The organism is Pseudomonas sp. PB3P13 (genome assembly GCF_054897735.1).
The window spans coordinates 741,890-857,232 of the sequence record NZ_CM142702.1; the positions used below are offsets into that span (position 1 = coordinate 741,890).

Annotated in this window: 98 protein-coding genes and 4 pseudogenes (2 of these 102 running past the window's edge); 37 read left to right on the forward strand and 65 right to left on the reverse strand. The window is 60.0% G+C overall.

The window, feature by feature from the left end; translation table 11 throughout:
* The 3 genes from ACYZT1_RS03350 to ACYZT1_RS03360 all read left to right on the forward strand — a co-directional run.
* Positions 1-75, forward strand: partial view of an ATP-binding cassette domain-containing protein gene (locus ACYZT1_RS03350; protein ID WP_462017665.1) — the 3' end only. It extends 798 nt beyond the left edge of the window; the window shows 75 of its 873 coding nt (coding positions 799-873); the start codon falls outside the window, past its left edge; its stop codon occupies positions 73-75.
* Positions 72-791: an ABC transporter ATP-binding protein gene (locus ACYZT1_RS03355; RefSeq protein WP_462017666.1), complete on the forward strand. Its 720-nt coding sequence runs from the start codon at positions 72-74 to the stop codon at positions 789-791. Before ACYZT1_RS03350 ends, ACYZT1_RS03355 begins: the two co-directional genes overlap by 4 nt.
* An 828-nt stretch (positions 792-1,619) precedes the next feature.
* Complete coding sequence (locus ACYZT1_RS03360) at positions 1,620-2,390, forward strand: SDR family oxidoreductase (protein WP_462017667.1); 771 nt, start codon at positions 1,620-1,622, stop codon at positions 2,388-2,390.
* Between the two features lie 116 nt (positions 2,391-2,506).
* Here the strand turns inward: ACYZT1_RS03360 and ACYZT1_RS03365 are convergent, their stop codons facing one another.
* The 7 genes from ACYZT1_RS03365 to ACYZT1_RS03395 all read right to left on the reverse strand — a co-directional run bounded on the left by ACYZT1_RS03365 (position 2,507) and on the right by ACYZT1_RS03395 (position 7,609).
* Positions 2,507-3,637, reverse strand: a complete 1,131-nt coding sequence (locus ACYZT1_RS03365; RefSeq protein WP_462017668.1) for an AGE family epimerase/isomerase — start codon at positions 3,635-3,637, stop codon at positions 2,507-2,509.
* 169 nt (positions 3,638-3,806) lie between these two features.
* A complete protein-coding gene (locus tag ACYZT1_RS03370) occupies positions 3,807-4,379 on the reverse strand; it encodes a HupE/UreJ family protein (protein ID WP_462017669.1) in 573 nt (190 codons plus the stop codon).
* A 28-nt stretch (positions 4,380-4,407) separates the two neighbouring features.
* Positions 4,408-5,022, reverse strand: coding sequence for an urease accessory protein UreG (ureG, locus tag ACYZT1_RS03375; RefSeq protein WP_462017670.1), 615 nt, complete (start codon positions 5,020-5,022; stop codon positions 4,408-4,410).
* Between the two features lie 23 nt (positions 5,023-5,045).
* A complete protein-coding gene (locus tag ACYZT1_RS03380; RefSeq protein ID WP_462017671.1) occupies positions 5,046-5,720 on the reverse strand; it encodes an urease accessory protein UreF in 675 nt (224 codons plus the stop codon).
* Positions 5,717-6,217, reverse strand: coding sequence for an urease accessory protein UreE (ureE, locus tag ACYZT1_RS03385; protein WP_462017672.1), 501 nt, complete (start codon positions 6,215-6,217; stop codon positions 5,717-5,719). The genes ACYZT1_RS03380 and ureE overlap by 4 nt, the downstream gene beginning before the upstream one ends.
* A 210-nt stretch (positions 6,218-6,427) precedes the next feature.
* Positions 6,428-7,060 carry a TetR family transcriptional regulator gene (locus ACYZT1_RS03390; RefSeq protein WP_462017673.1) on the reverse strand — a complete coding sequence of 211 codons (633 nt, stop codon included), beginning with the start codon at positions 7,058-7,060 and terminating at the stop codon, positions 6,428-6,430.
* A gap of 165 nt (positions 7,061-7,225) precedes the next feature.
* On the reverse strand, positions 7,226-7,609 hold the full coding sequence (locus ACYZT1_RS03395; RefSeq protein WP_462017674.1) for a hypothetical protein: 384 nt from the start codon (positions 7,607-7,609) through the stop codon (positions 7,226-7,228).
* Positions 7,610-7,995: 386 nt separating this feature from the next.
* Between ACYZT1_RS03395 and ACYZT1_RS03400 the strand changes: the two genes are divergently transcribed.
* From ACYZT1_RS03400 to ACYZT1_RS03425, 6 genes are all read left to right on the forward strand, one after another.
* Complete coding sequence (locus ACYZT1_RS03400) at positions 7,996-10,065, forward strand: AsmA family protein (RefSeq protein WP_462017675.1); 2,070 nt, start codon at positions 7,996-7,998, stop codon at positions 10,063-10,065.
* A gap of 283 nt (positions 10,066-10,348) precedes the next feature.
* Positions 10,349-11,134: a hypothetical protein gene (locus ACYZT1_RS03405; protein ID WP_462017676.1), complete on the forward strand. Its 786-nt coding sequence runs from the start codon at positions 10,349-10,351 to the stop codon at positions 11,132-11,134.
* A 68-nt stretch (positions 11,135-11,202) separates the two neighbouring features.
* Complete coding sequence (locus tag ACYZT1_RS03410) at positions 11,203-11,892, forward strand: hypothetical protein (protein ID WP_462017677.1); 690 nt, start codon at positions 11,203-11,205, stop codon at positions 11,890-11,892.
* Positions 11,893-12,146: 254 nt separating this feature from the next.
* The gene (locus ACYZT1_RS03415; RefSeq protein WP_462017678.1) at positions 12,147-13,037 is read left to right on the forward strand and encodes an alpha/beta fold hydrolase; all 891 of its coding nucleotides are present in this window, start codon (positions 12,147-12,149) and stop codon (positions 13,035-13,037) included.
* Positions 13,038-13,190: 153 nt separating this feature from the next.
* Positions 13,191-13,499, forward strand: coding sequence for a PsiF family protein (locus ACYZT1_RS03420; protein WP_462017679.1), 309 nt, complete (start codon positions 13,191-13,193; stop codon positions 13,497-13,499).
* A gap of 240 nt (positions 13,500-13,739) precedes the next feature.
* A complete protein-coding gene (locus ACYZT1_RS03425; protein ID WP_462017680.1) occupies positions 13,740-14,753 on the forward strand; it encodes an AI-2E family transporter in 1,014 nt (337 codons plus the stop codon).
* A 173-nt stretch (positions 14,754-14,926) separates the two neighbouring features.
* Here ACYZT1_RS03425 and ACYZT1_RS03430 read toward each other — a convergent pair whose 3' ends face one another.
* Positions 14,927-16,201, reverse strand: a complete 1,275-nt coding sequence (locus ACYZT1_RS03430; RefSeq protein ID WP_462017681.1) for an Hsp70 family protein — start codon at positions 16,199-16,201, stop codon at positions 14,927-14,929.
* Between the two features lie 206 nt (positions 16,202-16,407).
* Between ACYZT1_RS03430 and ACYZT1_RS03435 the strand changes: the two genes are divergently transcribed.
* Together ACYZT1_RS03435 and ACYZT1_RS03440 are read left to right on the forward strand one after the other, a co-directional pair.
* A complete protein-coding gene (locus tag ACYZT1_RS03435; RefSeq protein WP_462017682.1) occupies positions 16,408-17,355 on the forward strand; it encodes a DnaJ C-terminal domain-containing protein in 948 nt (315 codons plus the stop codon).
* A 23-nt stretch (positions 17,356-17,378) separates the two neighbouring features.
* Positions 17,379-17,687 (forward strand): chaperone modulator CbpM, encoded by a 309-nt coding sequence (locus ACYZT1_RS03440; protein ID WP_462017683.1) that lies wholly within the window; start codon positions 17,379-17,381, stop codon positions 17,685-17,687.
* Between the two features lie 12 nt (positions 17,688-17,699).
* Here ACYZT1_RS03440 and ACYZT1_RS03445 read toward each other — a convergent pair whose 3' ends face one another.
* Positions 17,700-18,827, reverse strand: a complete 1,128-nt coding sequence (locus ACYZT1_RS03445) for a sensor histidine kinase (protein WP_462017684.1) — start codon at positions 18,825-18,827, stop codon at positions 17,700-17,702.
* Between the two features lie 360 nt (positions 18,828-19,187).
* On the opposite strand from ACYZT1_RS03445, the gene ACYZT1_RS03450 reads away from it, so the two are divergent.
* Together ACYZT1_RS03450 and ACYZT1_RS03455 are read left to right on the forward strand one after the other, a co-directional pair.
* The gene (locus tag ACYZT1_RS03450; RefSeq protein ID WP_462017685.1) at positions 19,188-24,332 is read left to right on the forward strand and encodes a dermonecrotic toxin domain-containing protein; all 5,145 of its coding nucleotides are present in this window, start codon (positions 19,188-19,190) and stop codon (positions 24,330-24,332) included.
* A 93-nt stretch (positions 24,333-24,425) separates the two neighbouring features.
* On the forward strand, positions 24,426-31,379 hold the full coding sequence (locus tag ACYZT1_RS03455; RefSeq protein ID WP_462017686.1) for an NEL-type E3 ubiquitin ligase domain-containing protein: 6,954 nt from the start codon (positions 24,426-24,428) through the stop codon (positions 31,377-31,379).
* 51 nt (positions 31,380-31,430) lie between these two features.
* Here the strand turns inward: ACYZT1_RS03455 and ureC are convergent, their stop codons facing one another.
* From ureC to cbiE, 19 genes and pseudogenes are all read right to left on the reverse strand, one after another.
* Positions 31,431-33,131 carry an urease subunit alpha gene (gene ureC, locus ACYZT1_RS03460; RefSeq protein WP_462017687.1) on the reverse strand — a complete coding sequence of 567 codons (1,701 nt, stop codon included), beginning with the start codon at positions 33,129-33,131 and terminating at the stop codon, positions 31,431-31,433.
* Positions 33,132-33,268: 137 nt separating this feature from the next.
* The gene (locus ACYZT1_RS03465) at positions 33,269-33,574 is read right to left on the reverse strand and encodes an urease subunit beta (RefSeq protein WP_462017688.1); all 306 of its coding nucleotides are present in this window, start codon (positions 33,572-33,574) and stop codon (positions 33,269-33,271) included.
* On the reverse strand, positions 33,574-34,107 hold the full coding sequence (locus ACYZT1_RS03470; RefSeq protein WP_462017689.1) for a GNAT family N-acetyltransferase: 534 nt from the start codon (positions 34,105-34,107) through the stop codon (positions 33,574-33,576). The genes ACYZT1_RS03465 and ACYZT1_RS03470 overlap by 1 nt, the downstream gene beginning before the upstream one ends.
* A gap of 6 nt (positions 34,108-34,113) precedes the next feature.
* Positions 34,114-34,647, reverse strand: coding sequence for a GNAT family N-acetyltransferase (locus ACYZT1_RS03475; protein WP_462017690.1), 534 nt, complete (start codon positions 34,645-34,647; stop codon positions 34,114-34,116).
* 9 nt (positions 34,648-34,656) lie between these two features.
* On the reverse strand, positions 34,657-34,959 hold the full coding sequence (ureA, locus tag ACYZT1_RS03480) for an urease subunit gamma (protein ID WP_462017691.1): 303 nt from the start codon (positions 34,957-34,959) through the stop codon (positions 34,657-34,659).
* 158 nt (positions 34,960-35,117) lie between these two features.
* On the reverse strand, positions 35,118-35,957 hold the full coding sequence (locus tag ACYZT1_RS03485; protein WP_462017692.1) for an urease accessory protein UreD: 840 nt from the start codon (positions 35,955-35,957) through the stop codon (positions 35,118-35,120).
* A gap of 30 nt (positions 35,958-35,987) precedes the next feature.
* On the reverse strand, positions 35,988-36,686 hold the full coding sequence (gene urtE, locus ACYZT1_RS03490; protein ID WP_462017693.1) for an urea ABC transporter ATP-binding subunit UrtE: 699 nt from the start codon (positions 36,684-36,686) through the stop codon (positions 35,988-35,990).
* 142 nt (positions 36,687-36,828) lie between these two features.
* Positions 36,829-37,689, reverse strand: a complete 861-nt coding sequence (gene urtD, locus ACYZT1_RS03495; protein ID WP_462017694.1) for an urea ABC transporter ATP-binding protein UrtD — start codon at positions 37,687-37,689, stop codon at positions 36,829-36,831.
* Positions 37,686-38,765 (reverse strand): urea ABC transporter permease subunit UrtC, encoded by a 1,080-nt coding sequence (gene urtC / locus ACYZT1_RS03500; protein ID WP_462017695.1) that lies wholly within the window; start codon positions 38,763-38,765, stop codon positions 37,686-37,688. The genes urtD and urtC overlap by 4 nt, the downstream gene beginning before the upstream one ends.
* A complete protein-coding gene (urtB, locus tag ACYZT1_RS03505) occupies positions 38,765-40,261 on the reverse strand; it encodes an urea ABC transporter permease subunit UrtB (protein WP_462017696.1) in 1,497 nt (498 codons plus the stop codon). The genes urtC and urtB overlap by 1 nt, the downstream gene beginning before the upstream one ends.
* Before the next feature lie 131 nt (positions 40,262-40,392).
* Positions 40,393-41,658 carry an urea ABC transporter substrate-binding protein gene (gene urtA / locus ACYZT1_RS03510; RefSeq protein WP_462017697.1) on the reverse strand — a complete coding sequence of 422 codons (1,266 nt, stop codon included), beginning with the start codon at positions 41,656-41,658 and terminating at the stop codon, positions 40,393-40,395.
* A 246-nt stretch (positions 41,659-41,904) separates the two neighbouring features.
* The gene (locus ACYZT1_RS03515) at positions 41,905-43,281 is read right to left on the reverse strand and encodes a PepSY-associated TM helix domain-containing protein (protein WP_462017698.1); all 1,377 of its coding nucleotides are present in this window, start codon (positions 43,279-43,281) and stop codon (positions 41,905-41,907) included.
* 107 nt (positions 43,282-43,388) lie between these two features.
* Positions 43,389-45,506 (reverse strand): TonB-dependent copper receptor, encoded by a 2,118-nt coding sequence (locus ACYZT1_RS03520; RefSeq protein WP_462017699.1) that lies wholly within the window; start codon positions 45,504-45,506, stop codon positions 43,389-43,391.
* A gap of 98 nt (positions 45,507-45,604) precedes the next feature.
* Entirely contained in the window at positions 45,605-46,051 is a 447-nt protein-coding gene (locus tag ACYZT1_RS03525; RefSeq protein WP_462017700.1) for a DUF2946 domain-containing protein, read from the reverse strand.
* A gap of 17 nt (positions 46,052-46,068) precedes the next feature.
* Positions 46,069-46,548 carry a copper chaperone PCu(A)C gene (locus tag ACYZT1_RS03530; protein ID WP_462017701.1) on the reverse strand — a complete coding sequence of 160 codons (480 nt, stop codon included), beginning with the start codon at positions 46,546-46,548 and terminating at the stop codon, positions 46,069-46,071.
* Positions 46,549-46,725: 177 nt separating this feature from the next.
* Positions 46,726-46,865 (reverse strand): annotated as a pseudogene (locus ACYZT1_RS03535) (helix-turn-helix domain-containing transcriptional regulator); the annotation flags it as partial.
* Positions 46,866-46,958: 93 nt separating this feature from the next.
* Positions 46,959-47,681, reverse strand: a complete 723-nt coding sequence (locus tag ACYZT1_RS03540; RefSeq protein ID WP_462017702.1) for a cobalt-precorrin-6A reductase — start codon at positions 47,679-47,681, stop codon at positions 46,959-46,961.
* Positions 47,678-48,775, reverse strand: a complete 1,098-nt coding sequence (locus tag ACYZT1_RS03545) for a cobalt-precorrin-5B (C(1))-methyltransferase (RefSeq protein WP_462017703.1) — start codon at positions 48,773-48,775, stop codon at positions 47,678-47,680. Before ACYZT1_RS03545 ends, ACYZT1_RS03540 begins: the two co-directional genes overlap by 4 nt.
* Entirely contained in the window at positions 48,768-49,979 is a 1,212-nt protein-coding gene (gene cbiE / locus ACYZT1_RS03550) for a precorrin-6y C5,15-methyltransferase (decarboxylating) subunit CbiE (protein WP_462017704.1), read from the reverse strand. Before cbiE ends, ACYZT1_RS03545 begins: the two co-directional genes overlap by 8 nt.
* 159 nt (positions 49,980-50,138) lie before the next feature.
* Between cbiE and ACYZT1_RS03555 the strand changes: the two genes are divergently transcribed.
* From ACYZT1_RS03555 to ACYZT1_RS03580, 6 genes are all read left to right on the forward strand, one after another.
* Positions 50,139-50,891 (forward strand): hypothetical protein, encoded by a 753-nt coding sequence (locus tag ACYZT1_RS03555; protein ID WP_462017705.1) that lies wholly within the window; start codon positions 50,139-50,141, stop codon positions 50,889-50,891.
* 144 nt (positions 50,892-51,035) lie between these two features.
* Positions 51,036-52,343, forward strand: coding sequence for a precorrin-3B synthase (cobG, locus tag ACYZT1_RS03560; RefSeq protein ID WP_462019178.1), 1,308 nt, complete (start codon positions 51,036-51,038; stop codon positions 52,341-52,343).
* Positions 52,336-52,962, forward strand: a complete 627-nt coding sequence (locus ACYZT1_RS03565; RefSeq protein WP_462017706.1) for a precorrin-8X methylmutase — start codon at positions 52,336-52,338, stop codon at positions 52,960-52,962. The genes cobG and ACYZT1_RS03565 overlap by 8 nt, the downstream gene beginning before the upstream one ends.
* Complete coding sequence (locus ACYZT1_RS03570) at positions 52,962-53,693, forward strand: precorrin-2 C(20)-methyltransferase (protein ID WP_462019179.1); 732 nt, start codon at positions 52,962-52,964, stop codon at positions 53,691-53,693. Before ACYZT1_RS03565 ends, ACYZT1_RS03570 begins: the two co-directional genes overlap by 1 nt.
* A complete protein-coding gene (gene cobJ, locus ACYZT1_RS03575) occupies positions 53,693-55,396 on the forward strand; it encodes a precorrin-3B C(17)-methyltransferase (RefSeq protein ID WP_462017707.1) in 1,704 nt (567 codons plus the stop codon). Before ACYZT1_RS03570 ends, cobJ begins: the two co-directional genes overlap by 1 nt.
* A gap of 318 nt (positions 55,397-55,714) precedes the next feature.
* Positions 55,715-56,506 carry a hypothetical protein gene (locus tag ACYZT1_RS03580; protein WP_462017708.1) on the forward strand — a complete coding sequence of 264 codons (792 nt, stop codon included), beginning with the start codon at positions 55,715-55,717 and terminating at the stop codon, positions 56,504-56,506.
* Between the two features lie 48 nt (positions 56,507-56,554).
* Here the strand turns inward: ACYZT1_RS03580 and ACYZT1_RS03585 are convergent, their stop codons facing one another.
* The 16 genes and pseudogenes from ACYZT1_RS03585 to ACYZT1_RS03660 all read right to left on the reverse strand — a co-directional run bounded on the left by ACYZT1_RS03585 (position 56,555) and on the right by ACYZT1_RS03660 (position 76,539).
* Complete coding sequence (locus tag ACYZT1_RS03585) at positions 56,555-57,151, reverse strand: MarC family protein (protein ID WP_150580926.1); 597 nt, start codon at positions 57,149-57,151, stop codon at positions 56,555-56,557.
* A gap of 63 nt (positions 57,152-57,214) precedes the next feature.
* The gene (locus tag ACYZT1_RS03590) at positions 57,215-60,004 is read right to left on the reverse strand and encodes a hybrid sensor histidine kinase/response regulator (protein ID WP_462017709.1); all 2,790 of its coding nucleotides are present in this window, start codon (positions 60,002-60,004) and stop codon (positions 57,215-57,217) included.
* Between the two features lie 99 nt (positions 60,005-60,103).
* The gene (gene purD, locus ACYZT1_RS03595; RefSeq protein ID WP_462017710.1) at positions 60,104-61,399 is read right to left on the reverse strand and encodes a phosphoribosylamine--glycine ligase; all 1,296 of its coding nucleotides are present in this window, start codon (positions 61,397-61,399) and stop codon (positions 60,104-60,106) included.
* A gap of 181 nt (positions 61,400-61,580) precedes the next feature.
* Positions 61,581-63,188 carry a bifunctional phosphoribosylaminoimidazolecarboxamide formyltransferase/IMP cyclohydrolase gene (gene purH / locus ACYZT1_RS03600; protein WP_462017711.1) on the reverse strand — a complete coding sequence of 536 codons (1,608 nt, stop codon included), beginning with the start codon at positions 63,186-63,188 and terminating at the stop codon, positions 61,581-61,583.
* Between the two features lie 82 nt (positions 63,189-63,270).
* On the reverse strand, positions 63,271-63,591 hold the full coding sequence (gene fis / locus ACYZT1_RS03605; RefSeq protein ID WP_007945216.1) for a DNA-binding transcriptional regulator Fis: 321 nt from the start codon (positions 63,589-63,591) through the stop codon (positions 63,271-63,273).
* Positions 63,588-64,598 carry a tRNA dihydrouridine synthase DusB gene (gene dusB, locus ACYZT1_RS03610; RefSeq protein ID WP_462017712.1) on the reverse strand — a complete coding sequence of 337 codons (1,011 nt, stop codon included), beginning with the start codon at positions 64,596-64,598 and terminating at the stop codon, positions 63,588-63,590. The genes fis and dusB overlap by 4 nt, the downstream gene beginning before the upstream one ends.
* Before the next feature lie 185 nt (positions 64,599-64,783).
* Positions 64,784-66,010 carry a DUF3426 domain-containing protein gene (locus ACYZT1_RS03615; protein WP_462017713.1) on the reverse strand — a complete coding sequence of 409 codons (1,227 nt, stop codon included), beginning with the start codon at positions 66,008-66,010 and terminating at the stop codon, positions 64,784-64,786.
* Between the two features lie 30 nt (positions 66,011-66,040).
* Positions 66,041-66,919: a 50S ribosomal protein L11 methyltransferase gene (gene prmA / locus ACYZT1_RS03620; protein WP_462017714.1), complete on the reverse strand. Its 879-nt coding sequence runs from the start codon at positions 66,917-66,919 to the stop codon at positions 66,041-66,043.
* Positions 66,920-67,246: 327 nt separating this feature from the next.
* On the reverse strand, positions 67,247-68,605 hold the full coding sequence (gene accC / locus ACYZT1_RS03625; protein WP_462017715.1) for an acetyl-CoA carboxylase biotin carboxylase subunit: 1,359 nt from the start codon (positions 68,603-68,605) through the stop codon (positions 67,247-67,249).
* 17 nt (positions 68,606-68,622) lie between these two features.
* A complete protein-coding gene (gene accB / locus ACYZT1_RS03630) occupies positions 68,623-69,084 on the reverse strand; it encodes an acetyl-CoA carboxylase biotin carboxyl carrier protein (RefSeq protein ID WP_462017716.1) in 462 nt (153 codons plus the stop codon).
* A 48-nt stretch (positions 69,085-69,132) separates the two neighbouring features.
* Positions 69,133-69,585, reverse strand: coding sequence for a type II 3-dehydroquinate dehydratase (gene aroQ, locus ACYZT1_RS03635; RefSeq protein ID WP_017336343.1), 453 nt, complete (start codon positions 69,583-69,585; stop codon positions 69,133-69,135).
* Positions 69,586-69,716: 131 nt separating this feature from the next.
* Positions 69,717-71,453 (reverse strand): protein-disulfide reductase DsbD, encoded by a 1,737-nt coding sequence (locus ACYZT1_RS03640; RefSeq protein WP_462017717.1) that lies wholly within the window; start codon positions 71,451-71,453, stop codon positions 69,717-69,719.
* Positions 71,454-71,634: 181 nt separating this feature from the next.
* Positions 71,635-72,477 (reverse strand): IS3 family transposase, encoded by an 843-nt coding sequence (locus tag ACYZT1_RS03645; protein ID WP_462019180.1) that lies wholly within the window; start codon positions 72,475-72,477, stop codon positions 71,635-71,637.
* Positions 72,474-72,782: a transposase gene (locus tag ACYZT1_RS03650; protein WP_462016930.1), complete on the reverse strand. Its 309-nt coding sequence runs from the start codon at positions 72,780-72,782 to the stop codon at positions 72,474-72,476. The genes ACYZT1_RS03645 and ACYZT1_RS03650 overlap by 4 nt, the downstream gene beginning before the upstream one ends.
* A gap of 87 nt (positions 72,783-72,869) precedes the next feature.
* A pseudogene (locus ACYZT1_RS03655) lies at positions 72,870-73,376 on the reverse strand (methyl-accepting chemotaxis protein); the annotation flags it as partial.
* A 1,492-nt stretch (positions 73,377-74,868) separates the two neighbouring features.
* Positions 74,869-76,539, reverse strand: coding sequence for a diguanylate cyclase (locus ACYZT1_RS03660; RefSeq protein ID WP_462017718.1), 1,671 nt, complete (start codon positions 76,537-76,539; stop codon positions 74,869-74,871).
* 330 nt (positions 76,540-76,869) lie between these two features.
* Here ACYZT1_RS03660 and ACYZT1_RS03665 point away from each other — a divergent pair, with 330 nt between their 5' ends.
* The 6 genes from ACYZT1_RS03665 (at position 76,870) to ACYZT1_RS03690 (ending at position 83,613) form a co-directional block, all read left to right on the forward strand.
* A complete protein-coding gene (locus ACYZT1_RS03665) occupies positions 76,870-77,937 on the forward strand; it encodes a DUF2333 family protein (RefSeq protein ID WP_462017719.1) in 1,068 nt (355 codons plus the stop codon).
* Between the two features lie 3 nt (positions 77,938-77,940).
* On the forward strand, positions 77,941-78,498 hold the full coding sequence (locus ACYZT1_RS03670; RefSeq protein ID WP_462017720.1) for an NUDIX hydrolase: 558 nt from the start codon (positions 77,941-77,943) through the stop codon (positions 78,496-78,498).
* Between the two features lie 283 nt (positions 78,499-78,781).
* On the forward strand, positions 78,782-79,153 hold the full coding sequence (locus ACYZT1_RS03675; protein WP_462017721.1) for a translation initiation factor Sui1: 372 nt from the start codon (positions 78,782-78,784) through the stop codon (positions 79,151-79,153).
* Positions 79,154-79,367: 214 nt separating this feature from the next.
* Entirely contained in the window at positions 79,368-81,281 is a 1,914-nt protein-coding gene (gene speA, locus ACYZT1_RS03680; RefSeq protein ID WP_462017722.1) for an arginine decarboxylase, read from the forward strand.
* Positions 81,282-81,514: 233 nt separating this feature from the next.
* On the forward strand, positions 81,515-82,831 hold the full coding sequence (locus ACYZT1_RS03685) for a type VI secretion system Vgr family protein (protein ID WP_462017723.1): 1,317 nt from the start codon (positions 81,515-81,517) through the stop codon (positions 82,829-82,831).
* Positions 82,828-83,613, forward strand: coding sequence for a DUF4123 domain-containing protein (locus ACYZT1_RS03690; RefSeq protein ID WP_462019181.1), 786 nt, complete (start codon positions 82,828-82,830; stop codon positions 83,611-83,613). Before ACYZT1_RS03685 ends, ACYZT1_RS03690 begins: the two co-directional genes overlap by 4 nt.
* On the opposite strand, the gene ACYZT1_RS03695 is transcribed toward ACYZT1_RS03690, so the two are convergent.
* Positions 83,607-84,956 (reverse strand): MATE family efflux transporter, encoded by a 1,350-nt coding sequence (locus ACYZT1_RS03695; protein WP_462017724.1) that lies wholly within the window; start codon positions 84,954-84,956, stop codon positions 83,607-83,609. The genes ACYZT1_RS03690 and ACYZT1_RS03695 overlap by 7 nt on opposite strands.
* A 73-nt stretch (positions 84,957-85,029) precedes the next feature.
* Positions 85,030-85,323 carry a hypothetical protein gene (locus ACYZT1_RS03700; protein ID WP_462019182.1) on the reverse strand — a complete coding sequence of 98 codons (294 nt, stop codon included), beginning with the start codon at positions 85,321-85,323 and terminating at the stop codon, positions 85,030-85,032.
* A gap of 143 nt (positions 85,324-85,466) precedes the next feature.
* Between ACYZT1_RS03700 and ACYZT1_RS03705 the strand changes: the two genes are divergently transcribed.
* Genes ACYZT1_RS03705 through ACYZT1_RS03720 form a run of 4 tightly spaced genes read left to right on the forward strand, consistent with a single transcriptional unit; the run spans position 85,467 to position 87,770 of the window.
* On the forward strand, positions 85,467-85,769 hold the full coding sequence (locus ACYZT1_RS03705; RefSeq protein ID WP_462017725.1) for a MazG-like family protein: 303 nt from the start codon (positions 85,467-85,469) through the stop codon (positions 85,767-85,769).
* Positions 85,769-86,518, forward strand: coding sequence for a methyltransferase domain-containing protein (locus ACYZT1_RS03710; RefSeq protein ID WP_462017726.1), 750 nt, complete (start codon positions 85,769-85,771; stop codon positions 86,516-86,518). The genes ACYZT1_RS03705 and ACYZT1_RS03710 overlap by 1 nt, the downstream gene beginning before the upstream one ends.
* 12 nt (positions 86,519-86,530) lie before the next feature.
* On the forward strand, positions 86,531-87,154 hold the full coding sequence (locus ACYZT1_RS03715) for a DUF4136 domain-containing protein (RefSeq protein ID WP_462017727.1): 624 nt from the start codon (positions 86,531-86,533) through the stop codon (positions 87,152-87,154).
* Positions 87,155-87,206: 52 nt separating this feature from the next.
* Positions 87,207-87,770: a DUF4136 domain-containing protein gene (locus ACYZT1_RS03720; protein ID WP_462017728.1), complete on the forward strand. Its 564-nt coding sequence runs from the start codon at positions 87,207-87,209 to the stop codon at positions 87,768-87,770.
* 37 nt (positions 87,771-87,807) lie between these two features.
* Here ACYZT1_RS03720 and ACYZT1_RS03725 read toward each other — a convergent pair whose 3' ends face one another.
* Positions 87,808-88,662 carry a MaoC family dehydratase gene (locus ACYZT1_RS03725; RefSeq protein ID WP_462017729.1) on the reverse strand — a complete coding sequence of 285 codons (855 nt, stop codon included), beginning with the start codon at positions 88,660-88,662 and terminating at the stop codon, positions 87,808-87,810.
* A gap of 2 nt (positions 88,663-88,664) precedes the next feature.
* Positions 88,665-90,017: a 3-oxoacyl-ACP reductase gene (locus ACYZT1_RS03730; protein WP_462017730.1), complete on the reverse strand. Its 1,353-nt coding sequence runs from the start codon at positions 90,015-90,017 to the stop codon at positions 88,665-88,667.
* A 230-nt stretch (positions 90,018-90,247) separates the two neighbouring features.
* On the opposite strand from ACYZT1_RS03730, the gene ACYZT1_RS03735 reads away from it, so the two are divergent.
* Both ACYZT1_RS03735 and ACYZT1_RS03740 read left to right on the forward strand, forming a co-directional pair.
* On the forward strand, positions 90,248-91,525 hold the full coding sequence (locus ACYZT1_RS03735; protein ID WP_462017731.1) for an acetyl-CoA C-acetyltransferase: 1,278 nt from the start codon (positions 90,248-90,250) through the stop codon (positions 91,523-91,525).
* A gap of 185 nt (positions 91,526-91,710) precedes the next feature.
* Positions 91,711-92,604, forward strand: a complete 894-nt coding sequence (locus ACYZT1_RS03740) for a PA4780 family RIO1-like protein kinase (RefSeq protein WP_462017732.1) — start codon at positions 91,711-91,713, stop codon at positions 92,602-92,604.
* Positions 92,605-92,652: 48 nt separating this feature from the next.
* Here the strand turns inward: ACYZT1_RS03740 and cueR are convergent, their stop codons facing one another.
* The 3 genes from cueR to ACYZT1_RS03755 form a co-directional block, all read right to left on the reverse strand.
* Positions 92,653-93,060: a Cu(I)-responsive transcriptional regulator gene (gene cueR, locus ACYZT1_RS03745; protein WP_462017733.1), complete on the reverse strand. Its 408-nt coding sequence runs from the start codon at positions 93,058-93,060 to the stop codon at positions 92,653-92,655.
* Entirely contained in the window at positions 93,057-95,450 is a 2,394-nt protein-coding gene (locus ACYZT1_RS03750) for a heavy metal translocating P-type ATPase (protein WP_462017734.1), read from the reverse strand. Before ACYZT1_RS03750 ends, cueR begins: the two co-directional genes overlap by 4 nt.
* A 125-nt stretch (positions 95,451-95,575) precedes the next feature.
* A complete protein-coding gene (locus ACYZT1_RS03755; protein ID WP_462017735.1) occupies positions 95,576-95,959 on the reverse strand; it encodes a hypothetical protein in 384 nt (127 codons plus the stop codon).
* 147 nt (positions 95,960-96,106) lie between these two features.
* Between ACYZT1_RS03755 and ACYZT1_RS03760 the strand changes: the two genes are divergently transcribed.
* Both ACYZT1_RS03760 and ACYZT1_RS03765 read left to right on the forward strand, forming a co-directional pair.
* Complete coding sequence (locus ACYZT1_RS03760) at positions 96,107-96,304, forward strand: cation transporter (RefSeq protein WP_462017736.1); 198 nt, start codon at positions 96,107-96,109, stop codon at positions 96,302-96,304.
* Positions 96,305-96,453: 149 nt separating this feature from the next.
* Positions 96,454-97,650 (forward strand): multidrug effflux MFS transporter, encoded by a 1,197-nt coding sequence (locus tag ACYZT1_RS03765; RefSeq protein ID WP_462017737.1) that lies wholly within the window; start codon positions 96,454-96,456, stop codon positions 97,648-97,650.
* 8 nt (positions 97,651-97,658) lie between these two features.
* Here ACYZT1_RS03765 and ACYZT1_RS03770 read toward each other — a convergent pair whose 3' ends face one another.
* The 3 genes from ACYZT1_RS03770 to ACYZT1_RS03780 all read right to left on the reverse strand — a co-directional run bounded on the left by ACYZT1_RS03770 (position 97,659) and on the right by ACYZT1_RS03780 (position 99,351).
* Entirely contained in the window at positions 97,659-97,826 is a 168-nt protein-coding gene (locus ACYZT1_RS03770; RefSeq protein ID WP_462017738.1) for a hypothetical protein, read from the reverse strand.
* A 186-nt stretch (positions 97,827-98,012) separates the two neighbouring features.
* Positions 98,013-99,026, reverse strand: a complete 1,014-nt coding sequence (locus tag ACYZT1_RS03775; protein ID WP_462017739.1) for a zinc-binding alcohol dehydrogenase family protein — start codon at positions 99,024-99,026, stop codon at positions 98,013-98,015.
* Between the two features lie 31 nt (positions 99,027-99,057).
* A complete protein-coding gene (locus tag ACYZT1_RS03780) occupies positions 99,058-99,351 on the reverse strand; it encodes a putative quinol monooxygenase (RefSeq protein WP_462017740.1) in 294 nt (97 codons plus the stop codon).
* A 160-nt stretch (positions 99,352-99,511) separates the two neighbouring features.
* Between ACYZT1_RS03780 and ACYZT1_RS03785 the strand changes: the two are divergent.
* Positions 99,512-99,679, forward strand: a pseudogene (locus tag ACYZT1_RS03785) (LysR family transcriptional regulator); the annotation flags it as partial.
* A 315-nt stretch (positions 99,680-99,994) separates the two neighbouring features.
* Entirely contained in the window at positions 99,995-100,732 is a 738-nt protein-coding gene (locus tag ACYZT1_RS03790) for an ArsR/SmtB family transcription factor (protein WP_462017741.1), read from the forward strand.
* Positions 100,733-100,807: 75 nt separating this feature from the next.
* On the opposite strand, the gene ACYZT1_RS03795 is transcribed toward ACYZT1_RS03790, so the two are convergent.
* The 3 genes and pseudogenes from ACYZT1_RS03795 to ACYZT1_RS03805 form a co-directional block, all read right to left on the reverse strand.
* On the reverse strand, positions 100,808-101,764 hold the full coding sequence (locus ACYZT1_RS03795; RefSeq protein ID WP_462017742.1) for an adenosine deaminase: 957 nt from the start codon (positions 101,762-101,764) through the stop codon (positions 100,808-100,810).
* Positions 101,765-101,843: 79 nt separating this feature from the next.
* Positions 101,844-102,808 (reverse strand): annotated as a pseudogene (locus tag ACYZT1_RS03800) (2-oxoglutarate and iron-dependent oxygenase domain-containing protein).
* A gap of 104 nt (positions 102,809-102,912) precedes the next feature.
* Positions 102,913-103,995: a BMP family ABC transporter substrate-binding protein gene (locus tag ACYZT1_RS03805; protein ID WP_462017743.1), complete on the reverse strand. Its 1,083-nt coding sequence runs from the start codon at positions 103,993-103,995 to the stop codon at positions 102,913-102,915.
* Between the two features lie 297 nt (positions 103,996-104,292).
* Here ACYZT1_RS03805 and ACYZT1_RS03810 point away from each other — a divergent pair, with 297 nt between their 5' ends.
* Entirely contained in the window at positions 104,293-105,384 is a 1,092-nt protein-coding gene (locus tag ACYZT1_RS03810) for a calcium:cation antiporter (RefSeq protein ID WP_462017744.1), read from the forward strand.
* 15 nt (positions 105,385-105,399) lie between these two features.
* Here the strand turns inward: ACYZT1_RS03810 and ACYZT1_RS03815 are convergent, their stop codons facing one another.
* The 8 genes from ACYZT1_RS03815 to ACYZT1_RS03850 all read right to left on the reverse strand — a co-directional run bounded on the left by ACYZT1_RS03815 (position 105,400) and on the right by ACYZT1_RS03850 (position 114,376).
* Entirely contained in the window at positions 105,400-106,758 is a 1,359-nt protein-coding gene (locus ACYZT1_RS03815) for an 8-oxoguanine deaminase (RefSeq protein WP_462017745.1), read from the reverse strand.
* A 274-nt stretch (positions 106,759-107,032) separates the two neighbouring features.
* Entirely contained in the window at positions 107,033-107,719 is a 687-nt protein-coding gene (locus tag ACYZT1_RS03820) for an SDR family oxidoreductase (protein WP_462017746.1), read from the reverse strand.
* A gap of 197 nt (positions 107,720-107,916) precedes the next feature.
* Complete coding sequence (locus ACYZT1_RS03825; protein WP_462017747.1) at positions 107,917-108,843, reverse strand: ABC transporter permease; 927 nt, start codon at positions 108,841-108,843, stop codon at positions 107,917-107,919.
* Complete coding sequence (locus ACYZT1_RS03830; RefSeq protein WP_462017748.1) at positions 108,843-109,949, reverse strand: ABC transporter permease; 1,107 nt, start codon at positions 109,947-109,949, stop codon at positions 108,843-108,845. Before ACYZT1_RS03830 ends, ACYZT1_RS03825 begins: the two co-directional genes overlap by 1 nt.
* 12 nt (positions 109,950-109,961) lie before the next feature.
* On the reverse strand, positions 109,962-111,527 hold the full coding sequence (locus tag ACYZT1_RS03835) for an ABC transporter ATP-binding protein (protein ID WP_462017749.1): 1,566 nt from the start codon (positions 111,525-111,527) through the stop codon (positions 109,962-109,964).
* Between the two features lie 566 nt (positions 111,528-112,093).
* Positions 112,094-112,675, reverse strand: coding sequence for an IMPACT family protein (locus ACYZT1_RS03840; protein ID WP_462017750.1), 582 nt, complete (start codon positions 112,673-112,675; stop codon positions 112,094-112,096).
* Between the two features lie 7 nt (positions 112,676-112,682).
* Positions 112,683-113,333: a TetR/AcrR family transcriptional regulator gene (locus tag ACYZT1_RS03845; RefSeq protein WP_462017751.1), complete on the reverse strand. Its 651-nt coding sequence runs from the start codon at positions 113,331-113,333 to the stop codon at positions 112,683-112,685.
* A 122-nt stretch (positions 113,334-113,455) separates the two neighbouring features.
* On the reverse strand, positions 113,456-114,376 hold the full coding sequence (locus ACYZT1_RS03850) for a LysR family transcriptional regulator (protein ID WP_462017752.1): 921 nt from the start codon (positions 114,374-114,376) through the stop codon (positions 113,456-113,458).
* A 140-nt stretch (positions 114,377-114,516) separates the two neighbouring features.
* Between ACYZT1_RS03850 and aptA the strand changes: the two genes are divergently transcribed.
* Positions 114,517-115,343, forward strand: partial view of an omega-aminotransferase AptA gene (aptA, locus tag ACYZT1_RS03855; protein ID WP_462017753.1) — the 5' portion only. It continues 523 nt past the right edge of the window; only the first 827 of its 1,350 coding nucleotides appear in the window; the start codon lies at positions 114,517-114,519; its stop codon lies off the right edge, out of view.

The window sequence follows — 115,343 nt, forward strand, 5'->3', positions numbered from 1 at the left end:
GGACCCGACGCCATTCGCAACGACCCGAAAGTGATTGCAGCCTATCTGGGCGCTGACGAAGAGGAGCTCGTATGACTAAGAGTGCCATCCTCGAACTGAAAGAGCTGGACGTGTTTTACGGTCCGATCCAGGCCCTCAAGAAAGTCTCGCTGCAGATCAACGAAGGTGAAACCGTCAGCCTGATCGGCTCCAACGGCGCCGGCAAGTCGACCTTGCTGATGTCGATTTTCGGCCAGCCGCGAGCCTCGGGCGGGCAGATCATGTATCAGGGCGTGGACATCACCCACAAGTCATCCCACTACATCGCCTCCCACGGCATTGCGCAGTCGCCCGAAGGCCGACGGGTATTCCCCGACATGACCGTCGAGGAAAACCTGCTGATGGGCACCATTCCGATTGGCGACAAGTACGCCAAGGAAGACATGCAGCGCATGTTCGAGCTGTTTCCGCGGCTCGAGGAGCGGCGCACGCAGCGTGCCATGACCATGTCGGGTGGCGAACAGCAGATGCTCGCCATCGCCCGTGCGCTGATGAGCAGGCCGAAGCTTTTGCTGCTCGATGAACCGAGCCTGGGGCTGGCGCCGATCGTGGTGAAACAGATTTTCGCCACCCTGCGAGAGCTGGCGAAGACCGGCATGACCATTTTCCTCGTCGAGCAGAACGCCAACCACGCGCTCAAGTTGTCGGACCGGGCGTATGTCATGGTGAACGGCGAGATCCGTCTGACTGGCAGTGGCAAGGAACTGCTGGTTAACGAGGAAGTGCGTAACGCCTATCTCGGCGGGCATTGACGCGGTCGCAACATCACAAGCCCCGACGAGCAGATCGTCGGGGCTTTTTTATAACCCCTGACCCCTGTGGGAGTGAGCTTGCTCACGATAGCCTCATCCGGCCAACTATGTGCTGGATGAAGCACCGCCATCGCGAGCAAGCTCGCTCTCCCATGTATCCCCTATGAGCTTTATGAAATTGTGGAAAACAAATTTGCCATGCTCTTAAACCGCGACATAAAGCCGCTGCAAATACCTGTTTTGTCACGCTTTTGACTTGTCCCCGTTTGCTGTGGAGCTGGCTGTGAATAACGTGGTGGTACATGGCTGCAGGCCTTTTGAAACGCGGCTTACAGACGTGTGGTTGATTTTTGATCAGCTGATTTGTGGTGGCCGAATCTGGTGTTTGTCAATCATTTTGTCGCGGTTGAAATCCCATTGACTCGGGGTGGAAAAGCCTGTGGATAAGTCTGTGGTTAAACTCTGGAAAGACCCCGCTGAGGTCCGTAGTTACTGGCTTCGCGCCATCGTCGGTTTGACCGGTCCATCGTGCAGAATGCCGTGAGCTACACAGCGCACATCCGAGGGTCAAGCAAAAAAGTTTCTGAAAACGCTCGCAAAGCCATATGCACAGCGGCTTGCGGCTTTTTACTTGCCCCCGAAAACTGTGGACCGGCCTGTGGATAAGGTGCGCGCACATGGCTGCGAGCCACGGAGCATAGGGCGCTGCGTCGGTTGGTTATTATTTGAGCAGTTGCGCAATGGTTGCCGCTGCCTGCAAGGCCGGGCATGCTGCCAGCTGATTTTCTATTTCACTGGCGGCGCGTCGGCCGAAGCAAGGAGAACACGATGTCCAACACCCTGTTTATTACTGGAGCGACCTCCGGTTTTGGTGAAGCCTGTGCCCGTCGTTTCGCCGACGCTGGCTGGAATCTGGTGCTGACAGGCCGTCGTGAAGAACGGCTGAGCGCGCTGTGCGCCGAGTTGTCGAAGCAAACCGAAGTGCATGGCATCGTGCTCGATGTGCGGGATCGCAATGCCATGGAAGAGGCGATTGCCAATCTCCCGCCGTCCTTCGCCAAATTGCGCGGGCTGATCAACAACGCTGGCCTCGCGCTTGGCGTCGACCCTGCGCCGAAGTGCGATCTGGATGATTGGGACACAATGGTCGACACCAACATCAAAGGCCTGATGTACAGCACGCGCCTGTTGTTGCCGCGGCTGATCGCCCACGGCCGTGGAGCCGGCATCATCAACCTCGGCTCGGTCGCCGGCAATTACCCGTACCCGGGCAGCCACGTGTATGGGGCGAGCAAGGCGTTCGTCAAACAATTCTCGTTGAACCTGCGCTGCGACTTGCAGGGGACGGGCGTTCGGGTCAGCAATATTGAGCCCGGCCTGTGCGAGAGCGAATTTTCGCTGGTCCGATTTGCCGGTGATCAGGAGCGTTACAACGCCACGTACGCCGGCGCCGAGCCGATCCAGCCGCAAGACATCGCCGACACGATTTTCTGGGTGCTGAACGCGCCGGCGCACATCAACATCAACAGTCTTGAGTTGATGCCGGTGAGCCAGTCGTGGAGCGGGTTTGCGATTGATCGCAGTGGTGACAAGGCGTAAGACCGTGTAACGGCCATCGCGGGCAAGCCCGGCTCCCACAGGTTTTGTGTCGTTCGCCAAATAGCGATTCGACGCAAACCCTGTGGGAGCCGAGCTTGCTCGCGATGACTATCTTTTCAGTCAGCGAGATATTCAGCCAACCCGCGATAACAGGTCGCCAAATGATAAGGCGTCGTCGACGGCATATCCCGGCGACTCACTTCACCGTTCTCATCGCGGCATTCATACCAGCCATGCGCATGCAAAGAGTGCTGCAGCAGAGCCTGCAACTGGCGGATGACTGCAGCATCGCTGCCGGGTCGTAACGTCAGCGCGCGCAGGTATTCAGCTTGAGCCCAAATGCGCTGGGTGGCATCTTTCACTTGCCCCTCCAGCGTCAACATGGCCCGTACGGCGCCGCTTGATTCATCGACGCCCCGTTGCTCGGTGAAGGCAAAGGCGCGGTCGAGTGAAGCGTGCAATGGCGAACCGCGCAACAACGGCGATGATTCCAGCAGGAAATACCACTCGAACTGATGGCCCGGTTCAAACCAGTTATCCACAGCGCCCAACGGTTTTTCCATCAGCACGTCATGGTGTGGATCGACAAAGCGTCTGTGCATCCCTGTGCATAAATCGACGAGTGCACGCTGCACCTGAGCGTCCTCGCGAACCGACAGCGTCGCAAGAAACGCTTCGGCCAAGTGCATCAGCGGATTCTGCAGCGGTCCTGTGCCCAATGAAGACCAGTTCTCTTCCAGGCAGGCTTCGTAGAGGCCGTCGTTTGTCGAGAAACGCTGTGCGATCACCTCAAGTGTGGCGTTGAGTACCGACTCCACCAGCGGCTCGCGAACCTTGTCCCAATAATGGGCGCAGGCAAACAGGATGAAGGCGTGGGTGTAGAGATCCTTGCGCTGATCCAGCGGAGCGCCTTGTGCGTCAATGCTGTAAAACCAGCCACCGTGTTCAGCGTCGTGAAAATGTTGCTGCAGGGAGCGAAACAACGCCGCCGCACGTTCCTCGGCGCCTGGCACCTCGCCGATCAGGCTGCAAAACACATACAACTGCCGTGCGCAGGCCATGGCACGGTAGCGTTGAGGCGGCAGCGGATGGTGATCGGCGTCGAGTGCTTCGTAGGGCAGCGCCATGTCGGCATTCCAGCCGGGACCCTGCCAGAGCGGCACGATCACGTCCCTGAAATGCTGTTGCACCGAGGTAAAGAGCACGTTCAGTTCAGACCGGGAAGTGGAGCGGGGTTGATGCGGCATTGGCTGGCGTCGTCACGGCAGGTTAATTGCGCGCCATGTTAGCAGAGAGCCCGGTGAAGAGAGGCGGTCTGTGTCGGGCCGCTATCGCGAGCAAGCTCGGCTCCCACAGAGTGCGCATTCCACTGTGCCGAGCTTGCTCGCGATGAGGCCATGAGAGGCGATAAAGAAATCAGCCGGCCAACAACCACACCCCGGTTGCCGCCGAAGCTGCTCCCGCCAGACGTACCAACGGCCCCGCCGCCCGTGGCAACACCCGCACCGCCGCGTAACCTGCGGCGTGCAATGCCGCGGTCGCCGCTACGAACCCTGCCGCATAGGTCCAAGGGCTCGACATGTCGGGCAATTCCAGGCCATGCGCGACGCCGTGGAACAGCGCAAACACTGCTGTCGCCGCAACGGCCAGGCTCAATGGCGGACGCACTGCCAGCGCAACGGCCAGCCCCAGCGCCAGCACCGACGCGGCAATGCCGCTTTCCAGCGCCGGCAAATTCAGCCCTTCAAAGCCCAGCAACCCGCCGATCAGCATCGTGCCGACAAACGTGCACGGCAGCGCCCAACGTGCCGTGCCTTGCTGCTGAGCGGCCCATAAACCGACGGCAAGCATGGCCAATAAATGATCGAGGCCACCGATCGGGTGGCTGATGCCGGCGATCAGGCCGTTGTCGCCATGACCCGGGTGGGCGAAGGCGATGGCGGGTGACAGCAGCAGGACCACTGCGCCGAGGATGCGTTTGAATGTCATGGTGAAGCTTCCTTGTTGAAAATAATGATCAGGCTGCGGTCAGCAAGCCTTGGCGTTCGATAAAGGCAATGATTTCCTCAAGCCCCAGCCCGGTTTTCTGATTGCTGAAGACAAACGGCTTGCCGTTGCGCATGCGTTTCGTGTCGCCGTCCATCATCTCCAGTGACGCGCCAACCAGTGGCGCAAGGTCGATCTTGTTGATCACCAGCAGATCCGATTTGCAAATGCCCGGCCCGCCTTTGCGTGGCAGCTTGTCGCCGGCCGAGACGTCGATCACGTAGATCGTCAGGTCGGACAGCTCCGGGCTGAACGTCGCCGAAAGGTTGTCGCCGCCGGACTCCACCAAAATCAGATCAAGCCCCGGAAACCGCCGATTCAATTGATCCACCGCCTCCAGGTTGATCGAGGCGTCTTCGCGGATCGCCGTGTGCGGGCAGCCGCCGGTCTCCACGCCGATAATCCGCTCAGGGGCGAGCGCTTCGTTGCGCACCAGAAAATCGGCGTCTTCGCGGGTGTAAATGTCATTGGTGACGACGGCCAGGTTGTAGCGATCGCGCAGCGCCAGACACAGCGCCAACGTCAGGGCCGTTTTGCCGGAGCCGACCGGGCCGCCGATGCCGACACGCAAGGGTTGTGCGTTCATGTGATTCTCCAAGATGAAAGGCCCTAGGAACGAAACAGGCGGCTGTACTGGCGCTCGTGGGCCATGCTTGCCAGGGACAGGCCAAAAGCGGCGCTGCCGTAATGTTCGGGGTTGATCTGGCTGGCGTGCTGTTGCGCTTGTTGCAGCAACGGCAGCAGTTCGCTGGTCAGGCGTTGTGCGGCTTGCTGGCCCAGCGGCAGGGTTTTCATCAACACCGCCAATTGGTTTTCCAGCCAGCTCCACAGCCATGCTGCCAGCGCGTCCTGCGGTTTGATCTGCCAGGCACGCGCTGCCAGCGCCCAGCCGAGGGCGAGGTGCGGTTCGGGACGCTGCTGCACAAAGGCACGGGCCGGAGCATCCAGTTCAGGCAGGCCGTTGAGCAGTTGTTGCAGCGAATAGCCCATCTGCCGACTCTCCTGATGCAACTCCCGAGTCTCGCGGCTGGCGCGGTGCTCTTCGCAATGCTGCAACAACTCGCCCCAGTTTTCCTCGGCCGCGGCTGTGCAGTGAGCAAGCAGGAGCGGTGCTTCGAAGCGCGCCAGGTTGAGCAATAATTGATCGCTGATCCAGCGTCGTGCGCTGTCGCAATCGTTCACCCGGCCGTTATCCACAGCCATTTCCAGCCCTTGCGAATAGCTGTAGCCGCCAATCGGCAGCTGCGGGCTGGCCAGACGCAACAGCGCCCAGGCTGGATTCATGGGCGCACGCCGAACTGGTGCAGTTTCGGCGCGTAATTGAAAGCTTCCTCGCCGTGCCGGGAATGGTGATGGCCACCGCCGTAGGCACCGTGCTCGGGTTGAAACGGTGCTTCGATGTTTTCGACGTTGGCATCCAACTGTTCAAGCATCGCCTTGAGCACGTAATCGTCGAGTAAACGCAGCCAGCCATCGCCGACTTGCAGGGCGACGTGGCGATTGCCAAGGTGATAAGCGGCGCGGGTCAGTTCAAAGGCATTGGCGCAGGTGACGTGCAGCAGTTGCTCGGAGCGCGCGCAGACACGGACGATTCTGCCGTCTTGCGCCTCAAGGCATTCGCCATCATGCAGCGGCGGTTGACCTCGCTCCAGGAACAGCCCGACGTCTTCGCCCTCGGCACTGAAACAGCGCAAACGGCTTTTGCTACGGGCTTCGAATGTCAGGTGCAACTCGGTGGCCCAGACGGGGCGAGGGTTGATTCTGCGATGAATCACCAGCATCGGAGAGCTTCCAGCAATGAACGTAAGTCAGGCTAGAGCAAGGGGCTTGCCAATCAGAGCGATGTGTAGGAAAAGCCTTACGGCGCCGTAGGAGCGTTCGAAAAATTCCGAATGCCCGCATTGAATTGGGGCGCGTCATTCCGTGCGGGCACCAATTTGTGGCGAAGAGCGTGATTCATGAAGGCGCGAGCTTGCTCTGCACGAGGGGAGTTACTCCGTGCTGCCCAGACCCTGCCAGTGTTTAAGCCCGATGAAGATAAATCGCAGCTGCTGAGTGATCTTGGCTTGCGGCGTCAAGTGGCCGGGCAGGTCCTCGGCCGGCGGATCAATGATGTCTGGCAGGGTAGCGAATACGCTTTTCACCACCAGATCCGCCATCACACTCAACGCCGCAAGGTCCAGATGCTGGAGTTTTGGCATGAGCGACAAGTCGGCTGCCAGATCTGAGCTGATGTCTTCGCGCAATCGTCCAATCGCCAGGCGCACCGGCAGCGAGCCGCCGTATTGCTCGCGGGCCAAAAACAGAAACTGCGAGCGGTTGGCGGACACCACGTCGAGGAATATGCGTACGGAGGCGTCAATGATGCCGCCCATCACAAACTCGTTATGGCGCACCAGGCGAATGGTTTCACGGAAGGTTTGCCCGACTTCGCTCACCAGTTCCAGACCCAGTTCATCCATGTCGGCGAAATGCCGGTAGAAACCGGTGGGGACAATGCCGGCGGTTTTCGCCACTTCGCGCAGGCTCAGGCTGCCGAATCCGCGGCCGCATTCCATCAAATGACGGGCAGCGTCCATCAGGGCGTTACGGGTTTGTTGTTTCTGTTCGGCGCGGGGCAGCATTGCGAAGGTGTTTTCTGAACGGGACAGCGACGCACTCTAGCAAATAGACTTTGCCGGCGTCGAACGCCTGTCGGGGGTTACGCGGGGCAATGGCGACAAACTGAAGCAGTTAAAAGTCAAAAGCCCAATCCGGCGATTGGGCTTTTTTTCAGGGCCGTCATGCGCTTAGCTCAAACGGCTGTTACGTTCGATGACACGATCACCACCACCTTCGGCGAGGATCTGACCTTGTGGTGTACGATCGGAACCGCCTTCGGCGAGGGTCTGACCTTGTGGCGTGCGATCGGAACCGCCTTCAGCCAGGATTTGACCTTGTGGGGTACGATCCGAGCCGCCTTCAGTGATCAGGCCTTTTTCTTTCAGGCGATCGTTACCGCCTTCGGCCAGGGTTTGACCTTGTGGAGTGCGGTCGGAACCATCAGCGGCGACGGTCTGGCTGAACACCGAGCCGGATTTCACTTGCGGAGTAGCCTGGTCAGCCGCGGGCAAGGCGAATGCGGTGCTGGCCAGCATCGAAAGAGTAAGACTAAGCAGTAATTGGCGTTTCATGATTATGTTGCTCCTTGGGAGGGCGATAAAGTGGGTACGAGGGCAATGCTACTCTCGATAAGTCGATATAAAAGTTCATAAACGCAATGGTAATAATCAACGGAATTGATTGTTCTGCTGCGAGGCTCTGGAACAGGTGTTTCCGCCGAGCAATTGTGCACCGCAGTGGGTATTTTCGACCCATCTTTGCCACGCAACCGTGCGCAGGAGGTAACGCTGCAATGCGTCGGCAGGATGTTGTCAGCCGATTATTTGTGCGTTAAGCCGATTTCAGTTAAACCTGCTGGCCATTCCCCAGTCCTAGGTTTCATGGCAGGCCGTTGCGGCCTGACATTTCACATGTGCGTCGCAGTCAGGGCGCTCAGTCGTATCAGGAGCCCTGTGCAATGACGCGCACCCCGAAAATTTTTGCCTGGATCTTTGCCAGTCTTGTTGTCCTGCTGGCCGTGCTGGTGCTGATCATCGTGTTCTTCGACTGGAACCGCCTCAAACCGACCATCAACGAAAAAGTTTCTGAAGAACTGCACCGAGCGTTTGCGATCAATGGCAATCTCGCAGTCGTGTGGCGTCATGAACACGATGAGGGCGGTTGGCGTGCCTGGGTGCCGTGGCCGCATGTGGTGGCAGAGGACCTGAGCCTTGGCAACCCGGACTGGTCGAAGCAACCGCAGATGGTCACGCTCAAACGCGTCGAACTGCGCATTTCACCGTTGGCCTTGTTGGCCCAGCGGGTCACGATCCCGCGCATCGATTTGACCGAGCCGGATGCACAGCTCCAGCGCCTGGCCGATGGTCGTGCCAACTGGACGTTCACGTTCGATCCGAAGGACCCGGACGCCGAACCGTCAAATTGGGTGGTGGACATCGGTGCTATCGGTTTCGACAAAGGCCACGTCACCCTCGACGACCAGACGCTGAAAACCCGGCTCGATCTGATCATCGATCCGTTGGGAAAACCGATCCCGTTCGGCGAAATCGTCGGTGACAAAGCGGCGAAATCCGCGCAGCAGAAGGGCTCCGCGCCGCAGGATTATGCATTCGGGCTGCAGGTAAAAGGTCAATATCACCAGCAAAAGGTCGCTGGCGAAGGCAAGATCGGCGGTCTGCTGGCGCTGCGGGACTCGGCACGGCCGTTCCCGCTCCAGGCCAAAGTGGAAATTGCCGACACCCGCATCGAACTGGCCGGCACGCTTACCGACCCACTCAACCTTGGCGCTCTGGACCTGCGCCTCAAACTGGCCGGCAGCAGCCTCGGCAACCTTTACCCGTTGACCGGCGTGACGCTGCCGGATACGCCGCCCTATGCAACCGATGGCCACCTGATCGCCAAGTTGCATGAGCCCGACGGCGCAGTGTTCCGTTATGAAGAATTCAACGGCAAGATCGGCGAAAGCGATATTCATGGCAGCCTCGCTTATGTCGGCAGTCAGCCACGGCCGAAACTCAGTGGCGCACTGGTTTCCAATCAATTGCTGTTCGCCGACCTCGCGCCGCTAATCGGCGCGGATTCCAATGCCAAACAAAAGGCTCGTGGCGGTGAAAGCAAGCAACCGACCGACAAGGTACTGCCGGTGGAAGAGTTCAAGACCGAGCGCTGGCGCGACATGGACGCCGATGTCGAATTCACCGGCAAGCGCATCGTCCACAGTGAGCAGCTGCCGTTTAACGATCTCTACACCCATCTGATCCTCAACGACGGCGTGCTCAGTCTCGAGCCGCTGCGCTTTGGCGTGGCAGGCGGCAAACTGGATGCGCAAATCCGCCTCAATGGTCACACCGAGCCGCTGGAAGGCACGGCCAGGCTGACCGCCCGGGGTTTCAAACTCAAACAGCTGTTCCCGACTTTTGAACCCATGAAGACCAGTTTCGGCGAGCTCAACGGCGACGCCGACATCAGCGGTCGCGGCAACTCCGTGGGCAAGCTGCTTGGCACGGCGAATGGCAACCTGAAAATGTTGATCAATGACGGCGCCATCAGCCGCGAGTTGATGGAGCTGGCCGGGTTGAACGTTGGCAACTACGTCGTCGGTAAAATCTTCGGCGACAGGGAAGTGAAGATCAATTGCGCAGCGGCCGACTTCGACATCAAGACGGGCCTGGCGACGACGCGGCTTTTTGTCTTCGATACCGAGAACGCCATTATCTATGTCGATGGCACAGCGAACATGGCGACGGAGCAGCTGGACCTCACGGTGACCCCGGAATCAAAAGGCTGGCGGTTGATTTCCCTGCGGTCGCCGCTGTATGTGCGTGGCAAGTTCATCAAACCGGATGCCGGTGTAAAAGCCGTACCGCTGTTATTGCGTGGCGCCGGTATGGTTGCGCTGGGCGTGATCGCTGCGCCGGCGGCAGGTTTGCTGGCATTAGTAGCGCCCAGTGGTGGTGAGCCAAATCAGTGTGCGCCGTTATTGGAGCAGATGAAGGCGGGCAAGGCGCCGAAGACGGTAAAAAACTGACTTCTTTACGCTGAACCCCGTGGGGAGATAAGCCGAGGATTAAATGTTAGAACTTGGATTGTTAGTAGCGCCAAGTTAGTTGAAGGCTATATGTAATGTTGGGTGCTCTTGGGTACTTTTGATGAAGATGTGGCTGGCATGTGTTGTAACAGGGCGTGCACTTCTCTGAGTAATAAAATGACTCGTATGGATTGTGGAAAGTGTCAAAGAGAGCGATTAGATTCGAACTGTCAGCCAAAGGCTGATTTCGAAATTTTCTCTCTATGACAAAAAGGATGTTGATATGAGTATGTTGTTACCCAGCGAAATGGAAAGCCGCGAGTTTTTTAATAAAGTAAAGTTGGTTCGCCCGGTTCATGATTTCCCGATCCTGAGGCCCAGGTCTTTCTCCGTCTTTACCGACACGAAGATTGCGGACTCGGATCTCCTGTTGGCCAATGACTCTCCTGCGGCAATCGGCTTTACCGATAATCTTGACGACGAAAAGAAAGACGCTGCAGCGGACGGCATTCATTTTGCAGAACGTTATGCCGATTCGGAAGCCAACAAGACGCTGAACCCTATTGCATGGCACGAACATTATAATGAAGCGCTCAAGCATTGCGGTTGGACAACCATCGGATTCAAGTATGAAGATCACATAAACAAGCGGCTGAACGTCACGATGGAAGACGTGGTTTATGACATCGTCAAAGCAGTGGCAGGTAGAAATGTCCCTGCATTTATAGAAGTGTTGGGCAGCACTATCAACACATTGAAGTCGGACACCGCTTTATCTACGTCATTTGATAAAAACAGCACGAAAGGTGTGGGTAGGGACTTCAGGGTTTTACCGTGCCTCCAGACATCTGGAGGCACCGCGATGGCTTGCTTTATAGCGGCTGACGTGTCGACGCAACAGCAGTCGGGGGGCTTTTGGTTTTGGAAGTGGAACGCCTCTCATACGACAATGAAAAAAGTCGCATCGGTGATGCAACTTAATATGAGGATCTACAACCGAAATGTTGACCTGATCTATGAGCGTCTTGATAAGAGTTCAGAGGACTTCTTTAACCGTGTGAAAATTTAACTGAAGCCAGTCAGGTGGCTTGTATCGTTGACGCGGGCCGGTTGACTTACGCTTCATGGAGTTATGACATGGATAAAGATAGCGTCTTTATGGTGGCGGGAAATCTGGTTTCGGTTAGCGCTGGAATATCCCCCCAGTGGGGCGAGGATGTGTTGAACTCGTTGTTATTCGCCGGGCTGTATGCGAATTCACAGGTCGACAGGTTTTACAGCGCACAGCAGTGGAGTAAAGAAAACGACACGGCGATGGAACAGCTGAAATGGAATTTATCAAGTTCGACCAGTTATAATTTTCTGCCTGATGCGAAGGACGGGTTCGTACTGAAGGACTCGGTCATGCACCAGCTGAATGCTGCCTTGGGTGCGGTCCACAGTGCCCAGATGGGCAGACTGTTGGACAGCCTACAGGTGCCCACAGTCGCTGAGGCGTTAGCAGCGGAAACCGAAGAACATGCTCTTTTTCGACTTTCGAAGGTCAATACTCAAAAGGTTGCAACTTTCTTCCTGCGATGTTCGCTGGTTGAGCCGGGCCCTGCAGTAAGTAACGTTTCTGTTTTTTTTAAAACTACCGAAGACATCGGCAACGGTTTTTTGAGTCAGCAGTTCAAAAGCGCATTTATTCTGGGCGAAGTCATCATGCAGGTATCGAGGCGGGTACTTGATAAAAAAGCCTACGAACGCAAGGATCTGCGTAAAACCGTTAAAGAGATGCTGCCGAGTGATCGGGATCATCTGATTTGCGACCTGTCTTCGCGATGATCGATGCCTTCGGCATGTGGTTTCAATTGTCATGTCGGATGGTGTGATTGCCTTGCCGTAGACGTGCTTGCGGCAAGGCAGTCATGGTATGTCTTACGTCTGGTCCCCCGCAGGCGCCCGGGTGGCGGGTGGTGGGCCTGAAGCAGTGCAGTCGGTATAGGCTGATCGTAGAGATATCGCGATGCATTTCGATGCCTGGCTGACGTTTTGCATTCAGCCCTGCGTTACTTCAGCGATCACAAGGATGTCAGCCTATGTCGCAAACTTGCGCTACGCGTTATCCCATCGTGCTGGTCCCGGGAATGCTCGGGTTTATCCGACTGCTGCTTTATCCATACTGGTTCGGGATTATTGCGGCGTTGCGCCGCAGTGGTGCGACGGTGATCGCGGTGCAGGTCTCGCCGCTCAATTCGAGCGAGGTGCGCGGCGAGCAACTGCTGGCGCGGATCGACGAGATTCTGTGCGAGACGGGGGCCGCAAAGGTCAATCTGATCGGTCACAGTCAAGGCTCGCTGACGGCGCGCTATGCCGCGGCAAAACGGCCGGATTGCGTGGCGTCGGTCACCTCGGTGGCGGGGCCGAATCACGGCTCGGAACTGGCGGACTATCTGCATCAGCATTACCCGTCGAACAGTGCCAAAGGTCGATTGCTGGGGGTATTGCTGCGCGTGATCGGCGCCCTGATGAGCCTGCTGGACACCGGCTATCGCGGGCCGAAATTGCCGGTCGACATTCAGGCCTCGCACGATTCCCTGACGACGGCCGGGGTCGCTGTGTTCAATCAACGTTATCCACAGGGCCTGCCGCAAACCTGGGGCGGGCATGGGCCGGAAGAGGTTAACGGCGTGCGCTATTACTCGTGGTCCGGAACCCTGCAGCCGGGCAAGACTGATCGCGGGCGAAATCTGTTCGACGGGACCAACCGCAGTTGCCGGCTGTTCGCGCGGACTTTTGTTCGCGAGACCGGGCATTGCGACGGGATGGTCGGGCGTTACAGTTCGCATCTGGGCACGGTGATTGGCGATGAGTATCCGCTGGACCACTTCGACATCGTCAATCAGTCGCTGGGGTTGGTCGGCAAGGGCGCCGAGCCGGTGCGGCTGTTTGTCGAGCATGCGGCGCGATTGAAGGCGGCTGGCGTGTAAAAACAAGCGTCGGCGTAGCGGCCAGTTTTTTCAGCCGCGTGCTGTAGATCGCAGTGGCCAGGGTCGCGATCAACATCAGCGCATCGTCCGGATTGCATTGTCTACACTCCATCGAGGCCGCACTGCTCGGTGTGGCAACAAGGAGAAGACTCCATGAAGATGTTGCGTGCCCCTTTGTTGATGATCGGTCTGTTGATGTGCGCCCAGGGTTTCGCCGCCACGGCCCAACAGAACAAGATGACCACTTGCAACGCCGACGCCACCGCGAAAAGCCTCAAAGGCGATGATCGCAAGGCTTTCATGAGTACCTGCCTCAAGGCTGCGCCGGCTGCCAACGATGACGGCAAAGTGTTGACCACGCAGCAGCAGAAAATGAAAACCTGCAACGCCGATGCGGCGACCAAAGCGCTGAAGGGGGATGAGCGCAAGGCGTTCATGAGTGATTGTTTGAAGAAAAAATAATAGTGGGCTGGGACAGGCGGGGGCTGTGAGGGCCTTATCGCGGGCAAGCCCGCTCCCGCCGTTTTCAGTGTCGAGCAAAAAATGAGCGGGCACCCGAGATACCTCTGGGAGCGGGCTTGCCCGCGATGAGGCCTGAAAGAGCGCCGAAAGTCTCACCAGGATCGACCCACACAATCCTAGTGCTCCCATCGGAACGCTGGCAGACTGCCAATCCTTTTAAGCTGTTCGTTTTGAGGCTGTATGCCAACGTTTTCACAACGCCAGGTTTTGCTGGTGATCAGTTGGGTCATCATCTTCGGTGGCCTGCTGCTGGTGCTTCCGCTGCGATTGCTCCCCAGTCTGCTGGCCGGCCTGTTGGTGTTCGAGTTGGTCAACATGCTCACCCCGCAGTTGCAGCGCTTGATCGAAGGCCGGCGTGCACGCTGGCTGGCGGTGGCGTTGCTGGGGACCCTGGTGGTCAGCGCACTGGCGCTGCTCTTTGCCGGTGCCATCAGCTTTCTGTTGCATGAAGCGGAAAACCCCGGGGCGTCGCTCGATAAATTCATGGTCGTGGTGGATCGCGCGCGCGGGCAACTGCCGCCGTTCATCGACGCCTACCTGCCTGCCAGCGCCGCGGAATTTCGCGTGGCCATTGGCGAATGGATGAGCAAGCACCTCAGCGATCTGCAACTGGTCGGCAAGGACGCGGCCCACATGTTCGTGACGCTGCTGATCGGCATGGTGCTCGGTGCAATCATCGCCCTGCAACGCGTGCCCGACCTGACCAAACGCAAACCGCTGGCGGCCGCACTGTTCGATCGCCTGCACCTGTTGGTCCAGGCATTTCGCAACATCGTGTTTGCGCAGATCAAGATCTCCCTGCTCAACACCTTCTTCACCGGGATTTTCCTCGCGGTGGTGTTGCCCATGTTTGGCATCAAGTTGCCACTGACCAAAACCCTGATTGTGCTGACGTTCCTGCTCGGCCTGCTGCCGGTCATCGGCAACCTGATTTCGAACACGCTGATCACGATTGTCGGTTTGTCGCTGTCGATCTGGGTCGCGGTGGCGGCGCTGGGATATTTGATCGTTATCCACAAGCTCGAATACTTTCTTAACGCGCGCATTGTCGGCGGGCAGATCAGTGCCAGGTCGTGGGAGTTGCTCTTGGCAATGCTGGTGTTCGAGGCCGCATTCGGCCTGCCGGGAGTGGTGGCGGGGCCGATTTATTATGCGTATTTGAAGAGCGAGTTGAAGCAGGTGGGGATGGTTTGATCCGCTGTTGATCTGTTGATCTACTATGGTGAGGGGGCTTGCTCCCGTTGGACTGCGCAGCAGTCCCTGCATCTTTTAAGATTTACTGAGTTGATAGTTTCAGGGCTGCTTCGCAGCCCAACGGGGGCAAGCCCCCTCGCCACAAGGAATCTCCTCCCTACAGGGTATTGCTGTCACTCCATCGGGCCATACCGCTTCGCTGCTTCAATCGCCAAGCCGCTGCCGATGCTGCCGAAAATGTTGCCTTCGACATGGCGGGCATTTGGCAGCATCGCCGAGACGCTGTTGCGCAGTGCCGGGATCCCGCTCGAACCACCGGTAAAGAACACCGTGTCGACCTGATCCACCCGCACATTGGCGTCGGTCAGCAGCTGAGTCACGCTGTTGCGCACGCGCTCCAGCAGATTGTCGATGGCCGATTCGAACAGTGCCCGGCTCAACTCCACGCTCAAGCCTGGCTCGATACGGTCCAGCGGCACATGGCGGCTGTCGGCGTGGGTCAGCTGAATCTTGGTTTCTTCCACTTCCATCGCCAGCCAGTGCCCGGCGCGTTGTTCGATCAGCTTGAACAAACGGTCGATGCCGCCCGTGTCTTCGATGTCGTAACGCATGCTGCCCAGTGCCAGGGTCGACTTCTGCGAGTAGACCGAGTTGATCGTGTGCCAGGTCGCCAGGTTCATGTGGTGGCTGGTTGGCATATAGGCGCCGCTCTTCATGCGGCTGCCGTAGCCAAACAGCGGCATCAGGCCTTGCAGGCTCAACTGCTTGTCGAAATCGGTACCGCCGATGTGCACGCCACCGGTGGCGAGGATGTCGTCATGACGGTTGTCATGGTGGCGACGCTCGGGCGACAGGCGCACCAGCGAAAAGTCGGACGTACCACCGCCGATGTCGACGATCAGCACCAGCTCTTCTTTTTCAATGGTCGACTCGTAGTCGAAAGCCGCCGCGATCGGTTCGTACTGGAACGACACATCCTTGAAGCCGATGGCGCGGGCCACGTCTACCAGAGTGTTTTCCGCTTCCTGGTCGGCCATTTCATCGTCGTCGACGAAAAACACCGGACGGCCCAACACCACTTCCTCGAACTCGCGACCGGCGGCCGTCTCGGCGCGTTTTTTCAACTGACCGATAAACAGCCCGAGCAGGTCCTTGAACGGCATGGCCGTGCCCAGGACACTGGTGTCGTGCTTGATCAGCTTGGAACCCAGCAAGCTTTTGAGCGAGCGCATCAGCCGGCCTTCGTAGCCTTCCAGGTATTCGTGCAGCGCGAGGCGGCCGTACACCGGGCGGCGTTCTTCCATGTTGAAGAACACCACCGATGGCAGAGTGATCTTGTCGTCCTCCAGCGCGATCAGCGTTTCCATGCCGGGGCGCAGCCACCCGACGGTGGAGTTGGATGTGCCGAAGTCGATACCGCAGGCACGGGCTGGAGATGCGTTTTTCATGTCTTTCGGGTTCCGGTTAAAAAACGGCCGCGCAGTGTATGTCAGAGCGGCACAGATTCGAAGGCCGACTATCCGCTAAATCACTGACAAGCGCCTTGATAAGATGGCCGGATGCCCCAAACTTGTCTGCATTGGCTCTGGCAGCCATCGGCCGTCGAAAGAACCGCCCACCGCTGCCGATAAACTTATGGATGGTGATTCCCACGATGGACTTCAAAGACTATTACAAGATTCTCGGTGTGGAACCGACCGCGGACGATAAGACGATCAAGGCCGCCTATCGTAAACTGGCGCGCAAGTACCACCCCGATGTCAGCAAGGAAAAAGACGCCGAGTCCAAATTCAAGGACGCGTCGGAAGCCTATGAGGCGCTGAAAAGTGCCGACAAACGCGCCGAATATGACGACTTGCGTAAATACGGCCAGCACGGCCAGCCGTTCCAGGGCCCGCCCGGTTGGCAGGGGCGTGGTGCAGGTGGATTCAGTGGTGGTCAGGACACGGGTGATTTTTCGGACTTTTTCAGTTCGATCTTTGGCAACCGCGGGCCGGGCTTCAATGGTGGTGAATCGCGTCGCAGCACCGGACGTCGAGGGCAAGACGTGGAAATGGAATTAGCGGTTTTTCTCGAAGAGACCCTGGCGAACGAATCGAAAAAAGTGACGTTCCAGGTGCCGCAGTACAACGCTGCCGGCCAGCATGTGAGTAACACCACCAAAAGCCTCAACGTGAAGATCCCGGCCGGCGTGGCCGACGGCGAGCGCATCCGCCTCAAGGGCCAGGGTGCCCCGGGCATCGGTGGTGGAGCAAACGGCGACCTGTACCTGATTATCCGTTTCGCGCCGCATCCCAAGTTCGACGTCGAAGGGCAAAACCTGATCATCACCTTGCCGCTGGCACCGTGGGAATTGGCCCTGGGCGCCGAAGTCGCGGTGCCGACGCTGACCGGCAAGATCAACCTCAAGGTTCCGGCCGGCAGCCAGAACGGCCAGCGCATGCGCGCCAAGGGCCACGGCTTGCTGAACAAGGCGGGCGAACGTGGCTACCTGTTCGTACAGCTCAGAGCCGTCATGCCGAAAACCGCAGACGATGAGGTCAAGGCGTTGTGGCAAGAACTGGCCCGCAAGGCCGCGTTCAATCCGCGAGAAAATTTCTGATCGAAGACATGGAGTAGCCCGTCATGAGCAACCCCCTGATCGTTCAACTGGATATGGCCGAGTTTTGCGAGGCGTCACAGCTCTCGGATGTCTATGTGATTGAAATCGTCGAGCACGGGATTCTTGAACCGCAGGGTTCGCAACCCGGGAACTGGCGATTCACTGATTTCGAACTGGCGCTGGCCAAACGTGCCGCCAAGTTGCGGCACGATCTGGAGCTGGAATGGGAAGGGGTTGCCCTGGCGCTCAACCTGCTGGAAGAAGTTCAGCAGCTGCGGGCCGAGAACAGCATGCTTAAACAGCGGTTGGGTCGGTTGGTGGTGGATCAGTAACCGTGCGCTCGTTCACATTTTACGCGGCAACACCACGGTAAACAGCGTTCCATCGGCTTCGCTCGAGTTCACTTTGATCGAGCCTTCATGCGCACTGACCACTTCCTTGACGATAAATAGCCCCAGACCGAGGCTGGTGGACGGTTGCCCCGGTTCTTCATCGGCACTGCGCACCAGCGGATCGAAAATCGTGGCGATGGCTTCTTCCGGAATTGGCGCGCCGAAATTATGCACATCGAGGCGAACCGTGTCGGTTTCACCGGTCAGGGTCAGCGTCACCTCGCGTTGGCTGGCGCCGTGCTGCAAGGCGTTGCCGATAAGGTTCTGCAACATCTGACCGAGTCGTCCGGCATCCCATACACCTCGGGTGTCGCCGTGCACGGTCAGTACCGGATCGCACTCGGGGTTGCCGGCGCAGGCTTCGGCAATCGCCGCATGGGCTACGTTGGCGAGGTCCATCGGTAATGGCTCGATCGGCAAACTCTTGCCCAGACGACTGCGCACAAGTTCCAGCAAATCACTCACCATCACTGCCATGTGCCGCGCACCGCGTTTGATGTTGATCGCGCAGGCCAGTGCCTCGCCTTCGAGCGTGATTTTGCGCATGAGCAATTCGGTGGACAGGGTGACTGCTTGCAGCGGCGCCCGCAGATCGTGGCCAAGGATCGCCAGAAAAATGTCCCGGGAATGATTGACCTGTTCGGCATAGGCCGCAGTCGATTCGGCGAGGGCTTCGTCAATTGCTTCGTTGAAACGAATCATGTCCTGAAAATAAGCCATGTCCGGAGATTCCAGGTCACCGACCCACAGGCGAATCACGCAAGCGCGCAGGTGGCGGAACTCACTGGTCATCTGCACCAGATCAAAACCCACCGTGTGCCGCAGCTCACCATGGCTGGCACTGGCTTCATACAGAGCTGGCGTTTTTTCAATGCCTTCGCCCTTGGCTTTGGCGATTTGCTCGCTGACCGTTTGCGCGGTAGTCATGTCGCGCGCGGCCGCCAACAGAATGGCTTTGGCGTGATCGCGCAAGGCCTCCCGATCCATGGTATCCGCGGCTGGGGTGATGGTTTTGGCGAACTGCTCCCATTCATCGACGATACGGTCTACGTGTTGCCGGATGAAATCGGGGAGGCGCATGGGAGTTCCTGTGCGTGCTGGATGTGGCACATGGTAGCGCCTTTGGCCCGGAAAGAAACCTTCTGCAAGCTGCCTGCACATCGGGCAAACAGACGGGTGGTAAAGATATATATTCGTGCACCTGTTTTTCGAAGCGTGCAGCGGTGATCCCGGGGTTTATGAACAGTCAATCGCGCTTTTGTTTTGGCTGGATTTGAATAGTCTGAGGACTTCACTTATCCATCCAAAGGCTTATCCATGTCCGAAGTGCAAGGAAGCACCTCTGCCCCCCTTTTGTCCGAGACCCATCCTGACAAAAGTATTCACGAACAGCGCATCATCCAAGTCATTCCCCCGGCAATAAAGAACGCATCGTCTGCCATGCTTGAGTCAGTCCTGAAGCTGGCTGCGACGACGCCCGATTGGTACATCAATGCCTCTGCAGGCGATAAGCAGAGGCTCAAGGCGTTAGTTGACGATCACTGGCGTTTGCAAGAAAACATGAATAAAACGCTGGTCGATTTGCAAAGCGATATCAACGTGTTTGCGAAGCCGTTACTGGCGGCAGCGTTAAAGAAAAACTTCAATAGTCTTGAAGACCCTGAAACGTTGTCTTTGAAATTGTATGTTGCAGACACGATTATTTTTGGCCTGGATACCGGCGCGGATCGTATGCGTAGCGGTTCATTGCTTGCCGCGGCGCTGCACAACTTCGAAGATTCGGAAACCAGGCAAGACGCATTCAGAAGCGGGTCTGGTATTTTTCGCACTGACGCGCAAGGCAATCCCCTTCGAATCGACACCATCACCGCGCAACGATTTGCCGGTATATGCCGTGAGCTCGACATCGGCGGGCAGTATCAGACGCACATCAAATCGCATCTGCATCCGCAGGATCCCACCGCCCAACGCGCTTTACAGACGAGCTCCATCGCCAGCGAGAAAGCCGCGTTCAACCTGGCTGCGCTCATTGCTCAATTGAGAGGTGACGTCAGTACCACTGCCTATGATTGCCTTCGAGATTTCGGGGAGGGTAAATCGGGGCTGACCTTGTCCGGGCGTCCGCTGCTGCACCATCGGTTGTCGCTGATGGGTTTCAGGATGACCGGGATTGTCTTGTTCAGCGCCGTGAGCGAACCCTCGCAGGTCAAGAAAGCGATTGACGCGCTAACGCCGCAGAGCCTGAAGTTCTGGCTCGACTGGTCGCGTCGCCTGCCGTTTTTGCCCGCAGACAAGTACGCGCAATTCAAGTTGATTCAACATTTCTTTGCCAATGGCCCTCAGGGTGTTGCCGATGAAATGCTGCGCAATGAGGACATTCTTCAGCAGAGCCGGTTGAGCGGCCCATTGATCGCCTACGTCCCGGATGACCCCGATCATCCGTTGAGAGAATATGCCTCCCTCACGGCGTTTATGAAGGCGTTGATCAGCCAGTTGCGGGAGCCTGATTACCAGGCATTTTTCAGTCGTTTTGTCGCGCAGAAAGACAAAGGCCGTTTCTTCGCTCGGGTCAACGAACGTCTCAAGACCATGACCTGGCAGGCGCGGCAACCGCTCGACATGGGCCCATGGTGGCGGGAAACCGCGATCGAGAATCCCAACGCCGAGCCGATCACCAATCTGATCGCCGAAGACCTGTGGATCACCCTGTTCCAGCAGCGGCGAGACAAAGCCATCAACGATGCGCGCAGCATTGCCGTGCCGACTGGCGACGAAGACGCGACCAGTCGCTGGAAGCGTCTGACCAGTTACCTCGACATTGGCTGGAACCTGTTCAGCTTCGCCGCCATGCTGGTGCCAGGCGTGGGCGAGGCAGTCCTGGGGATCATGGTCGCGCAGATGTTGGCGGAGCTGGCCGAGGGGATCGAGGACTGGAGCAAAGGGGACCGGGATGAGGCGGCCACTTACCTCAATGGTGTTCTGATCAACTTTGCGCAATTCACCCTGATGGGCGCCGGCCACGTACTGCCCAAAACCACCATTGCCCTTTCGCCCTTTATAGAAAACCTCAAGCCCGTGGAGGTTGAAGGCCGGTCGCGACTGTGGAATCCCGACCTGTCGCCGTACGAACATCCGGTGCGCTTGCCGTCAGTCGTGCAACCTGACGAACTGGGTCTTTATCAACATGAAGGCAAGGACGTGCTGCGACTTGAGAACAAGCATTACGTGGTGGCGAAGGACCCCGACAGCGGATTGCACAGCCTCAAACACCCGGAGCGCGCCAATGCCTATCAACCGGCGGTCGAGCACAACGGTGCCGGCAGCTGGAAGAGCGAAATCGATCAACCGCTGAAGTGGGACACGACACGCCTGCTCAGGCGATTGGGCACAACCACGGATGGACTTTCCGATGAATCGCTCGGGCAGATTCTGACCGTCAGTGGCGTCGATGAAACGGCCTTGCGAAGAATGCATGTCGAGCACGAAACACCTTCGCCGATGCTGGTCGATACCCTCAATCGCTTCAAGCTGTATGCGCAGGCGGGTGAACTCGGTGCGCAAATGCTGGCCGGTGAGGTGCCCGAAGCGCTGGCAGACTCGATCCCGTCGCTCATGATCGAATTGCCGCGCTGGCCCGAGTCCCGGGGGATCGCGTTGTTTGAAGGAACGGTTCTGCAAGGTGCGTCTTCCGACTACGGCGCCACCGGGCTCAGGCCTGAAAGGCAGGTCAAGCTGACCCGCGCCGAGCTGCGCGCCGGCCTGCTGCCGCAACGGGTGATCGAGCAGTTCAACGAGGGGGAAATCCATGAGCTGCTCGGCCAGGGGATATCCAGCGACCGACAGCTGCGCATCCACGAGCTGCGAAAGCGTTTGGCCGACCACGCCGGCAAACACCGTAAACGTCTGTTCGACACCCTTTACCAACAGGCCGACGTCAGCAACCAAATCAACGTTCTGTTGCTGCGCGACGACCAGCCCACTCTGCCGGTTGCGGTGGCTGAAACCCTGCTGCGCCATGCCACACCTGAGGAGCTGCGCCATCTGGCGGAAAAACGCCGCGTGCCCCTGAGCCTGCGCGAACAGGCGCGCGCCGCACAGACACGGGTGCGATCAGGCCGCGCCTATGAGGGGCTCTATCTGGAAGCGCTGGAAGACATCGATACACGCCGACTGGAGCTGGCTTCGCTGGCCGCGATGCCCGGCTGGTCTTCCGGGGTGCGCATTGAAATTCGTGCCTTTTCGTTCAGCGGTGAATTGCAGGCCAGCGTGGGACCTGAAGGGGCGCCGATTCGCAAGGTGCTGGTGGTGGACGAGGACGGTCTTTACCACGCACGCGATGAGCAAGAACAGCACCTGCATGGCGCCGATGACTTTTATGCCGCTGTATTGCATGCCTTGCCGGACACCGAACGCAAAGCCCTGGGCTTTGAGATTCACCAGGGCGACAAACTCAAACAGGCCATCCAGCGCTCGCCGCTGAGCCATGAACGTTTCGCCGTGGCACTGGAGCAGCATCCGCTTCGAAAACCGACTTACGACGCCGACGTCATGAAGCTTCGCGGGGGTATGCCCGGTTATCGGCAACAGATGAGCGAGCGCCCGATGCGCCAGCGAATTGGCTGGCTATACCCCGGATTCGCCGAGGCGGACGTGAGCGGGCTGCTTACCGGTTTCGGCGATGCCGCCGTGGAACGTCTGAAGGCGCTCGAAGATGAATTCGACGAGTTGGAGCGCACGCTCACTCGCTGGGTGCGTTCGCAAGCCACCTTGCCGGGTACGGGCGTGGTGGCAGCGACGGAAATCCGCTCCCGTCAGCAACTCGCCGCAACGATCAGGCAATGTTGGCAACGGACCGGCCCGCCGGGTAGCGAAGTGCCTGGCATCGTCCGTTCGCAGACTCTCAATCTGGATGGGCAACCGATGAACCTGCACATCGCGAGCCTGCCGAAGCTGACCGCCAATTTCGACCACGTCACCCACCTGAGCATGCGCCAGGCCGACATGCTCGCCAGCCAGGCGCACTTTCTGGAGCCGTTTCGCCAATTGCGCTATCTCGACTTGACCGGAAACTTTCTGAGCCGCTTGCCGCCAGCGGTTGGCGAGATGCTCTTTCTGGAAGACCTGGTGCTGGGTGGCAACCAGATCGAGCTGACTCATCAAGCGGTCGCCCGTCTGAAGCGGCTGACCCGTCTCAGAACTCTGGGGTTATGGGGCAATCCATTACGCTTGGTGCCGGATATCAGCCGGTTGCCCGAGTTGAATGTGCTGATTCTGGAGAACACCGGCATCGACGGGTGGCCAACCGGGCTGTTCGCACAACCGCGCCCGCGCCACTTTTACCTGAACCTTCAACGCAACCCGATCAACCGCATCCCGGACGTCGCCCCCGGCTCATTCCGTGCCGAATTGCTGGCGCGGACCGTGCTGAGTCGCGAGCCCGAATGGTTATCCGTGGAAAACCTGAGCGCTCTCAGGCGCTATACCGAATCAGTGGGGCTCGACCCCGAGCGGCCCTATCCACCGAGGGGCACCCTCGACAGTGTTCATTGGAACGAAGGCCTGCCCGGTGAATGGCAGGTCAGGCAGAAGATCTGGGATGCGGTCGAGGATGAGTTCAACTCCGAGCCGTTCTTCAACGAGATCAGGCGGCTGACCCAGTCGGCGGATTTCAAGGCTGGCGGCCTCTATCGGCGCGAACTTACCGGCAAGGTCTGGCGCATGCTGGAAGCCATGGCGCAGGACAGTCAACTGCGTACGACCTTGTTTGCCGAGGCCGTCGCACGAACGCAGTGCGTGGACGGGGCGACACAATTGTTCAACGTTATGGGGATGAAGGTGCTGGTTCACGAGGCCTATGAATTGGCCAGCAAAGGGCTGGTGGAAGCTGAACTGGTCGGCCTGGCCAAAGGCTCGTCACGGCTGGACGAGCTCGAGAGGATCGCCGAATACCATATCGCCGAGCGCGTCAGAAACGGTGAGCAGATTCGCCGGGTGGACGCTGACGGCACGGTCACAGGGAGCATCGATATCGTCGAGGTGCATCTGGCCTTCACCACCGAATTGGCGAAGCCGGAAGCAGAGAACGGGCTCGACCTGCCGTGGCAATCGCGGACCATGCAATTTCGCGGCATTGCCGGCGTCACGCAGCCGATGGTCGATAACGCGCGGCTCAGAGTGCTGGAGCTGGAGGAGGGGGATCTGCTGCGTGATTCGATTGCTGCACAACCCTTCTGGAAGACGTATGTGCAAGGTGCGAACCGCGTGCGTTTCAAACAGTTGGAGCGTCGCCGCAATGCGCTCTACGAGTTCAAGACCGCGCTGGACGAACGGGCCGCCAGTGCCAACCGACCACCCGAGGAGAGGGACCGGTTGAATACGCAGATCAGAGTGCTGGCCGCTGAACTGGGCAAAGCGGAATCTGAATTTGCGCCTGGCGAGGTCATCACGGATGACGAATTTGACGCGCAATACAAGGCGCTGAAAAACGAGGAGGACGCCTTGCTCAAGCTGTTGACGCAACAAGCCATGGACCGGGCGAAATTGCAGAGAACCGAGCTGCCCTTCAGCCTTGGTTCGACGGACTGACAGGTGTTCAAACAGCGGTGCGATAACTATGTACCGCAACTGAAATCGCCGGACATGGTGTGCTAGCCCTCCACTTGAACAAGGAGAGACGCCATGTACGGCCACCCCGCCCGCCCGAACCGCTTTGCGGTTTCCCGAAGCCTGCACGGCCCGCTGCTGGAAAGCACGGTTCCGGGCTGGCTGACCGCAGCAACCGCGCAACGCCGCCAGCAGCTCAAGGATACCCCTGCGCCGCTGCCAGACTTTTATCAGCATGCAACGCCGATGCAACGCAAAGCCTTGAACGACAGCGCGGTCGCCAGCTTCGCCGCACAAACCCGCCTGGACAAGGCCATGGCGGGGTTGCAAGACATCGACACCTTCGCCGAACCTTTGCTGAGCAAGGCGTTGAAGGATCAGCTCAATGCGCAACTGGACGTCAACAAAACCTTCCTGTTGCTCAGGAAATCCGTGGAACTGGGTGTTCTTGGTATCGACGTGAGCAGCTTCGAGGTGTTGAAGCTGCCGCTGCTTCAGGCTGCCCTGCACAATTTCGAAGCATCGGAGAGTGAGGACGGCGCGTTCCACAGATCGTCTGGTTTTCTGCTGGAAACCTCGACGCCAGGCACCTTTAAAGCAGCGGACACCTCTGTGACCGTGGAGCAATTCATCAGGCTGTGTCGTTCACTGGACATCGGCGCCCAATATCAGGACTACCTCAAACGCTACCTTGAGCCAGATGACGCCGTGGCGGAGCAGGTCCTGCGTGAAAAATTTACCACCGCGCAAAAAACCGCGTTGCGTGCGGCGGCTGAAATGGCGCTGTTGACCAAGGATATCGAGCCGCGCGACTACAGCATGATCCTGTCGGTTATCGACGGGGAATTACAGCCGCGCCAAGGTGAAAAACAGGTCTGGTTTCGGGACCTGAGCTTGATGAAACACCGCATGACCGGTTGCGTGGTTTTTACGATCTGCGAAAAATATCGCTATTCGGACGAGTTGATTCTTTACATTCCCAATGATCCCTACCACCCCCTGAAACGCCTCACTTTTTCCGAGATGCGTGCGCTGTTCAAGCAGCGATTCACCGACCGGGACGGCCACGCATCCGGCGATCCAGCACCGACCGCCTACCAACGCTTTTTCAGCCAGTTTGTCGCTTATGCCGACCGTCCCGATTACTTTAACCAGTTCACCGTCGACGTTAATAGCGCCTTCAGTCAGAACCTCACACCCTATGCTTCGCTGTTGAATGAGCTATTGAAAGGCATCAGTCCGTTCGGCCTGTTTACCAGCATCAAGGAGCTGCCGCCTGCGCGCCCCTCGCCCAAAGGGCCCAACAACGATCCATATATTGGCGCCACCAGTATCACGCAAAAGGGTGGAGGCCTTTGGCTGGACAACGTCGATCTCTGGACGTACCTGTTCGAGCAACATCGCGACAAAGTCATCGCCGACGCCCGCAGCCACGCGGTGCCTACAGCCGACGTGGATGCCAGGGTGCGATCGGAGAAATTCTCACGGCTGCTGAACATCGGCATGCTGGTGCTGACGGGTGTGTCCATGTTCGTCCCGGTGTTGGGCGAAGTCATGATGGTGGTGATGGCCGGTCAACTGCTGGAGGAAACCTTTGAAGGCGCGATCGAGTGGAGCGAGGGAGACCGTAAAGCGGCCAAGGCGCACTTGGTCGACGTGGCGGAAAACCTCGCATTGCTGGCGGTGATGGCCGCCGCTGGAAAAGGTTTTGCCAAACTGACGGCGGTCGAGGCCGTGCCGCTGATCGAGCGGCTGGACCCGGTGACGGTTGCGGACGGCCAGCCCCGGTTATGGCGACCAGAACTCAAGGGCTATGAAAGCCCGGTCAATCTCGATGGCGCTACCGGCCCGAATGCGCATGGGCAATATCAGCTCGACGGCAAAACGTACATCCGGCAGTCGGGCAAGGTCTACGAGACAACCCGGGACGCATCGGTCCAGCGCTGGCGCATCAAACATCCGACGAATCCCCGGGCCTATCAGCCGATGTTGAATCACAACGGCGCGGGTGCCTGGCGGCATACCCTGGAGCGCCCACTCACCTGGGATCGTTTGACCCTGCTGCGGCGCATGGGGCCTGTGACCGACGTGCTCACCGATCAGCAGTTGCTCGAAGCCGCGGATATCAGCGGCGTCAGTGACAACGTGTTGCGCAAGATGCACCTGGACAACCAGCCGCCACCTGCGGAACTGCGCGATACCCTGCGGCTGTTCGAGGTGCAGCGCGATCTGGCGGCGGTAATCCAACAGGTGGCGACCGGCGAGTCCATCGACGCCCGCTACCTGTCGACGTTGCCCCTGATGAGCGAGCTGCCGCGCTGGCCGGCCGGTCGCGTGCTGGAAGTATTCGAAGACCCGGCGCTGACCGGGCCATCGGTCAAGTACGGCACGGAGCGTTTAGTGAAGCGCGGCAGGCGCAGGCCTGTGATCCGCATCAGCCGGGCCGCTGTCATGAAGGGTGAACTGCCCGGGCGCATCCTTGCAGCGCTCGATGAATCCGAGATCAATAGCCTGCTTGGCGGCGAGCCTGCCAGGGTCCGCGAAGGCCGGGTTGCAGAGTTCAGAAAGCAGCTGGCCGATTTTGTCCAGGTTCGACAGGCGCAAGTATTCGAGCACCTTTATGCCGGCATGACCACGCCCAACGCCGACGTCGCGACGTTGCAACGGCTTCATCCCGGTCTCAGCGAGCCGGCTGCACAGGCGGTGCTGACCGAGGCAAGCGGTGAACAGCTTTCCCGGCTGCAGACCACAGGACGCGTGCCGCTCGCCCTGCAGGAGCAGGCCCGCTGGCACGTTCAACAGGGCCGACTCAGCCGCGCCTATGCCGGCCTGCATATGGAAAACATGGCGTCGGCCGACAGCAAGCGATTGGCGTTGCACGCCCTGGAGAAACTGCCCGGCTGGTCGGATCAGTTGCGCCTGGAAATCCGTGACGGCCACATTGGTGGGACCTTGCTTGACGGCATTGGCAGCGAGTCCGCCATGGCCCATAAATACCTGGTGAAGAAGGGACCGTTTTATCAGGCGTACAACGAGCGGGGGGAGACCCTCAACAGTCTGCCCAGGTACGGCGACAATTTTTACCAGTCACTCATGCATGCCTTGCCCGACGACGCTCGCCAGGCCCTGGGTTTACCTCATACCCATCAGAATCCGGCGCTGCGTAACGCCATCATCGACGCCGCCGTGAAGCATCGCGCCGATCTCGCGCCGATGCTGGAGCAGCGCCGACCGTCCTCCAGTCCAATCAAGCCACCCGCGCGCTTGCGAGACGCGCGTGTGGGTTATTACGCCAGCGGTGACGGGCCGGGTATGGACGTCTCTCTGACTTCGCGCGTGCAGGTGGTCTATCCGGCATTGACCGATCAGCAAGCCAACGGCTACCTGCTCAAACTGCGTCGCGCCGGCTACAGCGACGCGCAGATTTACGGTCACCTGCAAGAGCGGCTACGCGAGTGGGAGACTCTTGAGGCAACGCTTGATGAGTGGGTGCGGCCCATCCCTCAAGGCGTGGCACACCCGGCTTTCGGCATCCGCGCCGCGGCGCAAAATATCAAGGCGTCCTGGCGCGGCGCGCCCTTGGCCGATGAAGACCCGCGCTTCGCCAGACTTGAGATTTCGCTGGTTGATCCGCTGCCAACAATCACCGCCGAGTTTCCTCACGTGCGTGAGCTGGTGTTGATGGCATCGGGTCCGGAGGCTCTGCTGCCACGCTTTCCCAACGTTGAAAAGCTTAATTTGATTGCGCGCGCCGCTGAAACACCGGCTATTTTCGAGGTGCTGCGCAGTTTGCCACGACTCACCAACCTCACCATGGCAGCTCGGCTCACGCCAGCGTTGATCACCCGTCTGAGCACCCTGACTTCCCTTGAGGAACTCAGTCTGCTCAGCATCGCTCACGTCGACACCGGCTCGGTCATGGATTTCAGCGCCTTTACCCGTCTGCGCCGGCTAGAGGTGGTTGAACCGCAAATGACTCATTGGCCCGCAGGCGTGCTTGACCTGCCGCGACTGGAACGCTTGAACCTCAGGCGCACAGCCATCGGCGCATTGCCCGAGGATATTTTCACGGGGCATGACCGTCTGCTTTCCGGACTGTCGCTGGACTGGTCGACATTCCCTCGTGAGGTATTCAAACCGGTCTACGAATTCGTCAGCCGTCAGCCCCGTCACTTGATCGATCTGGCGGAAATGGTCGGGGACTATTGCAAAGGTGAACTGCGGCGGCTGAGCAGCCTGGGCTCCGATGTTCTGTACAACCGTTTTGTGGAGCATTGGCCAGATCCACAGGCAAGATTCGACGCCATCGAAGCGCTGAGTTCACAGCATGCCGCGCTCGAACGCCAGATGAGTGCGTGGGAACTCACTGTCGAGCCCTCGCAAAGCACCTCGTTGGCGGCGGCCTCCTTGCGCGCCTGTTGGCGTAATGGTCTGTATCTTCGTTACGGGTCGACAGGCCGGGCAGCCAATCTGGATCTGCTGTATGGCCACATGACTGCGTCCACGGTGCTCGATCTCGGGTTCTTGCAACAAAACACGCTGCCACGATTGCCTGTCGAAGCCTTCAGCCATGTGCAAACCCTGCGGCTTACCTGGCTGCGCGCCCCTGATGAACAAGTGGGCGAGTTCGTCCGCGGATTTCGCGGCCTGCGAACGCTGGACCTCAGCAACAGCAGCCTGACCGCGTTGCCTTTGACGGCCGGGGATTTGCCCGCCCTGCAACATTTGAATCTGCGCGGTAGCCAGCTGACCCGCCTGGACGTCGGCGGTCTGGATCGTCTGGAGTCGCTGGATTTGCGGGGCACGCCGCTGGAAGCCTGGCCAACGGGCGCGGAGAACCTGGCCAACCTGACCTGGCTGGATTTACGTGCCACCGCGATGACCACCTTGCCGCCAACGATGCTGGCCAGCGATTCGGTGCTGCTCAGTGTCAACCTGACCGGTGCAGCATTGACCGAGCCGGCGCAAGTCGCGTTTAACACGGCGTTACAGCGGGTCGAGCAGGCCAAAGGGCTAACCAAGGGCACACTGAGCCGGTTCGCCCTGGACGAGGTGCCGGAGCAGTTTCCGCCTGGGGAGAGTGGCGCTTCCATCAGCCAGCATCTCTTGCCCTTGCTGCCCCCTGAACCCGTCGGGAGCGCGCTGTCGCTGGAACAGCGTTTGCAGCGTCTGTGCCCGGCACTGGAGCCCGACGAGGCAAGGCCGCTGATCGAAGAGATGCGTGCCAGCGGTGCTTCGGAACCCGCACTGCACGAACGAATCAATGGCTGGAACCGGACCCACGAAGCGCTGACCCGTCGCTTGAACGACTGGTTGTACATTCGCGAAACCAGGGGCCGTGACTGGATAATCTCTGCGCAAAACCGTCGTCTGGCCGGGCTACGCATCATGCAATGCTGGCGCGAGGGTTTGTTTATCGAAGGCAGTGCCGAAGCCGAGCTCAATCTCAACGGCCTGCAAGTGGGCGACCTCCCAGAGCTGCCGACACCGTTTCCCCATGTCGATACACTCAACCTCACGGGTGTGAGACTTTCGCAGCAAGGATCCAATGGTTTTCTGCGGGCCTTCAATCAGCTGCATGCACTGATCCTGAATGCCAACGCTCTGCTGACCGTGCCTGAGGCGGTCGAAAGCATGACTCAGCTGCAATGGCTGGAGATGTCGAGCACCGGCCTCCTTGCTCCCGACGCCTTGTATCAGTCGGCGACCCGTCTGCAGCACCTGCAGTGGCTGGATGTGGGTCATAACAACCTGCAGGTTTTCGATGTCGGCCGGTTCCCGGGGCTACAAACGCTGGACCTGCGTAACAATCGCCTGACGGAGTGGCCCGACAATGCGCTGCAGGTGCCCAGCCTGCAGACCCTCAACCTGAGTGGCAACGACATCACCTCCGTCCCGCCCGAGGCACTCAATGGCAGCCATGATCTGTTGATGGCCGGCACGGACCTCTCCGACAACTTCCATCTGTCGCAGGACAGTGTCGAGCGCCTGCGCACTTATGCTCAGAGTGGCGGGCGCAACGGTGCGCTGGGTTTTTCACCGGACGATCTCGAGGCAATGATCGAAGATGAGGACGATGAGTTCAGTAGCGCCGAGGCTGTCGAGTCCGACGAGGAATTGCCTGATGCGCCTGCGCTGCCTGAAGAGCGCGCACCCTGGTTCACTGCCATCGAGGAAGATGCGCTGGCTGAGCACCAGGCATTGTGGGATGACCTGGAGGCCGAACCGGGTCACGAGGCGTTCTTTCATCTGCTGTTGCGATTGCAGGACACCGAAGAGTTCAATCTCGCCCGTGCCGACCTCACGCGTCGGGTCTGGGAGGTGCTGAAGGCGGCCGCGAGTGATGCCGAACTCAGGGAGACGCTGTTCGCCGCCTCGAATAGCCATGGCACCTGTGCCGATGGTCGAATACTCACCTTTAGCGGGCTGGAGATCTGGGTTTACGCGCACAACGCGCTGCTCGATATTGACCGCGCCAACCTGGTGGAGAAAGGCGCCGCCCTGCTGAAACTGTCCCGGCAGTTATTCCGTTTGGACCGGGTTGAAGAGCTGGCGAAAAAGTCGCCGCTGTATCGCCACGATCCGGCGGAAGCGCGCCTGGAGTATCGGATCGGCCTGCAGGAAGCTCTGGACCTGCCGGCGCAACCGAAAAACATGAGGTATGGCAGACCCATCACCGGGGACACGTGGGCGAGCGCCCTCCGTCAGGTGCGCGAGGCGGAACAGTCGAGACAGTTTTATGAAGAACTGCTGGATCGTCCGTACTGGATTGCTTACCTGGAAGAGAAATACCCCGAGGCGTTCCGCACACTGGAGCAAAGTGCTACTGAAAAGAAAGGCCGAGTGGAGGACGCTCATTCGGACTTCGCGAGCAGCGCGTACCTGGATGCATTGGACGCAGTGGAAGTCGAACTGGGCCTTGAGCGGAGCGAGAAGCTGATCGAGTTGTCGCGCCAGGAGACAGGCGAAACGCAACCTGCCGCCCCTGATGAGCCGCAGCCCGGAACGTCGGCGGGGCTACGGGGCTGATACACGTGCCTGGCGTCGCGGTCAGCGGCGCCGGGCTGCGCCTTCATGTGTTCAGAACAGGAAATAACGCTGCGCCATTGGCAGCGTTTCTGCCGGCTCGCACCACAGCAATACGCCGTCGGCCTTGACCTGATAGGTCTGCGGGTCGACGTCGATCTTCGGCAAGTAATCGTTGTGTATCAGGTCGGTCTTCTGCACATCGCGGCAACCTTTGACCACGGCGATTTTCTTCTTCAATCCCAAGGCTTGCGGCAGACCTGCCGCCTGCGCCGCCTGACTGATGAACGTCAGGCTGGTGGCATGCAGCGAGCCGCCGTAACTGGCGAACATCGGGCGATAGTGCACCGGTTGCGGCGTCGGGATCGAGGCGTTGGCGTCACCCATCAAACTGGCCGCAATGGCCCCGCCCTTGAGAATCAGCGTCGGTTTGACCCCGAAAAAAGCCGGACGCCAGAGCACCAGATCGGCCCATTTGCCCACTTCCACCGAACCGACTTCATGACTGATACCGTGGGTGATTGCCGGGTTGATGGTGTACTTGGCGATGTAACGTTTGGCGCGGAAGTTATCGTTGCCCGCGCCGTCACCGGGCAGCGGGCCGCGTTGTTTTTTCATTTTGTCGGCGGTCTGCCAGGTGCGCGTGATGACTTCGCCGACCCGGCCCATGGCCTGGCTGTCGGAGCTGATCATCGAGAAGGCGCCGAGGTCGTGCAGGATATCTTCGGCGGCGATGGTTTCGCGGCGAATGCGGCTTTCGGCGAACGCCACATCCTCGGCGATGCTTGGGTCCAGGTGATGGCACACCATCAGCATGTCGAGGTGTTCGTCGATGGTGTTGCGGGTGAACGGTCGTGTCGGATTGGTCGAGCTCGGCAGTACGTTGGGAAAACCACAGGCCTTGATGATGTCCGGCGCATGGCCGCCGCCGGCGCCTTCGGTGTGATAGGTATGGATGGTGCGGCCCTTGAAGGCGGCGAGGGTGGTTTCGACGAAGCCGGATTCGTTAAGGGTGTCGGTGTGGATCGCGACCTGCACGTCGTATTCGTCGGCGACGTTCAGGCAGTTGTCGATGCTGGCCGGTGTGGTGCCCCAGTCCTCATGCAGCTTGAGACCGATGGCGCCGGCCTTGACCTGTTCGATCAACGGCTGCGGCAAACTGGCGTTGCCCTTGCCGGTCAGGCCGATATTCATCGGGAAGGCATCGGCGGCCTGAAGCATGCGCGCCAGGTGCCACGCACCGGAGGTGCAGGTGGTCGCGTTGGTGCCGGTGGCCGGGCCGGTGCCACCGCCGATCATGGTGGTGACGCCGCTCATCAGCGCTTCTTCGATCTGCTGTGGGCAAATGAAATGGATGTGGGCGTCGATGCCGCCGGCGGTGAGGATCATGCCTTCGCCAGCGATGACCTCCGTGCCGGCGCCGATGGCGATGGTCACGTTCGGTTGTACATCCGGATTACCCGCCTTGCCGATGCCGGCAACGCGTCCGTCCTTGAGGCCGACATCTGCTTTGACAATGCCCCAATGGTCGATGATCAGCGCATTGGTGATGACCGTGTCGACGACTTCGGCGGCCAGGAGCTGGCTTTGGCCCTGACCGTCGCGGATGACTTTGCCGCCACCGAATTTCACTTCCTCGCCATAGGTGGTGAAGTCTTTTTCGACTTCGACCCACAGCTCGGTGTCGGCCAGGCGAACCTTGTCGCCGACCGTGGGGCCGAACATGTCGGCGTAGGCTTGACGGGAAATTTTCAATCACTCGTTCCTCGTAATTGCGCTTCAAGCCTCAAGCTGCAAGCCTCAAGTAAAATCAGACAAGGGCGCTGCGAACTGCTCTTACTTGTAGCTTGTAGCTTGTAGCTTGAAGCTTGTAACTTGCTACTGAAGTCGACCTATAAGTCGCCCATGATTTTTCCCGAAAACCCAAACACCCGGCGCAATCCCGCCAGATCGACAAGCTCGACTTCCCGACTCTGCCCCGGCTCGAAGCGCACGGCGGTGCCGGCGGGGATGTTCAGGCGCATGCCGCGGCTGGCGGCGCGGTCGAAGGTCAGGCCGTCGTTGGTTTCGAAAAAATGATAATGCGAGCCGACCTGGATCGGCCGGTCGCCGCTGTTGGCCACTTTCAGGCTGATCGTTCGGCGGCCAACGTTGAGTTCGATGTCGCCGGGCTGGATCTGGTATTCACCGGGAATCATCAATGGGCTCCTTGCAGGATTTTGTAATAAAGCGCGGTCGGTCTGTACTGGCCGCTCGGGTCGCAGGCGTAGTCGGGAATTTCACCCGCACGGGTGTAGCCCAAGGCCTTGTAGAAATCTTCGGCGGGTGAGCCAGCCTCGGTGTCGAGAAAGAGCATGCCGCGCTTGTGCTGCAGCGCAGCTGTTTCGAGCGCTGTCATCAATTGCTGGCCTAACCCGCGCCGGCGCGCCTGTTCGCGCACCAGCAGTTTTTGCACTTCGGCGCGGTTCAAGCCATTGGCTTTCTGACACAGCGCCAGTTGCACGCTGGCCTGCACCTGTTCGTCCTTGACCACCACCCACAGCAGCACGTTGCCCTTGTTCAGGTTGTCCTGAACGTCATCAAACCAGGCACGGGCCTGAGTGGCGTCCAGATCGGCCATGAAGCCGACACTCGCGCCATAACCGACGGCGTCGAGCAGCAGATCGATCAGGCCCTGGCGATAATGCGCAAAACTTTCAGCGTTGACGCGGCGCAGTTGGGCATCGTTCATCGCACGTTACTCCTTGCTGGCAGGCGGGGGCTCCGCGCCAGGATCCAGGGTCAGTTGCATGAAGGTCAGGTCCAGCCAGCGACCGAATTTGGTGCCCACCTGGGGCATCTGTCCTGTGGTGATAAAACCGGCGCGTTGATGCAGACGAATGGAGGCGGCGTTGCCGCTTTCGATGGCGGCAACCATCACGTGTTTATCGCATTGCCTGGCGCGTTCGATCAGCTCGGTCATCAATTGCGGACCGAGGCCGTTGCCGCGTTGATCATTGCGCACATAGACCGAGTGTTCGACGGTGTGGCGAAAGCCGTCGAAGGGGCGCCAGTCACCGAAGGAGGCGTAGCCCAGTACGACGTCGTCACCGTCGACAATCACCAGCACCGCGTAGCCCTGAGACTGCCGGGCGCTGAACCACGCCTGACGGTTGCCCAGGTCCACAGCTTGTTCGTTCCAGATTGCCGTGGTGTTGAGCACGGCATCGTTGTAGATGTCGCGGATCGCCGGCAAATCGGCGTCCCGTGCATCGCGGATGTGGTAAGTCATGGCGCGGCCTCAGGCGATCGGTTGGTGAACGGTGACCAGTTTGGTGCCGTCGGGAAAGGTCGCCTCGACCTGAATCTCTGGAATCATTTCCGCAATGCCTTGCATCACTTGCTCGCGGGTCAGCAGGGTGGTACCGAAGTGCATCAGCTCGGCGACGGTCTGGCCGTCGCGAGCGCCTTCGAGCAGCGCTGCGGAAATGTACGCCATCGCTTCCGGATAGTTGAGTTTGACGCCGCGCGCCAAACGCCGCTCGGCAACGAGGCCGGCGGTGAAAATCAGCAGCTTGTCTTTTTCGCGTGGGGTCAGGTCCATCGTTGGAATCCATCTGGGCAGATAAAAAGGTATTCAGATCTGTACATACATCCCCCCTGTGGGAGTGAGCCTGCTCGCGATGGCGGTCAATCAGGCGACTTCAATGTGGTGTGTGCCGACGCCATCGCGAGCAGGCTCACTCCTACAGGGGTTTGTGCTCACGTGCTCCATATTCTGGGCGGGACGGCTTCGCGGCCGAGCAATGCAGGCCGGAGCAACCGCCACAAATCAATCAACCAACCGCGGGCCAACAGCGCCTCGCTGGCCAGGCAGCGGGCGACGAGCAAGCCCGGCAACTGGGTCAGATCGCCGCGCACTTCATTGGGCAGCGAGCGGCATCGTTCGAGCAATTCGCTGTCAATCTCGCCGGTCACCAACAACGTCGCGAACACCGGTTGCCCGTCCAGACCGATCGGCGAATCGAGCAACCCGTCACCGCCGACAATGCGCTGGCGTTCGTGCCAGAGCAACTGGCCGTCGCGACGGATCTCCTGTTGTGCCTGAAAATGCCCGCGCTCGAAACGCTCGCCGCTGGCCGGGCGACCCAGTGCCACGACGTCCCAGTAGAACAGGCGCGCGTCACCTTCCAGCTCAATGCTCGTACTGAGTTCAGCCTGAGCAGCGCTGAAGATGATTGTCTCCTGGGGTAGCCACTCCAGCGTCGCGCCGTTGGCCACTTGCAGGATGAGTTTCTGATAGGCCGGCCCCGCCGCGCGATACCACTTGGCCGCCCCGGGGCTGGTGATTTGCGCCCAGGCATCGGCGCCGACGTGTGCCGAAATATCTAGCCGATCACCCCCGGCAATGCCGCCGGGCGGGTGAACGATGATGTGCTGGCAGACGTGTGGGCCTTCGGCATACAAATGCTTTTGCACGCGCAACGGACCCTGGTGCCGACGCAGGACCGGGCGCGTGCTGTCGCCAAATCGCGCATAGCCCAGCTCCAGTTCGGCGTTCCAGCTCGGGGTAAACAGGGCAGTGGAAGCAGGTAAATTCATGATGTCCGGCTATCGTCAGGAGACTACAGATTAAATCGTAACCAGGCCGCGCACACCCTCGGCTTCCATGTGTTCACCGCGACCCTGCTGCACGATCTCGCCCCGCGACATCACCAGGTATTGATCGGCCAGTTCGGCAGCGAAATCGTAGAACTGTTCTACCAGCAAAATCGCCATGTCCCCGCGCGCCGCGAGTTTTTTGATCACCGCGCCGATTTCCTTGATCACCGACGGCTGAATCCCTTCGGTGGGCTCGTCGAGAATAAGCAGGCGGGGCCGACTCGCCAGTGCGCGACCGATCGCCAGTTGCTGCTGCTGACCACCGGACAAGTCGCCGCCACGTCGCTGCTTCATTTGCAGCAGCACCGGGAACAGCTCGTAAATGAATGCTGGCACTTCCCTGGCTTCGGAGCCCGGGAATCGCGACAGGCCCATCAGCAGGTTTTCTTCAACGGTCAGGCGCCCGAAAATTTCCCGGCCCTGAGGCACGTAGGCGATGCCCGCGTGGACCCGTTGATGCGGCTTGAACGTGGTGATTGGCTGGCCTTCCCAATTCACCGCGCCTTCTTTGGCGGGCAGTAAACCCATGAGGCATTTGAGCAGCGTGGTTTTGCCGACGCCGTTGCGCCCGAGCAGGCACGTGACCTCGCCGACCTTCACCTCGAACGTCAGGCCCCGCAGGATGTGACTACCGCCGTAGTACTGGTGAAGCTTGTCGACTTGCAGCATGTTCCAATTCCTTTGTGTCTCAACAGAACCCTGTGGGAGCGAGCTTGCTCGCGATGGCGTCGGCACACACAACAATCGATGGCGCTGGATATACCGTAATCGCGAGCAAGCTCGCTCCCACATAAGGCGAATTTCACCGTGTTCAGCGACCGAGATAAACCTCGATCACCCGCTCGTTTTCCTGCACCTGCTCCAGCGATCCTTCCGCCAGCACGCTGCCTTGGTGCAACACAGTGACGTGATCGGCAATCGAGCCGACGAAGCCCATGTCGTGTTCCACCACCATCAGCGAATGTTTGCCGGCGAGGCTTTTGAACAGTTCGGCGGTAAATTCCGTTTCCGCATCGGTCATCCCCGCGACCGGTTCGTCGAGCAGCAACAGTTGCGGGTCCTGCATCAGCAGCATGCCGATCTCCAGGAACTGTTTCTGGCCGTGGGACAACAAGCCTGCGGGACGATTGACCGAGCTGGTCAGGCGAATCGTTTCCAATACCTGGGCGATACGATCTTTCTGTTCGCCACTCATCCGCGCGCGCAGGCTGGCCCATACCGACTTGTCGGTCTTTTGCGCCAGCTCGAGATTTTCAAACACGCTGAGCGCCTCGAAAACAGTCGGTTTCTGAAATTTGCGGCCGATCCCGGCCTGGGCAATCTGCACTTCGCTCATCAGCGTCAGGTCGAGGGTTTCACCAAACCAGGCCTTGCCATGGCTGGGGCGGGTCTTGCCGGTGATCACGTCCATCAGCGTGGTCTTGCCCGCGCCGTTGGGGCCGATGATGCAGCGCAATTCACCGACGCCGATGTACAGATTCAGATTGTTCAGTGCACGAAAACCGTCAAAGCTGACGCTGATGTCTTCCAGCGTCAGGATCGTGCCGTGGCGGGTGTTCAGGCCCTTGCCGGCGCGCTGGCCGAGGCCGATGGCATCGCGGCTGCTGCCGGCATCCTTGTTGGGCTCCAGTACCGGTTCGAGCATGAATTCGGCGGTTGGCGTAATTCTCATTGTTCGCCCCTTTTTCTCAGCAGACCGATCACGCCTTTGGGCAGGTACAACGTCACGATGATGAACAGCGCGCCAAGGAAGAACAGCCAGTATTCCGGAAACGCCACGGTGAACCAGCTCTTCATGCCGTTGACCACGCCGGCGCCCAGCAGCGGCCCGATCAACGTGCCGCGTCCACCCAGCGCGACCCACACGGCGGCCTCGATGGAGTTGGTCGGCGACATTTCACCGGGGTTGATGATGCCGACTTGCGGCACGTACAGCGCCCCGGCCAGACCGCACAACACCGCGCTCAGAACCCACACGAACAGCTTGAAACCGCGCGGGTCGTAACCGCAGAACATCAGACGATTTTCCGCATCGCGCAACGCCGTCAGCACCCGCCCGAATTTACTTTGCGCCAATCGCCAACCGATAAACAGGCTGGCCACCAGCAACACCACCGTGGCGAAAAACAGCACGGCGCGCGTGCCGGGTTCGGTGATGCCAAAACCGAGAATCGTGCGGAAATTGGTGAAGCCATTGTTGCCGCCGAATCCGGTTTCGTTGCGGAAGAACAGCAGCATGCCGGCGAAGGTCAGCGCCTGGGTCATGATCGAGAAATACACGCCCTTGATCCGCGAGCGGAAAGCGAAAAAACCGAACACCAGCGCCAGTAGACCGGGCGCCAGGACGACCAGGCACATCGCCCAGAGAAAACTGCTGGTGCCGGTCCAGTACCACGGCAATTCGGTCCACGACAAAAACGTCATGAACGCCGGCAAGCCATCGCCCGAGGCCTGGCGCATCAGGTACATGCCCATCGCGTAACCGCCGAGGGCGAAAAACAGGCCATGGCCGAGGGACAGCAGACCGGCGTAACCCCAGACCAGATCCAGTGCCAGAGCGACGATGGCGTAACACAGAATCTTTCCCACCAGCGTCAGGGTGTAGGCCGACACGTGAAACGTGCTGTCGGCAGGTAACAGTGAAAGCAATGGCAACGCCAGCAGCAGAACGAGGATGACCGCACCCACTGCTATCGTGACTTTTGGACCGGCCTTTTGTGTGGCCGTGAGCATTAGGGGTTGATTCATCAGTCGATCACCCGTCCTTTCAGTGCGAAGAGGCCTTGCGGACGTTTCTGAATGAACAGAATGATCAGCGCGAGGATCAGGATCTTGCCGAGCACCGCTCCGATCTGCGGTTCGAGAATCTTGTTGGCGATGCCCAGGCCGAAGGCGGCCAGCACGCTGCCCGCCAGTTGACCGACGCCACCGAGCACCACCACCAGGAACGAGTCGATGATGTAGCTCTGGCCGAGGTCGGGGCCGACGTTGCCGATCTGGCTTAAGGCGACGCCACCGAGACCGGCAATGCCCGAGCCGAGGCCGAAGGCGAGCATGTCGACCCGGCCGGTGGGCACACCGCAGCAAGCGGCCATGTTGCGATTCTGCGTGACGGCGCGCACGTTCAGACCCAGGCGCGTCTTGTTCAGCAGCAGCCAGGTCAGCACCACCACGAACAGCGCGAACGCGATGATGACGATGCGGTTGTAGGGCAGCACCAGGTTCGGCAGCACTTGAATGCCGCCCGACAGCCACGCCGGGTTGGCCACTTCAACGTTTTGCGCGCCGAACACCAATCGGACAAGCTGAATCAGCATGAGGCTGATGCCCCATGTCGCGAGCAGGGTCTCCAGCGGCCGACCGTAGAGGTGGCGAATCACCGTGCGCTCCAGCGCCATGCCGATGGCGGCCGTGACGAAAAAGGCCACCGGCAAGGCGATCAGCGGATAGAACTCGATGGCCTGCGGGGCGTAGCGCTGGAACATCAACTGCACGACATACGTCGAGTAGGCGCCGAGCATCAGCATCTCGCCGTGGGCCATGTTGATCACGCCAAGCAGTCCGAACGTGATCGCCAGGCCCAGGGCGGCAAGCAGCAGGATCGAGCCCAACGACATGCCGCTGAACGCCTGGCCGAGCATTTCGCCGATCAGCAGTTTGCGTTTGACTTGAGCGAGGCTGGTTTCGGCGGCGGTGTGCACTGTGGCGTCGGTTTCGACGCCCGGTTCGAGCAAACCTTCAAGGCGCGTGCGCGCCAGTGGGTCGCCGGTTTCACCGAGCAGTCGCACAGCGGCGAGACGCACGCCCGGGTCGCTGTCGACCAGTTGCAGGTTGGCCAGGGCCAGGCTCAGCGCCGAGTGAACGGTCTGGTCTTTTTCGTTGGCCAGCTGCAGGTCGAGGAATTTGAGCTGCGCCGGTTTGGCGCTTTTTTGCAGTTGTTGCGCGGCGCCCAGACGGATTTTCGCGTCGGCGGCGAGCAGCTGATGGCTGGCCAGCGCGGTGTCGATCAGACCTCGCAGGCGGTTGTTCAGGCGCAGGGTTTTCGGCTGGCCATCGACGCTGATTACGCCCTGTTGCAGGGCGTTGATCAGCTCGATACGGGCCGGATCGGGTTGCGCGGCCCAGGCTTCCAGAAGTTTGGCCTGCTGCACGGGATTGGCGGCAACAAAGTCTTCGGCGTCGCCGGCGTGTGCGGCCATCGGCAACAAAAACGCGAAGACAAGAAACAGTCGATAAAGGGACATGGCGACGTCCTGAAAGGCGATGAGGAACCCTGTGGGAGCGTGGCTTGCCCGCGAAGCTTCTGGCGGCGTGGCGGTCCCCTTCGCGAGCAAGCTTCGCTCCCACAGGTTTCGTGTGATTGCAGTCAGGTGCCTCAGTTGCTCTTCACCGCATAATCCGGCTTCTTGTCATTACCCGAAATGAACGGGCTCCAGGGCTGGGCGCGGATCGGTCCTTCGGTCTGCCAGACCACGTTGAACTGACCGTCGGCCTGAATCTCGCCGATCATTACCGGCTTGTGCAGGTGGTGGTTGGTCTTGTCCATGGTCAGGGTGTAGCCCGACGGTGCTGCAAAGGTCTGGCCGGCGAGAGCTTCGCGAACTTTGTCGACGTCGGTGGACTTGGCTTTTTCTGCGGCCTGCGCCCACATGTGGATGCCAACATACGTGGCTTCCATCGGGTCGTTGGTCACTGCTTTGTCAGCGCCCGGCAAGTTGTGTTTCTTCGCATAGGCTTTCCAGTCGGCGACGAATTTCTTGTTCGCCGGGTTCTCCACCGACTCGAAGTAGTTCCATGCCGCGAGGTTGCCCACCAACGGCTTGGTGTCGATGCCGCGCAGTTCTTCTTCGCCCACGGAGAAGGCGACCACCGGAACGTCGGTGGCCTTCAGGCCCTGGTTGGCCAGCTCCTTGTAAAACGGCACGTTGGAATCGCCGTTGACTGTGGAGATGACGGCTGTCTTGCCACCGGCCGAGAATTTTTTGATGTTGGCGACGATGGTCTGGTAATCGCTGTGACCGAACGGCGTGTAGACCTCTTCGATGTCCTTGTCCGCTACGCCTTTGGCGTGCAGGAACGAGCGCAGAATCTTGTTGGTGGTGCGCGGGTAGACGTAGTCGGTGCCGAGCAGGAAGTAACGCTTGGCGCTGCCGCCTTCCTCGCTCATCAGGTATTCCACCGCCGGGATCGCCTGCTGATTCGGCGCGGCGCCGGTGTAGAACACGTTCGGCGACATTTCTTCACCTTCGTATTGCACGGGGTAGAACAGCAAACCGTTTAGCTCTTCAAAAACAGGCAGCACCGATTTGCGCGACACTGAAGTCCAGCAGCCAAACACCACGGCGACTTTGTCCTGGGTCAGCAACTGCCGGCCCTTTTCAGCGAACAGCGGCCAGTTGGAGGCCGGGTCGACCACCACCGGCTCAAGCATCTTGCCGTTCACGCCGCCCTTGGCGTTGATCTCGTCGATGGTCATCAGCGCCATGTCTTTGAGCGATGTTTCGGAGATCGCCATGGTCCCGGACAACGAGTGCAGAATACCGACCTTGATGGTCTCGGCGGCCTGCACCGTCCAGGACATGCCCATCGCGGCAATGCTTGCCGATAGTGTGAAAGCCTTGATCAAGCTGCGACGCTTCATGTGCGATCTCCGTGAACGTTGGACGTTTTTTTTGGTTGGCAGATGCGGACTGTTGAAGGGTCTTTAGCAAGGGCTGTGCCTGTTCGGCGCGAGGCAGGAAAATGTCGATTCAGAGCGGTTGCGCCCATTGCAGGCGCACCATCAGGGTTCGCGTCTGGCGCGTTGGTGCGAAGCGGTGCGCCAGATCAGGGCGCGGGCACGCCTTCCTGCAGGTCACTCGATCCCTGCAGGAGAAGCGTTCATCACTCAGACCGCCGAGCCGGTTTCCGGCTGCCGGTTGAACCGTGACAACAGCAGTCGATCCAGCAGCCACACCACCACCAGGGACGCGCCCACCAGCGGGAATGCCACCGCCAGTGCAAACATGATGACCATCGCGGTTTTCCATTTCGGCAGATCGTGGCGCAGCGGCGGCACGCCGAGCCTGCCTTGCGGACGGCGCTTCCACCAGATCACCACACCGCTGACGGCGCTGAGCAGAATCATCAGGCAGATCAGCAATACGACTATCTGATTGATCACGCCGAACATTTTGCCTTCGTGCAGCATCACGCCCATTTCGGTGGCGCGGGCGACGTTGCCGTAATGCTCCCAGCGCACGTCGGCGAGCACCTTGCCGGTGTATTGATCGATGTGGAGTGTGGCGTCGTTGCGCGGGTCGTCGGCGAATATCGCGATGGTGAACACACCGGTTGCGGTGGTCGGAAGGGTGATGCTGTAACCGGGCTCGACCTTGCGTTCTGTGGCGATGTCTTGCACCGCTTGCAGGCTCACCGTTGGCGCCGCCGGGCCGAGCGGTGCGGCGCCGTGCGCCATGTGTTCGGCATGGTCGCCGGACATCGGCATCGGTGTGTTTTCCATGGCCCAGGCCACGGTCTGGCGCGTTGCAGTGTTGAGGGTGCGGGCTTCGACGTCAGACTTGGGCATGTCATTCCACATCGCGTCCGGGAACACGTTCCACACAGCGGCGTATTGCTTGCCCCAGAACCCGGTCCAGGTCATGCCACTGAGCAGCATCACCAGCAGAAACGTGGCGCCCCAGAAACCGGTGACTGCGTGCAAATCCCGCCAGAGCACGCGGCCTCGACTGTTCAGGCGTGGCCACAAAATCCCGGCGGCCTGACCGCGCGGCCACCACAGGAACACGCCCGACACCACCAGCACGATGCCCCAGCCAGCGGCCAGTTCGATCAGACGATCACCCACGGTGCCGATCATCAGCTCGCTATGAAGCGCTCGGGCAATGGCCTGCAGATTCTTCTTTGCGTCCTGCTCGCCGAGGATGTCGCCCTGGTACGGATCAACGAATACATTCAGCTCCTTGCCTGCATTGATCACCACGAATTGCGCGCTGCGTTCGGCGTTTACCGGTGGCAGATATTGGGTTATCCGGCCCTCTGGATAAACCGTCTGCACGCGTTTGAGCAGGTTGTCCGCAGGCAGGCTGTGATGCCCGGCCGGCACGGTCAGCAGGCTGCCGTACATCAGCGGATCGAGTTGCGGTTTGAACAGGTAAAGGGTGCCGGTCAATGCCAGCATCACCATGAAAGGCGCGACGAAAAGACCGGCATAAAAATGCCAACGCCAGGCCAGGTTGTAGAAATTCACTTTGGGCTGTTTCATTGATTGTGCTCCGCTTGGCGAATCATTTATCTGTGAAAGATCGCGGCCTCGTTTCACTACCGCAGCTACAGGAGGGCGCGTCAGCCTGCGATCTTTCACGCTTGTTTTTAGAAACTCATATCAACCTTGGTCCAGAGCGTGCGCCCCGGCTCGTTGATGGCGCGTGGATCATTGGCGGGGTAGCCAAAACCTGCGTTGCCGGCCAGGTTTAAATGCTCGGCGTAGGCTTTGCCGAACACGTTGTCGACACCGCTGCTGACCTTCCACTGCGAGTTGATCCGGTACGCCGCGTTGAGCGAGAACACGCCGAAACCTGCACTCTTGTCGAAATCCTTGCCGACCACGTTGCCCTTGTTCCGATCGATGCGATGCTGCGCCGCGACCACGCGCCACAAGGCGCCGGCACTCCAGTTGTCTTCGCTGTAGGTCAGGCCGAAGCGCGCATCCAGCGGCGGCATCTGCGGCAGGGCAGTGCCATCGCTGCTGTTTTTGCCCCACGCGTAGGCGAGGGTGGCGTCGGTCTTCCAACGGTCAGTCAGCTGGTAAGCCGCGCCCACTTCACCGCCCATGATTCGCGCGTCGATGTTTTCGGCTTGCGAAGTCATGCCCATCATTGCGGGCGTGTAATTGAACAGGATGTAATCGCGCACCTGCCCGACATAAGCCGACGCCCAGGCTTCAAGTTCGGCGGTTTTGTACTGCAGGCCGATGTCCAGCTGAGTGGTTTTCTCGGGCTTGATCGAATCGAAGGCGTTCAAGGAACCGGCAGGGCCCGAGTTGGGCGAAAACAATTCCCAATAATCCGGGAAACGCTGGGTGTGCCCCAGGCCGGCATACAGCGTTGTCGGGCTGTCGGCGAGGTCATGCTCGTAACGGACAAAGCCACTGGGCAGGGTGTCTGCGCGGGTGCTATTGGCAGTGGGATTGGGGCGGATCGTCATCCCGGAGCCTGTGGTCTGCCGATAGTCTTTGGCCGAGGCGCGGTCCAGGCGCGCGCCGCTGATCAACCGGTCCTGATCCGCGATGTACCAGCTCAGTTCGCTGAACACGCCGTAGTTGTGAAAGTCGGCGTCCTTGCTGCGCGGCACCTCCTTGTAAGTGTCGATGCCCATGGCGCTGCGCTGACGGTGTTCGCTGGTTTGCCCATCAATGCCGCTGATCAGCTGCGCGTCGGTCCAGCGCCAGGTGGCTTTGATGCGCCCGCCGAGAGTTCGGCGGTCCACGTTCGAAGCCATCGGCCCGGCCATCATGCCGGTACCGGCTGGCGTGCGCAGGCTGTAGTTGTCCATCACATGGTCGGCGTAGTTGTAGTAGATCTGCGCTTCGACCTTGTCCAGCACCTCGCCGATGTTCGACTGCTCGAAGCGCAGGCCCAGGCTCTCGCGCTTGAACTGCGCGCCGTCCATGCCGCGCCCGGCATACCGCGCCTGGCCATCGCCCTTGCCGGCGGTGAGTTCCAGCAGCGTGTCGGCGTCGGGCGTCCAGCCGAGGGCGACATCGCCATTCCATTTGTCATAGCGCGAAGGCACCGTGTCATTGTTGCCGTCACGGTAATCGTCGGCGTGCGCGGTGTTGCCGATCACTCGCACATAACCCGATGGCCCGCCGGCAGCGGCGTCGACCACCTTGTCGAAGCGCCCGTTGGAGCCCGCCAGCACGCTGGCATTCACCCGTGTGCCGAGTTCGCCGAAGCGCTCCGGCTCGCGGTCAAAGAGGACGGTGCCGGCCGATGCGCCCGGTCCCCAGAGTACGGTTTGCGGGCCTTTGATTACCGTGAGCTTGTCGTAGGTTTCCGGCGAAAGGTAAGACGTGGGTGCGTCCATTCGGCCGGGGCAGGCGCCGAGCAGCATGCCGCCATTGGTGAGAATGTTCAGGCGCGAACCGAACATGCCGCGCAGCACCGGATCACCGTTGGTGCCGCCGTTGCGCACCAGGGCAAAGCCCGGAATGGTCTTCAGGTAATCACCGCCGTCGCTGGCCGGCACCGGTTGGCGCGGGTCTTTGGGATGGGTGACGATGGTCAGCGGCGAACTCGGCGCGATGGCGGTAATGACCGTCGGGCTCAACTCTTCATGGTGGCCGGCGTGTTCATCGGCCAGCGCCATCGGCGTCAGCAGCACGCCGCAGAACATGGCGGTGGCGTGCCTGAAACGAGCGCGGGTTTCGTTCAAGGCACAAGAAGCCTGAGCAGCGCTCAAGCGTGGGTCAGCAGAAAACCTGGACATGACAATTTCCATCGAACAGTCGTAAACGACACGGTCGGCAGCCGACGCACCTTATGGGAGCGGACTGTCTCGTGAACCGTGTGAGATCGGGTGGCTGTTTACGCGAGGATGGGGGGGGCGCGGGTGCGGGCGCCGGGAAAGAAGGTTTGCCGGGCATGGCCCAGGCGAGTGGCCGGCGCGGAGAACGTGGTGGCCGGCGATGTGCCGGCGGTGAAGAAGGAAGGGCTACCGGTCAGGGCCGGGCAATTGAACAGCAGACTGCAATAACCGCACTTTTCCCAAAGCGCGTGGTGATCGGCTTTGGGGGCGCAGTCTTCTGTGGCCGCTTGCGCATGGTGCTCGCCATGCTCCATCGCCGGCATGTCCATAGACAGGCTCATGGCGACGTTCATCGGCGCGGCTGCACGCTGATCCATCGGCATCGACTGGGATATCAGCGGGCCGATGAAAATCATCAACATGGCGAACAGGCTGATCCAGCTGGCGCGAGTCAGTCTGACTGACGGACGACGTTGCATGGATGTCCTGACGCTGAGCGGGCGCATGGCGTGGGCTCTGCGGCTTAGTGAGCGTGGGTGTGTGTTTGCACGGCCGAAGGCGGCACCTTCTGCACCGCCACTTCGACGGTCACTTTGCCGGACTTCTCAAAGTGCAGGGTCAGCGGGAAGTGCTTGCCGTCCCTCAGCAGGCTGCGATCTTTAAGCTCCAGCAGCATGACGTGATACGCCATCGGGGCAAACGTGACATCGCCACCCGACGGTATTTCCACACCCGACACCTGCTGCATTTTCATCAGGTCATCCTGCTTCACGTGCTCGTGCAGTTGCGCGATGCCAGCGATTGGCGAGTCGACGCTGAGCAATCGATCCGCCGATGAGCCGCTGTTGTGGATGACGAAATACGCCGCGACAGTCGGTGCGTTGGGCGGCAGCTCCTGCGACCAGGGCTGCGCAATTTGCAGTTCTGCGGCCCGATAGGATTGAGCATTGGCAAAGCAGGCAGGCAGCAGCAACGCGGCGAGGATGACTAGTCTGGTTAGCATGGCGGTTCTCCGAAACGATTCAAAACGCAGTTGATTGCGAGCAGGAATCACACCAGAGGTAGCCGTTGTCGGGGACATGGGACAGATCCGGTCAGGGTGAGCGATCAGGCGCGGCTATTTAGCCTGATCAGTGCCGATAAGTAAAAAGACGGCGTGCGGTGCGGTGTCGCAGCCCGATCAGAGCGCTCTGGCATGCAAGCGCGACCCCAAGGCCTGCAAACTTTCATGATAGTCGCGAATTCCGGGTTGCCAGTGCTGCTTGCGGTTTTGTCCAGGCTCTCTCGATTCAGGCCCGCATCGCGCGCAACCCGGGCCATTCAGGAATATTGACGCGTGATTGTCGTTCCAGCTAGGCACTGACTCCGACGAGGGTGTGCGCCAAGTCCGATAGATAGGTAGGACATTTCTTGCTACAGGTCAGCGGTCAGTGCTTCCAGCACATGGGTCACCGACCCGAACTCCCGCTCCACGCCTGCCAGCACCGGCCGCCTCAACACAATCACCGGCACCCCGCGCTCCCTTGCCACTTCCAGTTTCGGTTCGGTGGCAGTGCTGCCACTGTTCTTGCTGATCAGCACATCGATGTGCCGACGTTCAAACAGCTCGCGTTCATCGTCGATCAGGAATGGCCCGCGTGCGCCGATGACTTCACAGCGCTCGTTGCCGGGATACACGTCCAGTGCGCGTAGCGTCCAGAATTGCGTTGGTGGAATTTCGTGCAAATGTTGCAGGGGCTCGCGGCCGAGGGTAAACAGCGGGCGGCGGAACGGTGTCAGCGCGTCGAACAGTTCGGCCCAGTCGCCCACTTCGCGCCAGTCATCTCCGGCTTGTGGCTCCCAGGCCGGACGGCGCAGTGCCCAGCAGGGAATGCCCGTCAAAACTGCAGCCGTGGCGGCGTTACGGCTGATCTGCGCCGCGTACGGATGGGTGGCATCCAGCAACAAAGAAATCCCCGCATCGCGAACGAACGTTGCCAACCCCTCGGCACCGCCGAAACCGCCGACGCGAACCTGACACGTCAGATCGGTTGGCACCCGACCAATGCCCGCGAGGCTGTAAATATGTTCCGGCCCGAGCCTGCGGGCGATCGCCAACGCTTCGGTCACGCCGCCGAGCAACAAAATGCGTTTCACTGAAAACCTCCGGCGTGGCCGACGATGCCGCCCTGGCGATCAATCGCAAACACCTCCACCTGAACCTGCGTCGGCACCACGCTCCGGGCGAATGCCAGGGCATGGGCACACACCGCATCACCCAGCGCAATGCCCGCCGCACTGGCCATCGCCAGGGCCTGCTGGCTGGTATTGGCCTCTCGAATGGCCTGCTGCAAGGCGTCGGTGGCGCCAACGGCCGCTGCCCATTTGGCCAATTGCGGCAAGTCGATGCTCGAATGCCGACTGTGTAAATCCATGTGCCCGGCCGCCAGTTTGCTGATCTTGCCGAAACCGCCGCACAGGCTGAGTCTATCCACAGGCACTTTGCGCACATGCTTGAGCACGGCACCGACAAAATCGCCCATTTCGATCAGGGCGATTTCCGGCAAGTGGTAAACCCGGCGCATGGTGTCTTCGCTGGCGTTGCCGGTGCACGCGGCGATGTGCGTATAGCCGTTGGTTTTTGCCACATCGATGCCCTGATGGATCGAGGCGATATAGGCAGCGCAGGAGAACGGCCGGACGATTCCGCTGGTGCCGAGAATCGACAAACCGCCAAGAATGCCCAGACGCGGGTTCATGGTTTTCAGGGCGAGCGCTTCGCCACCTTCGACGTTCACCGTGATCTCGAACCCGCCGCCGTAATCCCGTTCGGCGGCCAGCCGGTTGAGGTGATCAGTGATCATCTTGCGCGGTACCGGGTTGATCGCCGGTTCGCCAACGGCCAGCACCAGCCCGGGTCGGGTTACCGTGCCGACGCCGTGGCCGGCAATGAAGCGAACGCCCGGCTCGTTGCTCAGACGCACGTGGGAATACAGCAGCGCCCCGTGTGTCACGTCGGGATCGTCGCCGGCATCCTTGATTGTACCGGCCTCGGCGCCATCGTCGGTCAGGCGACAAAACTCCAGACGCAACTGCACCTGCCTGCCTTTGGGCAAAACGATTTCCACGGCGTCGCAGGCCGGCCCGCCCAGCAGTAATCGGGCAGCCGCGAGGCTGGTGGCCGTGGCGCAACTGCCCGTGGTCAGACCGCTGCGCAGCGGTGCAGGTTGTTCGGCGGTTTCGTCACGCATCGAAAGGTTTGATCGCGTCGAGCAGGGTAATGGGCAGTGCCTGGCGCCAGGTATCGAAATCCCCCAGCGCTTGTGCCTGCGCGATATGGATGCGCGTGAGCTCGCCGCCATGCCGTTCGCGCCACGCCATCAGCATGGATTCACTTTGCAAAGTGACGGCGTTGGCAACCAGCCGACCTCCGGGTTTCAGTGCGGCCCAGCAAGCATCGAGAACGCCTTCACGGGTAACGCCGCCTCCGATGAAGATCGCCTCGGGGCGTTCCAGTCCGTCCAGCGCCTGCGGTGCACTGCCGCGAATGAGCTGCAAGCCAGGCACGCCGAGGGCGTCGCGATTGTGCTCGATCAGTGCCTGCCGGCCTTCATTCGCCTCAATGGCGAGCGCACGGCAAGCGGGGTGGGCGCGCATCCACTCGATGCCGATCGAGCCACTGCCCGCGCCGACGTCCCATAACAGGTCGCCGGGGACCGGTGCGAGGCGGGCGAGGGTGATGGCACGCACGTCGCGTTTGGTCAATTGGCCGTCATGCTTGAAGGCGGAGTCCGGCAGGCCGGCCAGGCGTGACAGACGCGGCGTATCGAGTGCGGCGATGCACTCGATGGCGATCAGATTCAGGTCGGCAACCGCGGCCTCGTTCCAGTTATTGGCAGTGCCGTCGAGACGCCGTTCCGCTTGACCGCCCAGATGTTCCAGCACACTGAGGCGACTCGGCCCAAACCCACGCTCGCGCAGCAACGCCGCGATGGCGGCCGGACTTTGGCCGTCGTTGCTCAGGACGATCAAACGGGCTCCGCTGAACAGTTGGGCATTGATTGCAGCAAGGGGGCGGGCGACCACCGACAGCGTGACCACGTCTTGCAACGGCCAGCCCATGCGCGCTGCGGCGAGCGAGCAGGAGGCGGGCGCCGGCAGAATCAGCATTTCTTCGGCGGGTATTTTTCGGGCGAGGCTGGCGCCCACCCCGAAGAACATCGGATCGCCGCTGGCCAGCACACAGAGCGGCTTGCCACGCAGCGCCAACACGGCGTCCAGCGTAAACGGCGACGGCCAGAGCAGACGCTCGCCGCCGATGCACGCCGGCAGCAGGTCCAGTTGCCGCTGGCTGCCGAAGATCTTCGACGCGGCCATTAAGGCGTGCCGGGCATTCTTGCCCAACCCCTTGAAGCCGTCCTCACCAATGCCTGTCACGGTCAACCAGCGCGCCATGTGCGTTCTCTGTTCATCTGTATAAAGCGGCGCATGATAACGCGCCGGCAGTGAAGACGAGTAATGGAATGTTTTAAGTTTGCGGCCCTAGGCAGTGGTTGATGTTATCGGAGTTGGATAATCTGGGTTTTTATTGATTCACTTTAAAAGGATTTAATGATGCGTTTTGATAAAACAGAAAGTTTTGACTTGATGGCTTACTCCTCTGAGTTTGAGCGGGACTTCGGAGTCGGTAATAAAAAGTCCGCTCGAAGTTTCCCCGCGCTGGATCAGCAAGCAGCGGCCGGGTCGTTGTTGCAAGGTAATCTGATCAGCACCGCGCGGGGCGTGTCACGCCAGGATAAACGCGACGTAAACGTCAGCGTGAAATATGCACAGTGGTATGCAAGCAAGGAGCGCGATCGTGAAACGGATTCCCAGGGCTGGTTTTCCAAGTTTGCCGTCGCGCTGTGGTCCATGGGCTGGGAATACGAAGACAGGGATGTTGTCGAAAAAAACTTTAGCCACTTCTTTGGTCAGCTCAGCCGGGCGTATTTGAATACGCTTGCTGGTGTTAACGCTCCGATGCTTAAAATTACAACAGACATGTTTAATGCTCTTTTGCTTAATAAGTCCGCCCTTTGGTCCTTGTCCAGGGAAAGTCGCCAAGGCAGAGAGTTCGCGATTGCTCCCGCTGAATATGACAGGCAAGGACGGTTGTCAGTAAGTTTGAACGATTACTCGTTGAGGGCGCGGGCCCAGCGCGAGGAATTTCTGTTTTGGGACTGGAACGAAAGCAATGTGTCGCTGACACATCGTGCTGTGCCGCTTACCCTGAACAGAGCACGGTTCGATGAGGTTCGCAAGGAGCTCAATGACCGGCTCGATCTGATTTCAGCCGCCATATTCGAGTTTTACACCGAGCGTCTGTGAAGGAGGCCGCATGAAGGATTGAGGGGCAAGGCAATTGCGACACGCGGTCTTATGATGCTGCTGGGCAAAGCAGGCATAATACGGCGCGCTTCCGTCGGGAGGCGCTTTCACTCTGATCCGGTCGTTCCTTTGAGCAAACTCTCTGTGTCCAGTACATTGCGCCCCTCGGCTTGCCCGGGGTTGCTGCGTATTGTGCAAGCAAGGGACGGCGGTATCTGCCGGATAAAGCTCGCTGGCGGCGTCATCAGTGCCGTACAGGCCACCGCCGTGGCAGACGCCGCGCAGCGGTATGCAAGCTCGGTTATCGAAGCGACCAACCGGGCCAATCTGCAAATTCGCGGCATCGGCGATGAACAGGCTGCTTTGATCGACGGTCTGCTGGCCGCCGGCCTTGGTCCGTCCAATGCGGCGGGCGACGATGTGCGTAATCTGATGCTGAGTCCCAGCGCGGGCATTGATCGGCAGATGGTGTTCGACACCCGCGACCTGGCCCGCGAGATCCTCGCTACCTTGCAAGGGCAGGCACGTTTTCACGACCTCAGCGCCAAATTCGCCGTGCAACTTGACGGTCGCGAGCGTCTGGCGATGCTCGAACACCCCCATGATCTATGGTTGTCTGCTGTCGAACACGAGGGCGAGCGGCGGTTGGCGTTTGGCCTGGCGGGATGCCCCACAGACGTGCCGGCGGGTTCAGTGCCACTGGAGCAGGGGCACGCACTGGTGGTCGCCGTGCTTGAATTGTTTCTTGAGCTGGCCGGCCCCGAGCACACGCGAATGCGCCATTTGCTGAGCGTCATTCCTGCTACCGATTTCCTGGCCCGGCTCGCCGAGTGCGTGCCGTTCACACCCGCTACCGACTGGACGCGTCCATCGGATTGCGCGCCTCTGCACATTGGCGTGCATCCGCAGTTGCAAACCGGTTTTGCCTATGTCGGCGCGGTGCCGCCGCTGGGGCGGCTTGATAGTGCCATGCTCCGCAGCGCTGCTCGCTTGGCACAGGCGTACGGTGATGCAACGCTGCGGTTCTCGCCCTGGCAAAGCCTGCTGTTGCCCAACGTTCGTCACGAGCACGCCGATAAAGTCGTTCGTCGTCTGCATGCGTTGGGCTTTGCGTGTGACCCCGGTCAGGCGTTGTCACGATTGATTGCCTGCTCGGGTTCGACCGGCTGCGGCAGAGGCCTGGCCGATACCAAAGGCGATGCGCTGAAACTGGCCGCTCTGTTGCAGCGCCACGGCAGCGTACTGAACATGCATCTGAGCGGTTGTTCGCGTTCCTGCGCCGCCGCGCATGTCGCACCGGTCACGTTGCTGGCGGTCGGCCCCGGTCGCTACGACCTCTATTTCCGCCAGACGGGGCAGCCGGGTTTCGGCGCTCTGCAGGCACGCAACCTTACTATTGAAGCGGTCGACGCCTTGCTCGATACCCGCCTACGGAGCCCATTTGATGCTTGATTACATCCGCGACGGTCAGGAGATCTATCGCAACTCCTTCGCGATCATTCGTTCGGAAGCCAATCTGGAGCGAATTCCGGCCGATCTGGAAAAGCTCGCGGTTCGCGTCATTCATGCCTGCGGCATGGTCGAGGCGATTGATGGTCTGCAATTTTCCGATGGTGCGGGCAACGCCGGGCGCGCCGCGCTTGCCGCCGGTGCGCCGATCCTGTGCGATGCGCGGATGGTCTGCGAAGGCGTGACTCGCACGCGCTTGCCGGCGAACAACCCGGTCATCTGTACCCTGCGCGATGAAAGCGTGCCTGACCTCGCACGCGAGTTGGGCAACACTCGCTCCGCAGCGGCGCTGGAACTCTGGCGCCCGCACCTGGAAGGCAGCGTTGTGGTGATCGGCAATGCGCCAACCGCACTGTTTTACCTGCTGGAAATGCTCGACGCCGGCGCGCCGAAACCGGCGTTGATCCTCGGTTTCCCGGTAGGTTTTGTCGGCGCCGCCGAGTCCAAGGCAGCACTCGCGGCGGACAGCCGTGGCGTGCCGTTTGTCATCATGCAAGGCCGGCTGGGCGGTAGCGCCATGGCCGCGGCTGCCGTCAATGCCCTTGCCACGGAGATCGAATGATGCAGCAACCCGGACGTTTGATCGGCCTTGGCGTCGGGCCCGGTGATCCGGAACTGATTACCGTCAAGGCCTTGCGCCTGCTGCGCGAGTCGCCGGTCGTTGCGTACTTCGTCGCCAAAGGCAAAAAGGGCAATGCCTTCGGCATTATCGAAGCGCACTTGCAGGACGCCCAGACCCTGCTGCCACTGGTGTATCCGGTGACCACCGAAGCCCTGCCGGCACCGCTGTCCTATGAACAAGTGATCAGCGATTTCTACGATGCGGCCGGCGAAGAGCTGGCGGCGCATCTCGATGCCGGTCGAGACGTGGCGGTGATCTGCGAAGGCGATCCGTTCTTCTACGGCTCCTACATGTACCTGCACGATCGCCTCGCCGAACGCTATGAAGCTGAAGTCGTGCCCGGCGTCTGCTCGATGCTCGGCGGCGCTTCGGTGCTGGGTGCTCCGCTGGTGTATCGCAATCAGAGCTTGTCGGTGCTGTCTGGCGTACTGCCTCACGACGATCTCAAACGACGCCTCGCCGACGCCGATGCGGCGGTAATCATGAAGCTGGGACGTAATTTCCCCAAGGTTCGCCAGGTGCTGGGGGAACTCGGACTGGCCGAGCGTGCGCTTTACGTTGAACGCGCAACCATGGCCAATCAGAAGATCGTGCCGCTGGATCAGGTCGAGCCGATGTCTTCACCGTACTTCTCGCTGATCATCGTTCCGGGCGAAAGGTGGCAAGGCTGATGACTCGTCCAGCTCCCGCCATTGTCATTCTCGGTAATGGCAGCCTCGCCACTGCGCGCAAGATTCAACAGGTGTACCCCGGCGCCCTGATCCATGGACGGGTGGAACGGGTCGAGGGCGCAGATCGTTTCTATAGCGAATTCGGCGCTACCCTGCGTGAGCTCTACCAACAGGACACGCCGATCATAGCGCTGTGTGCGGCGGGCATTGTGATTCGGACCCTGGCGCCTGTGTTGCTGGAAAAAGGTGCCGAGCCGCCGGTGCTGGCCGTGGCTGAAGACGGCAGCGCGGTGGTGCCACTGCTGGGCGGGTTGGGTGGCGTTAACGTGATGGCACGAGACATTGCCGCGGCGTTGGACGTGGCGGCGGCGATCACCACCAGTGGAGAACTGCGCTTCGGTACGTGCCTGTTAAATCCGCCCAGTGGCTATGCTCTGGGCGACCTGGAATCGGGCAAGCGTTTCGTGTCCGATCTGCTGGCCGGTGAAACGGTGCGCATCGAAGGCTCGGCGCCGTGGTTGGCCCACGCACAGTTGCCGCAAAACCCGCAAGCGCGACTGGCCGTTCATATCGGACATGCCGAGCGCACGCCGGCGGCCGGGGAACTTGTGATCTATACGCGCAACGTGTTGGTGGCGGTCAGCGCCGGTGTGGCCGAGCTGCCGGGGGCCATTCGCGAGGCGCTGCACGAGGCTAAAATCGCCGTGCAATCCGTGGCGTTGTTACTGGCTCCCGACAGCGACATGGCGGATTCGGCGCTGCGTGAGGCGGCCCTTGAACTCGGCGTGCCGTTACGTTTTACCCACGCTGCCGGTACGGCCAGCGAACTGGTGCGCCAAGCGGTTTGCCAGCCTGTGTCGATCTTCGGCGGTGACACCATTGCCATCGCATTGGCCGAGCAGCCTCTTGACACTTTGTCGATCGGTCGTCCCCGCGGTCGTCTGGCGGTGATTGGTCTGGGCCCTGGCGCTGCGGAGTTGATGGTGCCAGCGGTCAAGGCCGAGCTTGCTCGCGCGAATGACGTGCTGGGCTACGAAACCTATGTGCGCATGGCCGGCCCTTTCCGCGCCGATCAAGTGCTGCACTGCACTGACAACCGCGAAGAGATGCAGCGCGCGCGCCATGCTTTCGAGCTGGCCGCGCAAGGCCGTTCGGTGGTGGTGGTTTCATCGGGCGATCCGGGTGTGTTCGCCATGGCGGCGGCGGTGCTCGAAGCGCTGCACGAGTCCACGGATGCCGCCTGGCATAACGTCGACCTGGAAATTTTGCCGGGTGTATCGGCATCGCTGGCAACCGCCGCACAGGCGGGCGCGCCATTGGGACATGACTTCTGCGTGCTGTCGCTATCGGACAACCTCAAGCCCTGGGACATCATTGAGAAACGCCTCGATCTGGCATCGCAGGCTGATCTGGCGCTGGCGTTCTACAACCCGATATCGCGTTCGCGTCCATGGCAGCTTGGCCGGGCGCTGGAAATCGTCGCGCGACATCGCACGCCTCGAACGCCGGTCGTTTTGGGGCGTGACATCGGCCGTCCAGGCCAGACCTTGCGCGTGACGACCCTCGGCCAGTTGACCCCGGACCAGGTGGATATGCGCACCATGGTGTTGGTGGGTTCTTCCACCACTTGCGTATTTGCGCGTGCGGGGGGTGGTGAGTGGGTTTACACCCCGCGTTGGTACGCAAAGAAGCCCGCTTCCTGAGATGTCGGTTTTCGTTGAAAGAGCCATGGCAGTCGATTGATCTGTCGAGTTACCGTGGCTTTCCCTTTTTGGCGATTCACCCTGTGCCGGGTTTTGCAGGCTGAGTTCTGCGTGGTCGGTGGGTCATTGCTGGCCAGTTATCCGTGAGCAGGATTTTTTAAGTTTTATATGCATCGTTATTTTTAATAAGTTGCTGTTTTGTTGTGTAAGTCATGTTTCGTATTTAATAGTTTGTTGATGCAGCCGATTGGGTGCGATAGGTTTTTGTCAGGCGCCTGGTTCGGGTCGCCGCATATGATTAAATTAAAGGGAATTTAAATGAGCAAGATGAACGAAGTTGAAGCAAGTGCCTATTTCGATCAGTGCCTTGGGCAATGTCGAGCCAAACTCGAACTTGCGGGTCCGAAAATTCAGACCCGTTCTGCGCGCGCATTGCCGATTGATCGCGATGAGCTGAATGCCGCCATTATGGGCAGTGGCATTGTTGGCTTTCTGGAGGGGATGTCGAGGCGTAACAAGCGCATTGTAAAGAACACCTACGCTTATGCCGATATTGCTTCCAAGCTCCTGTTCCCGGGTAAGTCGGAGAAGGTCGCCCGTTACCAATGCTTCAAGAAACTAATGTTTGCCACGGGTTGGACCGAGTATCACGGCGCCTTCACTCAATACACATCCAACAGCACCAAATTGATGATGGATAATGTCGCACTGGATATTGTTCACTCGGTGGCCGGTGGTGTGGCTGGATCTGCTGCGAATGCGATGAAAATCGTAGCGGACAAAACCATCGATGCACTGAAGAAACAGCCGGATGTTGTCAAACTGTTTGAGCGTCACGCCATGGAAGCCAGCGGCGCAAACTTTGGTGTGTCCGTGTGCAAGCAAGACGAAGAAGCCGAAGTCACGATGGCCGTCGGCACAGTGCGTTATGACTCATCGGTGAATAATACGAAAGTTATCTTTGTGGAGTGGAATAGTTCCGATGTCGAGATCTATCAAGGCAAGGCGCTCTTCACTATTCATGAGGAAGATCTGCGCAAAGAGGCTGAGTGCATCAAATACCTCGACGATCTTCGTGAGGCTGTGTTCATGGAGTTTTCGCCGCTTTAATTGCATTTGACAGCCAGAGGCCTCAGGCATGTGGCTGTCAGTCGCCTGCTACGGCACCAGATATCCCTTTATGCCGGTAAAGATGATTTGCGCTGCCAGCGCACACACAAACAAACCCATCAACCGGCTGACAATCTGCAGGCCCTGGTCGCCAAGAATCCGCTCGATACGGTTCGACAGGTAAAGCACCACGCCGACCGTGAAACTGGCCAGGGCAATGCCGAGAATGGCCGTGAGTTTGTCGTCCCAGTGCGGCTGGCTCACGCCCATCACCAGCAAGGCGCCGATGGTGCCGGGGCCGACGGTAAGGGGGATGGTCAGCGGAACGATGGTCACATCCTGTTGCACGTTGTCAGTCTGTACCGCCGACTTGCCTTGAGCCATGCCCAGCGCCGAGATGAACAGCACGCTGCCGGCACCGATGCGGAACGCATCGACAGTGATACCGAAGACGCTGAAAATCACTCGCCCGAACAGGTACAGCAAGACGCTTGAAACCAATGTGGCGATTGCCACTTTCCAGGCCAGTCGACGTTGTTCCTTGCGCGAATAACCGCGCGTCAGGCTGATGAAACAGGACAGGACGAAGAACGGGCTATAGAGCACCAGCATCTTCAGGTAAACGCTGAACAACACGTGCAGCATGGGGCAGGCTCACTGGCGAAGGAAGTCGAAGGGGAGTCTATCAGGCGCCGCCATCTCTGTCGGTCAGGACGTCTGCACCGTTGTGCGGTTTTGTTGATCGCGCTGGGCAACCCAGTGTTCGATCAATTCGCGCAACTGCGACAGTTCGACCGGCTTGGCCATATGACCATCCATGCCGGCCTGACGCGCGCGTTCCTTGTGCTCGGTGAGGATGTGCGCGGTCAACGCCACCACCGGGGTGCGAATCCGCTGGTTGCCAACTTCCCAGGCACGCAATTGCTGGGTGGCCGAGAAACCGTCGAGTATCGGCATTTCACAATCCATCAACACCAGGTCGTAACGCTGGGCTTTCATCGCCTGCAAAGCTTCTTCGCCGTTACTCGCGGTATCGGGTTGCAGGTTGAGCTTGCCGAGCATGCCGCGAATGACCTTTGTGGAAATGCTGTTGTCTTCGGCCACCAAGATGCGGAAATCGCTGGGGACCTTGACTGGCAGAGGCAGGCCGCCCGGCGGCTGTGGCGTAACGGCCAGGCCCTTGTTGCGCTGCGTGAGCTCATCTGCCAGCGTCGTTTTGAGGGTGTAGCCGGCCACCGGTTTGGCGAGGATGCGCTTGATACCCGAGTTGCGCGCAATGATCTTGCTGGGTGCATTACTGATGCCGGTCAGCATGATCAGCAGAATGTCGTGATTAAGGCTTGGGTCTTCCTTGATCTTGGCCGCCAGTTGCATGCCGGTCATGCCGGGCATGTTCTGATCGAGCAGCACGATGTCGAAATAGTCGCGCAAGTGCGCCTTGGTGCGTAGCAGGGCCAGCGCTTCCTTGCCGGACGCCACGGCACTGACATTCAGACCCCAGGCGGTGCATTGCTGCACTAACACCTTGCGACAGGTGTCGTTGTCATCCACGACCAGGACGCGCGCGCCTTGCAGCGGACCGTCGAGGTCGGATGTCGGATGTTCGAGGCGATCGGGGTCCAGTGGCAATGTCAGCCATAAGGTGCTGCCCTGATTGGCGCTGCTTTTGATGCCAAATTCGCCGTGCATCAGACGAATCAGCTGCCGCGCGATGACCAGCCCCAGGTTGCCGCCAAGGCGGGTGGCCGAGAGGAAGTTCTTGCTGTGAAGTTCGGCGTGCATCAACGCGTCGCGCTCTTCGGCTTCCATCGGCTCTCCGCTGTCCTGAACGGCAATGCGCAGGCGCGGTTTGGCGCTACGATCGTCCAGTGCCACAACGATCAGAATTTCGCCTTCATCGGTTTTTTTCAGGGCGTTTTCCAGCAGACTCAACAGGGTCTGACGCAAGCGGGTCGGATCACCACTGATGACTCGCGGCACTTGCGGCTGGATGAAGCTGATGAGCTCGACGTTCTGCTGCTCAGCTTTGGCGCGGAAAATACTCAGGCAGTCTTCGATCAGAGCGTTGAGGTCAAACTGCACGTCGTCCAGCTCGATCTGCCCGGACTCCAGTTTGGAGATGTCGAGTATTTCGTTGATCAGGGTCAGCAGTTCGTTACCGGCACTGTGGATGGTTTGCACGTAATCTCGCTGCTTGACCGAGAGCGGTGTTCCCAGCAATAACTCGGTCATGCCCAACACGCCATTCATGGGCGTGCGGATTTCGTGACTGATTTTTGCCAGGAATTCGGCTTTGGCATTGATCTCGGCATTGCTGGCCGCAAGGTCGCGACTGACGCTGAACCGGTCTTCGGTGATGCTGCGCTGGCGTTCGCTCAGGGCTACGCTCATCAACAGGCCACTGATGCAGATGAACACCAGCAGGGCGGCGATCAAGCCCTTCGGCTCCATCAGCGTCAGCCCGAGCAGGGCCGGCAGAATGATCAAGGCGCCGAGGTTGAACACCACCATGGCCGCGACGAAGAACCGCGCCGGTCGGTAGCCTTTTTGCCAGTGCCAGGCACTGACGAACAACATCGTCAGGCCCGCCAATGCGACGAGTGCGTAGGTGATGATGTTCAGGGGAAGCGTGTCGACGAACAACAGCAGCAGGCCGCAAGCTACGATGAACAGGATGTCACCCAGCAACAGTCGGTTCAGCGGGTGGGAGCCGAGTGGGGCGAAGAAGCGGTAAGCGAACATCAGGCCGCACGGCGCGGTCATCAGCAAAGCGACGTAGGCGCCCGGTGTTTGCTGGGCATGCCAGTCTGGCAGCCATGGCCCGAGGATGTTCAGCAGCAGCGCCATGCTGAGCAGCAGCAGCGTCTCGCAACCTGACAGCCAGAGGCTGCTGCGCGAGCGTGTATAGGCATACCGGATGAGATTGTGCAGGATCAGCATGCTGAGACAACCGAACAACAGGCCGAAAATCAGCGCCTGGGTCTGATTGGCCGCCGTGGCGATGGCCGACTGCAACGTAATGTAAGGCCGCATCTGGTGCTGGGAGACCAGCCGCAGGTAAACCTCAAGGGGTTTGTCAGCCTGCGGAAGCGGCAGCAGGTAGTCGCTGCCGGGCAACGGTCGTTCGGCCTGTGGCTGATCGGTGCCGGTGTTGATTTGCTCGATCAGCCTGTCGCCGTCCAGCACAAACAGGTTGAGGTGCGCCAGATCGGGTGCAAAAACCTTCAACACCTGCTCGTGCCTGCCTGGGGTGAGCCGGAATCGTAGCCACAGTGCACCGTCGGGCTCGGCGGCCGAGACGCGTTCGAGTTCAATGGGGCTGAATTGATTGACGAAACGAGCGGAGCGGATGTCGCTCAGTTGCAGGTCGCCCTGCTCATCGAGCAAAACCGCCCAACCACTGCCCTGCTCGGCCTGGGCCTGGGCCTGGGCTGAAAGCGTGCAGAGCATTGTCAGCAGCGTGACAGTGAAACCTATGGCAATCCTGAGCCAGCGCACGGCGAAATCCCTTCGTAGGTTGATGCCAGAATATAACTATGCGCGGCGCCGGAATAGTCCGGCAAGGGCTCAACGCCCTCGCCCGACCGAATGGAGCGTTTATTCCTGATTCTCGCCACGCTCGCGGGCAATGGCGCGGTAGCCAATGTCTTTGCGATAGAAACAGCCATGCCAATCAATGTGTGCGGCCAGCTTGTACGCCTGGCGCTGGGCGGCATCAACGCTTGCGCCCATGGCGGTGGCGCACAACACCCGACCGCCGGCCGTCACAACTTCGCCATCCTTGAGTGCCGTACCGGCGTGGAAGACTTTACCTTCCAGCGCGGCTGCCGCATTCAGGCCGTTGATTGCGGTGCCCTTGGCGTAATCGCCAGGATAACCGCCAGCGGCCAGCACGATGCCGACGCTCGGTCGCGGATCCCATTGTGCTTCGATCTTGTCCAGGGCTTGAGCCAGCGCAGCCTCGACCAGCAACACCAGGCTCGACTGCAGGCGCAGCATAACCGGTTGTGTCTCGGGGTCGCCGAAACGGCAGTTGAATTCGATGACTTTTGGGTTACCAGCTTTGTCGATCATCAAGCCGGCGTAGAGGAAACCGGTGTAGACATTGCCTTCCTCGGCCATGCCGCGCACGGTTGGCCAGATGACCAGGTCCATGACACGCTGGTGCACTTCGCTGGTCACCACCGGCGCCGGGGAGTAGGCCCCCATGCCGCCAGTATTCGGGCCGGTATCGCCGTCGCCGACGCGTTTGTGATCCTGGCTGGTGGCCATCGGCAATACGTTCTTGCCATCGACCATGACGATGAAGCTGGCTTCTTCGCCGTCGAGGAATTCTTCAATGACTACGCGCGAGCCAGCGTCGCCAAAAGAGTTGCCCGCGAGCATGTCGCGCACCGCGTCTTCGGCTTCGGCCAGGGTCATGGCTACAATCACGCCTTTACCGGCGGCCAGGCCATCGGCCTTGATCACGATCGGTGCGCCTTTTTCACGCAGGTAAGCCAGGGCTGGCTCGATCTCCGTGAAGTTTTGGTAGTCGGCGGTCGGGATCTTGTGGCGCGCGAGGAAATCCTTGGTGAACGCTTTCGAACCTTCCAGCTGGGCAGCGCCAGCGGTTGGACCGAAGCAGTCTAGGCCACGGGCGCGGAACAGATCGACGACGCCAGCCACCAGCGGTACTTCCGGACCGACAATGGTCAGCGCGACATTTTTTTCAGCGAAGTCGGCCAACTGCTCAAGCGCCAGCACGTCGATTTCGACATTTTCGCATTTGGCTTCGATGGCGGTGCCGGCGTTGCCTGGTGCCACAAACACTTTCTGCACGCGCGGATCCTGAGCCACTTTCCAGGCCAGGGCGTGTTCACGGCCACCGCTGCCAATGATCAAAACATTCATTTCAAAAAACCTCGGATGACGCTAATTCTGTGTAGGGCTGGCACCCGCGAACGGAGCAACCCCTGTAGCAGCTGCCGAAGGCTGCGTTAAGGTCGGAACGACCTTCCGGCAATAAAACGATTACGACCGCTTCGCGGCCGGACGCAGCCTGACGGCAGCTGCTACACCGACCGCGTTTCTGTTAGTGACGGAAGTGGCGCATGCCGGTGAACACCATCGCGATACCCGCTTCGTCGGCTGCCGCGATGACTTCTGCATCACGCATCGAGCCACCGGGCTGGATCACCGCAGTGATGCCCACCTTGGCCGCATTGTCCAGGCCATCGCGGAACGGGAAGAATGCATCGGAAGCCATCACCGAACCGGCGACCTGCAAACCGGCGTGCTCGGCCTTGATTGCAGCGATGCGGGCCGAGTTCACACGGCTCATCTGGCCTGCGCCGACACCGATGGTCTGGCGATTTTTGGCATAAACGATCGCGTTGGATTTAACGTACTTGGCGACTTTCCAGGCGAAGATCAGGTCGTGGATTTCCTGTTCGGTCGGTGCGCGCCGGGTCACGACTTTGAGGTCATCGGCGCCGATCATGCCGATGTCGCGGCTCTGCACCAACAGGCCACCGTTGACGCGTTTGTAATCCCAAGCAGCGGCGCGGTCAGCCGACCATTCGCCACATGCCAGCAAGCGCACGTTGGCTTTGCCCGCCACAATCGCGCGGGCTTCGGCGCTGACGCTTGGAGCGATGATGACTTCGACGAACTGACGCTCGACGATGGCTTTCGCCGTCTCGGCATCCAGTTCACGGTTGAACGCGATGATGCCGCCGAATGCCGACTCGGTGTCGGTTGCGTAAGCCAGTTCGTAGGCCTGACGGATGCCGCCTTCGGCGTCCGGGCTCACTGCCACGCCGCACGGGTTGGCGTGCTTGACGATCACGCAGGCCGGTTTGACGAAGCTCTTCACGCATTCCAGCGCGGCATCGGTGTCGGCCACGTTGTTATAGGAAAGCTCTTTGCCTTGCAGTTGGGTCGCGGTGGCGATACCGACTTCTGCCGGTTTGCTTTCAACGTAAAACGCCGCGCTCTGGTGCGGGTTCTCGCCGTAGCGCATTTCCTGAGCCTTGACGAACTGGCTGTTGAAGGTGCGCGGGAATTCGCTGCGACCTTCGGTGCCGAGCGTGTCAGCGGACTGATTCACGGTGCCCATGTAGTTGGCGATCATGCCGTCATAGGCCGCGGTGTGTTCGAACGCCTTGAGCATCAGGTCGAAGCGCTGAGCGTAGGTCAGGCCACCGGCCTTGAGGCCTTCGAGCACGCTGGCGTAGTCGCTGGCGTTCACTACGATGGCCACGTCCTTATGGTTTTTTGCTGCCGAACGGACCATGGTCGGGCCGCCAATGTCGATGTTCTCGATGGCGGTCGGCAGGTCGCAGCCAGGCTTGTTGATGGTGGCTTCGAACGGGTACAGGTTGACCGCGACCAGATCGATCGGCTTGATGCCGTGCTCGTTCATGATGGCGTCGTCGATACCGCGACGACCGAGGATCCCGCCGTGGATTTTCGGGTGCAGGGTTTTGACCCGGCCGTCCATCATTTCTGCGAAACCGGTGTAATCGGCGACTTCCACTGCGCCAACACCGTTGTCGCGCAGCAGCTTGAACGTTCCGCCGGTGGAGAGGATCTCGACGCCCAGCGCTTCAAGCGCTTGGGCAAACTCGAGAATCCCGGTCTTGTCGGAAACGCTGATCAAGGCGCGGCGGATCGGCAGGCGGGTGGTCTGGTCGGTCATTTCAATTTCCATCAAAAAGCAAAGGAGTCAGCAAAAAAGGCGACCGGTTTTACGCGGGCGCCTTTCTGGTTTGATTGAATGCTTACAGCAAATCGTACTGCTTGAGTTTCTTGCGCAGCGTACCCCGATTGAGTCCGAGCAGCTCGCTGGCCTTGGTCTGGTTGCCCTTGACGTAGTTCATCACGCATTCGAGCAGAGGGGCCTCGACTTCGGAGAGCACCAGGTTGTACACATCCGTGACGGCAGCGCCCTCAAGGTGGGCGAAATAATTGTGCAGCGCCTTCTCGACACTCCCGCGAAGGGTCTGACCTTCTTCGCTTGGCGTATTGAGGTGCTGTTTCAAATTCACGTTGTCGCTCACGGGTGCTGTTCCACTCACTAAAGTCTCGGTCATCATCGTCATGCGGCCACCCCTTCTGCGTCCCCTGTCAGGCTCTTGTAACGTTCGGCGAAGAAGCCCTGAACGTTGGCGCATTGTGCTTCCGTATCTTCCAAACGATTGAAGTGGGCGCGAAACTCCCTGGCGCCTGGCAAGGTTGCCAGGTACCAGCCCACATGCTTGCGAGCGATACGGACGCCCATCACATCGCCATAGAAAGCGTGCAGTGCGGCCAGATGCTCTAGCAGAATACGTTCCACCTCGTTCAGTTCCAGCGCCGGCAGTTTTTCGCCGGTACGCAGGAAATGCTCGATCTCACGAAAAATCCACGGCCGCCCCTGGGCAGCCCGGCCTATCAACAGCCCGTCGGCGCCGGTCGCGTCAAGCACGTACCGGGCTTTTTCGGGTGAATCGATATCGCCGTTGGCGAACACAGGCATCGACACGGCCTGCTTGATTGCGGCAATGGTGTCGTACTCGGCTTCGCCGGTGTACAGGTCGGCGCGGGTGCGGCCATGAATGGCCAGCGCCGCGATACCGGCTTGCTCGGCGATCTTCGCCACCGTCAGGCCGTTCTTGTTGTCCCGGTCCCAGCCGGTGCGAATCTTCAACGTGACCGGCACATCGACTGCGGCCACGACGGCCTGCAGGATTTCGGTCACCAATGCTTCGTCTTTCAACAGCGCGGAACCGGCAGCCTTGTTGCAGACCTTCTTCGCCGGACAGCCCATGTTGATGTCGATAATCTGTGCGCCCAGTTCGACGTTGGCCCGTGCCGCGTCGGCCAGCATCTGCGCATCGCCACCGGCGATCTGGACCGAGCGTGGCTCGGGATCACCTTCGTGGATCATGCGCATCCGCGACTTGCGGGTATTCCACAGACTCATGTCGCTGGTAACCATTTCCGAAACTACCAGCCCCGCGCCCAGTCGCTTGCAGAGCTGACGAAAGGGTTGGTCGGTGACGCCCGCCATCGGGGCGAGAATCAAGCCGTTGTGTAATGTATATGGACCGATGCGTACCGCCGACATAGGACTTCCCTGTTGTGGGGCCGGATCATTAGAGTTCGAAAAAGGGTTGGCATGATACCCGCTCTCGATGACTGGATAAAGGCTGAATTGAACAAAATCTGAACAGTTATTCTGTTATCGCCAGTGGTTTGGTATGAGCGGTCGAAGTCAGAAATATGCCGTCAAAGCCGTACCACTGAAGCGTTTCACTCGGGCGAATGAAAGCTCAGGCTGTAGTTCACCGCTTTGGCGCCTGGGTCGAGAATATCCAGCGCGATGTGGATGGGCGTTTGTGGCGGCATTTCCGCCATGCCTTCGAGATCGCCGCTGAGGTATTCGCCGGGCTTGAAGCGACGGCTGGCCATCAGATGACCATTGAGGTCGGCGAAGCGCAACTCCAGGAGCGGGAAGGGCTGCGAGAAGGGCGCGCGGTTGTAGATGATGGCGTCCACCACCAGCGCACCGTTGAACTCGGGATGGCTGCGCACTACAAGGTTGCTGCTTTTGATTTTGGCGATGTCGACTTTGGACGGCACGGTGCAGCCGATGAGCGGACACACTTGCTGGAACCATGGACGGTATTGGTCCTGACGGGCCATTTCGTCGAAATGATAGGCAATGTATTGCCCCGCGAGCGCGGCGGCACCGAGCAGCACCAACACCAGCCATAGCAGCCGCTTGCCCCAGGGAGAGCGGCGTTTTTGCCAGTCCAGTTGCAACGGATCATCGGTCAGGTCCTGCAGGGCCTCGACTCGTTCGGTCGATTCGTTGCGTTCATGGCGCTTGCGCAGGGGCGCGATTGAAGGCTGGTCGTCGTCGAAATCGTCGCTGGCGGCGGACGCCGACAAGCGTTCGTGATGGAGCGGGGCTTCGAGCGGATCGTTCAGGCGCAACTGCGGCGGCTGCGGCTCGTCGTCCAGTTCGACGGGTACAAGCGACAACGATGGCTCGGTGCGCGCAAGAATGCCGGTCTCGATCAGCGGTGGTGCGGATTTACTGACGTCGGCTGTCTCGGCACGATCGGCGGCCGATTCGCTGAACAGGCTGTCGGACCATGGCTCTTCTTCATGCCCGGCATTATCCCGGCGCGCACTCAAAGTATCGTCCCGCTGCCGGGCGAAGTCGGTAGTCGGCTGGACTTCGCGCTGTTCGAGTCGTGCGAGTTCTTCGTCCAGATCCAGCGTGTCGAGGTCCAGTTCAGTCGCCGACCATTGTTTCTGGCTGATGGCGCGAGGCTCCGCTGCCTCGTCAATTGCCGGTGCAACCGGCGCGACCGCGTCCTTGCCGGCCTGCTCGAGCAATTGCCTGGCGGCGTTGAATACCTGCAGGCACGAGCCGCAACGAACCACTCCGCGGGCCACGCTCAGTTGAGCATGGTTGACGCGGAAGCTGGTTTGGCAATGCGGGCACTGGGTGACGAAGCTGTCGGTCATGCGGCGATCCGGTCTGTGCAGAACTTCATTCTAGCGCCGACGCCCGGTAATGCGCACCCAGCCATCGCGGTTGGCGATCGGGTCCAGATCAAAATCCTGCGCATACGCGGCAGCCACTTCGTCGCCCTGTTCGGCGAGGATGCCTGAGAGCGCCAGGCGTCCACCCGATTTGACCAGGCTCGACAGTTGCGGCGCCAGCGTTACCAGCGGGCCGGCGAGGATGTTGGCCACCAGCACGTCGGCCTGAACCTGCGGCAGGTCCTCAGGCAGATAGAGCGGGAATAACGCCTCGGCAATGTTGTTGCGCCCGGCGTTGTCGCGGGAAGCTTCCAGCGCCTGCACGTCGATGTCGGTGCCGACAGCTTCCTTGGCACCCAACAAAAGGGCAGCAATTGCCAAAATCCCCGAGCCGCAACCGAAATCCAGGACGTTGCAATTCTTCAGGTCCTGGCCGTCGAGCCATTCCAGACACAGCGCGGTGGTCGGGTGAGTGCCGGTGCCGAACGCCAGGCCCGGGTCCAGCAGCAGATTCACCGCATCCGGTTCCGGCGCGGCGTGCCAGCTCGGGACGATCCACAGGCGCTGACCGAAACGCATCGGCTGGAAACCGTCCATCCAGCTGCGTTCCCAATCCTGGTCTTCGATGATTTCGCTGTGATGTTCTGGCAACGGGTGGCCGGTCAGCAATTGCAGATGGGCCAAGACGCTGGCGGCTTCGGTGCCACCTTCGAACAGAGCCAGCAGATGGGTGTGCGACCACAGCGGGGTGGTATTGAGTTCCGGCTCGAAGATCGGCTGATCTTCGGCGTCCATGAAGGTCACCGAAACGGCGCCCACCTCAAGGAAAGCGTCTTCGTAGGTTTCGGCTTGATCCGGGCTGATGGCGAGACGAACTTGCAGCCAAGGCATGGCGGGCACCTTTGAAAAATATTGAGTGCAGCCTGGCGGGCCGCGAGAAGGGCGCAAGTTTACGCGAGCGCGCAGCAGAAGACGACAGGGTAGACGGGGTCCGGAAGTGAACAAATAACTTGTGGCGAGGGGGCTTGCCCCCGTTCGGCTGCGCAGCAGTCGCACAACCCTCCAATCTCATTGAATCAGACAAACCGGATCGACTGTTTTGGGACTGCTGCGCAGTCCAACGGGGGCAAGCCCCCTCGCCACAGAGTTTTATAAATATCTGAGATGTGCAGAAACAACAAAACCGCCCGAAGGCGGTTTTGTTGATCAGGCTAAAGCTTAGTGCTTGTCGCCAGCCAGCTTGTGTTCCAGGTAGTGGATGTTGATTCCACCTTTGCAGAAGCCTTCATCGCGGACCAGGTCGCGGTGCAGCGGGATGTTGGTCTTGATCCCGTCGACAACGATTTCGTCCAGCGCATTGCGCATGCGCGCCAGGGCTTCGTCACGGGTTGCGCCGTAGGTGATCAGCTTGCCGATCAACGAATCGTAGTTAGGCGGAACCGCATAACCACTGTACAGGTGCGAATCGACGCGAACGCCGTTGCCGCCCGGGGCATGGAAATGCTTGACCGTGCCTGGGCTCGGCATGAAGGTTTTCGGGTCTTCGGCGTTGATCCGGCATTCCAGCGCGTGACCGCGGATGACCACGTCATCCTGGGTGTACGACAGCTTGTTGCCAGTGGCGATGCTGAGCATCTCCTTGACGATGTCAATGCCGGTGACCATTTCCGAAACCGGGTGCTCAACCTGAACGCGGGTGTTCATTTCGATGAAATAGAACGCGCCGTTCTCGTACAGGAACTCGAAAGTACCCGCGCCACGGTAGTTGATGTCGATGCACGCCTTGACGCAGCGAGCCAGGACTTCCTGGCGAGCTTTCTCGTCGATGCCCGGTGCCGGCGCTTCTTCAAGAACCTTCTGGTGCCGACGCTGCAGCGAGCAGTCGCGGTCGCCGAGGTGGATTGCCTGGCCCTGGCCGTCGGAAAGCACCTGGACTTCCACGTGGCGTGGGTTGGTCAGGAATTTTTCCAGATAGACCATCGGGTTACCGAACGCCGCGCCTGCTTCAGTGCGGGTCAGTTTCGCGAAGGAAATCAGGTCTTCTTCCTTGTGCACCACACGCATGCCGCGACCACCGCCGCCGCCAGCGGCTTTGATGATCACCGGATAGCCAACTTCCCGACCGATGCGCAGCGCGGTTTCTTCGTCTTCCGGCAGTGGGCCGTCGGAGCCCGGAACGGTGGGTACGCCGGCAGCAATCATGGCGTGCTTGGCCGAAACCTTGTCGCCCATCAGGCGAATGGTTTCAGCTTTCGGGCCGATAAAGGCGAAGCCGGAGTTCTCGACCTGTTCAGCAAAATCGGCGTTTTCGGCAAGAAAACCGTAGCCTGGGTGAATGGCGGTAGCGCCGGTCACTTCAGCGGCGGCGATGATTGCCGGAATGTGCAGGTAGGAGTGGGCAGCCGAAGCAGGACCGATGCAGACGGATTCGTCCGCCAGACCCAGGTGCATCAGCTCTTTGTCAGCCTTGGAGTAAACGGCGACGGTCTTGATGCCCATCTCTTTGCAGGCGCGCAGAATTCGCAGTGCGATCTCACCGCGGTTGGCGATAAGAACTTTTTCCAACTTCGCAGTCATCAAAGTTTCTCCGCGGTTCAAACGATGGTGAACAGTGGTTGGTCGTACTCAACCGGCTGGCCGTCTTCGACAAGGATGGATTCGATCACGCCGCTGGTTTCAGCTTCGATGTGGTTCATCATCTTCATCGCTTCGACGATGCACAGGGTGTCGCCTTTTTTCACGGTCTGGCCGACTTCAACGAACGACGGCGAGCTTGGCGAAGATTTGCGATAGAACGTGCCAACCATCGGCGAACGGGCAACGGTGCCGTTCAGCGCCGGGGCAGAGGGTGCAGCAGGTGCGGCCGCTGCCACGGGTGCCGCAGCAACAGGTGCAGGCGCCGGAGCTTGCATTGGGGCGGGTGCGTAGTATTGCTGAGCTGGAGTCTTGCTGTGACGACTGATGCGTACGGACTCTTCGCCTTCCTTGATCTCGAGCTCGTCGATGCCGGACTCTTCCAGCAATTCGATCAGTTTCTTAACTTTACGGATATCCATGAATCATCAACTCCCAAGGGTCGGTCAGGGGCGTTTAACGCTTGTCGTTCAAGCCGTTGCCTGTCTTTCAAGCTGCTCTAGTGCGGCCTCCAGGGCCAGTCGATAACCGCTGGCGCCAAGGCCGCAGATCACTCCCACCGCTACGTCGGAGAAGTAAGAGTGATGGCGGAAAGGTTCGCGTTTGTGCACGTTAGACAAATGCACTTCGATGAATGGGATGCTCACTGCCAGCAGCGCGTCACGTAATGCAACACTTGTGTGCGTAAAAGCCGCCGGGTTGATCAAAATGAAGTCCACACCTTCGCTGCGGGCAGCGTGGATGCGGTCGATCAATTCGTACTCGGCATTGCTTTGCAGGTGTAGCAAATGGTGGCCGGCTTCACGTGCACGGCGTTCCAGGTCCTGGTTGATCTGCGCCAGTGTGGTGGCGCCATAGGTACCCGGCTCGCGGGTGCCAAGCATGTTCAGGTTGGGTCCGTGCAGAACCAATAGCGTTGCCATCTGCTGTTCCTTGTTATCTATGTGCAATTGTCAGAACCCGGCGACTATGCCGCAAAGCCTTTGTGACTGTCCAGTTCTATGCAATAGCCGGCACGATGGCCGATGATTGCGCGAAATTTGTGACCCGCTCGCTAATTCCGGTCATTCGCCCTGGCGACACGTTCGGCGAAGTCCGCCGCATTGATCTCGCCAATCACCCGCACATCGGCCTGCTCGACGCCATCCTTGCCGAAAAACATCAGCGCGGGAGGGCCGAACAGGTTGTATCGGTCAAGCAGGGTGCGTTGCTCGGCGTTACTGGCGGTCATGTCAAATCGAATCAGGCGATAGCCTTTGAGACGTTCGACGACGTTGGCGTCAGTGAGTACCTGATTTTCGATTAATTTGCAGCTGATGCACCAGTCGGCGTACCAGTCGAGCAACAGCGGCGCACCGGAAGATTTCGCCTGAGCAAGGGCGTGATCGAGTTCCTGCGCGGTTGTGACCGTTTGCCATCCGCTGAGCCTTTGCGATTGCGCGTTGCCAGGCAAATTGCGCGGTTGCCCAATCGGACTGAACGGATCGGTCTGCCCGCTAAATGCGCCGTACCAGCAAGCCAGCGCGTAAGACAGCAGGAATATCCCCAGTAACTGGCCGAGGCGTTTGCGCGGTGGTTTGTAGACGAACTCCAGTGCGCCCATAAACAATCCGACGCCACCGGCCAGCAAGCCGAGCAGCAGCAACGTGATCTGCCCTGGCACGACCCGACTGAGCAAGCCGATCGCCAAGCCCAGCAGCAATACGCCAATCGCGTTTTTGACATACACCAGCCACGGTCCGCTTTTGGGCAACCATGCCGCACCACCCGTGGCCACCAACAATAGTGGCGCACCCATGCCGAGGCCGAGCATGAACAGTTTCAGGCCGCCGCCCACTGCATCGCCGCTGGCGCTGATGTACAGCAGCGCACCGGCCAGCGGAGCGGAAACGCAAGGTGAAACCAGCAGGCTCGATACCACGCCCAGTATTGCCGCGCCCCACAACGAACCGCCTTGGGTGCGGCTGGCAATTCGGTTCAGCCAACTGCTGATCGCGTGGGGCAGTTTCAGTTCGAAGACGCCAAACATGGCCAAGGCAAACACTGCGAAAAACAGCCCGAACGGCACCAGCACCCAGACCGATTGCAGACGCGCCTGCAGATTGAGTTGAGCGCCGAACATGCCCATCAACGCGCCAAGCAGGGCAAAACAGGCGGCCATCGGCAGCACGTACGCCAGCGAGAGATTGAACCCACGCCAGCCACCGACCTGGCCGCGCAACACCACGCCGGACAGAATCGGCAGCATCGGCAGCACGCACGGCGTGAACGTCAGCCCGACGCCGGCGAGAAAAAACAACGCCAGTTGTTTCCAGCTCCAGGGCGTGGAAGTGCTGCCGCCCTCGATGCTCAGGCGTTCGGTTTCGGGTGGATAACACAGGCCTTTGTCGGCACAGCCTTGATAACTCACAACCAGGGTGAAGGCGCGTGGGTCGGTGCGTGGCAGGTCGACTTCGAGAATCCCGTGGTACACCTCGACATCGCCGAAGTATTCGTCGTGTTTCTGTTCGCCCTTGGGCAGTTGCGCCGGGCCGAGTGCAACGTCCGCCGGGTCGCTGCGAAATTGCAAGCGGTGTCGGTAGAGGTAGTAACCGTCGGCTGCAACGAAACGCAGCTTGATCGATTGTGGGGTGGCTTCAACAAGGCTTAGCTGAAAGGCTTCGCGCACCGGCAGGAAATCGGCGCTGTTATTGATCGAGCCCAGCGTGGCGCTGGGTCGACTCTCCAGCAAACCGGCGGCGCTAACCGGCAGGACGAGCACCAGCCACAACAGGCAGAGCAAACGGCGCATGACAATCTCGCGTATCTGAAGTGAGGGCATGATAGCGGAGGTCCGACGGGTATGCAGGCGCGGGAGTCTGGTGGCGATTGTAATGATGCTATCGCGAGCAAGCTCGCTCCCACAGGGAATGAGTGCCCTTTAGGGAGCGAGCTTGTTCTGGTCAAGTTTTTCCGGACACCGATTACGGTGATCAAGCTGCCTGTTGTTCCGTTGCTATTGGCGACAGGTAGCCGTTGTAACTGTGGAGCCTGATTCGGTTGTAGCGCATGAAGAAGCTGGTCATGTCCTTTCTCGCTTCTTCGATCTCTGTATAACCCCTGACAGGCACCCATTCTGATTTGAGCGTGCCAAAGAATCGCTCCGTTGGTGCGTTGTCCCAGCACTGGCCTCTGCGGCTCATACTTTGGATGATGCCGTGTTCAAGCAGTTCTGACTGGAAGCGTTGGCTGGTGTACTGGCAGCCTTGATCCGAATGGAACATCAAACCCGTATGCCTGCCTCTTACTTCAACCGCCATCCTTAGCGCCTTGGTGACCAGGTTGGCGTCATTGATCAGCGAAAACGCCCACCCGACGACCCGTCGGGCGAACAGGTCAATGACCACAGCCAGGTGATACCAGCGCTTCCCAACCATCAGGCTGGTAACGTCGCCGCACCAAACCTGATTGATTGCTGCTGGCTGGAAGTTACGTTCGAGCAGATTCCTGGCCACAAATGCCTCAACACCTCTGGAGCGGTACTGGTGGCGACGACGCTGCCTGCTGGTCAGGTTCGCCTCGGCCATGAGCTTTCCAGCCAGAAACCTTCCAACCCTGAACTGCTGGGCCTTCAAACACTTGGAAATCATTCTCGCACCGGCGCTTTCCCTGCTTTCAGCATGCAATTGCACGACCTTCGCCCTGAGCGCATCACGTTTGGCATTCGGTGCTGAGCGACGATGAAGCCAGTCATAGAACGCGCTGCGGGAAACGCCAAGGACGTCGCAAAGCTGGCTAGTCGGATACGAGCCCGACTCTCTCAGTTCCTCGATCAGGAAAAACGATCGGGATCCGACATCAAGAGAGCGGTAGCCTTTTTTAAGATTTCGGCCTCGGTCTCAAGGCGTTTGATCTTGGCACGTAGCTGCTGGAGTTCACGCTGTTCATCACTGATCGCCATGGTGCCTGCGACTGGCTGTCCTTTTTGACGTTCTTTACGAACCTGATCAACCCAGCGGCGCAGAGCCGTAGGGCCGACTTCCATTGATGCGCAGACGTCGGGAACCGAACAGTTGTCGTCAAGAACCATGCTGGCAGCACGTCGCTTGAACTCGCGGGTATAGGTCTTTCGTTCTTGCATGGAACCTCCTGATTGGGCTAATCATATCGCCCTTAAGAGGTGTCCGGGATCATTAGGCCAGTTCAGCTTGCTCGCGAAAGCGATTTATCAGACGCGGAAGGCTTGAACCGCCGTATGCAAACGTCCACCCAACACCAGCAAATGCTCGCCTTGTTCACGCCCCTCGCCAATGCGCAGCAAATTATCCCCGCCCAGCTGGTGAATCCGCTCACTGTGATCACGAATTTCGCTGACTGCGCCGCTCTGCTGCGCCGTGGCATCGGCGATGCGCACGGCGGTGTCGGAAATGGTCTGGATCGCCCCGACGATTTCATCCAGCGCGCCGTCAGCGGCCTGCGCCTGACTGGCTGTCGCTTCAGCGTGCTCGACCTGCGCCCGCATGCCTTCCACCGATTGCCGCGCCGCAGACTGCAGGCCGGCAATCAGGTTCTGAATCTCTGCGGTGGCGCCTGCTGTGCGTTGCGCCAGTGAGCGCACTTCTTCGGCCACCACAGCGAAGCCGCGACCCATTTCGCCGGCTCGGGCCGCTTCAATGGCAGCGTTCAAGGCCAGCAGATTGGTCTGATCGGCAATCGAGCGGATTACCGTCAACACGCCGCCAATCGTCGCCGACTCTTCGGCCAGGTGTTCAATCATCTTCGCATTGCCTTGCACTTCACCTACCAGCGCGTGCAGCCCGGTCAGGCTTTGTCCGATTACCTTCTGGCCGTGCTCCACCGCCATCCCGGCATTGCGGCTGGCGTCGGCGGCCGAACTGGCGTCGCCGGCCACCTGTTGAATCGTCGCCTCCAGCTCGCCGAGGGAATCGCGGATCAGCGCGGTATCGCCCGCCTGATGCTCCGCGCCGCTGTGCAAATCGTTGCTCAGGTCGGCCAGGGTTCGGCTGCTGCCGGCGACTTGCTCGGCATTCAGGCGAATGGTCCCCACCAGATCCACCAGATAGGCGCGCATGCGGTTGAGCGAGGCTTGAATGTCATGCAGTTCGCGGTTGGTTTTGCCCAGTTCAATGTCCTGGCTGAAATCACCCTCGGCCCAGACCGAAAGTGCCGGTGCCAGGTTGGTCAGCGTGCGTGCCAGACGCCGCTGCAAGGTGTCGATCAGCAACGCGATCAGCAGGATCAAGCCGATCATCACGCCTTGCATCAGCCGCACTTCACTTTGAATCTGCCCGTGCTGGGCGCGAACGACAGGTTCGAGACCGGCAATCGCCTGTTGCACTGCGGCGATTTTCAGGTGGGTCGCGGCGCTGAGATCGGCACGTTTGCGGATCTGCTCGCGGGTGCGCGCCAGTTCCGCGGGATAGCGGGTCAACAGGCTGGTGAGTTCACGTTTGAGAGCGACGCCGGCATCTTCGGCGGCGGCTTTTTCAGTGGTCTCCAGGCCCATCATCGCGGCGAAATCGTCGGTGGCCGATTCGGTGCTGCTGGCCACACCGAGCAATGGCAAAGCGTCGATGAGTTCGGCCTGGGCGCGGATGTTGCCGACTTCGCGCTCGACATCGGCCGCCAGTTCGCTGCGCCCGCTGCTGACCAGTTTGTCCCGCGCCAACGACAGTTTGCCCAAGTGCTGTGACGCGGCGAGCAAAGGTGCCATCCAGGCCGGGTTGCCGCTGGCGTACTGGCTGAGTTGATCGAGGCTGGCGCCGAGTTCACGTTCGGCCTGCAATAACAGTGCTTGCGGATCGCCAGCCAGTTTGCCGGCGGCGAGCAAGTCGGCTTTGCTGAATTCGTCGAGGTCCGACAGGCTCGGGCGCAAGGTGTCGGCCAGGGCGGGCGGCAGCTCACTCAATTCCTTTTGCACGGCATCGATGGCCTGGCTGGCACTGCTCAGACGCAAGGCATCGCCGCTGGCGAGGTAATCGCCAATGCTGCGCGCCGCTTCATTCTGAAATTGCTGGGACAACCCCAGGTAGCGCTCCATCAACAGATAGGGGCGTTCCAGGGCTTTTTGCGACCACCATAGCGTCGCGCCGAGCGCTACGCAAACGGCGACTAAAAGGAGGGTGTTGAGATTGGTCAGCAGCTTCAGGCGCATTGCGGGACTACCAACGGCAGAATGGTAAGCGCCTGAAGTTATTGCGTTTCTGTTACAGCGTTATGACCGAACGGGTCGATTCCGATGAAAAGATGGCACTTTGCTTTGATGCGTGCGCGGCATGGATCCGGTTGCGTCCGGCGTGCTTGGCGCGGTACAGCGCCTCATCTGCCAGACTGGCCATCATCAGGCCGTCGGACCCGTCGCTCAGCTCGACCACGCCGGCGCTGAAGGTGCACCAGAGATCCTGTGGCTGCGCCGGATAATGAATTTCGGCGAAGCGCTGGCGTATTTCGTCGAGCACGGTGAAAGCCGCTTCGATATCGGTGTCGGGCATGACGATGGCAAACTCTTCGCCGCCGTAACGGCCAATGAAGTCGGTTTTGCGCAAGCGCTGTTTGAGGAACAGCGCCAGGCTTTTGATCACGCGGTCGCCCATGGGATGGCCGTGGCTATCGTTGACCCGTTTGAAGTGGTCAATGTCGAGCATCGCAAAACTCAGCGGCTTGCCTTCGCGCCGCGAGCGGAAGCTGCAATCTTCGAGCAGTTGCAGGATGTGTGTGTGGTTGTACAAACCGGTCAGGCTGTCGCGGACCATTCGCGCCTTCAGGTTGCGCGCACGGGCCGCGCGATTGCGCACAGTGGTGATGAGGTGGCGGGGCTTGATCGGTTTGGTCAGGAAATCGTCGCCGCCTTCGCTCATGGCGTCGAGTTGCTTGTCCTGATCGTCTTCAGCCGACAGGTAAATGATCGGCACGCTGACATAACGATCGTTGTGCCGGATGACCTTCGCCAGTTCAGTCCCGGTGCAGGCCGGCATGTACATGTCGAGGATGATCAGGTCGGGCTGGAAGTCGGCGAGTTCGGCCATCGCCTGAATCGGCTCGGTCAACGTGCGCGTGACGATCCCGGCGCTGTTGAGCAGGCGCTCGGTGTGCAACGCCTGAGCGCGCGAGTCGTCGATGATCAGCACTTTATAGGGTTCGTACTGGGCGACGCAGGTCAGTACTTCGATCTTCTCCAGCAGGCTCGACGCTTCGAGGGTGCCGGTGAGAAACTCCTGACCGCCGGCGCGTACGGCGGCGAGGCGGGTCGGGGTGTCGGTTTCCAGCAGGCTGAAAAACAGCAGGGGCAAAGGCTCGTCCAGTCCGACCTGAGCTTCGGCGGCGAGTTGCAGGCCGACGCCAGGGCCGCTGAAATCCACGTCCATCACAATCGCCGCCGGCAAGCGCTCGCCCATCGATGAGCGAAACGCGGTCACGCTGTCGATTGACTGCGCGCTAAGGCCGAAAAATTCCAGTTGCTTGGCCAGGCGTTCGGCCCGCTCGTAATCTTGCAGCATCACGTAGATCGGTTTGCGCAGCGGCGGCAGGAACGTTTGCTCCAACTGATCGCCATGCCGCAGCCCGGTGCGCGACAGGCGCTGCATGAGGCGATTGAGTTCAGTGATCAACGCACTGCTCAGGCGCCCGCGATTGGCGTCGATCGCTTGCAGCGATTGACCGATGTGCCGCGCCAGCTGGCTGTGTTCCGGTTGCTCGAAACGCTCGGCGAAACGCAGCAAACGCACGTTGGCCTCGCTGAGTTCGGACAAATCGGTGCTCGACCATTCGCTGCGTTGCAGGCGCTGCCATATCTCAAGAATCTGACGTGCCTGATGAATCACCCGCTGGGCAAAGTGGTGCTTGAGGCGCTCACGGCTGGGGTCTTCTGGCTCGGTCATATCCTGACTACTGGGTAGGGTGCATGCTGAGATTGACTGGTGGCTCTATGCTAGCATCTCTTTCGATTAGCATCAGTGTCGTCCGTCAATTAAGTGCGCAGCGGCGTCATTCAGTTTGTGACCGGTCAGTCGGGTGTGCTGCGCGACGAGGCGTGTTACTTGTAGCAGCAAGCTTCACCCGCTGCTACCAGGGAGATCCTTCCTTTATATTAGCGTTCGCACCTCGCGGTCGTGCTTCGCGTCGCGCAGATTTAATGCGCGGCAAACGAGGCACGATGGCGTAGGGTTGTGGTCGAACCGATGAACTCAAGTGATTGAAAGGATACCGCCATGCTGGACTGGAAGAATCGCGCGGGCAGCGCGCCCGAACGTGCCGCCGAACCTAAGTCGGCCACCCGCAGTTACGTCGGCGGCCTGTTGTTCAGCCGGGCGCTGGCCACGCTGCTCGGCCTTTTTCTGTTGGTGACCATCGTGCTCGGTTGGTACTGGAGCCAGGAGCCGGCGTTGTTTCCGGTGCAGCAAAACGCACAAGTGGCGGCCGAACGCGAAGGCAAGCAGATGGTCATCGGCTACACCACGGTCGAAACCCTCAAGACCGTCGCCGATACCTTGCTGAGCAAGCCGGGCGGCTACATTTCCAACGACCGTTTCCCGCCCGGCCTGTGGATGGACAATACGCCGAGTTGGGAATATGGCGTGCTGGTCCAGGTGCGAGATCTGACACGCGCCTTGCGTAAAGACTTTGCCCGCTCGCAATCGCAGTCGGCAGAAGACGGTGATCTGGCCAAGGCCGAACCGCGTTTCAACTTTGATAACAAGAGCTGGGTGCTGCCATCCAGCGAGTCCGAGTATCAGGAAGGCATTAAATCCCTGAGCCGTTATCAGGCGCGCCTTTCCGATCCTTCGCAGAAAAACGCGCTGTTTTATGCCCGCGCCGACAACCTCAACAATTGGCTGGGCGACGTCGGCACCCGTTTGGGTTCGCTGTCGCAACGGCTGTCCGCGAGCGTTGGCCGGGTCAAACTGAACACCGCGCTGAAAACCGAAGTGGTTGCGCCGGGCGAAGTGCCGCAGGTTGACGAGGAAATCGTCGAAACGCCGTGGATGCAGATCGACAACGTGTTCTACGAAGCTCGCGGTCAGGCCTGGGCATTGTCCCACTTGCTGCGCGCGATCGAAGTCGACTTCGCCGATGTGCTGGCGAAGAAAAACGCCACGGTCAGCGTGCGTCAGATCATCCGTGAGCTGGAAGCGTCGCAAGAGCCGGTCTGGAGCCCGATGATTCTCAATGGCAGCGGCTTTGGCGTGCTGGCCAACCACTCGTTGGTCATGGCCAATTACATTTCCCGGGCCAACGCTGCAGTGATCGATTTGCGTCAGTTGCTCAATCAGGGCTGAATCATGGCGGATAAAGCACGCGAGGCCGCCCATCGCGTGGCCTCGGACGCCGAGCAGATCGCATGGGTCGACGAGCAGGACAACCTGCTCGGCGCCCTGGTCCGGTCGGATTTGCGCGAGCGTGGGCTGATCGGACGCGGCACGTACATCATGCTGTTCAATTCCGCCGGAGAGCTCTGCGTGCATCGCCGAACCTTGAGCAAGGCGATCTATCCCGGTTACTGGGACGTGGCGGCGGGCGGCATGGTCCTGGCCACCGAGACATACGCCGAATCGGCGGCCCGCGAGCTGGAAGAAGAGTTGGGGGTGGGCGGGGTAGAGCTGACCGCGCACGATCATTTCTTTTTCGAAGACACCGGCAACCGACTCTGGTGTGCCGCGTTTTCGGCGGTGTGGGATGGCCCCTTGGTCCTGCAGCCCGAGGAAGTGCTGGAAGCGCGCTTTATTCCGGTGGATCAGGTCATGCTCGACATCCAGCAAAAGCCCTATTGCCCGGACTCGCTGGCCGCCTTGATGCGCTATCTGCGCGCCTGCGGGAAGGACGTCGCAAAACCGCTGTGAATTGGCGCCGATTGGCTCTTAGCAATCGGCGTTTTTGCCGTTACACTGCGCGACCTTTTCAACTGAATCGGATCGCTTTTTTGTAGGAGCGAGCTTGCTCGCGAAGAACGCAAGGACGACGTGCATATCCTGATGGCTCGCGTCATCGTTGACGACCATCGCGAGCAAGCTCGCTCCTACAGGGTTGTTTTGTTTCAGTAGCGCTGCCCCTGCCTGAGTGGGGCTTCGCGGTCGATGGCCCCAGTGGCCGCGACCAGTCTTTGTCCTCCCAAGAGGATTTCCGGTGGCCAAAAAAGCCGCATCCTTCGCCGCCCTGGGTGGCCTGGTATTTTCCACCGACGCAGGTCGTCATTGCCCCGATTGCAGTAAACCGGTGGACGCCTGCATCTGCAAACAAACCGTGATCCCGTCCGGTGATGGCATTGCTCGCGTGCGTCGCGAAAGCAAGGGTCGTGGCGGCAAGACGGTGACCACCATCACCGGCGTGCCCCTGGCCGAAGACGCGCTCAAGGAACTGGCGACCACGTTGAAAAAGCGCTGCGGCACCGGTGGCGCGTTGAAAGACGGCATCATCGAAATCCAGGGCGAGCATGTGGAGCTGTTGTTGGGCGAGCTGATCAGACTCGGGTTCAAGGCCAGGAAGTCCGGCGGCTAGCAGCCTCTGTGAAAACCACCCTTGGTTCAACCTGGTCCTGACAGCAGGCAAGGTGTCGCCTGCATGGTTTTCACAGAGCCTGTTCTGACCGGTTTCTAAACTCACTGCGGTCAGCGAGGTCTATCCCCTCGTTGACGAACCGTCATTTACACGCTTTAGACTGCGCCAGCCTGAACCCAGGTGACGCTCTATGACTTCTTTATAGGGGACTTCAATGTCCGTACGACGCACACGCAAAGACGATGGCAGCCAATGGACAGTTGCGGACAGCCGCAGTGTTTACGGGATCCGCCATTGGGGGGCCGGGTATTTCGCGATCAATGACGCCGGTCGCGTCGAAGTTCGTCCGAACGGTCCGGCCAGCTCGCCGATCGACCTGTTCGAGCAGGTCGACCAGTTGCGCAAGAGCGGCTTGTCCTTGCCGTTGCTCGTACGTTTTCCGGATATCCTCCAAGACCGCGTGCGTCAGTTGACCGGGGCCTTCGATTCGAACATCGCGCGCCTGGAATACCAGAGCAAGTACACCGCGCTGTACCCGATCAAAGTGAACCAGCAGGAGGCGGTGATCGAAAACATCATCGCCACCCAGAACGTGTCCATCGGTCTGGAAGCCGGGTCCAAGCCCGAGCTGCTGGCCGTGTTGGCCCTGGCTCCGAAGGGCGGCACCATCGTCTGCAACGGTTACAAGGACCGGGAATTCATTCGTCTGGCCCTGATGGGCCAGAAACTCGGCCACAACGTGTTCATCGTGATCGAGAAAGAATCCGAAGTTGAGCTGGTGATCGAGGAGGCCGCCTCTCTGAAGGTCAAGCCTCAGGTCGGCCTGCGCGTGCGTCTGTCGTCCCTGGCGTCAAGCAAGTGGGCAGACACCGGTGGCGAGAAATCCAAGTTCGGTCTGTCGGCGGCGCAGTTGCTCTCGGTGGTCGAGCGCTTTCGCGCGGCGGGCCTCGATCAGGGCATTCGCCTGCTGCATTTCCATATGGGCTCGCAGATCGCCAACCTGGCGGACTACCAGCACGGTTTCAAGGAAGCGATTCGTTACTACGGCGAACTGCGCAACCTTGGCCTGCCGGTCGATCACATCGATGTCGGTGGCGGCCTGGGTGTCGACTACGACGGCACTCACTCGCGCAATGCCAGCTCGATCAACTACGACATGGACGACTACGCCGGTGTCGTGGTCGGGATGCTCAAGGAGTTCTGCGACGCGCAGAGCCTGCCGCACCCGAACATCTTCTCCGAAAGCGGTCGTTCCCTGACTGCACACCACGCGATGCTGGTGGTACAGGTCACCGACGTCGAGAAACACAACGACGACGTGCCGCAGATCGACAACAAGGAAGCGCTGCCGGAAACCGTGCAGTGGCTGGTTGATCTGCTGGGCCCCACCGACATCGAGATGGTCACCGAAACGTACTGGCGCGCCACGCACTACATGAGCGACGTGGCCACCCAGTATGCCGACGGCAAACTGACCCTGGCTGAAAAAGCCCTGGCCGAGCAGTGCTATTTTGCTGTGTGCCGGCGCCTGCACAACTCGTTGAAAGCGCGTCAGCGTTCGCACCGTCAGGTGCTCGATGAACTCAACGACAAGCTTGCCGACAAATACATCTGCAACTTCTCGGTGTTCCAGAGCCTGCCGGACACCTGGGCGATTGGCCAGGTGCTGCCGATTCTGCCGCTGCACCGTCTTGACGAAGAGCCGCTACGCCGTGCCGTGCTGCAAGACCTGACCTGCGACTCCGACGGCAAGATCAAGCAGTACGTCGATGAGCAAAGCATCGAAACCAGCCTGCCGGTACATAGCCTGAACGAAGGCGAGGACTATTTGCTGGGCATCTTCCTGGTCGGCGCCTATCAGGAAATTCTCGGCGACATGCACAACCTGTTCGGTGACACCGATTCGGTGAACATCTATCAGAATGCCGATGGCAGCGTGTACCACGCCGGTATTGAAACCCACGACACCATCGAAGACATGCTGCGTTATGTGCACTTGTCGCCGGAAGAGTTGATGACTCACTACCGCGACAAGTGCGCCAGTGCGCGCATCACGGCGGCCGAACGGACGCAGTTCCTCGACGCGTTGCGCCTGGGCCTGACTCGTTCGTCTTACCTGTCGTCCTGAGGTCAGTCTCCGATTCCATCGGCTTGTCTGAAAATGTACCGCTCCCTGCGGTTTTTTCAGATGATCCGGTGGGACGGTTCTTCATTTGTCGAGGAAATCCACCGCTCCCGTGACTATAAAAGTCATATGGTCTGCATTTATCGTAGGCCGTTTCCTAAGTTGAACTTCGGCACTCTACTCGGCCATGCCTCTCGGCGAGAATCCCCGGCCGCCCTTCCTGTAGAGAATCGCCGATGTTCGATCCAGTCCTCGAACCTTCATTTCGTCTGGAAGTAGCCGGGCTGCCCGATTCTTTCGAAGTCCTGGCCTTTACCGGTAAAGAAACGATCAGCGAGCCCTTTGTGTTCGATGTGGATTTGCTGATCGATGACCCGAACCTCGACCTTGCCAGCTTGTTGTACCGTTCTGCCATTTTGCACATCGAAGCGCAGCGCAGCTTTTTTCACGGGCAATTGCATGAGCTCGTCCAGCGCGACCATGGCCCGTGCAGCAGATTGTGTCAGTTGCAGCTGCGGCCAAAACTGGCGTGCCTGTCCCACCGTTTCAGCCAGCGAATTTTCAGTGCCCGCACGGTGCCTCAGATCCTCGATCAGGTACTCAAGGAGCACGGCATCACCGGCCAGGATCGGCGCTTCGAGCTGAGTGCAAATTATCCGCCACGAGACTTCTGCACGCAGTATCGGGAATCGGATCTGCAGTTTCTGCAGCGCCTGTGCGCTCAGGAGCGTGTGCACTATCATTTCGAACACGGCGCTCGCGGGCATTGCGTCGTCTTCTCTGATAGTGACGCACATTTTCCCACAGGCGACGCGGTCCGGTTCGACGCGGAGTGCGAGCAGCCGGCGATTCGACAATTCAAGCTGCAGGTCAGCGAGCGATACCGGCGAAGTGCCGAGGGACATACCGATGTGGCGACGCTGCGCAGTGGGCAACTGATGCCGTTGTCCGGTCATCCGGTAGCCGAGTGCAATCAGCCGTGGCTGCTGACCCATGTCGAGCATCTCGGCAGTCAGGACCCGGTGAAGCCCTACCTCAATCAGTTTCGGGCGATTCACCGGGAAGCGGCATTCGCGTCGGCGCAACACGTGGTTAAACCTCGCATGCACAGCTTGCAACGCGCCTGGGTAGTGGACGTCGATGAACCTCGGCCCGATCCATCCCGACCGGTCGCGGTGCAGTTTGACTGGCTGTATCAGGGGGAAGGCGCGACGCCGAGCCATTGTTGGTTGCCTGTGTCAGCCGAGCTGGACGGCCTGGCTGTTGCGCAGTTGAGTGAGGGCACCGAGGTGGTGGTCAGTTTTATCGAAGGTGATCCGGATCAACCGCTGATCAGCGGTTTCCTGCACACGCGGGCAACGGTCGAAAATGACACGTCACCGGTCACGCCCGAGGATCCTTCACCCGTCGATGGCGTGCTGCAATTGTTGCGAACCGGCGAGCCATTGCTGCTGTTGTGCCTGATGCCCGGCGGTGGCAGTTTCATTCATTGCCAGGAGACATTGTGCGCCTGCCGTGCGGCGACGCGATTCGGCCCGGGCAGTGCGGCATGATCGGCGAGCCTGCGCAATGGCTATTGCTGGATGTTCCGGGTGCGCCTCACACCCGTTTGATGTTGCAAAAGTTGTTTGCACAAGCGCGCAGCTTCAAGTTGTTCGAGGGCACGGAACTGCATGCGCTGCGCGATGAAGGGCCCGTGCTGGTTGATCTGCGCAGCTGTCCGGCACTGGCCGGGTTGTGTTTCAGCCAGGCGCAGATGTGGCGCGGTTTGCTGATGGCCAGTGACGCATCGGCTGGGCAACTGATCGAACATCTGCAGCGCATGCTGACGGTCACTGTCGGCCTGCATCATCGAGCCTTGTTGAGTTATTTCAATCCGAACACGGCCAGTTACTTTTTCGATGCCTGCGATGCCAGGGAGCTGAGTTACTGGCTGGGGCCGATCAAACAACTGCAATGGTTTGGCGGGACCTGGGCCGACCGTGCGATCGGTAGTCAGGGTTGGCAGCAGTTGATCAATCCAGGCTTGACGGTCGAGCCGCTGGCGGTCGAGTCCGACCTGAGTCAGCGTCAGCGCGAAAGGCTGCAGACCTGCCTGCTGGAACAGCATGCCTGGCATTGGTGCCAGTCCACCGAGGCCGATTACACCAGCCTTTGGCACCACCTGCAGGAGGGACTGGCGCTGGGGTTCAGCGATCGGCCGGCACTGGATGGCTGGTTATGGCTGCGCTTGCAATACCCACACGGTTCGCTGCGAGAGCCGCTGTGCGGCGCCACGCAGCAGGAACGCCTCGATAACCTGCGCATTCGCTGGCAAAACGACCAGGCTCAGTGAGCGCGCCCGGCGAACCAGCCATCGTTGTTGCGCAACAGCCAGGCGATTGCGCCCAGGGTCAGGCTGCGCAACAACATGAACAGCAGGAAGGTCAGCCACAGGCCGTGATTACCCAGACCTTGCAGCGCCCAGGCAAACGGCAACAATAAAATCATCGTCAGCAGCATGCCGTTACGCATTTCCCGGGCGCGGGTGGCGCCGATAAACAGTCCGTCCAGCAGGTAACTCCAGACGGCGATCATTGGCAGGGCGGCGAGGTAGGGCAGGTAGACGAATGCCGTATCGCGCACGCTCTGGATGTCAGTCTGCATCTCGATAAACAGATGCCCGGCAAACAGGAACAACACCGCGAAGCCCAGGCTTGCCAGCAGCGACCAGCCACAGGCCACCACCAGTGAGCGCCGTAGGGCATCGCGGTCACGGGCGCCAATGGCGTGGCCGCACAAAGCTTCCACCGCGTGGGCCAGACCATCGAGCGCATGCGCGGTCAACAACAAACCATTGAGCAGCAACGCGTTCGCCGCGACGGTGGCATCGCCCAGCCGCGCGCCTTGCACGGTGATCAGAAAAAACACCGATTGCAGCAGCAGGCTGCGGATGAAAATGTCCCGGTTGACCGCCAGCAGCGGGCGCCAACTCTGCCACAGCGCCAGCGCGGCCCAGGCGATGTGCCCGGGATAGGCGCGCAAGGCTTTTCGCGTCAGCAGCAGGCCAATGAGAGCGCCGGTCCATTCGGCAATCACTGAGGCGCGCGCCGAACCGGCCACACCCCAGTCCAGCCCGAGCACGAACCAGAGATTGAGCGCGATGTTGACCAGATTGGTGCTCAGCAGAATCGCCAGCGGCGCCCGCGCATTCTGCGTACCAAGGAACCAGCCGACCAGCGCGTAACTGGCCAGCGCCGCGGGCAGGCCGAATAACCGCGTATGAAAAAACTCGCGCGTGAGCTGATCCAGTTCTGCCGAGGGTTGCATGAAGTGCAGTGCGGCACCGCTCAGGGGTATCCCCAATGCGCCCAGAACAATCGCCAGGCCCACCGCCAGCAACAAGCCCTGCAAGAGAATCTGCCGCAACGCCGCACCGTCATCGCGCCCGGCCGCCTGAGCGGCAAACCCGGTAGAGCCCATGCGCAGAAAGCCCATCGCCCAGGCGAGAAAGGTGTACAGGCTGGCGCCCACCGCAACGGCGCCCAACTGGTGGGCATGAGGCAAGTGGCCGATGACGGTGCTGTCGACCAGCGCCACCAGCGGCACAGAGATGTTCGAGAGGATCATGGGCGCGGCAAGCGCCCAGACCCGACGATGAGTCGGGCGGTCGCGCCAGTCGGTCAGCAGGTTGGACATGCAGGCTCCTTGAGGAGCGGCATTGTAACGATTACTTCGCGAGCAGGCTCGCGGCCAGCGGTGGCAGGTGTTTTTAGTGGATTATCCAGCTCAGCAACCACAAGCCCAGCAGCAACCAGATGATCCCCATGATGATCGACGCATTCATGAATGCGCGAATCGCTGACCACAGCAGCATCAGCCCGACAATCAACGCCAGGATGCTGATGACCGAAGTATCCATGCCCAGCGTACGGGACAGCCCTTCGACAAAGTTGCTGCCAGCGTTGCTCAACAGGTTGAACAGACCGCTGAGGCCGTCAACGATGAAGCGGATGACCGAACCGAGTGCCTGGCCGAGCCATTCGAAAAAACTTTCTACCTGCATGTGAACATCCTTGATGAACGTGGTGGCGTGGTTGCCGGACATGAGCCTTCGGCTATGGTTCAGGGCGCCGAGTTCCCTGATGCTACACAGACCTTGCCATGATCGGATATCCCCCCGAAGCTATACGTCTTCAGGAGAGCCCGATGAACCTTGTTGAACTGACCGAACGCCTGCACGCGATCCGCGATCGCAATGATTGGCGACAATTTCACAGCCCCAAAAACCTGGCAATGGCCGCGAGCGTGGAAATGTCCGAACTGGTGGAAATCTTCCAGTGGCTGAGCGAAGACCAGTCTCGTCAGTTGCCGGCAGACAAGCTCGCCCACGCCGGGCAGGAAGTGGGCGACATCGTACTTTATCTCCTGCTGTTGTGCAGCGAGCTGGGGCTGGACATGGATGAAGTGGTGCGCAGCAAACTCGCCGACAGTGAACGGAGGTTCAGCTGATGAGCGACCGGCATTTCGATCAACTGGCGACCCGTTTCGCAGAGAAAATCTACGGCGGCGCCAAAGGGGCGATTCGCCTTGCCGTGCTTCAGGCCGATCTGGCCGAAGTCTTGCCCGACCGTGCGTTGCGCGTGCTCGACATCGGTGCCGGCCTCGGCCACATGTCGTTATGGCTGGCCGAGCGCGGGCATGACGTGACGCTGGCCGAGCCGGCCGAGCCGATGCTTGAAGGCGCTCGTCGGCGGTTCGCCGATGCAGGACAAACCGCGACTTTCATTCAAGCGCCCTGGCAAGAATTGCCCGGGCAGCTCAATGAGCCCTACGATCTGGTGCTTTGTCATGCGGTACTCGAATGGCTCGCCGAACCCCACACGATCCTGCCGGTGCTGCATCAGCTGACGAAACCCGAAGGCCGGTTGTCGCTGGCGTTTTACAACCGCGATGCGCTGATCTACCGCAACCTGCTCAAGGGGCACTTTCGCAAGATGCGCAACAACGACATGGCGGGCGAAAAACAGAGCCTGACCCCGCAACAGCCACTTGATCCGCGAGCACTTGCGGCGCAACTTGAAGGCCTGTGGCGGGTCGAAACCCAGAGCGGGGTTCGCGTTTTTCACGACTATATGCCGGTGGAATTTCAGGCCCGCGCGCAGCTGGGGGATTTGCTCGAAATGGAGCTCGCCCACCGTCGCCACCCAGGCTTCGCCGGGCTTGGGCGTTACCTGCACTGGATCTGTCGGCCGATCTGATCGGAGCGCGAAATGAAAAGTCGTTCAGGGTTACTGGTGATCTGTCTGGGCCTAGTCGCCTGCCAGGGCAGCAATCCTTACGTGGCAAGCTCCAGACCTCTGCCGCCGGCACCACCGCAAGCGGCCACGACCTTCGATCGCAGCGCGTACCCGGCGCCGCCGCGTGATTACGGGCGTTATCGCAGTTGGGCGTGGCTCAATGGGCGCTTGCCGCCGGGCACGGCCTGGGCAGATTCGGCGCAGGTTGCCGAAGCCGTGAGCAGCGCGCTCGATCAGCGTGGCCTGCGCCCGCTGCATGACAATCGTGCGGCAGACCTGTTTGTCAGCGCCGACCTGCGCCTGGAAACCCGTATGCGCCAGGTTCGCGACGACTACGGCTATTACGGCGGCGGATACGGTGGTTATGGTGGCTACAATCGTTATGGCAGCGGTTACGGCATGTACAACACGGTGCCGATCGTGCGCACTTATCAGGAACAGGTCGTGGTCGTGCGCGTAGACTTGTTCGATGCGCAGAGCGGCCAGCCAGTCTGGAGTTCGAGTGCCGAAACCAGCAATCGCGGCTCACAGGGCGCGCAAACCGATGCCATTCGTGAAGCGGTGGAAAAAGCCATGTCGGCGTATCCGCCGAGCTAGTCCGGTGTATCCCGGCTTATTGCAGGTTGAAGTCTTCAATCGGAGAACCACCATGTTCCGTCCTCTCGCTCTACTGGTTGTCGCCGCACTGTTGAGTGCCTGTGCCTCCGACCAGGTCAACAATGACTATGACGCCAGCCGCGACTTTGCCGCTTATCGCAGCTGGAGCTGGAAGGAACCGGCGCTGCAATATCGCCCCGATGACCCGCGAATCAAGAGCGACCTGACCGAGCAACGCATCCGCCAATCGGTGTCCGATCAGCTGGATCAGCGGGGCCTGCGCCCGGCAACCGGAGGCAGCAAGGGCGATCTTGGCGTGCAGGCTTATCTGATCGTCGAACAGCGCCAGCAACAAGTGACGACCAACTACGGCGGCGGCGGCGGATGGGGCAGTCCGTGGCACGGTTATTGGGGCGGGCCGATGTACAACGAAACCCGCAATGTCAGTTACAAGGTCGCGATCATTCAGATCGATCTGCTGGACAGCAAGGACGGCAAACTGGTGTGGCGGGGCAGCGACGAACAATTGGTCAGCGGCTCGCCCAATCCCAGCGATCGTGCCAACGCCATTCGCGAAACGGTTGGCAAAATACTCGCCAATTATCCTCCGCGCTGACCTAGACTTTGCGCGCGAGTGCCAAGATGTGGCGAGTTCAGGAAATCGGTCGCCAGTGCCCGACCATGTGCTCCAGATCCCCGGCGCCTATCAATTGGAAATCACCGCTGGAGCCCGCCGCGCTGGCGAGCAACGTCACTTCGCTGGGCAGACGTACCGGCTTGCGAAACTGCACCGCAATCTCCACGTTAGCCGTCGGCAAATGCTGATCAAGCGCTGCCAGCGTGCGCGCCTTGTTCCACAAGCCGTGTGCGATCGCAGTCGGGAAGCCGAACAGTTTGGCGCTTGCGGCACTCAAATGGATCGGATTGTAATCGCCCGAGACGTTCGCGTATTGCCGACCGATGTCGGCCGGGGCCTTCCAGCGGCTGACCTCTGTGACCGACAAGGTTGACGCCAAGACATCTTCTATGGGCTCGCCGTCGAGTTTGGCGCCGCGACAAAGCATCTGGCTTTCTGCCTCCCACAGCGTCCCCAGCTGATCTTCCAGGGTCGTCAGCAGATCAAACGTCGCACCCTTGGCGTGCGGTTGCAGGTTAGCCACTCGCACACTGACTCGCCCTCGATGCACGCCGCCCATCGGCCGAATGAGGCGAATGCGGTTGCTCAGATGAATCAACCCCAGTAACGGAAACGGGAAATCTTTTGCGGTCAGCACTTGCATCTGCAGCGCAAACGCGAGGATGTGCGGATAGGTCGGGGGCAACAAGCTGCTGTCGGCAAATCCACAGACCTTGCGGTAGTCCGCCAGGCGCTTGGGATCGACATCGACCCAGCACCGCAACCCAGTCTCGGGCAGCGCGGTGCCCGTGATCTTGCGTCGCATTGCCGCTTGCGCGTACGACGCGGGCAGGCCGGGTTCGCGTTCGAGTGTGTGCCAGTCATTGTTCATGGTTACGCCCCCAGTACACTTTGCCCGCAGACACGTAGCGCCTGACCGGTATAGCCACCGGTGCCCGGTTGTGCCAGCCACGCCACAGCTTCGGCGACGTCTTGCGGCACGCCGCCCTGGCCCAATGAGCTCATGCGTCGCCCGCCTTCGCGCACGGCAAATGGCAGGTGCGCAGTCATCTGGGTTTCGATAAACCCCGGGGCGACTGCGTTGATGCTGATGCCGCGCTCGTTCAGCAGCGGCGCCCACGCTTGCGCGAGACCGATCAATCCGGCCTTGCTGGCGGCGTAGTTGGTTTGCCCGCGATTGCCGGCAATGCCGCTGATCGACGCCAGCAGGATGACCCGGCCATTGTTGCGCAAAGTGCCGCTGTCGAGCAGCGCCTTGGTCAACACTTGCGGTGCATTGAGATTGACCGCGAGCACCGCGTCCCAGAGTTCCGGAGTCATGTTGGCGAGGGTTTTGTCTCGGGTGATACCGGCGTTGTGCACCACGATATCGACGCCGTCGGACAGCTGTTCGATCAGCTGCGCAGCGGCGTCTTCGGCGCAGATGTCCAGCGTGATACTGCGCGCGCCGAGACGAGCGGCAAGCGCTTCCAGATCGTTTTTGGCCTGCGGGACGTCGAGCAGGATAACCTCGGCACCATCACGCGCCAGCGTTTCGGCGATGGAGGCGCCAATGCCGCGTGCGGCGCCGGTCACCAGCGCCTTGCGCCCGGACAACGGGCGAGTCCAGTCGGTTACGGGCGTATCACACGCATTGACCCGTATCACTTGCCCGGAGACGAAGGCGCTCTTTGGCGAAAGAAAAAATCGCAGTGGGCCTTCCAGCTGATCTTCTGCACCTTCGCCCACCTGGATCAGTTGCAACGTCCCGCCGCCGCGCAATTCCTTGGCGAGCGATCGGCTGAAGCCTTCCAGCGCGCGTTGAGCACTGGCGGCGAACGGGTCGCTGACTGTTTGCGGGTCACGTCCGAGAATCACCAGGTGTGCATTGTGATCAAGGTTTTTCATCAAGGGCTGAAAGAACTCGCGCAGTTGCGTCAGGGCGTCGGTTTGCGTCAGCTCGCTGGCATCGAACACCACGGCTTTCAGCTTGGGGCCGTGGCCGGGAATCCATGCGGTGGCCGTTGCAGGCTCCGTGCCGTAGCTGAAAATCGCATCGGTGAGGCGATTGGCGAAGGCACTGACTTTCCCCGCCAGCGCGCCGCCGCCGATCAACAGCGCACCTTCGACAGGGCGCAGCCGGCCGGCTTGCCAGCGCTCCAGTCGCACGGGCGTCGGCAGACCGAGGGCGCCGACCAGACGATGGCCGAAGGACGAGTTGGCGAAGTCGATATAACGGTCAGACATGGAACGCGCTCCAGCAGCTGGGGTTCAAAGTGTGGACCATGAATGGCAATCAGTCGTTCGATCCGCGAATAAAGCCTACCCTTGGGCATTGCAGTCCCGGACGGTGTGGGCAAAGCTTGCTCGCGAAAGCGGCGTGTCAGACACAGTAATATTTGATGTGCCAACGCTATCGCGAGCAGGCTCGCTCCCACAGGATCGCATTCCACTTCCGGATTTAATCAGGAGCTTTTATGACTCAGCTGCGTCGCGTCGCAATCATCGGTGGCAACCGGATTCCCTTCGCCCGCTCCAACGGGCCTTACGCCACCGCCAGCAACCAGGCGATGCTCACGGCCGCGCTCGAAGGCCTGATCGAGCGGTTCAACCTGCACGGTGAGCGCATGGGCGAAGTGGCGGCAGGCGCCGTGCTCAAGCATTCCCGCGATTTCAACCTGACCCGCGAATGCGTGCTCGGCTCGCGGCTGTCGCCGACCACACCCGCCTACGATATTCAGCAAGCCTGCGGCACCGGCCTTGAAGCCGCGCTGCTGGTGGCGAACAAAATTGCTCTCGGCCAGATCGACTGCGGCATTGCCGGCGGCGTCGACACCACGTCCGACGCGCCGATCGGCATTAACGAAGGCCTGCGTAAAATCCTCTTGCAAGCCAATCGCGGCAAGACGACTGCAGACAAACTGAAAACGTTTCTGCAGCTGCGGCCAGGCCATCTCGTCCCGCAATTCCCGCGCAACGGCGAGCCGCGCACGGGCTTGTCCATGGGCGAACATTGCGAATTGATGGCGCAGACCTGGAACATCACGCGCGGCGAGCAGGACCAGCTCGCTCTCGAAAGCCATCAGAAAATGGCTGCGTCCTACACCGAAGGATGGCATAACGATTTGATCACGCCGTTCCTGGGTCTGACCCGCGATAACAATCTACGCCCCGACCTGACCCTGGAAAAACTTGCCTCGCTGAAGCCGGCATTCGACAAAGGCGCCAAGGGCACCTTGACCGCCGGCAACTCCACGCCGCTCACCGATGGTGCATCGCTAGTGCTGCTCGGCAGCGAGGAATGGGCGAAGGAGCGCGGCTTGCCGATCCTCGCTTACCTGCGCGACGGCGAGGCGGCGGCGGTGGATTTTGTCAACGGCGCGGAAGGCCTGTTGATGGCGCCGGTGTACGCAGTGCCTCGTATGCTGGCGCGCAATGGCCTGACCTTGCAGGACTTCGATTACTACGAAATCCACGAAGCATTTGCCGCGCAGGTGTTGTGCACTCTCAAGGCCTGGGAAGATCCCGAATACTGCAAAACCCGATTGAGTCTTGACGGGCCGCTGGGTTCCATCGACCGCACGCGGCTGAACGTCAAAGGCAGTTCACTGGCGGCGGGGCATCCATTTGCCGCTACAGGCGGACGCATTGTCGCCAGCCTGGCCAAATTGCTCGACGCTGCCGGCAAGGGCCGAGGGTTGATCTCGATCTGTGCGGCGGGCGGGCAGGGCGTCACCGCGATTATTGAGCGCTGATTCCACTGGGTGATCTCCGTCGGTCGAATGACATGGGCAGGGCGTATCGAAAAACACGGCACATGTGTGTTTACTGTTCCCCTCGGAGCGTTCATAGGTCGGCACCCCCTCCCCCGATTGAGCAGATTGCCGTATAACGAATGACTTTCGCGTGTTTGGTAATAAAGGACCCACAATAAAAGCTGATGAAGACTCCAAAACGCATTGAACCCCTGATCGAGGACGGTCTGGTCGACGAGGTGCTGCGCCCACTCATGAGTGGTAAAGAAGCAGCTGTTTATGTGGTGCGCTGCGGCAACGAGTTACGTTGCGCGAAGGTCTACAAGGAGGCTAATAAACGCAGTTTCCGTCAGGCGGCCGAATATCAGGAAGGCCGCAAGGTGCGCAACAGCCGGCAGGCTCGGGCGATGGCCAAGGGCTCGAAATTCGGCAAGAAAGAAACCGAGGACGCTTGGCAGAATGCTGAAGTGGCGGCGTTGTTCCGTCTCGCCGGTGCCGGTGTCCGGGTGCCGAAACCGTACGACTTCCTCGAAGGCGTGCTGTTGATGGAATTGGTGGCCGACGAATACGGCGATGCCGCGCCGCGTTTGAACGACGTGGTGCTGGAGCCGGACGAGGCGCGCGAATATCACGCGTTTCTGATTTCGCAGATCGTGCTGATGTTGTGTACCGGTCTGGTGCACGGCGACTTGTCCGAGTTCAACGTACTGCTGACCCCGACCGGCCCAGTCATCATCGACCTGCCGCAAGCGGTCGACGCGGCGGGCAACAACCATGCCTTCAGCATGCTTGAGCGGGACGTGGGCAACATGGCGTCGTACTTCGGCCGGTTCGCGCCGGAGTTGAAGCAAACCCGCTATGCCAAAGAGATGTGGGCGCTGTACGAGGCCGGGACCTTGCACCCGGCGAGTGTCTTGACCGGTGTGTTCGACGAGCCGGAAGAGCTGGCCGATGTCGGCGGCATCATGCGCGAAATCGAGGCGGCTCGCCTGGATGAAGAACGCAAGCAAGCGGTACGCGCGGCGGACGATGCGCCACCGGGCAAAACCGAAGAACCGCCTCCACCCTGGATGCAGTGACTGGTTGAAAACGACCCGGCTTCGGCCGGGTTTTTTTATCGGTCGGGCTCACACCGGCTCAGCACAGCACCCCGATTCAAGATTTTTCAGAATCGGACAATCCGGACGATGGTCACCCTGACAGTGCTCCACCAGATCCTGCAGGGTGTCGCGCAGTTGCCCGAGCTCGCGGATCTTCTGGTTCAGTTCCTCGATATGCTGGCGAGCCAGCGCTTTTACGTCCGCGCTCGCCCGTTGACGATCCTGCCAAAGGGTCAGCAACTTGCCGACTTCCTCCAGTGAAAACCCCAGATCCCGAGAACGCTTGATGAAGGCCAGCGTGTGTAAATCATCCTCGCCATACACCCGATAACCGCTGCCGGTGCGAGGAGCCGCCTTGAGCAGCCCGATCGACTCGTAATAACGAATCATCTTCGCACTGAGTCCGCTCACCCGAGCCGCTTGGCCAATGTTCATCGGTTGTTCTCCAGGTCCTTGGGTTTCCAGGTTCTCAACAGTAATGCATTGCTGACCACGCTCACGCTCGACAACGCCATCGCCGCACCGGCCAGCACCGGATTGAGAAAGCCAAACGCCGCCAGCGGAATGCCGATCAGGTTGTAGACAAATGCCCAGAACAAATTCTGCCGGATTTTTGCGTAGGTCTTGCGGCTGATTTCCAGCGCCGCCGGCACCAGTCGAGGATCGCCGCGCATCAGGGTAATCCCGGCTGCGTGCATCGCGACATCGGTGCCGCCGCCCATGGCAATGCCGATGTCCGCCGCCGCCAGCGCCGGTGCGTCGTTGATGCCGTCGCCGACCATCGCGACCACGCCGGTTTTCTTCAGCGCCGCGACCGTGGCGGCTTTATCCGCCGGCAGCACTTGTGCGTAAACATCCTCGATGCCCAGCGCTTCGGCGACCACTCGGGCGCTGCCGCGATTGTCGCCCGTCAGCAAATGGCTGGTGATGTCGCGCTGGCGCAGTTGAAGAACGGCTTGCAGCGCGCCGTCTTTCAATGTGTCACCGAAAGCGAACAATCCGAGCACCGCCGGTGTGGGACTTTGCTCGATCAGCCATGACAATGTCCGGCCCTCGGTCTCCCATGTGCTGGCGTACTCGGCAAGCTCACTGGCACTCAAACCGCTTTCTTCCAACAGGCGACGATTGCCCAGCGCAAGCCGTCGCCCGTCAAGGCTGCCAGCGATGCCGCGTCCGGTCAGCGACTGACTGTCGCGAACATCGGCAACGATCAAACCGCGTTCTGCGCAAGCGTCCAGCACAGCCTTGGCCAAAGGATGCTCACTGCCGCGTTGCAACGCCCCGGCCATTTGCAACAACGTGCTTTCGTCACCATCGATTGCACTCAGATGGGCGATGCGCGGCGTGCCCGAGGTGAGCGTGCCGGTTTTATCAAACACCACCGCACTGACTTCATGGGCGCGTTCCAGCGCTTCGGCGTCCTTGATCAGAATGCCATGGCGCGCCGCGACGCCGGTGCCGGCCATGATTGCGGTTGGCGTGGCCAGACCGAGGGCGCACGGGCAGGCGATCACCAGCACTGCGACGGCATTGATCAGCACCGTTTCGAGGGGTGCTCCGTACAGCCACCAGCCGATCACCGTCGCCAATGCGATCAGCAGAACGGTCGGCACGAACACCTGACTGACTTTATCCACCAATTTCTGGATCGGCGCCTTGGCCGATTGCGCGTCTTCCACCAGGCGGATGATCCGCGCCAGCACCGTTTCTGCGCCGAGCGCCTGCGTGCGCACCAGCAGCCGACCTTCGCCGTTGATTGCGCCCCCGGTGACTTTATCCCCAGGCTGCTTGGGCACAGGCAGGCTTTCGCCACTGATCAGCGCTTCATCAGCATGGCTGCGACCTTCAACCACCTCACCGTCCACCGGAAAACGCTCGCCAGGTTTTACCACCACCAGATCGTCGAGGCGTAACGCACTGATCGCGACGTCCTGTTCGCGGCCATCGATCACTTGAATCGCACGTTCCGGGCGCAGTGCTTCGAGGGCGCGAATGGCGCTGGCGGTCTGACGTTTGGCGCGGCTTTCCAGATATTTGCCCAGCAGCACCAGAGCAATCACCACCGCTGAAGCTTCGAAATACAGATGCGGCATGCGACCGGCGGCGGTGGCCCATTCGTAAAGACTCAAGCCATAACCGGCGCTTGTGCCCAAGGCGACCAACAGGTCCATATTGCCCGCCCCGGCGCGGACCGCTTTCCATGCCGCCACGTAAAAACGCGCGCCGAAGATAAACTGCACCGGGGTGGCCAACGCGAACTGCGCCCACGCGGGAAGCATCCAGTGCACACCGAACGGTTGCAGCAACATCGGCAGCACCAGCGGCAGGGCGAGGGCAATCGCCAAGATCAACATCCAGCGCTCACGGTGCAGACGGCGTTGCTGATTATCGGCTTGCGGATGTTCGACTTCCCACACGCTGGCGTTGTAGCCCGCTTTGGTGACAGCGGCGATCAGGGTCTGCGGATCGACCTGGCCGAGCAATTCGAGATGGGCACGTTCGTTAGCCAGGTTGACGCTGACGCTTTTCACCCCTGAAACCTTGGCCAGCGCACGTTCCACTCGCCCGACGCAGGAAGCGCAGGTCATGCCGTCGATGCTTAATTCGAGACGTTGCCGGGGTACGCTGTAACCGGCCTGTTCCACGGCATCCATCAATGCCGGCAGGCTGCCGCCGGGCGCCTGGACACGGGCCTGCTCGGTGGCCAGATTGACGCTGACCGCGCTGGCGCCGCTGACTTTGCTCAGGGCGCGCTCGACACGTCCGGCACAACTGGCGCAGGTCATGCCGGCAATCGGCAGGTTGAACGTAGTGGATTCGGACATCGGTCGCGCTCCCTGTAGTAGATACCCACAGGATCAACCTTGCCATGCTGGCAAGGTCAAGCGCAAAAAATCAAAGCGCCGCAGAGCGCTGTAGAAGCAAGCTTGTCCCGACAAGTGGCCGTAGATCAGTATTCGAGTACAGCGGGCTTCAAATACATGCCTTCCTGCGTCATCGCGATCCTGAATTTCAACACGTCCCCGGCCTTGAGCGTGATGGTCTGCGAACCCGGCGCGAGCATACCGGGATTGCAACCCGGTGCCTGACCCGGCAGCAACTTGAGGCGCAGCGAGACGCTGCCCGGCGGCAGGTTGAACGACGTGCTCTGTTCCTGGAACAGCCGCGCCGACAACTGGTCCTGGATGTACACACCGATTTCGCAATGGGTCGAGACCTCCAGGCGCTCGCGGGAAATGATCAGCACGCCGTAATCCACCGGAGCAGCATTGACGGAGGGCGCAGCGGCGAAGAGGCTGAGAAAGCCAAACAGGCTGAAAGCTGACCAGCGCATGGCTGAATCTCCTGATATCGAGTCATTGATGCACGCAGCTTGGCCGAGTGTGGCGCCGATTGCCAGCCCGGCCGTTCACGGCAGAACTTGACCTTGCCATGGTGGCAAGCTCGACACTGGACGCAACCTCATCAAAGGAGTCATTTCATGCAGGTATTCAACGTTCAAGGTATGTCATGCGGGCATTGCGTAAAAGCCATCACTTTGGCGCTGCAAGCAAAAGATCCAGCGGCCAGCGTGCGAGTCGATCTGGCGGCAAAGGAAGTCGGCGTCGAGAGCGCGCTCACGGTGGACCAGGTGATTGCAGCGATCACTGAAGAAGGCTACGAGGCCAAAGTCGGCTGAGCCGAACATCGATCCGGTGGGAGCACGCTCGCGCGTGCATTCCTCGTCATTGTATTCAACGGGATTTAATAGTTAGCGACCTATCGGATGTTCAAGGCGTCTCGGCGCAGCTAGACTAGGGGGCTGCTGATTGTCCCACTGGATACCCGATGAACTTCCGTACCATCTTGATACTAGGCGCCTTGAGCGCATTTGGGCCGCTGGCGATAGATTTCTATCTGCCAGCATTCCCGACCATGGCGCTGGCGTTCGGCACCGATGAAGCACACGTTCAACTCACCTTGGCGGCTTATTTCCTGGGCTTGTCGATCGGTCAACTGCTTTACGGACCGGTAGCGGATCGCTTCGGGCGACGGATGCCGTTGCTGGTGGGCGTCGGTCTCTTCACCGCTGCGTCCCTGGCGTGCGCCTATGCGCCCAATCTCGATTGGCTGATCGCGGCGCGGTTCATTCAAGCGCTGGGCGGTTGTGCCGGGATGGTGATTTCGCGGGCAATCGTCAGCGACAAATGCGATGCGGTGGGCTCCGCCAAAGTCTTTTCGCAACTGATGCTGGTCATGGGCCTGGCGCCGATTCTTGCGCCAATGCTGGGCGGGTTGCTGGTGAACACGACGGGTTGGCAATCGATCTTCCTGGCGCTGACCGGTTTCAGTGCGCTGGCGGCGCTGGCCGTTGCGCTTGGGTTGCCGGAAAGCATGCCAGCCAATGCGCCACGCCAGCCGCTGTCTGGTGCGCTGCGGCAATATGGACGCCTGTTATCCGACCCGATTTACCTCGGCCATGCCCTGACCGGCGGCATCGCCATCGCCGGGATGTTCGCCTACATCACGGGTTCGCCCTATGTCTTCATCAAACTCTACGGGGTGCCGGCCGAACACTTCGGCTGGCTGTTCGGCATCAATGCCGCGGGTTTCATTCTGGTGGCGCAGATCAATGCGCGGATGCTGGCCAAGCGTGGTCCGGCATTTTTGCTGGTGCGCGCGGTGTGGGTTTACCTGGGGGCCGCCTTGACGCTGCTGGCGGTCAGTTCGCTGCACACCGAACAACTGTGGCCGCTGTTGGTGCCGTTGTTTATCTGCATGGCCAGCCTGGGATGCATTCTTCCCAATGCCTCGGCCTGCGCGATGAACGGGCAGGGTGCGCGTGCGGGTAGCGCGTCGGCGCTGCTCGGTTGCCTGCAATTCAGTGTCGCTGCCGGCGCGGCCTGGCTGGTGGGATTTTTATACGACGGCACGGCCGTGCCGATGGCCATGGTCATCAGCCTGTGTGCAATTCTGGTGGTGAGCGCGGCGATGCTCACCCGGCGTTTGCAGAATGCCCGGGCGCTGGTTCAGGCTCAGGTTTAGGGAGAACCTCAGCCGGCGACGCGCTGCTGGTCGGGAAACTGATGAGGGGCGTGCAGGCGCGCTTCAAGGGTGCGGGTGAACGCTCGAGCTTCGGCTTCGCTGCGAAATGTCACGCAATGCTGACCCAGACGGACCTGCCATTGGGATTTTGCCAATTCTTTTATCAGGATCTTCATTGCTGACCTCCTTTGCGTAAAAGATTGCCTTGCAGAGGCTTCGATTGTAGACCCGAATACTCATGCAATTGTGACAGCGGTCAACCTTCGGACTGACGGCAAAAGATCGCAGGCCTCGCCAGCTCCTATGGACCCAATTGTGCGAAACATCCGTAGGAACTGGCGAAGCCCGTGATCTTTTGATCCTCAGAATCCTTCGAGCACAATCTTGCCTTTCGACTTGCCGCTTTCCAGCAGTTCATGTGCACGTCGCAGGTTGGCGGCGTTGATCGTTCCGAAATGTTCGCCGACCGTCGTCTTCAATATGCCTGCATCGATCAACTGCGCCACGCGATTGAGCAGTTTGTGCTGCTCGATCATGTCCGCCGTTTCAAACAGCGAGCGGGTGTACATGAATTCCCAGTGCAGCGACAGGCTCTTGCGTTTGAGCCTGGTCACGTCCAGTGACTTGGGATCGTCGATCAATGCCAGCTTGCCTTGCGGTGCCAGTGCTTCCACCAGTTGATCGAGGTGATGCCCGGTCTCGGTCAGGCTGGCGACATGCGTTACCTGTTCGACGCCGGCGCGCTTGAGCTCCACGCTCAGTGGCTGGCTGTGGTCGATAATCAGGTCGGCGCCGAGCTCACGAACCCAGCTCTGGGTTTGCGGGCGCGAAGCGGTGCCGATCACCTTCAGCCCGGTCAACTGATGCGCCAACTGGGTAAGGATCGAACCGACGCCGCCGGCAGCACCCACAATCAGCAGGCTCTGGCCTTCGTCAGCCTTATTTTCGCGGACCTGCAGACGCTCGAACAGCAGTTCCCACGCGGTGATCGCGGTCAGGGGAAGGGCGGCCGCTTCGGCAAAACCAAGGATTTTGGGCATGTGGCCGACAATTCGTTCGTCCACCACGTGCAGCTCGCTGTTGCCCCCGGCACGGGCAATGGAACCGGCGTAAAACACCTTGTCCCCAGCCTTGAACAAGGTCACTTCATGGCCGACCTCCTTGACCACACCGGCGACATCCCAACCCAGCACCTTCGCGGTGCCTTGTTCTGGCTGGACGTTCTGACGAACCTTGGTATCCACCGGGTTGACCGAGATGGCTTTGACTTCCACCAGCAGATCGCGCGGCCCGGCAACCGGCGCCGGCAGCTCGATGTCTTGCAGGGCCTTTTCGTCGCTGATCGGCAATGACGTGTAATAGGCAATCGCTTTCATGAAGAATTCCTGGACGGTAATGGAAGAGGGATCAGGCCACCGAGCGCAGGCGCTTGAGCTCGAAGTGTTCGAGAAAGTCGCCGGCCCTGGCACGGAAATTCTGAACGTGCGCACTGGCATCGTGGGCTTGCAGCGCTTCATCGCTGCTCCACTGTTCGATCATGTAGAAGGCCAGCGGATTGGCCAGGTCCTGATGCAGATCGTATTGACCACAACCGGCCTCGGCGCGGGTTGGTTCAACAAGGGCGCGCAGGTGCTGTTCAAGGGCCTCGTGCTGCCCCGGTTTGGCGATCAGGGTGGCGATGGCGGTGAATGCTTGAGACATGGTCGGCTCCGACAGTGAGAGTGGATTCGGGGGAGACAGGATGATTAGCTATTTCACCCCAAGTTAAAAGCCGCTAAAAGAGCAGTCTCCCTCACTACTTTTTGATAACCAGGGACTGAAGACGAGAGCTTCTCGGATACGGCCGGCCGCCATTGTTGGCTTGAAAGTATTACGGCCGGAACTGATCTGCGAGCGTGCTTTGCTGAATGTACTGTGCGCCCATCGCGCACAGTTGAGTAAGCCTGTGGACCTTTTGCGGGAAATGCTTGCCAGCCGATGCGCTCTATTAAGCAGGCAGTTCGCGACTTTATCGAGGATTGCTCATTAGTCGCAGGCAAATAGCGAAATTTCTCTCAGGAACTATCACCACCCATGGTTTGCCGAGGGCAGGAACCGGCGGCCAACAGGCTTATACTATCGGCCGCCTCATGTGCGTACTGCCGGGCTCACCGTGGCGCGTCCACGAAAGATCGACAAGCTCCGACGGTGATCGGCAAATCCTTGGCACTGGCTGCAAAGCGCTGGCCTGGGTAGGCGATGGCTTTGCCCGATAAACGGCGGTTTCTGCGTCTTGGCCGCTGGCGCATTAGTGGTCAAGATGTCTCCGAGCAGTAGACGAAACGATTCAACAGGGAGTGAATACATGGAACATGCACCTTGCATCAGCCAGATTGCCACGTTGCTGGCTGACCCAAAGCGCAGCGCAATGATGTGGGCCTTGATGGATGGCTCGGCGCGACAAACCGAAGAGCTGGCGCTACTGGCCAGGCTTTCACCCTCTTCGGCCAGTGCACACCTGGGGCGTTTGTCCGCCGGAGGTCTGGTTAAGGTTGAAACCCGCGGTCGCAAGCGCTTCTTCCGGCTCGCTGCTCCGGAAATAGGCGCCGCCATCGAGGCGTTGGCCAGTGCAACGATTGCCAGCACGCCACGGGAAACCCCGGACGTGTTCAGACGTACCGCTCCCATTCCCATCGCCAAACCTCAGGCCGCGCCTTCTTCATTGCTGCGCGCCCGGCTCTGCGACGATCATCTGGGCGGCACCCTCGCCGCAGACCTCTACCAGCGTTTGCTGGATGCTGGCTGGATCGAACAGTTCGACCGGCGTGTGTCGATCACCCTCAAAGGCGCCACGCAACTGGCCAGCCGCGGTGTGTACGTTCAAGCCCTGGCGCACACCAGCAGCAAAGCTGCGTGCGCCTGTCCTGACTGGAGCGAGAGACGCCCACACATGGGTGGGTCATTGGGTGCGGCGCTGCTGCAATTGTTCATGCAGTCGGGCTGGTTGAGCTTGCCGAACGACTCCCGAGCCTTGCAAATTACCGCGGCCGGACAGCGGGAAATTCACCGCTTCGCCAAGGAAACCGAGCGCGAGATGGCATAGGCTGTCGTTCGAACCCGCGCGCTGGCCTGCATCCGGTATTTTTGCGTTCCCGCGTCCGAGCGCGGGAACGCTCGGCTACCAGGGTTTGATCAATCTGGCATCCAGACTGTTCTGCGCCAGACGCCTGGCCTGATCCTGGGTCATGCCCAGATCGGTGTACAGCGCATGGAAGTTTTCCGTGACATAACCACCGAAGTACGCCGGGTCATCAGAGTTCACGGTGACTTTCACGCCGCGCTCGAGCATGTCGAGAATATTGTGCTGTGACATGTGATCGAACACGCAAAGCTTGGTGTTGGACAACGGGCACACGGTCAGGGGGATTTGTTCGTCGATGATCCGTTGCATCAGTCGTTCGTCTTCGATGGCGCGCACGCCGTGGTCGATCCGCTGGATTTTCAGCAGATCGAGCGCTTCCCAGATGTACTCCGGCGGGCCTTCTTCGCCGGCGTGGGCAACCGTCAGGAAACCTTCGCCACGGGCACGATCGAACACACGCTGGAATTTGCTCGGCGGGTGGCCCATCTCCGAGCTGTCCAGGCCGACAGCCACGAAAGCATCCCGAAATGGCAACGCCTGGTCGAGGGTTTTCTCGGCTTCTTCTTCGCTCAAGTGGCGCAGGAAACTCAGGATAAGACCGCTGGTGATGCCTAGTTGCTGTTCGCCATCCTTCAGCGCGGCGGCGATGCCGTTGAGCACCACTTCGAAAGGAACACCACGGTCGGTGTGGGTTTGCGGGTCGAAGAACGGTTCGGTGTGAATCACGTTCTGCGCCTTGCAACGCAACAGGTAGGCCCAGGTCAGGTCGTAGAAATCCTGCGACGTGCGCAGGACATCGGCGCCCTGGTAATACAGGTCGAGAAACTCCTGCAAATTGTTGAAGGCATACGCCCCGCGCAGCGTTTCGACGTCGCTCCACGGCAGGGCGATCTTGTTGCGTTCAGCCAGGGCGAACAACAACTCGGGCTCCAGCGAGCCTTCCAGATGCAGGTGCAGTTCTGCCTTGGGCAGGGCGTTCAGCCAGTCGTACATATTCTTTTCTCATCAGGTGCAGATGGCGGGCATTCTACAGGTGCTCGCCGAAACAATTGGCAAAACCTGACCAGCCGGTTCAGGCATTCTGCGATTCCCGTCGATAGGCATAAGTATCGGCGAAGCGCGACAACAGGAATTCGGCACAGGTGGTCGCGGGGTATTTCGCCGGATGCTCTGGATCCTGACAGCCCGGCAGGCACTCGATAATGGTGTCGGGATGGGGCTCGGCAAAGAACGGCATTGAATAGCGATCCACCCCCAGTGGGCTGACCCTCGATGCGGCGTCGACAGGTAACGGTCGTTGCTCCAACGCGCCATCATGTCCCCCAGGTTGACCACAAACGTACCGTCGATGGGCGGCGCATCGATCCACTCACCGTGCACATTGCGCACTTGCAGTCCGCCTGCCGAATCCTGATAAAGCAGGGTGATGCATCCGTAATCGGTGTGCGCCCCGGCACCCTGCTGCTCTTCGGAGCTGGCGGTGTGGCGGGGCGGGTAGTGAATCATGCGCAGGACGCTGACCGGCTCATTAAAACGTTTGTCGAAGAAGTCGCGCTCAATGTTCAGCGCCAGTGTCATCGCTCGCAACAGGGTTTGCGCGAGACTTTGCATGTCGACGTAGTGTTGCTCCATCAGCGCTTCCCAGCCCGGCATCGAAGGATGACGATTGGGCCCGCGCAACGGTTTTTCCGCCAGCACGTCCGGGTGATCGGCCGGCAGGTGAAAGCCCATGTCGAAGGTTTCTTTGAGGTCGCTGGGTTTGTTCGGGTCGAGCTGCTCGGTGGCGATGGCGCCGTAGCCGCGATGATGGCGGGTCTGGGTGATGTCGATCTTGAGCTTTTCATCGCAGGGCAGGGCAAAGAAGCGTTGGGCGTGGTCGAGCATCGCGTCGATGCGCGAGGCGCTGATCGGGTGGCCCTTGATGTAGAAAAACCCCCACTCGCGACAGGCTTTGTCGATCTGTTCGGCAACGGATTTCCAGGCGAGCGGGTCATCACTGTAGAGCGGGGCGATGTCGATAATGGGTAGGCTGTTCATGCGCAGTCCTTGAATGTGGGAGCGAGCCTGCTCGCGACAGCGGGGTGTGACGGCCTCATCGCGAGCAGGCTCGCTCCCACAGGGTTTTGTGTTCGGCTCGGGAATTATTTGGGAATATCAGCCTTCATGCCTTCGACGTAATAATTCATCGAAGCCAGTTCCGCATTGTTCGCCGTCGCGCCGGCCGGGATTTTCTCGACGCCGGCCTGATCCTTGATCGGCCCGGTGAAAGGATGCAGTGCACCACTCTTGATGTCCGCGATGATCTGCTCGGCTTCGGTCTTCACGGCAGCTGGCACCAGATCGCTGATCGGCAGTTCAACCGTACCTTCCTTCAACCCGCCCCAGTAATCCTGGGATTTCCAGGAGTGGTCGATCACGCTTTGGGTCGCCTGAATGTAATGCGGTGCCCAGTCGTTGACGATCGAGGTCAACACCGCTTTCGGCCCGAAATGTGCCATGTCCGAAGCATAGCCAACGGCAAACACGCCGCGCCGTTCGGCCGCCTGAATCGGTGCCGGGCTGTCGGTGTGCTGGAACACCACATCCACGCCCTGATCGATCAGCGCGTTGGCGGCATCGGCTTCCTTGCCGGGATCGAACCACGAGTTGACCCACACCACTTTGATTTCGGTGCCGGGGTTGTACTTGTTCAAGGCCAGCTGGATGGCGTTGATGTCGCGGATCACTTCCGGGATCGGGAACGAGGCGACATAGCCGATTTTTTTGCTCTTGGTCATCTTCGCCGCGAGGAAGCCGCCGACGTATCGACCCTCATAGGTGCGCGCCAGGTAGGTGCCGAGGTTCTTGTCCTGCTTGTAACCGGTGGCGTGCTCAAAGGTCACCTTGGGAAATTGTTTGGCGACTTTCAGCGTCGGGTTCATATAGCCAAAGGACGTGGTGAAAATCACGTCGTATTTGTCCTTGGCCATGTTGCGAATCACACGCTCGGCATCCGCGCCCTCGGCAACGTTTTCCACATAGTTGGTGGTGATCTGGTTGCCGAATTTTTCTGCCAGTGCCTTGCGTCCCTGTTCATGCTGATACGTCCAGCCGTGGTCGCCGATCGGGCCGATATAGACAAAGCCGACTTTCAGCGGATCGGCGGCACTGGCCGTCAAGCCTGCGCTCAGACCGATGGCCGCCACGACGGCGCCCAGCAGCTTCTTCAGCGGACGGTTATGCATGAATTCGAACTCCGTGTTGTTTTGAGGTTGGCGGGAGCAATGCAATTAGCTGACCAACAGGACAACAAAAATCTTAAACCGTGGCGCGGCCATCGCGAGCAGACTCGCTCTTACATTGGATCGCATTCCCCTGTGGGAGCGAGCCTGCTCGCGATGGGGCCCTTGAGACCGATAAAAGTGCACGCCCGAACACGGCCGCCATCCACTGGTGCGAAAAGATGTAACGAAACGTTAGCGACGCGCCGCAGTCAGTAGCTCATCACAGCGTGTTCGCTCCACTTGGCAAAAAGGCCCGCAATGCTCTCACTCATCAAGCAAGAAAAATTTCTCCTGTTGGCCCTGCTCGCCGTATTCGTCGCTTATCCACTGGAGCACTGGCTGCTGCACAGCGGTCAGGTCGTAGCGCTGGCGGGTGGGTTGGTGTTGATCGGTTTTATCGTGGCTGCCTCCATGCGCGTCGCTCATCACGCGGAACTGCTCGCGGAAAAAGTCGGGGACCCCTACGGCACGATGATTTTGACCCTCGCCGCGGTACTGGTCGAAGTGGTGATCCTGGCGATCATGATGAGCAACGAAGCGTCGCCGACGCTGGTACGTGACACGATTTATTCGGCGGTCATGCTCGACATCAACGGCATCCTTGGCCTCGCCGCGTTGATGGGCGGCATCAAACACGGCGAACAGTCCTACAACGACGACTCGGCGCGCAGTTACAGCGTGATGATTCTCACAGCGATGGGCGTGTCGATGGTGGTGCCGGAGTTCATTCCGCAGGCCAACTGGAAGATCTATTCCGGGTTTACCATTGGCGCGATGGTCGTGCTCTACGCGCTATTTCTGCGCATGCAAGTCGGGCCGCACAGCTATTTTTTCAGCTACAGCTACCCGGAAAAACGCCGCAAGAAAGAGCCTGTGGAAAATGAACCGAAACCGGTCAGCCTCGCGTTCTCCATCGGCACATTAGTCTTTGGCGTGGTGGTCATCGGTGCGTTGGCCGAAGTGATGTCCAAGACCCTCGATCTGGGGCTGGAAGGAACGGGCGCTCCGCCGGTGATCACTGCGATTCTGGTGGCGGCCATTTCTGCGGCGCCGGAAATCCTCACGGCGTTGCGCGCGGCATTGGCCAACCGCATGCAGTCCGTGGTCAACATCGCGATGGGCGCATCGTTGTCGACAGTGATCCTTACGGTACCGGTAATGGAAGCGATGGCGCTTTACACCGGTCAGCCGTTCCAGATGGCGATGACCCCGGTGCAGACGGTGATGGTCTTCATCACGCTGATTGTCAGCGCGATCAATCTCAACGATGGCGAAACCAACGCCATCGAAGGGATGACCCATTTTGTGCTGTTCGCGACATTTATCATGTTGTCGCTGTTGGGGCTTTGAAGGCTTCGCGGCGGGTCAGGCGCCCGCGATCAGCTGCCGGGCGGCCTGGCTGTGATCGGCGATCAAACCTTTCAGATCCAGTCCTTCGACCTGGCCGTCAACCACGCGCCATTTGCCGCCGATCATCACTCGATCCGCCCGATCCGCGCCGCACAACAACAGTGCCGACACGGGGTCGTGACTGCCGGAGAAGCGCAGCTCATCCAGTTTGAACAACGCCAGGTCGGCCTGTTTGCCGACCGCCAGTTCGCCGATATCGGTACGCCCCAACAAACTCGCCGACCCTTTGGTCGCCCAGCCCAGAACGAGTTCCGGGGTGATCTTGTCCGCGCCATAACGCAAGCGCTGGATGTACAGCGCCTGGCGGGTTTCGAGCATCATGTTCGACGCATCGTTGGAGGCCGAGCCGTCGACACCCAGCCCGAGTAAAGCGCCGGCAGCGGTAAGGTCCAGCGTTGGGCAAATGCCTGAAGCCAGGCGCATGTTCGAACTCGGGCAATGGCAAATGCCGGTGCCGGCAGCGCCAAGGCGAGCGATTTCGTCAGGGTTGAAATGGATACCGTGCGCCAGCCAGGTGCGCGGCCCGAGCCAGCCGACACTGTCCAGATAATCAACGGTGCGCAGGCCGAAACGCTGCAGGCAAAAGTCTTCTTCATCAAGGGTTTCGGCCAGGTGTGTGTGCAGGCGCACGTCGAGTTTATTCGCCAGGTCGGCGCTGGCCGACATGATTTCCGGAGTCACCGAGAAGGGCGAGCACGGCGCCAGTGCGATCTGGATCTGCGCACCCTCGCCACGTTCATGGTAGCCGGCGATCAGACGCTGGCTGTCGGCGAGAATGACTTCGCCTTCCTGCACCGTTTGCTGGGGCGGCAGGCCACCGTCCTTTTCGCCGAGGCTCATCGAACCGCGGGTCAGCATGGCGCGCATGCCCAGTTCGCGGACGCTCTCGACTTGCACGTCGATCGCATTCTCCAGACCTTCCGGAAACAGATAGTGATGATCGGCGGCAGTGCTGCACCCGGACAGCAGCAGTTCGGCCAGCGCGACTTTCGTGGCCAGTGCCAGTTTTTCCGGAGTGAGGCGAGCCCATACCGGATAGAGGGTTTTGAGCCACGGGAACAACGGTTGATTGACCACCGGCGCCCAGGCGCGGGTCAGGGTCTGATAGAAATGGTGATGGGTGTTGATCAGGCCCGGCAGGATCACATGCTCGCGGGCGTCGAAGACTTGTCCACAGGGCGTCGAAGGTTGCTGGCCGGCGCCGAGCACTTCGACGATCAAACCGTCTTGCACAACCAGACCACCACGGGCATCGAGACCGTTGGCGGTGAAAATGGCGAGGGGATTTTTTAACCAGGTGCGGGTCGCAGGCATGTTGGCCGGCTCCTCTGAAAGTTGGGTTCAGGTTAGCCAGCTCAGTGATTACCCTGTCTGCTGATCCAGGGTCGCCGCGAAGGACGAGGTGCGCAGTTTCAGACAAAACCTCATTGCGGGCAAGCCCGGCCCGACCAGACGACGCAAACCCCTGTTTGGAATCGGCCCCTGTGGGAGCGAGCCTGCTCGCGATCAGGCCATCACCTTCAACATCTTGGTTGACTGACAATCGGCAATCGCGAGCAGGAGCGCTGCTACAGGGGCATTGCGGTGGTTACCAGGGAATCGTCTCGCCTTTGTAATTCACAAAATGATGCCCGCCCTTGCCGACAAAAGCATCCACCTGATCCACCAGCCCGCGCGTGCTGGTTTGCACATCGATGTCCGCTCCGTCGCCGCCCATGTCGGTTTTCACCCAGCCCGGATGCAACGAGAGCACAGTCAATTTGCGCTCGCCTAATTGCGTCACGAAACTGTTGGTCATCGAGTTCAGTGCCGCCTTGCTGGCCTTGTACAACGCCATTTCCGGCGCATCCGGCATGGTCACGCTGCCGAGCACCGAACTCATGAAGGCCAGCACGCCTGTGTGCGGACGGATCTGCCCGACAAAGCGCTGAGCCAGGTTGATCGGTGCCACGGCATTGGTGAAAAACAACTGCCCGACCTCGGCCAGCGTCGCGCCGCCTGGCGTCTGGATGTCCGGTCCTTTGACCCCGGCATTCACAAACAACAAATCAAACACCTCACCCTTGAGATGTTGGCTCAGAGCAATGACCGCCTGCTGATCGTCCATGTCGAGTTTTTCAATCCGTACATTGCCAAGCGCTTGCAAGGCGTCGGCATTTTGCGGATTGCGAACGGTGGCGGTGACTTGCCAGCCATCGCCCAACAGAGTCTTCACCAGCCCGAGGCCCAGGCCCCGCGAGGCGCCGATGATCAATGCGGTTTTTGCCGTAGACATGAGTGGCTTCCTTGATAAATGAGAATCACGGATTTAATGGACAACGTTGACCAGGTCGATGTTGCAATTCGCTACGCAAAGCGCCGAGTTCCAGGGCCTCATCGCGAGCAGGCTCCTCCCACAGGGGAGCGCGATTTTATGTGGGACCGAGCCTGCTCGGGATTGGGCCTGAGGATTTTCCGCAGCCCGCGGCTACCTTAATGCCCACCCTGCCACGGCTGCCCCAACGACATCGGCGCATACAATCGCGTGCGTAGCGCATCGCGCGACAACAGCACCAAAACCAGAATGGTCGCGAGATACGGCAACATCGCCAGCAGGCTCGACGGAATCGCCAGCCCCAATCCCTGCGCCACCAGGTGCAAAATGCTGGCGAGCCCGAACAGATACGCGCCCAGTAGCAACCGCCACACTCGCCAGCTGGCAAACACCACCAGCGCCAGCGCAATCCAGCCGCGCCCGGCGCTCATGTTTTCCGCCCACATTGGCGTATACGCCAACGACAGATACGCGCCGGCCAACCCCGCCATGGCCCCGCCAAACAAAACCGCCAGGGTGCGCACGCCGAGCACTGGCAAACCCGTCGCACTGGCCGCATCCGGATTTTCACCGACTGCCTGGATAATCAATCCGACACGGCTTTGCAGAATCACCCACGCCACCAAGGCAAACAACCCGAAAGACACATATACCAGCAGGTCTTGCGCAAACAGCATCCGCCCGATCAGCGGGATTTCACTCAGATAAGGAATCGCCACCGGCTCAAAACCCGCCAGCGGTTTGCCGACCCACGCCGCACCGATGAATGTCGACAAGCCCACACCGAAAATCGTCAACGCCAGCCCGGTCGCGACCTGATTGGCATTGAACACCAGCGCCACGAGCGCAAACAGTGATGACAAGAGCATCCCGGCGAGCATCGCCAGCAACACGCCGAGCCACAGATTGCCGCTGTTGAGCGCGACGATGAAACCGATCACCGCACCAAACAGCATCATTCCCTCCTGACCGAGGTTGAGCACGCCGCTCTTCTCACAGATCAGTTCACCCAGCGCCACCAGTAACAGTGGCGTACCGCAACGGATCATGGCGTAGAAAATATTACTCAGCAGATCGATATCCATCACAGCGCTCCTGCATGTACGGGGGTGCCTTGCGAGCGGCGCGGCCAGCGCACGTTCAGTCGCGGGCGATACAGAATCAGCACGTCACTGGCCAACAGGAAAAACAGCATCATTCCTTGAAATAATTGAGTGATGGCTTGTGGAAGATTCATGCTCATCTGCGCGTTCTCGCCGCCGAGGTACAACAGCGCCATCAACAGGCTGGAAAACAAAATGCCGATTGGGTTAAGCCGGCCGAGAAAGGCAACGGTGATCGCCGCATAGCCGTAACCCGGCGAGACTTGCGGCACCAACTGGCCAATCGGTCCGGTAACTTCGCAGACGCCGGCGAGCCCGGCCAGTCCGCCGCTGATCAACAGCGCCAACCAGATCAGGCGCCTCTCGCGAAAGCCGACAAATCCGGCCGCGCGCTTGTCCAGCCCAAGCACTTTGATCTGAAAACCGACAAAGCTTTTCTGCACCAGCACCCACACCACTACCAGGGCCAGCAGGGCGAAATACACCCCGGCGTGGACCCGACCGTCTTCCATCAGCAGCGGCAAGCGGCTGGCGTCGCCAAACATCGCTGACTCGGGAAAGTTGAACCCGGCGGGATCTTTCAGCGGCCCATGCACGCAGAAAAGCAGCAGATTGAGGGCGATGTAATTGAGCATGATGCTGGTGAGAATTTCATTGGCGTTGAAGCGCGTGCGCAACCACGCCGTCAGCCCTGCCCATGCAGCACCGGCGCAGGTGCCGGTAATCAGGATCAAAGCCAATGCCCAGCGACTGTCCATGTCAATGATGTTTACCGCCAGCGCACTGCCGGCCAGCGCGCCCAGCAGCAATTGGCCTTCGGCGCCGATGTTCCAGATACGCGCCTGATACGCCACGGCAAGCCCCAGCGCGCAGAGCAGAATCGGCAAGGCTTTCACCAGCAATTCAGAGAGACCGTAGAGGTCGCTGACCGGAGCGATCAACAAGGTGTGCAAGGTCAGCAAAGGATCATGACCGAGCGCAATAAACAGCAGCGAGCCGCAACCCAATGTCAGGACCGCCGCCAATAAAGGTGAGCACCACAACATCAAACGCGATTGCTGGCCGCGGGGTTCGAGTGAAAGCAGCATGTGAAAGCTCCGTTAAACGATGGCGGACGCAGAAGGTTGAGAAGTGTCGAACTGGCCGGCCATCCAGCCGCCAACATCAATCAGGCGGGTGTCGACGGTGGCCCGAAGCGTCGACAGGCGACCGCCGCACAATGCGCCGAGCCGGTCGCTGATCTGGAATAATTCATCGAGGTCTTCGGAGATCACCAGGATCGCCGCGCCGGCATCGCGCAAGGCGATCAACGCGCGGTGGATGGTCGCGGCGGCGCCGACGTCAACGCCCCAGGTCGGGTGCGCGGCCACCAGCAGTTTCGGCTGCTGGAGGATTTCCCGGCCGAGGATGAATTTCTGCAGATTGCCCCCGGACAGGCTGCGCGCCGCCGTATGCGTACCCGGTGTCTTGACCCCGAAACGGCGAATGATGTCTTCGGCGAGCGCTAGGACTTTGCTGCGCTGGATCAAGCCGTTGCTCACCAGCCCCTGCTGAAAAGCGGTGAGCAGCGCGTTGTCCGCCAGGCTCAATTCCGGCACCGCGCCATGCCCCAATCGTTCAGCGGGAACGAAGGCCAGGCCCAGGCGACGCCGGGCATCCGGGCGCAAATTGGCAACCGCTTGCCGGGCGAAACAAATGATCCCGCCGTCCTCGCGATGCAAGCGCTGTTCACCGCTGAGCAACGCCAGCAATTCATCCTGACCATTGCCGGCGACTCCGGCGATGCCGACGATCTCACCACTGCGCACTTGCAGGTCGATATCTTTCAGTGAACAACCGAACGGGTCGGGGTTGTGCCAGGACAAACCGCTGACATGGAGGAATGTCTCGCCGCCCGTCACCTTTGGATAGTCAGTCATCAGTTCGGCCGCGTCCCCAACCATCAACCGCGCCAGTTGCTGATCCGAGCATTCGGCCGGCACGCAATGCCCGGCCACCCGACCGCCGCGCAACACCGTCGCGCTGTGGCACAACGCGCGAACCTCGCCAAGTTTGTGGCTAATGAACAGAATGCTGCAGCCTTCGGCTGCCAGGCGACGCAGGGTGACGAACAAGTCGTCGGCCTCTTGCGGCGTAAGCACTGAGGTGGGTTCATCAAGAATCAGCAGGCGTATGTCCTGCATCAGACAGCGAATTATTTCGACCCGTTGCCGCTCGCCGATCGACAGGCTGTGGACAAGTCGTTCAGGCTCCAGCGCCATGCCGTAGCGCCGGGACACCTCGCGAATTTTCGGTGCAAGCTGTTTCGGTGTCCCGGCTGACGCACCCATTGCCAACGCAATGTTCTGCGCCACACTCAGGGTTTCAAACAGCGAGAAATGCTGAAACACCATACCGATCCCCAGACTGCGTGCCTGGGCCGGATTGCGCATGTTCACGCGCTCCCCTTGCCACATCATGTCCCCAGAGTCGGCGTGCGTGACGCCATAAATGATCTTCATCAGAGTGCTTTTTCCGGCGCCGTTTTCGCCGAGCAACGCGTGAATCTCGCCAGGAGCAATGCATAAATCGATGGCATCGTTGGCCAGACATCCCGGGTAACGTTTGCTGATGGCACGCAATTGCAGGCGCGGTGTTGAGTCGGAACTCGGCTTGGCGTTGGGCATGACAGGCTCGGTTACTTGAAGTGATGCCTGTGGATAAAGCAATATCCTGGCCACCAGGTCAGGAAAAAAAAGAAACCTTGCAGCGGAGGGTATCGAGAACGGCGTTGCGCGCCATGTCGATGGAACTCAGGCACTCATTGAGGGCAGTACCGCTGAGCAGGCTCCAGTTTCGCTCACGAAGTTTGATCAAAAAACGATCAGTGAGGATCAGCCCATGCCTGACCTACACTCGCGGCAGTCATAAACGGGTTATCCACAGATTGCTCCACAGTATTTGTGCGCAAGCCGAAGTGACAGGCATAAGCACCGCATTGCTTTGTTCAAAAGGTGCTAAACAAACCTAACCTTTTGTTTTTACGTGAATTCAGGCTGAACGCGTACTGTTTGCACAAAAAATGATCAACGTTCGCAAAGCCGCGTGACAGAAGGGTTACAGCGTGATGTGCTCAGGTTATCCACAGTCGGGTGCACAGTAGATGTGGGCAAATGCCCGGTTGATTAAATCCGCTCGCACCATGCCGGCTCACAACCATAGGAGCTGACGAAGGCTGCGATCTCTTGATCTTCTAGCGCCGCAACAAAATCCGCCCGCGACTCAGGTCCGCCAGCTGGCTTTGCAACGTATCGATCTGCGCTTCACCAATCGCCAGCTGCAGCTCAACGCCGTTGGCCGTGAACGTTTCTTCGACGATCAATCCGCCGAGTTCCGCCAGGCGAAGTTTCAGCAGCGTCAACTCGGCGAACCCGCATGTGCAACTCAGCGGCACGCGGCTGATCAATTCGATTTTCGCGGCAGCCTGCAGGCACTTGTTGGCGCCGCCGCCATACGCCCGGGCGAGCCCTCCGGTACCCAGTTGAATGCCGCCGTACCAACGGATAACCAGCACCGCGACCTGATCGCAATCCTGTGCATCGATTGCCGCCAGAATCGGGCGCCCGGCAGTGCCGCCCGGTTCGCCATCATCGGTACTGCGATATTGATCGCCGAGCTTCCACGCCCAACAGTTATGCGTGGCGTTCAAATCGCTGTGTTGTTCGATGAATGTTTGAGCTTCACCAGGGCTGCCGATGGGCGCCGCGAAGGTGATGAAACGGCTTTTGCGAATTTCTTCGCGGAACTCGCAAAAGCCGCTAAGAGTAAAAGGCATAGGTATCTTATTGAGTTGAGGTCAGGCCGCAGCCTTTGAGAATGATGCGGATCAGGTTGTCGCCTGCGTCTTCCATGTCTTGCCTGGTCAACTTGCTGCGACCGGTCACCCGGCAGATCTGCGTAGCGAAATCGGCGTAGTGCTGAGTGCTGCCCCACAGCAGGAAGATCAGGTGCACCGGGTCAACCGGGTCCATTTTGCCTGCGTCGATCCAGGCCTGGAACACACCCGCGCGGCCCTGGAACCACGCCCGGTAGTCCTGGTTGAAATATTCGGTCAGACACTCGCCGCCGCTGATCACCTCCATCGCAAAGATGCGCGAGGCTTGTGGCTGGCGACGGGAGAATTCCATCTTGGCGCGGATGTAACGCGTCAACGCTTCAGCGGGATCGTCGTCGGCGGTCAGGGTGTTGAAGGTGCTGTCCCACAACTCGATGATGTTGCTCAACACCGCCACGTACAGCCCAAGCTTGTTGGTGAAGTAATAATGCAGATTCGCTTTGGGCAACCCGGCCTTCAGGGCAATGGTGTTCATGCTCGTGCCTTTGTACCCGTGTCGGGCAAACTCATCTTCGGCGGCTTTGATGATGGTCTCTTCGTTCTTCTGACGAATGCGACTGGCGGGTTTGCCGCCATGGGCTGGGACTTCAAAGGTCATAGGCACTTCCGGACAGGTGAGTGGGGTGCGGCCCTAAGGTTGATAGCGCACGAACGGGGTTCAGACAAGTACCGCGTGAAACTGGCAGGAGCAAGCTTCGCTCCTACCGATATTGTTGGTTGCTAGCGGGTGGCGGCGAGACTCTCCAAAAAGCTTTCCAGCACCAAATGCGGGCGGCGGCCCTTGCGCGTGACCGATGCGAGGCTCAGGTCATAAAAACGGGCTGTGGGTTTCAGCGCACGCAGGCGACCTTGCTGAACCCAGAGGCTCGCATAATGATCCGGCAGATAGCCGATGTATCGCCCAGTCAAAATGAGAAATGCCATGCCTTCGCGGTCGGACGCACTGGCAGTGCAATTGAGCGCCTGGTAATGCGCCTGAATCTCGGCCGGCAAACGGAAGGTCGGAGCAATCGCGTCCTGGCTATCAAGGCGCTCGTCATTCAGTTGTTTGTCATCGACATAAAATAACGGATGACCGACCGCGCAATACAACAGCGAACGCTCGCTGTACAGCGGCTGATACTCCAGGCCGGACAGCGCACTGGCTTGCGGAACGACGCCAACGTGCAAGCGACCGTCGAGCACACCTTGCTCCACTTCGTTGGGGGCGATCATGCGGATCTGGATCTGCACGTCCGGCCCGCGTTCCTTTAATTGTGCCAAGGCGTGAGTGATGCGCATGTGGGGGAGGGTGACGAGGTTGTCGGTCAAACCGATAGTCAGTTCACCGCGCAGGTGCTGATGCAGCCCGTTGACCTCGGTGCGGAAACTTTCCAGCGCACTGAGTAATTGCAACGAAGACTGGTAAACCTCGCGCCCTTCCTCTGTCAGGGAAAACCCTGCGCGACCACGTTGGCAAAGACGTAAACCGAGGCGCTGCTCAAGATCGCTCATCTGCTGGCTGATCGCCGAGCGACCGATACCGAGTACAGATTCCGCCGCAGAGAAACCGCCGCACTCCACAACGCTGCGAAATATCCGCAGCAAGCGGATATCAAAGTCGCTGACCTGGGCCAGCGGATCCGGGCGACGAGTGCTCATATTGTTATGTCTCGTAAGTTTAGTGGGCGGCAGACTGAACATCTGAAAAGTTGGATTTCACCGACTTTATCCCCGTGGCAATTTAGTCGCAAGAACGTCTTCATCTCCACGCCGCTTATTTGCCTTGCGAGGTTTTGCCCATGAACTTGCCCGAAAACGCCCCGTCTTCACTGGCCAACCAGCTCAAGCTTGACGCTCACTGGATGCCCTACACCGCCAACCGGAATTTCCAGCGCGACCCGCGACTGATTGTGGCGGCAGAGGGCAGCTGGCTGACGGACGACAAGGGTCGCAAAGTTTACGATTCGTTGTCCGGTCTGTGGACGTGTGGCGCCGGGCATACCCGCAAGGAAATTCAGGAAGCCGTTGCCAAGCAGTTGGGTACCCTCGATTACTCGCCGGGTTTCCAGTACGGCCATCCTCTGTCGTTTCAACTGGCGGAGAAAATCACCGACCTGACGCCGGGCAATCTGAACCACGTGTTCTTCACCGATTCGGGTTCCGAGTGCGCCGATACCGCGGTGAAAATGGTCCGCGCCTACTGGCGTCTAAAAGGTCAGGCGACCAAGACAAAAATGATTGGCCGTGCCCGTGGCTACCACGGTGTGAACATCGCCGGCACTAGCCTGGGCGGCGTTAACGGCAACCGCAAAATGTTCGGTCAGGCGATGATGGATGTCGATCACCTGCCGCACACTCTGCTGACCAGCAATGCCTATTCTCGCGGCATGCCGAAAGAGGGCGGTATTGCCCTGGCCGACGAGTTGCTGAAGCTGATCGAGCTACACGACGCTTCGAACATCGCTGCCGTTTTCGTCGAACCAATGGCTGGCTCCGCAGGCGTGCTGGTTCCACCGCAGGGCTACTTGAAGCGTCTGCGGGAGATCTGCGATCAGCACAATATCCTGCTGGTGTTTGACGAAGTCATCACCGGTTTCGGTCGCACCGGTTCGATGTTCGGCGCAGA

Coding starts and splice junctions, on each gene's coding strand:
- cobJ (WP_462017707.1), top strand. CDS start 53,693: ATGACTCGTCCAGCTCCCGCCATTGTCATTCTCGGTAATGGCAGCCTC.
- prmA (WP_462017714.1), bottom strand. CDS start 66,919: ATGCCTTGGCTGCAAGTTCGTCTCGCCATCAGCCCGGATCAAGCCGAA.
- ACYZT1_RS03555 (WP_462017705.1), top strand. CDS start 50,139: ATGCGTTTTGATAAAACAGAAAGTTTTGACTTGATGGCTTACTCCTCT.
- urtD (WP_462017694.1), bottom strand. CDS start 37,689: ATGAGAATTACGCCAACCGCCGAATTCATGCTCGAACCGGTACTGGAG.
- ACYZT1_RS03585 (WP_150580926.1), bottom strand. CDS start 57,151: ATGCTGCACGTGTTGTTCAGCGTTTACCTGAAGATGCTGGTGCTCTAT.
- ACYZT1_RS03365 (WP_462017668.1), bottom strand. CDS start 3,637: ATGCCGCATCAACCCCGCTCCACTTCCCGGTCTGAACTGAACGTGCTC.
- ureA (WP_462017691.1), bottom strand. CDS start 34,959: ATGGACCTGACCCCACGCGAAAAAGACAAGCTGCTGATTTTCACCGCC.
- ACYZT1_RS03720 (WP_462017728.1), top strand. CDS start 87,207: ATGTTCCGTCCTCTCGCTCTACTGGTTGTCGCCGCACTGTTGAGTGCC.
- ACYZT1_RS03790 (WP_462017741.1), top strand. CDS start 99,995: ATGGAACATGCACCTTGCATCAGCCAGATTGCCACGTTGCTGGCTGAC.
- purD (WP_462017710.1), bottom strand. CDS start 61,399: ATGAATGTTTTGATCATTGGCAGCGGTGGCCGTGAACACGCCCTGGCC.
- ACYZT1_RS03570 (WP_462019179.1), top strand. CDS start 52,962: ATGCAGCAACCCGGACGTTTGATCGGCCTTGGCGTCGGGCCCGGTGAT.
- ACYZT1_RS03530 (WP_462017701.1), bottom strand. CDS start 46,548: ATGCTAACCAGACTAGTCATCCTCGCCGCGTTGCTGCTGCCTGCCTGC.
- ACYZT1_RS03650 (WP_462016930.1), bottom strand. CDS start 72,782: ATGCAAGAACGAAAGACCTATACCCGCGAGTTCAAGCGACGTGCTGCC.
- ACYZT1_RS03845 (WP_462017751.1), bottom strand. CDS start 113,333: ATGACCTTTGAAGTCCCAGCCCATGGCGGCAAACCCGCCAGTCGCATT.
- urtC (WP_462017695.1), bottom strand. CDS start 38,765: ATGAATCAACCCCTAATGCTCACGGCCACACAAAAGGCCGGTCCAAAA.
- ACYZT1_RS03700 (WP_462019182.1), bottom strand. CDS start 85,323: ATGCAGGTAGAAAGTTTTTTCGAATGGCTCGGCCAGGCACTCGGTTCG.
- ACYZT1_RS03485 (WP_462017692.1), bottom strand. CDS start 35,957: ATGAATTTACCTGCTTCCACTGCCCTGTTTACCCCGAGCTGGAACGCC.
- ACYZT1_RS03465 (WP_462017688.1), bottom strand. CDS start 33,574: ATGATTCCCGGTGAATACCAGATCCAGCCCGGCGACATCGAACTCAAC.
- ACYZT1_RS03825 (WP_462017747.1), bottom strand. CDS start 108,843: ATGGATATCGATCTGCTGAGTAATATTTTCTACGCCATGATCCGTTGC.
- ACYZT1_RS03835 (WP_462017749.1), bottom strand. CDS start 111,527: ATGCCCAACGCCAAGCCGAGTTCCGACTCAACACCGCGCCTGCAATTG.
- ACYZT1_RS03370 (WP_462017669.1), bottom strand. CDS start 4,379: ATGACATTCAAACGCATCCTCGGCGCAGTGGTCCTGCTGCTGTCACCC.
- ACYZT1_RS03355 (WP_462017666.1), top strand. CDS start 72: ATGACTAAGAGTGCCATCCTCGAACTGAAAGAGCTGGACGTGTTTTAC.
- ACYZT1_RS03515 (WP_462017698.1), bottom strand. CDS start 43,281: ATGAAACAGCCCAAAGTGAATTTCTACAACCTGGCCTGGCGTTGGCAT.
- ACYZT1_RS03420 (WP_462017679.1), top strand. CDS start 13,191: ATGAAGATGTTGCGTGCCCCTTTGTTGATGATCGGTCTGTTGATGTGC.
- urtE (WP_462017693.1), bottom strand. CDS start 36,686: ATGCTGCAAGTCGACAAGCTTCACCAGTACTACGGCGGTAGTCACATC.
- dusB (WP_462017712.1), bottom strand. CDS start 64,598: ATGTCGGCGGTACGCATCGGTCCATATACATTACACAACGGCTTGATT.
- ACYZT1_RS03670 (WP_462017720.1), top strand. CDS start 77,941: ATGGCGGATAAAGCACGCGAGGCCGCCCATCGCGTGGCCTCGGACGCC.
- ACYZT1_RS03815 (WP_462017745.1), bottom strand. CDS start 106,758: ATGCCTGCGACCCGCACCTGGTTAAAAAATCCCCTCGCCATTTTCACC.
- ACYZT1_RS03690 (WP_462019181.1), top strand. CDS start 82,828: ATGATCGGCGAGCCTGCGCAATGGCTATTGCTGGATGTTCCGGGTGCG.
- ACYZT1_RS03660 (WP_462017718.1), bottom strand. CDS start 76,539: ATGACCGAGCCAGAAGACCCCAGCCGTGAGCGCCTCAAGCACCACTTT.
- fis (WP_007945216.1), bottom strand. CDS start 63,591: ATGACGATGATGACCGAGACTTTAGTGAGTGGAACAGCACCCGTGAGC.
- ACYZT1_RS03850 (WP_462017752.1), bottom strand. CDS start 114,376: ATGAGCACTCGTCGCCCGGATCCGCTGGCCCAGGTCAGCGACTTTGAT.
- ACYZT1_RS03665 (WP_462017719.1), top strand. CDS start 76,870: ATGCTGGACTGGAAGAATCGCGCGGGCAGCGCGCCCGAACGTGCCGCC.
- ACYZT1_RS03445 (WP_462017684.1), bottom strand. CDS start 18,827: ATGCGCCTCCCCGATTTCATCCGGCAACACGTAGACCGTATCGTCGAT.
- ACYZT1_RS03705 (WP_462017725.1), top strand. CDS start 85,467: ATGAACCTTGTTGAACTGACCGAACGCCTGCACGCGATCCGCGATCGC.
- ACYZT1_RS03425 (WP_462017680.1), top strand. CDS start 13,740: ATGCCAACGTTTTCACAACGCCAGGTTTTGCTGGTGATCAGTTGGGTC.
- ACYZT1_RS03580 (WP_462017708.1), top strand. CDS start 55,715: ATGAGCAAGATGAACGAAGTTGAAGCAAGTGCCTATTTCGATCAGTGC.
- ACYZT1_RS03565 (WP_462017706.1), top strand. CDS start 52,336: ATGCTTGATTACATCCGCGACGGTCAGGAGATCTATCGCAACTCCTTC.
- ACYZT1_RS03770 (WP_462017738.1), bottom strand. CDS start 97,826: ATGAAGATCCTGATAAAAGAATTGGCAAAATCCCAATGGCAGGTCCGT.
- ACYZT1_RS03725 (WP_462017729.1), bottom strand. CDS start 88,662: ATGAACAATGACTGGCACACACTCGAACGCGAACCCGGCCTGCCCGCG.
- ACYZT1_RS03640 (WP_462017717.1), bottom strand. CDS start 71,453: ATGCGCCGTTTGCTCTGCCTGTTGTGGCTGGTGCTCGTCCTGCCGGTT.
- ACYZT1_RS03400 (WP_462017675.1), top strand. CDS start 7,996: ATGACGCGCACCCCGAAAATTTTTGCCTGGATCTTTGCCAGTCTTGTT.
- ACYZT1_RS03760 (WP_462017736.1), top strand. CDS start 96,107: ATGCAGGTATTCAACGTTCAAGGTATGTCATGCGGGCATTGCGTAAAA.
- ACYZT1_RS03735 (WP_462017731.1), top strand. CDS start 90,248: ATGACTCAGCTGCGTCGCGTCGCAATCATCGGTGGCAACCGGATTCCC.
- ureG (WP_462017670.1), bottom strand. CDS start 5,022: ATGAACGCACAACCCTTGCGTGTCGGCATCGGCGGCCCGGTCGGCTCC.
- ACYZT1_RS03795 (WP_462017742.1), bottom strand. CDS start 101,764: ATGTACGACTGGCTGAACGCCCTGCCCAAGGCAGAACTGCACCTGCAT.
- ACYZT1_RS03810 (WP_462017744.1), top strand. CDS start 104,293: ATGCTCTCACTCATCAAGCAAGAAAAATTTCTCCTGTTGGCCCTGCTC.
- ureE (WP_462017672.1), bottom strand. CDS start 6,217: ATGCTGGTGATTCATCGCAGAATCAACCCTCGCCCCGTCTGGGCCACC.
- ACYZT1_RS03390 (WP_462017673.1), bottom strand. CDS start 7,060: ATGCTGCCCCGCGCCGAACAGAAACAACAAACCCGTAACGCCCTGATG.
- purH (WP_462017711.1), bottom strand. CDS start 63,188: ATGACCGACCAGACCACCCGCCTGCCGATCCGCCGCGCCTTGATCAGC.
- ACYZT1_RS03695 (WP_462017724.1), bottom strand. CDS start 84,956: ATGTCCAACCTGCTGACCGACTGGCGCGACCGCCCGACTCATCGTCGG.
- ACYZT1_RS03615 (WP_462017713.1), bottom strand. CDS start 66,010: ATGACCGACAGCTTCGTCACCCAGTGCCCGCATTGCCAAACCAGCTTC.
- urtB (WP_462017696.1), bottom strand. CDS start 40,261: ATGTCCCTTTATCGACTGTTTCTTGTCTTCGCGTTTTTGTTGCCGATG.
- ACYZT1_RS03475 (WP_462017690.1), bottom strand. CDS start 34,647: ATGACTTACCACATCCGCGATGCACGGGACGCCGATTTGCCGGCGATC.
- ACYZT1_RS03360 (WP_462017667.1), top strand. CDS start 1,620: ATGTCCAACACCCTGTTTATTACTGGAGCGACCTCCGGTTTTGGTGAA.
- ACYZT1_RS03685 (WP_462017723.1), top strand. CDS start 81,515: ATGTTCGATCCAGTCCTCGAACCTTCATTTCGTCTGGAAGTAGCCGGG.
- aroQ (WP_017336343.1), bottom strand. CDS start 69,585: ATGGCAACGCTATTGGTTCTGCACGGACCCAACCTGAACATGCTTGGC.
- ACYZT1_RS03405 (WP_462017676.1), top strand. CDS start 10,349: ATGAGTATGTTGTTACCCAGCGAAATGGAAAGCCGCGAGTTTTTTAAT.
- cbiE (WP_462017704.1), bottom strand. CDS start 49,979: ATGGCGCGCTGGTTGACCGTGACAGGCATTGGTGAGGACGGCTTCAAG.
- ACYZT1_RS03395 (WP_462017674.1), bottom strand. CDS start 7,609: ATGAAACGCCAATTACTGCTTAGTCTTACTCTTTCGATGCTGGCCAGC.
- ACYZT1_RS03740 (WP_462017732.1), top strand. CDS start 91,711: ATGAAGACTCCAAAACGCATTGAACCCCTGATCGAGGACGGTCTGGTC.
- accB (WP_462017716.1), bottom strand. CDS start 69,084: ATGGATATCCGTAAAGTTAAGAAACTGATCGAATTGCTGGAAGAGTCC.
- ACYZT1_RS03755 (WP_462017735.1), bottom strand. CDS start 95,959: ATGCGCTGGTCAGCTTTCAGCCTGTTTGGCTTTCTCAGCCTCTTCGCC.
- ACYZT1_RS03470 (WP_462017689.1), bottom strand. CDS start 34,107: ATGAACGATGCCCAACTGCGCCGCGTCAACGCTGAAAGTTTTGCGCAT.
- ACYZT1_RS03435 (WP_462017682.1), top strand. CDS start 16,408: ATGGACTTCAAAGACTATTACAAGATTCTCGGTGTGGAACCGACCGCG.
- ACYZT1_RS03450 (WP_462017685.1), top strand. CDS start 19,188: ATGCTTGAGTCAGTCCTGAAGCTGGCTGCGACGACGCCCGATTGGTAC.
- ACYZT1_RS03820 (WP_462017746.1), bottom strand. CDS start 107,719: ATGTCTACGGCAAAAACCGCATTGATCATCGGCGCCTCGCGGGGCCTG.
- ACYZT1_RS03410 (WP_462017677.1), top strand. CDS start 11,203: ATGGATAAAGATAGCGTCTTTATGGTGGCGGGAAATCTGGTTTCGGTT.
- ACYZT1_RS03730 (WP_462017730.1), bottom strand. CDS start 90,017: ATGTCTGACCGTTATATCGACTTCGCCAACTCGTCCTTCGGCCATCGT.
- ACYZT1_RS03775 (WP_462017739.1), bottom strand. CDS start 99,026: ATGAAAGCGATTGCCTATTACACGTCATTGCCGATCAGCGACGAAAAG.
- ACYZT1_RS03710 (WP_462017726.1), top strand. CDS start 85,769: ATGAGCGACCGGCATTTCGATCAACTGGCGACCCGTTTCGCAGAGAAA.
- ACYZT1_RS03440 (WP_462017683.1), top strand. CDS start 17,379: ATGAGCAACCCCCTGATCGTTCAACTGGATATGGCCGAGTTTTGCGAG.
- urtA (WP_462017697.1), bottom strand. CDS start 41,658: ATGAAGCGTCGCAGCTTGATCAAGGCTTTCACACTATCGGCAAGCATT.
- ACYZT1_RS03545 (WP_462017703.1), bottom strand. CDS start 48,775: ATGCGTGACGAAACCGCCGAACAACCTGCACCGCTGCGCAGCGGTCTG.
- ACYZT1_RS03750 (WP_462017734.1), bottom strand. CDS start 95,450: ATGTCCGAATCCACTACGTTCAACCTGCCGATTGCCGGCATGACCTGC.
- ACYZT1_RS03840 (WP_462017750.1), bottom strand. CDS start 112,675: ATGCCTTTTACTCTTAGCGGCTTTTGCGAGTTCCGCGAAGAAATTCGC.
- ACYZT1_RS03430 (WP_462017681.1), bottom strand. CDS start 16,201: ATGAAAAACGCATCTCCAGCCCGTGCCTGCGGTATCGACTTCGGCACA.
- ACYZT1_RS03520 (WP_462017699.1), bottom strand. CDS start 45,506: ATGTCCAGGTTTTCTGCTGACCCACGCTTGAGCGCTGCTCAGGCTTCT.
- ACYZT1_RS03415 (WP_462017678.1), top strand. CDS start 12,147: ATGTCGCAAACTTGCGCTACGCGTTATCCCATCGTGCTGGTCCCGGGA.
- ACYZT1_RS03380 (WP_462017671.1), bottom strand. CDS start 5,720: ATGAATCCAGCCTGGGCGCTGTTGCGTCTGGCCAGCCCGCAGCTGCCG.
- accC (WP_462017715.1), bottom strand. CDS start 68,605: ATGACTGCGAAGTTGGAAAAAGTTCTTATCGCCAACCGCGGTGAGATC.
- ACYZT1_RS03830 (WP_462017748.1), bottom strand. CDS start 109,949: ATGCTGCTTTCACTCGAACCCCGCGGCCAGCAATCGCGTTTGATGTTG.
- ACYZT1_RS03805 (WP_462017743.1), bottom strand. CDS start 103,995: ATGCATAACCGTCCGCTGAAGAAGCTGCTGGGCGCCGTCGTGGCGGCC.
- ACYZT1_RS03765 (WP_462017737.1), top strand. CDS start 96,454: ATGAACTTCCGTACCATCTTGATACTAGGCGCCTTGAGCGCATTTGGG.
- ACYZT1_RS03715 (WP_462017727.1), top strand. CDS start 86,531: ATGAAAAGTCGTTCAGGGTTACTGGTGATCTGTCTGGGCCTAGTCGCC.
- ACYZT1_RS03780 (WP_462017740.1), bottom strand. CDS start 99,351: ATGTCTCAAGCATTCACCGCCATCGCCACCCTGATCGCCAAACCGGGG.
- ACYZT1_RS03525 (WP_462017700.1), bottom strand. CDS start 46,051: ATGCGCCCGCTCAGCGTCAGGACATCCATGCAACGTCGTCCGTCAGTC.
- cueR (WP_462017733.1), bottom strand. CDS start 93,060: ATGAACATTGGCCAAGCGGCTCGGGTGAGCGGACTCAGTGCGAAGATG.
- ACYZT1_RS03455 (WP_462017686.1), top strand. CDS start 24,426: ATGTACGGCCACCCCGCCCGCCCGAACCGCTTTGCGGTTTCCCGAAGC.
- speA (WP_462017722.1), top strand. CDS start 79,368: ATGTCCGTACGACGCACACGCAAAGACGATGGCAGCCAATGGACAGTT.